At 60.4% G+C, this 115343-nt stretch carries 98 protein-coding genes and 5 pseudogenes (2 of these 103 running past the window's edge); 34 read left to right on the forward strand and 69 right to left on the reverse strand.

The genetic code is table 11. The annotated features are described in order from the left end of the window. The 4 genes from V473_RS07995 to V473_RS08015 all read left to right on the forward strand — a co-directional run. Positions 1-195, forward strand: partial view of a rod shape-determining protein gene (locus tag V473_RS07995; RefSeq protein WP_066602365.1) — the final stretch only. It extends 843 nt beyond the left edge of the window; 195 of the gene's 1038 nt are visible here — the last part of the coding sequence; its start codon lies beyond the left edge, outside the window; its stop codon occupies positions 193-195. Between the two features lie 182 nt (positions 196-377). Then, positions 378-1088 carry a Crp/Fnr family transcriptional regulator gene (locus tag V473_RS08000; protein WP_066602368.1) on the forward strand — a complete coding sequence of 237 codons (711 nt, stop codon included), beginning with the start codon at positions 378-380 and terminating at the stop codon, positions 1086-1088. Positions 1089-1475: 387 nt separating this feature from the next. Then, positions 1476-2318, forward strand: coding sequence for a transglutaminase-like domain-containing protein (locus tag V473_RS08010; RefSeq protein WP_066602372.1), 843 nt, complete (start codon positions 1476-1478; stop codon positions 2316-2318). A gap of 65 nt (positions 2319-2383) precedes the next feature. Continuing rightward, positions 2384-4471 carry a catalase gene (locus V473_RS08015; RefSeq protein ID WP_408021491.1) on the forward strand — a complete coding sequence of 696 codons (2088 nt, stop codon included), beginning with the start codon at positions 2384-2386 and terminating at the stop codon, positions 4469-4471. A gap of 51 nt (positions 4472-4522) precedes the next feature. Here the strand turns inward: V473_RS08015 and V473_RS08020 are convergent, their stop codons facing one another. Genes V473_RS08020 through coxB form a run of 5 tightly spaced genes read right to left on the reverse strand, consistent with a single transcriptional unit; the run spans position 4523 to position 10029 of the window. After that, positions 4523-5578, reverse strand: coding sequence for a c-type cytochrome (locus V473_RS08020; protein WP_066602374.1), 1056 nt, complete (start codon positions 5576-5578; stop codon positions 4523-4525). Beyond that, positions 5575-6177, reverse strand: coding sequence for a cytochrome c oxidase assembly protein (locus V473_RS08025; protein ID WP_066602377.1), 603 nt, complete (start codon positions 6175-6177; stop codon positions 5575-5577). Before V473_RS08025 ends, V473_RS08020 begins: the two co-directional genes overlap by 4 nt. Then, positions 6174-6551 (reverse strand): hypothetical protein, encoded by a 378-nt coding sequence (locus V473_RS08030; protein ID WP_066602381.1) that lies wholly within the window; start codon positions 6549-6551, stop codon positions 6174-6176. Before V473_RS08030 ends, V473_RS08025 begins: the two co-directional genes overlap by 4 nt. Continuing rightward, positions 6548-9070 (reverse strand): cytochrome c oxidase subunit I, encoded by a 2523-nt coding sequence (ctaD, locus tag V473_RS08035; RefSeq protein ID WP_066602385.1) that lies wholly within the window; start codon positions 9068-9070, stop codon positions 6548-6550. The genes V473_RS08030 and ctaD overlap by 4 nt, the downstream gene beginning before the upstream one ends. Beyond that, positions 9067-10029 carry a cytochrome c oxidase subunit II gene (coxB, locus tag V473_RS08040; protein WP_066605323.1) on the reverse strand — a complete coding sequence of 321 codons (963 nt, stop codon included), beginning with the start codon at positions 10027-10029 and terminating at the stop codon, positions 9067-9069. Before coxB ends, ctaD begins: the two co-directional genes overlap by 4 nt. A gap of 173 nt (positions 10030-10202) precedes the next feature. Here coxB and V473_RS08045 point away from each other — a divergent pair, with 173 nt between their 5' ends. Further along, positions 10203-10631, forward strand: coding sequence for a DUF2231 domain-containing protein (locus V473_RS08045; RefSeq protein ID WP_066602388.1), 429 nt, complete (start codon positions 10203-10205; stop codon positions 10629-10631). Then, positions 10628-11923, forward strand: a complete 1296-nt coding sequence (locus V473_RS08050; protein ID WP_066602389.1) for a PQQ-dependent sugar dehydrogenase — start codon at positions 10628-10630, stop codon at positions 11921-11923. Before V473_RS08045 ends, V473_RS08050 begins: the two co-directional genes overlap by 4 nt. A gap of 31 nt (positions 11924-11954) precedes the next feature. Here V473_RS08050 and rsgA read toward each other — a convergent pair whose 3' ends face one another. Beyond that, a complete protein-coding gene (gene rsgA / locus V473_RS08055) occupies positions 11955-12980 on the reverse strand; it encodes a ribosome small subunit-dependent GTPase A (RefSeq protein ID WP_082679010.1) in 1026 nt (341 codons plus the stop codon). Between the two features lie 385 nt (positions 12981-13365). On the opposite strand from rsgA, the gene amyA reads away from it, so the two are divergent. The 4 genes from amyA (at position 13366) to V473_RS08075 (ending at position 16843) form a co-directional block, all read left to right on the forward strand. Further along, complete coding sequence (gene amyA / locus V473_RS08060; protein WP_066602390.1) at positions 13366-14853, forward strand: alpha-amylase; 1488 nt, start codon at positions 13366-13368, stop codon at positions 14851-14853. 86 nt (positions 14854-14939) lie between these two features. Further along, positions 14940-15491, forward strand: a complete 552-nt coding sequence (locus tag V473_RS08065; RefSeq protein ID WP_066602392.1) for a sigma-70 family RNA polymerase sigma factor — start codon at positions 14940-14942, stop codon at positions 15489-15491. Further along, complete coding sequence (locus V473_RS08070; protein WP_066602394.1) at positions 15484-16191, forward strand: anti-sigma factor; 708 nt, start codon at positions 15484-15486, stop codon at positions 16189-16191. The genes V473_RS08065 and V473_RS08070 overlap by 8 nt, the downstream gene beginning before the upstream one ends. Before the next feature lie 154 nt (positions 16192-16345). Next, a complete protein-coding gene (locus V473_RS08075; RefSeq protein WP_408021508.1) occupies positions 16346-16843 on the forward strand; it encodes a fasciclin domain-containing protein in 498 nt (165 codons plus the stop codon). Positions 16844-16932: 89 nt separating this feature from the next. Here V473_RS08075 and V473_RS08080 read toward each other — a convergent pair whose 3' ends face one another. Further along, positions 16933-17541 carry a Crp/Fnr family transcriptional regulator gene (locus V473_RS08080; RefSeq protein ID WP_165363655.1) on the reverse strand — a complete coding sequence of 203 codons (609 nt, stop codon included), beginning with the start codon at positions 17539-17541 and terminating at the stop codon, positions 16933-16935. A gap of 312 nt (positions 17542-17853) precedes the next feature. Between V473_RS08080 and V473_RS08085 the strand changes: the two genes are divergently transcribed. Genes V473_RS08085 through V473_RS08105 form a run of 5 tightly spaced genes read left to right on the forward strand, consistent with a single transcriptional unit; the run spans position 17854 to position 22337 of the window. Then, on the forward strand, positions 17854-18801 hold the full coding sequence (locus tag V473_RS08085; RefSeq protein WP_066602398.1) for a ferritin-like domain-containing protein: 948 nt from the start codon (positions 17854-17856) through the stop codon (positions 18799-18801). A 26-nt stretch (positions 18802-18827) separates the two neighbouring features. Continuing rightward, entirely contained in the window at positions 18828-19817 is a 990-nt protein-coding gene (locus tag V473_RS08090) for a ferritin-like domain-containing protein (protein WP_066602401.1), read from the forward strand. A gap of 37 nt (positions 19818-19854) precedes the next feature. After that, positions 19855-21201: an Nramp family divalent metal transporter gene (locus V473_RS08095; protein ID WP_082679011.1), complete on the forward strand. Its 1347-nt coding sequence runs from the start codon at positions 19855-19857 to the stop codon at positions 21199-21201. A 14-nt stretch (positions 21202-21215) separates the two neighbouring features. Continuing rightward, entirely contained in the window at positions 21216-21425 is a 210-nt protein-coding gene (locus tag V473_RS08100) for a hypothetical protein (protein WP_066602410.1), read from the forward strand. Between the two features lie 57 nt (positions 21426-21482). Then, complete coding sequence (locus tag V473_RS08105) at positions 21483-22337, forward strand: alpha/beta hydrolase (protein ID WP_066602412.1); 855 nt, start codon at positions 21483-21485, stop codon at positions 22335-22337. A gap of 8 nt (positions 22338-22345) precedes the next feature. Here the strand turns inward: V473_RS08105 and msrA are convergent, their stop codons facing one another. The 10 genes from msrA to V473_RS08155 all read right to left on the reverse strand — a co-directional run bounded on the left by msrA (position 22346) and on the right by V473_RS08155 (position 34040). Then, complete coding sequence (gene msrA / locus V473_RS08110; protein WP_066602415.1) at positions 22346-23014, reverse strand: peptide-methionine (S)-S-oxide reductase MsrA; 669 nt, start codon at positions 23012-23014, stop codon at positions 22346-22348. Between the two features lie 341 nt (positions 23015-23355). Next, positions 23356-24129: an EthD domain-containing protein gene (locus V473_RS08115; RefSeq protein WP_066602418.1), complete on the reverse strand. Its 774-nt coding sequence runs from the start codon at positions 24127-24129 to the stop codon at positions 23356-23358. Further along, positions 24117-24905: an SDR family oxidoreductase gene (locus V473_RS08120; protein ID WP_066602423.1), complete on the reverse strand. Its 789-nt coding sequence runs from the start codon at positions 24903-24905 to the stop codon at positions 24117-24119. The genes V473_RS08115 and V473_RS08120 overlap by 13 nt, the downstream gene beginning before the upstream one ends. Then, positions 24902-26314: an aldehyde dehydrogenase family protein gene (locus tag V473_RS08125; protein WP_066602426.1), complete on the reverse strand. Its 1413-nt coding sequence runs from the start codon at positions 26312-26314 to the stop codon at positions 24902-24904. The genes V473_RS08120 and V473_RS08125 overlap by 4 nt, the downstream gene beginning before the upstream one ends. A 29-nt stretch (positions 26315-26343) precedes the next feature. After that, complete coding sequence (locus V473_RS08130; protein WP_066602427.1) at positions 26344-29829, reverse strand: indolepyruvate ferredoxin oxidoreductase family protein; 3486 nt, start codon at positions 29827-29829, stop codon at positions 26344-26346. Then, on the reverse strand, positions 29822-30547 hold the full coding sequence (locus V473_RS08135) for a glutathione S-transferase family protein (protein ID WP_066602428.1): 726 nt from the start codon (positions 30545-30547) through the stop codon (positions 29822-29824). The genes V473_RS08130 and V473_RS08135 overlap by 8 nt, the downstream gene beginning before the upstream one ends. Before the next feature lies 1 nt (position 30548). Continuing rightward, entirely contained in the window at positions 30549-30854 is a 306-nt protein-coding gene (locus V473_RS08140) for a Rieske (2Fe-2S) protein (protein ID WP_082679013.1), read from the reverse strand. A gap of 139 nt (positions 30855-30993) precedes the next feature. Further along, complete coding sequence (locus tag V473_RS08145) at positions 30994-32406, reverse strand: FAD-binding oxidoreductase (RefSeq protein ID WP_066602432.1); 1413 nt, start codon at positions 32404-32406, stop codon at positions 30994-30996. Then, positions 32403-33599 (reverse strand): cytochrome P450, encoded by a 1197-nt coding sequence (locus V473_RS08150; protein WP_066602437.1) that lies wholly within the window; start codon positions 33597-33599, stop codon positions 32403-32405. Before V473_RS08150 ends, V473_RS08145 begins: the two co-directional genes overlap by 4 nt. Positions 33600-33605: 6 nt before the next feature. Then, positions 33606-34040, reverse strand: coding sequence for an ester cyclase (locus V473_RS08155; protein WP_066602440.1), 435 nt, complete (start codon positions 34038-34040; stop codon positions 33606-33608). A 358-nt stretch (positions 34041-34398) separates the two neighbouring features. Here V473_RS08155 and V473_RS08160 point away from each other — a divergent pair, with 358 nt between their 5' ends. The 3 genes from V473_RS08160 (at position 34399) to V473_RS08170 (ending at position 37923) form a co-directional block, all read left to right on the forward strand. After that, positions 34399-36663: a TonB-dependent receptor gene (locus V473_RS08160; protein WP_066602443.1), complete on the forward strand. Its 2265-nt coding sequence runs from the start codon at positions 34399-34401 to the stop codon at positions 36661-36663. 61 nt (positions 36664-36724) lie between these two features. After that, a complete protein-coding gene (locus V473_RS08165) occupies positions 36725-37156 on the forward strand; it encodes an ester cyclase (RefSeq protein WP_066602446.1) in 432 nt (143 codons plus the stop codon). Then, a complete protein-coding gene (locus tag V473_RS08170; RefSeq protein WP_066602449.1) occupies positions 37156-37923 on the forward strand; it encodes an SDR family NAD(P)-dependent oxidoreductase in 768 nt (255 codons plus the stop codon). Before V473_RS08165 ends, V473_RS08170 begins: the two co-directional genes overlap by 1 nt. An 84-nt stretch (positions 37924-38007) precedes the next feature. On the opposite strand, the gene V473_RS08175 is transcribed toward V473_RS08170, so the two are convergent. The 14 genes and pseudogenes from V473_RS08175 to V473_RS08240 form a co-directional block, all read right to left on the reverse strand. After that, a complete protein-coding gene (locus V473_RS08175) occupies positions 38008-38256 on the reverse strand; it encodes a cytochrome C oxidase subunit IV family protein (RefSeq protein ID WP_066602452.1) in 249 nt (82 codons plus the stop codon). Beyond that, complete coding sequence (locus V473_RS08180; RefSeq protein ID WP_082679015.1) at positions 38253-38828, reverse strand: cytochrome c oxidase subunit 3; 576 nt, start codon at positions 38826-38828, stop codon at positions 38253-38255. Before V473_RS08180 ends, V473_RS08175 begins: the two co-directional genes overlap by 4 nt. Next, the gene (locus V473_RS08185; protein ID WP_066602455.1) at positions 38821-39672 is read right to left on the reverse strand and encodes a hypothetical protein; all 852 of its coding nucleotides are present in this window, start codon (positions 39670-39672) and stop codon (positions 38821-38823) included. Before V473_RS08185 ends, V473_RS08180 begins: the two co-directional genes overlap by 8 nt. Positions 39673-39750: 78 nt before the next feature. Then, entirely contained in the window at positions 39751-40776 is a 1026-nt protein-coding gene (locus tag V473_RS08190; RefSeq protein WP_082679016.1) for an AraC family transcriptional regulator, read from the reverse strand. 446 nt (positions 40777-41222) lie between these two features. Further along, on the reverse strand, positions 41223-41645 hold the full coding sequence (locus V473_RS08195) for an enoyl-CoA hydratase-related protein (protein ID WP_066602457.1): 423 nt from the start codon (positions 41643-41645) through the stop codon (positions 41223-41225). A 13-nt stretch (positions 41646-41658) separates the two neighbouring features. Then, positions 41659-42862, reverse strand: a pseudogene (locus V473_RS08200) (acetyl-CoA C-acetyltransferase). A 12-nt stretch (positions 42863-42874) separates the two neighbouring features. Continuing rightward, positions 42875-43649: pseudogene (locus V473_RS08205) on the reverse strand (SDR family NAD(P)-dependent oxidoreductase). Between the two features lie 512 nt (positions 43650-44161). Next, positions 44162-45679: an acetyl-CoA acetyltransferase gene (locus tag V473_RS08210; RefSeq protein ID WP_330219412.1), complete on the reverse strand. Its 1518-nt coding sequence runs from the start codon at positions 45677-45679 to the stop codon at positions 44162-44164. A 1-nt stretch (position 45680) separates the two neighbouring features. Beyond that, entirely contained in the window at positions 45681-46487 is an 807-nt protein-coding gene (locus V473_RS08215) for a crotonase/enoyl-CoA hydratase family protein (protein WP_066602460.1), read from the reverse strand. Continuing rightward, positions 46484-48787, reverse strand: a complete 2304-nt coding sequence (locus V473_RS08220) for a CaiB/BaiF CoA-transferase family protein (RefSeq protein WP_066602465.1) — start codon at positions 48785-48787, stop codon at positions 46484-46486. Before V473_RS08220 ends, V473_RS08215 begins: the two co-directional genes overlap by 4 nt. Before the next feature lie 20 nt (positions 48788-48807). Beyond that, the gene (locus V473_RS08225; protein ID WP_066602467.1) at positions 48808-50148 is read right to left on the reverse strand and encodes an aldehyde dehydrogenase family protein; all 1341 of its coding nucleotides are present in this window, start codon (positions 50146-50148) and stop codon (positions 48808-48810) included. Beyond that, complete coding sequence (locus tag V473_RS08230) at positions 50145-51260, reverse strand: NAD(P)-dependent alcohol dehydrogenase (protein WP_066602472.1); 1116 nt, start codon at positions 51258-51260, stop codon at positions 50145-50147. The genes V473_RS08225 and V473_RS08230 overlap by 4 nt, the downstream gene beginning before the upstream one ends. Before the next feature lie 50 nt (positions 51261-51310). Continuing rightward, positions 51311-52501, reverse strand: a complete 1191-nt coding sequence (locus V473_RS08235) for an acyl-CoA dehydrogenase family protein (protein ID WP_066602475.1) — start codon at positions 52499-52501, stop codon at positions 51311-51313. Further along, positions 52498-53604, reverse strand: coding sequence for an acyl-CoA dehydrogenase family protein (locus V473_RS08240; protein WP_066602481.1), 1107 nt, complete (start codon positions 53602-53604; stop codon positions 52498-52500). The genes V473_RS08235 and V473_RS08240 overlap by 4 nt, the downstream gene beginning before the upstream one ends. 158 nt (positions 53605-53762) lie before the next feature. On the opposite strand from V473_RS08240, the gene V473_RS08245 reads away from it, so the two are divergent. Beyond that, positions 53763-54320 carry a TetR/AcrR family transcriptional regulator gene (locus V473_RS08245; RefSeq protein WP_066602484.1) on the forward strand — a complete coding sequence of 186 codons (558 nt, stop codon included), beginning with the start codon at positions 53763-53765 and terminating at the stop codon, positions 54318-54320. Between the two features lie 141 nt (positions 54321-54461). On the opposite strand, the gene tnpA is transcribed toward V473_RS08245, so the two are convergent. Then, a complete protein-coding gene (tnpA, locus tag V473_RS22835) occupies positions 54462-54881 on the reverse strand; it encodes an IS200/IS605 family transposase (protein WP_082679017.1) in 420 nt (139 codons plus the stop codon). Between the two features lie 97 nt (positions 54882-54978). Here tnpA and V473_RS22840 point away from each other — a divergent pair. After that, positions 54979-55131 (forward strand): annotated as a pseudogene (locus V473_RS22840) (IS5-like element IS711 family transposase); the annotation flags it as partial. A gap of 16 nt (positions 55132-55147) precedes the next feature. Here the strand turns inward: V473_RS22840 and V473_RS08255 are convergent. The 7 genes from V473_RS08255 to V473_RS08285 all read right to left on the reverse strand — a co-directional run bounded on the left by V473_RS08255 (position 55148) and on the right by V473_RS08285 (position 64892). Further along, positions 55148-56737, reverse strand: coding sequence for an MFS transporter (locus V473_RS08255; RefSeq protein WP_066605331.1), 1590 nt, complete (start codon positions 56735-56737; stop codon positions 55148-55150). An 80-nt stretch (positions 56738-56817) separates the two neighbouring features. Continuing rightward, positions 56818-57189 carry a tRNA-binding protein gene (locus tag V473_RS08260; protein ID WP_066602490.1) on the reverse strand — a complete coding sequence of 124 codons (372 nt, stop codon included), beginning with the start codon at positions 57187-57189 and terminating at the stop codon, positions 56818-56820. Positions 57190-57285: 96 nt separating this feature from the next. After that, entirely contained in the window at positions 57286-59286 is a 2001-nt protein-coding gene (locus tag V473_RS08265; protein WP_066602493.1) for an acetyl-CoA carboxylase biotin carboxylase subunit, read from the reverse strand. 193 nt (positions 59287-59479) lie between these two features. Continuing rightward, positions 59480-60493 carry a biotin synthase BioB gene (gene bioB / locus V473_RS08270; protein ID WP_066602496.1) on the reverse strand — a complete coding sequence of 338 codons (1014 nt, stop codon included), beginning with the start codon at positions 60491-60493 and terminating at the stop codon, positions 59480-59482. Then, on the reverse strand, positions 60493-62646 hold the full coding sequence (scpA, locus tag V473_RS08275) for a methylmalonyl-CoA mutase (protein WP_066602499.1): 2154 nt from the start codon (positions 62644-62646) through the stop codon (positions 60493-60495). The genes bioB and scpA overlap by 1 nt, the downstream gene beginning before the upstream one ends. A 161-nt stretch (positions 62647-62807) precedes the next feature. Next, a complete protein-coding gene (gene mce / locus V473_RS08280; RefSeq protein WP_066602502.1) occupies positions 62808-63245 on the reverse strand; it encodes a methylmalonyl-CoA epimerase in 438 nt (145 codons plus the stop codon). 114 nt (positions 63246-63359) lie between these two features. Beyond that, positions 63360-64892 (reverse strand): acyl-CoA carboxylase subunit beta, encoded by a 1533-nt coding sequence (locus V473_RS08285; protein WP_066602506.1) that lies wholly within the window; start codon positions 64890-64892, stop codon positions 63360-63362. Between the two features lie 125 nt (positions 64893-65017). Here V473_RS08285 and V473_RS08290 point away from each other — a divergent pair, with 125 nt between their 5' ends. Continuing rightward, the gene (locus tag V473_RS08290; protein WP_066602508.1) at positions 65018-66433 is read left to right on the forward strand and encodes a helix-turn-helix domain-containing protein; all 1416 of its coding nucleotides are present in this window, start codon (positions 65018-65020) and stop codon (positions 66431-66433) included. Between the two features lie 262 nt (positions 66434-66695). Here the strand turns inward: V473_RS08290 and V473_RS08295 are convergent, their stop codons facing one another. The 12 genes from V473_RS08295 to V473_RS08350 are packed head-to-tail and all read right to left on the reverse strand — an operon-like array spanning position 66696 to position 76219. Continuing rightward, positions 66696-67397, reverse strand: coding sequence for an alpha/beta fold hydrolase (locus V473_RS08295; protein WP_066605334.1), 702 nt, complete (start codon positions 67395-67397; stop codon positions 66696-66698). A gap of 5 nt (positions 67398-67402) precedes the next feature. After that, complete coding sequence (gene pcaF, locus V473_RS08300; RefSeq protein WP_066602510.1) at positions 67403-68608, reverse strand: 3-oxoadipyl-CoA thiolase; 1206 nt, start codon at positions 68606-68608, stop codon at positions 67403-67405. A gap of 5 nt (positions 68609-68613) precedes the next feature. Continuing rightward, on the reverse strand, positions 68614-69384 hold the full coding sequence (gene pcaD, locus V473_RS08305; RefSeq protein WP_066602517.1) for a 3-oxoadipate enol-lactonase: 771 nt from the start codon (positions 69382-69384) through the stop codon (positions 68614-68616). A 2-nt stretch (positions 69385-69386) separates the two neighbouring features. Next, on the reverse strand, positions 69387-69704 hold the full coding sequence (locus V473_RS08310) for a 2Fe-2S iron-sulfur cluster-binding protein (protein WP_066602518.1): 318 nt from the start codon (positions 69702-69704) through the stop codon (positions 69387-69389). A 15-nt stretch (positions 69705-69719) separates the two neighbouring features. Next, the gene (locus V473_RS08315) at positions 69720-70367 is read right to left on the reverse strand and encodes a 3-oxoacid CoA-transferase subunit B (RefSeq protein ID WP_066602519.1); all 648 of its coding nucleotides are present in this window, start codon (positions 70365-70367) and stop codon (positions 69720-69722) included. Next, positions 70367-71074 (reverse strand): CoA transferase subunit A, encoded by a 708-nt coding sequence (locus tag V473_RS08320; RefSeq protein WP_066602522.1) that lies wholly within the window; start codon positions 71072-71074, stop codon positions 70367-70369. Before V473_RS08320 ends, V473_RS08315 begins: the two co-directional genes overlap by 1 nt. Positions 71075-71113: 39 nt before the next feature. Continuing rightward, positions 71114-71899, reverse strand: coding sequence for a benzoate diol dehydrogenase BenD (gene benD, locus V473_RS08325; protein ID WP_066602524.1), 786 nt, complete (start codon positions 71897-71899; stop codon positions 71114-71116). Positions 71900-71909: 10 nt separating this feature from the next. Beyond that, entirely contained in the window at positions 71910-72425 is a 516-nt protein-coding gene (benB, locus tag V473_RS08330) for a benzoate 1,2-dioxygenase small subunit (protein ID WP_066602526.1), read from the reverse strand. After that, entirely contained in the window at positions 72422-73774 is a 1353-nt protein-coding gene (locus V473_RS08335; RefSeq protein ID WP_066602534.1) for an SRPBCC family protein, read from the reverse strand. Before V473_RS08335 ends, benB begins: the two co-directional genes overlap by 4 nt. A 26-nt stretch (positions 73775-73800) precedes the next feature. Further along, on the reverse strand, positions 73801-74727 hold the full coding sequence (locus tag V473_RS08340) for a dioxygenase family protein (protein WP_066602537.1): 927 nt from the start codon (positions 74725-74727) through the stop codon (positions 73801-73803). A 38-nt stretch (positions 74728-74765) separates the two neighbouring features. Further along, the gene (catC, locus tag V473_RS08345) at positions 74766-75056 is read right to left on the reverse strand and encodes a muconolactone Delta-isomerase (protein ID WP_037511893.1); all 291 of its coding nucleotides are present in this window, start codon (positions 75054-75056) and stop codon (positions 74766-74768) included. 5 nt (positions 75057-75061) lie between these two features. Next, entirely contained in the window at positions 75062-76219 is a 1158-nt protein-coding gene (locus V473_RS08350) for a muconate/chloromuconate family cycloisomerase (protein ID WP_066602541.1), read from the reverse strand. A gap of 126 nt (positions 76220-76345) precedes the next feature. Here V473_RS08350 and V473_RS08355 point away from each other — a divergent pair, with 126 nt between their 5' ends. Further along, complete coding sequence (locus tag V473_RS08355; protein ID WP_066605337.1) at positions 76346-77269, forward strand: LysR family transcriptional regulator; 924 nt, start codon at positions 76346-76348, stop codon at positions 77267-77269. Positions 77270-77295: 26 nt separating this feature from the next. On the opposite strand, the gene V473_RS08360 is transcribed toward V473_RS08355, so the two are convergent. From V473_RS08360 to V473_RS08395, 8 genes are all read right to left on the reverse strand, one after another. Then, positions 77296-78081: an IclR family transcriptional regulator gene (locus V473_RS08360; protein ID WP_129926989.1), complete on the reverse strand. Its 786-nt coding sequence runs from the start codon at positions 78079-78081 to the stop codon at positions 77296-77298. Between the two features lie 207 nt (positions 78082-78288). Continuing rightward, the gene (locus tag V473_RS08365; protein ID WP_082679018.1) at positions 78289-79305 is read right to left on the reverse strand and encodes a Rieske (2Fe-2S) protein; all 1017 of its coding nucleotides are present in this window, start codon (positions 79303-79305) and stop codon (positions 78289-78291) included. Continuing rightward, on the reverse strand, positions 79283-80035 hold the full coding sequence (locus V473_RS08370; RefSeq protein ID WP_066602549.1) for a glucose 1-dehydrogenase: 753 nt from the start codon (positions 80033-80035) through the stop codon (positions 79283-79285). Before V473_RS08370 ends, V473_RS08365 begins: the two co-directional genes overlap by 23 nt. Before the next feature lie 13 nt (positions 80036-80048). Then, a complete protein-coding gene (locus V473_RS08375) occupies positions 80049-80819 on the reverse strand; it encodes an SDR family oxidoreductase (RefSeq protein ID WP_066602554.1) in 771 nt (256 codons plus the stop codon). Then, positions 80816-81370: a VOC family protein gene (locus V473_RS08380; protein ID WP_201785486.1), complete on the reverse strand. Its 555-nt coding sequence runs from the start codon at positions 81368-81370 to the stop codon at positions 80816-80818. Before V473_RS08380 ends, V473_RS08375 begins: the two co-directional genes overlap by 4 nt. Positions 81371-81410: 40 nt before the next feature. Further along, the gene (locus V473_RS08385; RefSeq protein WP_201785487.1) at positions 81411-83099 is read right to left on the reverse strand and encodes a thiamine pyrophosphate-binding protein; all 1689 of its coding nucleotides are present in this window, start codon (positions 83097-83099) and stop codon (positions 81411-81413) included. A gap of 16 nt (positions 83100-83115) precedes the next feature. Continuing rightward, complete coding sequence (locus V473_RS08390) at positions 83116-84513, reverse strand: aldehyde dehydrogenase family protein (RefSeq protein WP_244884349.1); 1398 nt, start codon at positions 84511-84513, stop codon at positions 83116-83118. Positions 84514-84602: 89 nt separating this feature from the next. Then, positions 84603-86945, reverse strand: coding sequence for a TonB-dependent receptor (locus V473_RS08395; RefSeq protein ID WP_066602560.1), 2343 nt, complete (start codon positions 86943-86945; stop codon positions 84603-84605). A gap of 415 nt (positions 86946-87360) precedes the next feature. Here V473_RS08395 and V473_RS08400 point away from each other — a divergent pair, with 415 nt between their 5' ends. From V473_RS08400 to V473_RS22845, 4 genes and pseudogenes are all read left to right on the forward strand, one after another. Next, on the forward strand, positions 87361-88554 hold the full coding sequence (locus V473_RS08400; RefSeq protein ID WP_169793921.1) for an MFS transporter: 1194 nt from the start codon (positions 87361-87363) through the stop codon (positions 88552-88554). Between the two features lie 121 nt (positions 88555-88675). Beyond that, the gene (locus tag V473_RS08405) at positions 88676-90565 is read left to right on the forward strand and encodes an FAD-dependent monooxygenase (RefSeq protein ID WP_244884411.1); all 1890 of its coding nucleotides are present in this window, start codon (positions 88676-88678) and stop codon (positions 90563-90565) included. A gap of 133 nt (positions 90566-90698) precedes the next feature. Beyond that, on the forward strand, positions 90699-91556 hold the full coding sequence (locus V473_RS08410) for an alpha/beta fold hydrolase (protein WP_244884412.1): 858 nt from the start codon (positions 90699-90701) through the stop codon (positions 91554-91556). Between the two features lie 34 nt (positions 91557-91590). Beyond that, positions 91591-91997 (forward strand): annotated as a pseudogene (locus V473_RS22845) (DDE-type integrase/transposase/recombinase); the annotation flags it as partial. An 893-nt stretch (positions 91998-92890) separates the two neighbouring features. Here the strand turns inward: V473_RS22845 and V473_RS22850 are convergent. The 3 genes and pseudogenes from V473_RS22850 to V473_RS08420 all read right to left on the reverse strand — a co-directional run. Continuing rightward, positions 92891-93091: pseudogene (locus V473_RS22850) on the reverse strand (NADH-quinone oxidoreductase subunit D-related protein); the annotation flags it as partial. Positions 93092-93573: 482 nt separating this feature from the next. Next, complete coding sequence (locus V473_RS08415) at positions 93574-94992, reverse strand: sulfatase family protein (RefSeq protein WP_066602571.1); 1419 nt, start codon at positions 94990-94992, stop codon at positions 93574-93576. A gap of 40 nt (positions 94993-95032) precedes the next feature. Beyond that, positions 95033-95251 (reverse strand): hypothetical protein, encoded by a 219-nt coding sequence (locus V473_RS08420; protein WP_066602573.1) that lies wholly within the window; start codon positions 95249-95251, stop codon positions 95033-95035. A gap of 124 nt (positions 95252-95375) precedes the next feature. Here V473_RS08420 and V473_RS23490 point away from each other — a divergent pair. After that, positions 95376-96157, forward strand: a protein-coding gene (locus tag V473_RS23490) for an IS5 family transposase (RefSeq protein ID WP_201785488.1) whose coding sequence is annotated in 2 segments (ribosomal slippage) — positions 95376-95700 and positions 95700-96157 — 783 coding nt in all. Because the reading frame shifts where the segments join, the coding sequence is not laid out codon by codon here. An 82-nt stretch (positions 96158-96239) separates the two neighbouring features. Here the strand turns inward: V473_RS23490 and V473_RS08435 are convergent. From V473_RS08435 to V473_RS08450, 4 genes are all read right to left on the reverse strand, one after another. After that, on the reverse strand, positions 96240-97430 hold the full coding sequence (locus V473_RS08435) for a TonB-dependent receptor (RefSeq protein WP_082679021.1): 1191 nt from the start codon (positions 97428-97430) through the stop codon (positions 96240-96242). A gap of 230 nt (positions 97431-97660) precedes the next feature. Beyond that, a complete protein-coding gene (istB, locus tag V473_RS08440; RefSeq protein ID WP_011950403.1) occupies positions 97661-98389 on the reverse strand; it encodes an IS21-like element helper ATPase IstB in 729 nt (242 codons plus the stop codon). Continuing rightward, a complete protein-coding gene (istA, locus tag V473_RS08445) occupies positions 98376-99890 on the reverse strand; it encodes an IS21 family transposase (protein ID WP_041378971.1) in 1515 nt (504 codons plus the stop codon). The genes istB and istA overlap by 14 nt, the downstream gene beginning before the upstream one ends. A gap of 182 nt (positions 99891-100072) precedes the next feature. Then, positions 100073-101035, reverse strand: a complete 963-nt coding sequence (locus V473_RS08450; protein ID WP_082679115.1) for a LysR family transcriptional regulator — start codon at positions 101033-101035, stop codon at positions 100073-100075. A 206-nt stretch (positions 101036-101241) separates the two neighbouring features. Between V473_RS08450 and purU the strand changes: the two genes are divergently transcribed. From purU to V473_RS22855, 6 genes are all read left to right on the forward strand, one after another. Then, a complete protein-coding gene (gene purU, locus V473_RS08455) occupies positions 101242-102111 on the forward strand; it encodes a formyltetrahydrofolate deformylase (RefSeq protein WP_066602580.1) in 870 nt (289 codons plus the stop codon). Positions 102112-102134: 23 nt separating this feature from the next. After that, positions 102135-103409, forward strand: a complete 1275-nt coding sequence (locus tag V473_RS08460) for an aminomethyltransferase family protein (protein WP_066602582.1) — start codon at positions 102135-102137, stop codon at positions 103407-103409. 21 nt (positions 103410-103430) lie between these two features. Next, complete coding sequence (gene folD / locus V473_RS08465) at positions 103431-104303, forward strand: bifunctional methylenetetrahydrofolate dehydrogenase/methenyltetrahydrofolate cyclohydrolase FolD (RefSeq protein ID WP_066602585.1); 873 nt, start codon at positions 103431-103433, stop codon at positions 104301-104303. A gap of 576 nt (positions 104304-104879) precedes the next feature. Then, positions 104880-105920 (forward strand): hypothetical protein, encoded by a 1041-nt coding sequence (locus tag V473_RS08470; protein WP_066602588.1) that lies wholly within the window; start codon positions 104880-104882, stop codon positions 105918-105920. After that, complete coding sequence (locus V473_RS08475) at positions 105920-107395, forward strand: NAD-dependent succinate-semialdehyde dehydrogenase (RefSeq protein WP_408021509.1); 1476 nt, start codon at positions 105920-105922, stop codon at positions 107393-107395. Before V473_RS08470 ends, V473_RS08475 begins: the two co-directional genes overlap by 1 nt. Positions 107396-107504: 109 nt before the next feature. Then, the gene (locus V473_RS22855) at positions 107505-108452 is read left to right on the forward strand and encodes a LysR substrate-binding domain-containing protein (RefSeq protein WP_169793922.1); all 948 of its coding nucleotides are present in this window, start codon (positions 107505-107507) and stop codon (positions 108450-108452) included. A 201-nt stretch (positions 108453-108653) separates the two neighbouring features. Here V473_RS22855 and V473_RS08485 read toward each other — a convergent pair whose 3' ends face one another. Continuing rightward, positions 108654-108908 (reverse strand): hypothetical protein, encoded by a 255-nt coding sequence (locus tag V473_RS08485; RefSeq protein ID WP_066602593.1) that lies wholly within the window; start codon positions 108906-108908, stop codon positions 108654-108656. Between the two features lie 124 nt (positions 108909-109032). Next, positions 109033-111444 (reverse strand): TonB-dependent receptor, encoded by a 2412-nt coding sequence (locus V473_RS08490; protein ID WP_169793923.1) that lies wholly within the window; start codon positions 111442-111444, stop codon positions 109033-109035. Positions 111445-112282: 838 nt separating this feature from the next. Here V473_RS08490 and V473_RS08495 point away from each other — a divergent pair. Next, positions 112283-114487 (forward strand): TonB-dependent receptor, encoded by a 2205-nt coding sequence (locus V473_RS08495; protein ID WP_169793924.1) that lies wholly within the window; start codon positions 112283-112285, stop codon positions 114485-114487. Between the two features lie 729 nt (positions 114488-115216). Here the strand turns inward: V473_RS08495 and mobF are convergent. Next, positions 115217-115343: the final stretch of a MobF family relaxase gene (mobF, locus tag V473_RS08505; RefSeq protein ID WP_082679024.1), read on the reverse strand. The gene runs 2810 nt beyond the window's last position; only the last 127 of its 2937 coding nucleotides appear in the window; the start codon falls outside the window, past its right edge; its stop codon occupies positions 115217-115219.

The raw sequence follows: 115343 nt of genomic DNA on the forward strand, positions 1-115343 counted from the left end.
TTATCCGCCGACATCATAGAGGAAGGCATTACCTTGACCGGAGGCGGCGCCCTGCTGGGGCATTTAGACCAGGCCCTGTCGGAGCAGACCGGCCTGCCCGTAAGGGTCGCGGACGACGCGCTGATCTGCGTGGCCATGGGCGCCGGCAAGGCTCTGGAGGATTCGGCCTATAGAGGCGTGCTGACCACCGCCTAAGCTGATCCTGTCGTCCGCGATGCAAGCGGAGGACAGGAAAGCGCGAGCGGAGAGACAAGGCGTCTGTATATGCCACCGCTTGACGTCCATGCGCGGTCGGCGCAGTCATAGTCGCGTGCCCTTGCAAATTGGCGAAGACATAGTCGATCATGCGTTCGATCAACTAAAGCATAGGGGGCCTCATGATATTCGACGATTTCCTGCGCCACCGTCGGGGGGAACAGATCCTTCCAGAGGATCGGGCAGCGCTCGAATCGTCGGTCGGTGAAGTACGGTCTTTGCCTGCGCGGATGACCCTCGTGCGCAAAGGGGAGCCGGTGCATTTCAGCACCTACCTCGTCGAGGGACTAATCTGTCGCTACATGGATGACCGGGAAGGCCTGCGGCAAGTTGTCGCAGTACATGTGCCGGGCGACTTCGTCGATCTCCATGCCTATCCGCTCAAGCATCTCGACCATGACCTGGCAACTCTGACGGCCTGCAAGATCGCGACGGTGCCGCACAAAAATCTTGACATTCTGATGAGCGACCGACCGGGGCTGGTCAAGCTTTTGTGGTTCAGCACGCTTCTTGACGCGGCCATGCATCGCGAATGGATTTTCCGCCTGGGCCGGCTGGATGCCGTGGCGCGCGTCGGGCATTTTTTCTGCGAAATAGAGGCGAAGCTGCGGGCGGTAGGGCTGAGCGATGGCGTCAGCTTCGAACTCGCCATGACCCAGAATGATCTGGGCGAGGCCTGCGGTATAACATCTGTGCACATGAACCGCATGTTGCGGATGCTGAAGGAACAGGGTTTGCTCGAAATGCGGGCCAGTCGGGTGCAGATGCTCGACCGACCAGCGCTTGCACGGCTCAGCGAATTCGATCCGTCTTATCTGTTCATCGATAAATAAGTTCAGGAACTTCTGTCGATTGTTCTCCGTCTAAGAATCAGCGACAGGAGATAATTTGCCAACCCCAGATATTCAGGACATGGCGAGCCAAGCTATTGCCGAAAACGGCGTAGTCCTTCTCGATGGTCTGGATGGCGTGGCAGCCGCTATGACGGCCGACGCCGCGGGAGGCACGGCCGGCTTTGGTTCGCGCTGCAGTAGAGGCACGACGCCAACGGTCGGAACCAGGCTGACGCCACCACCCACCTCCATGGGTCTAATCGCCATAATCTCGATCAAGTTGCGGAACCTTCACGTCGAACGAGCGCTCCGCTGACGCCATTATATGGAACGGTTCCTTCGCTCCTCACGAATGGCGGCATGATTCTCACGATATGGAATTCACACATGCTCATCCGTGCCGGGTTTGATCTTGCTTTCGAAGCCTATGCGCCAACACAAATGGTCACGATGCTGAGCGTCAGGCCTTCACGGTTTTCCGATCTGAGAACAGACCATCGCATCGTCAACGATCGCGGCATTGAGCTTATCGACAGCCATGACGCTTATGGCAATATCTGCACGCGCTTTCTTTTGCAGCCGGGCATGACCCACCTATCGTGCGACTTCATCATCGCCGACAGCGGGGAAGTTGATCGACAAACTCTGCAGGCGCATCAGCATGACATCCATGATCTGCCGGCCGAGGCGCTGACCTTCCTGGCAGGCAGCCGCTATTGCGAAACCGATCTTCTGTCTGGCGTCGCCTGGGGATTATTTGGTCATGTCCCGCCAGGCTGGCAGCGCGCCCAGGCGATCGTCGATTTCGTGCATCATCACCTGACCTATGGCTATTGCCACGCGCGATCGACCAGAACGGCGTGGGAAGCGTATCAGGAGCGGGTCGGCGTGTGCCGCGATTTCGCGCATCTGGCCGTCGCCCTGTGTCGATGCATGAATATCCCGGCTCGCTATTGCAGCGGATATCTGGGCGATATCGGGGTCGATCCTGTCGATGTCGCAATGGATTTTCATGCCTGGTTCGAAGTCTATCTTAGCGGAGAGTGGCATAGTTTCGATGCGCGGCACCGCGTGCCCCGGATCGGCCGCATCCTGATGGCGTGCGGCCGCGACGCCGCGGATACGGCGTTGACCACCGCATTCGGCCCCGTGTGCCTGGCCGGGTTCAAGGTCCATACCGATGAAGTCGCGTCCGTGATCGAGCGTGTCGGAGAAAAAATGGCTGCCTGACCCAGCCACCAATCGCGCCTGCACGAACGACATCCACCCACATCCTGAGCAGCAACGAGGAAAATATGATGGCCCGAACGCACAAGAGCAATATGCCTTCCAACGGTGGTGAAACGCATCAGACTGCGGAATCGGGCGATTCTGGCACCATCCTTACGACCAATCAGGGTATCGCAGTCTCCGACAACCAGAACAGCCTGAAATCCGGCGTCCGCGGCCCGACGCTGCTCGAAGATTTCGTGCTGCGCGAAAAAATCTTCCATTTCGATCATGAGCGCATCCCTGAACGGATCGTCCATGCTCGCGGCACCGGCGCGCACGGTTATTTCGAGGCGACCGACGATATTTCGGATCTGAGCAAGGCAGCTCTTTTCCGCAAGGGCGAGCGGACGGAGGTGTTCGTGCGCTTCTCCACAGTGGCGGGCGGCGCCGGCTCCGTCGATACCCCGCGCGACGTGCGCGGCTTTGCCGTCAAATTCTACACCAGCGAAGGCAATTGGGATCTGGTGGGCAACAATATCCCGGTGTTCTTCATCCAGGATGCGATGAAATTCCCCGATCTGGTCCATGCAGTGAAGATGGAGGCCGATCGCGGCTACCCACAGGCGGGCAGCGCCCATGACACTTTCTGGGACTGGGCCTCTCTCATGCCCGAAACCACGCATATGCTGATGTGGGCGATGTCGGACCGCACCTTGCCGCGCAGCCTGCGCATGATCGAGGGGTTCGGCGTCCACACCTTCCTGCTAGTCAACGAAGCGGGCGAATCCCATTTCGTGAAGTTCCATTGGAAGCCCAAGCTCGGCCTGCAATCGACCATTTGGGACGAGGCGCTCAAGCTCCAGGCGGCCGACAATGACTATCATCGCCGCGACCTGTTCGAGGCGATCGATGCCGGCAATTTCCCCGAATGGGAACTGGGCATTCAAGTCTTCGACAAGGCGTTCGCCGACGCCCAGCCCTATGACGTGCTAGACGCGACCAAGCTGATCCCGGAGGAGGATGTGCCGGTCCGCATCATCGGCCGGATGGTGCTGGACCGCAATGTTGACAATTTCTTTGCCGAAACGGAACAGGTCGCCTTCTGCCCGGCCAATATCGTGCCTGGCGTCGATTTCTCGAATGACCCATTGCTGCAAGGGCGGCTCTTCTCCTATCTCGATACGCAGAAGTCGCGCCTTGGCACGGCCAATTTCCACCAGATCCCGGTGAATGCCCCGCGCTGCCCCTTCAAGAATTTCCAGCGCGATGGACAGATGCAAATGGCGGTGCCCAAAGGGCGGGCCAATTACGAACCCAACAGCTTGGCCGCGCATGGCGAGGAAGGCGGCCCGCGCGAAAGCCCTGCGCGTGGTTTTACCAGTTCGACGGGGCTGAGCGGCGAGGAGGAAAGCGGCGAGAAGCTGCGTGTTCGTCCGGAGAGTTTCGCGGATCACTACAGCCAGGCGCGGCTCTTCTATCGTTCGCAGACCCAGAGCGAGCAGGCGCATATCGCCTCGTCCTTCGTGTTCGAACTTTCGAAGGTCGCTCTGCTCGACCAGGTGCCGCCGCGCATGGTCTCCAATCTGCGCAATGTGGACGAAGACCTAGCCAAGCGCGTTGCGGCGGGACTTGGCATCGCTTTGCCCAAGAGCGCCAAAGCCGCTAAGGAGCCGGTCGACATGGCACCATCGGACGCGCTGTCGATCCACAAGAATATGAAGGCTATGCTAGAGGGCCGCACGGTCGGCATCCTGATCGCAGACGGCACGGACGCAAAACAATTGGACGCGGTGATCGCGAACGTGAAAAAGGCAAAGGGCAAGCCGATGGTTGTCGCGCCCAAGGTCGGCGGCGCCAAGCTGTCCGATGGATCACAGCGCAAGGCCGATGGCCAACTCGCCGGATCACCTAGCCAGATGTTCGACGCGATCGCGATCATCCTTTCCGCAGAGGGTTGCACGGCGCTGATGAGGGAAGCCGCGGCGGTGGAGTTTGCGATGAACGCATTCGGTCACCTCAAGGCGATCGGCGCCAGCGAAGCGGCTCAGCCTTTGTTGGACAAGGCCGGCATCATCGCAGACGACGGCGTCACCGGGCTTGATGATGCATTTGTCGGCGCGGCCAGCCAGCGTTTCTACTCACGCGAACCGTCTGTGCGGATGCTGGCCTAATCAAATGCGCCGTCGTGCTCGCGGCCGGTAACAGGTTAGGAAAGCATGGGCTCATCGGGCTGTCGGCGCATCGCCGGCGGCCCGAAATGTTGCTGAAAGACCGTCTATTTCTTCAGCGGGAATGCGCCGGGCGATGACTGCCATCGTGGCGCTCGATTTGCGAGCGTCGATTATTGTTGGCTCCCCTTGCCATTGGCGCAACCTTGCAGCCACATACTCCGGTTTTTGCCCAGTCAAGATCGGCGCTGCCTTGCCTGGCGCGTGGCAACTGAGGCAGGCCGGCAACTGTCGCGATGCAATGCCTGTCCCGGGCAAACTCCGGTCCGACAGCGCTTTTTCCGACAAGCCGGGCAAGGCGGCATAATGATCGGCCAGCGCCTTCATTTCACGGATCGTCAGCGCAGCCGCCGCCGCCTGCATGACGGCACCTGATCGAGAGCGATCCGCATAGTCGCGCAGGGCGGCCAGCAGATAGCCAGGCTTTTGGCCTGCAATCACTGGAATATCCGGCTGGCCACGCCCGCGCCCGTCGGCGCCATGACAGGTCGCGCAGGTCGATAGCAGGCCCGGCCGTACATCTGCCACGGCCGTCTCTTCGTCCACTTGCGTCAGCGTCCGATATTGCGCGGCGGTCATGCGGGGCAATAGGCGCACGAAAGCGACCATGCGACGCACCTCGTCATTGCGATCGGCCGCAGGCCAGGCCGGCATTGCGGTGAATTTGACGCCATGGCGGATGATCCAGAACAGTTCGCGATCGCTCCATTCATCAGCCGTTCTGGCCAGATCGGGCGCGGACGGCGTCGCCGCCTGCATTACCGGCGACGGGCGCACGCCGGGGGCGCCGTGGCAAACCTGGCACGCTTGCCGGAAATGGCCGGCGGCGCTGACCAGGCCCGCATCCGTTGTCACATCCCTTGGCGCCTGCACGGCGGCATAGGTGCGCACCGAATTACGCATCGCCCAGTGCAGGAACCAGTCGGTGACACGCCAATGCCCGGATGACGCGGAGACTTGCATCAGCCCCGACCAGGCGAAGAGCAGCCCTGCACCGGCGAGCAGCAGTCCGGCCGACATCACCCGTTTCCATGTCAGGCGGATCGTCATGCCGCGCCTACTCCCTTATCGCGCAGCAGACTGGCCAGCAGCAGCAGCCCGCCCAGAAAATAGCTGGACGCGCCGACCATCAGCATGATGACGCCACCCAATTGCTGATCGGCGAGCGCGTCGAGGCTCAGCCCGCCGCTATGCTGCATATGGGCGTAGAGCGGCCTTGGCGCGAGGCCGATCAGCGCGCCGAGCAAGGTCATGTGCATGGACGTCAATAATAATGCGCCAATCCCCGCCGCTCGCTGCGGCGCATGGAAGACCACGCCCCAGAGCATCCATCCTGCCATCAGAAAGCAACCTTGCTCCACAACCATAGCGGCCATGTTGCGGTCCGCCAGCGCGCGCAACGCCGGCAGATGCCACGCCCAGACGGTGAACAGTTCGACCAGCATCATCGCCATCGGCGATAGTAGCCCAGGCCAGCGCCCGGCCAAATCATAGCGCCCGCCCGACAGGCCATAGGCCAGCAACGGCGCCGCCAGCGCGACGGCGATCATATGCCCCGCCATATGGCCGACCATGCCAAGCCCGCCTGCCGCCAGCATCCAGCCGACGGGCAGGAACGATCCGCCTAGGATGAACGCGGCGCGCTTCACATGCAATCCCGCAAGAAGATGACCGGCAATACCGTGAACAGCACGCCGACGAAGCTCAATCCCGCCAGGAGCAGCGTCGATTTGGCGATGAAGCGCAGCCGGTCGATATCAGTCCCATCCTCGTGCGGGGCGGAACTACCGGGCGTGCCGCCCTGCCGCCAAGCGATCCACCCGGACAGGCCGATCAGCGCCAGCGCCAACAGGGTGCCGGCCACGAACACTATCGGAAACGTCATGAATGCGCCAGCCTTCGCGCAGGAGATCGCGGCCCAGAGATAGGAAAAGAGGAAATGCCCCGCCCACAAGATGGGCGGGACGATCAGCGTCCAGAGCGTGACCTTGAGCCGTTCATGCCATTTGCCCCTGTCCGTCATGCGACCTCCGGGAACAAGCCGATGGTCGCATAGGTGACCAGGACGGTTAGTGCGAAGAAATGCATATAGACGGTGATGTTGCGCAGATCTGCGTCATGCTGCGGGTCCATGCGTCCGGCGATGCTGCGCGCCAACACATAGCCCTGCATGATCGCCGCAACGCCAGCATGGGCCGTGGTCCACACGACCAACGTCCACACGATTGCTGGGTAGCTGTGCGTCTGCGGGTCCATGCCGCTTTCCCACGGTCCCGCCAGCCCCGCGCCGATCCCGGCCACGCTGGCGAGAATGCCGATCATCAGCGCGACCCGCGCGAGGCCCACGGCGCCACGCGCATGGACTTGCCGTGCGCTGACCGTCAGCAACCAACTGGCCAGGCCGAGCGCCAGCGCGATCATTGGCCAGGCGATGCCGGGTCCGTCCGCCATCGCCATGGGCGGGAATTCCGCATGGCGCGTCCAAAAGAAGAAATAGCCGAAGATCAGGCCGGAAAAGGCGGTGGCGTCGGCCATCATGGTGATAAACATCGCCCACCATCCCGGCGCGGCAGGCCCGGCGATGTAGAGCGGCAATACGATGCCATGACCGATCGGCTTGCTCGGCTTTTCGGGAATTTCCGCGGTCCCTGTCCACAGCCACCAGAGCGCACAGGCCAGCGTCGCGACACCGCAGGCCAGGGCCGCCCAGTAAAGATGATAGGTGGTCAGGATGAACACCCCTCCGAGCGCAATCGCGGTCAGCATCGGCTTGACGCTGGGTTCGCCCAGCCGGATCACCGCCAAGGGCCGGGCGTCCAGCACGGTGGTGACGATCGTTTCGCGCCGTCCTTCCTCCGCATCCGCCAGGAAGAAGCGGCCTTCATCGACCTTCGCGACGAAATCCTTCTGGTCCCAGATAGGATAGCGGCTTTCGATCAGCGGCACCGACCTTATGCCCCAATCTTCGTCGTCCGGGTGCGCCAGCCATTCCAGCGTGCCGGCGTCCCAGGGATTGCGCGGCGATTTGGCGCGATGGGGCGAGAGGCACAGATCGACGCAGATCACCGCCACGCCCGCCGCGAAGAGATAGGCGCCGATAGTGGACGCCATGTTCATCCCGCCCAGTCCCAGTTCGGCGGGATAGGTGAAGACCCTTCGCGGCATCCCCATCAGGCCGGACAGGTGCATCGGGAAGAAGGCGATATTGGCGCCGATGAACAGCAGCCAGAAGGCGATACGCCCCAGCCGGTCGGATAATTTCTTGCCCGTCACCAACGGCCAATAATAATAAAGGCCGGCAAATAGCGGCATCAATGTCCCGCCGATTAGCACATAATGGAGGTGGGCGACGATGAAATAGCTGTCATGCGCCTGCCAGTCGAACGGCGCGACCGCCACCATCACCCCGGTGAGCCCGCCGATGACGAAGATGGCGAGGCTGCCGGTCGCATAAAGGAGCGGCGTCGACCAGGTGACGCGCCCGGCCCATAATGTCGCGATAAAGACGAAAATCTGTACGCCCGTCGGGATCGCTACCGCCTCCGACGCGGCCGAGAAGAAAGCCAGGCTGATCTTGGGCAGGCCGGTCGTGAACATATGATGGACCCACAGGCCGAACGACAGGAATGCCGTTCCCACCGCCGCCAGCACGATCCATGGATAGCCCAGCAGATGCCGCCGCGAGAAAGTCGGCACCAGCATCGCGAACAGAGCGATGGACGGGAGGAAGATGATATAGACTTCGGGATGGCCGAATATCCAGAAGAGATGCTGCCACAGCAAAGGGTCGCCGCCCCGCGTCGCGTCGAAAAAGGGCCAGTTCAGCAGCCTTTCCATTTCGAATAAGATGTCGCCCGCGATCAGCGGCGGAAAGGCGAAGAGGATCATCACCGCCACGACCAATATATACCAGGCGTAGAGCGGCATGAGGTTGAGGCGCATCCCCGGCGGCCGACATTTTAGCACGCCGACAATCAGTTCGACGGCGGCGGCGACCGACGACACTTCGATGAAGGAAAGGCCCAGCATCCAGATGTCGGCGCCCAGCCCGGACAGGTCCGTACGGGTGGTGAGTGGCGGATACATGAACCAGCCGCCATCGGGCGCAGCGTTGAAGAAGATCGAGCCGCCGACGAAGACGCCGCCCAGCAGGAAGGACCAATAGCCGAAGGCCGACAGGCGCGGAAAGGGCAGGTCGCGCGCGCCCAGCAACTGGGGCAACAGGATGATCGACACCGCTTCGAACATCGGCACGGCGAAGAGGAACATCATCATCGACCCATGCAGGGTGAAGAGTTGGTTGAAAGTATTCGCCCCGATCAGATCATTATCCGGCACCGCAAGCTGCGTGCGGATGATGAGCGCCAGGACGCCCGCGAACAGCATGAAGCAGAAGGCGGTCAGCGTGTACCACACGCCCACCCGGTTGTTGTTGACGTCAGTCCAACGCAGGAACAAGCCTTTGGGCGGGGTCCAGACCTTCCGCAGACGCTCTTCCTGCGCGGCGCGCACGGCCGGATCATCCTGATCGTGCAGGCTCATCGCAGGCCTTTCAGATATGTCGCGATCATCCGCGCATCGGCATCGCTCAATTGTGGATAGGCGGGCATACGCACGCCCGGCTTGGCCGCCTGTGGCGCGCGGATAAATGTTGCGGTCGCCTCCACCGACGGCGGCAATATCCCCGCTCCCACTGTCAGACGCTCGCCAAAATGGCTGAGGTCCGGCCCGATTGTCGCAACATGGGACGTTCCCCTTATCGCATGGCATCCGCCGCATCCTTGCGCGTCGAACAAGGCTGCGCCTCTGCCCGCGCTCCGGGCGATGCTAACACTATCGCGCGCCAGCCACGCGTCGAATGCATCCGCAGGCATCGCGATCACATCGAACGCCATCAGCGCATGGCTCAGGCCGCAAAATTCGGCGCACACCCCGCGATACCGCCCCGCCTTTTCGGCGCGCACGACCAACCGGTTGGTGCGGCCGGGGATCATGTCCATCTTTCCAGCCAGTCCCGGTATCCAGAAACTGTGCAGTACATCCTGCGCCGTCAGTTCGAACGCCACCGTGCGGCCCACTGGCACGCGCACTTCATTGGCGGACAGCATGGGCGTCGCGCCAGGCGGGACATAGGCCACCCGCCACCAGAATTGTTCGCCCTCCACCCGGATCACCATGTCAACAGGACTGGTCGGTCGCGGGCGCATGGCAGGCAGCGCGTAGACCAATAGCGCCGCCAGGATAACGGCCGGACCGATCGCGCCGACCCATAAGACCATGCGCATTCCCGCTTCATGGCTGAGCCGCCCTTCCGGAGCACGCACCGCGCGTACATAGAGCGCAACGACAATCGCGAGAATGACAATTGCCCCAACGGTCAGGATCATAGCGATATGCCGGATTTCCCGTGCTTCCGCTCCAAAGACGTCCAGGGTCGATTGCGTCGCGTTGCAGCCGCCGGTCGCCAACAACAACGGCGTGCAGACCCAGGCTCGTCGCATGATTTCGATCTGTCCCCCCGACGCCGTGTGACACATGAAGCTCAAACCCGTCAGGGGCTGGAGGGTTCAATGATTTCTGTTTCGTAACAAGGGGCGCAATCGGTGAACCACGAAACCAAATGGATGGTCAGGCATTGGCGTCCATATCCTTATCCGTCCGCAGGAGATATGATTTGCCGATTGCGCCGCCGCCTGCACGGCTTCTTCACCCCCTGCACGGGGTTCTGCTGGCATGGCCGGTCGCGTTGTTCCCTGCAGCGCTGCTGTCCGATATCACCTATCTGCAAACGGCGGAAATCCAGTGGACGAACTTTTCCGCCTGGCTCATCACCGGCGCGCTTATGATGGGCGCGCCCGTACTGCTCTGGGCCATCGTCGATGCTCTACGCGCCCGACATATCGGAGCGCGCCGTCGTCATCGCCTGTATCTGCTTCTGCTGGCGCCGATGTGGATCATCGGGTTCGTCAACGCCTTGCAGCATAGCAGCGATGGGTGGAGTTCGGTCGGCACGACCGGTCTGACCCTGTCGAGCCTGAGCGCCGCCTTGGCTTTGGCGGCCGGCTGGATCGCCCATGGCGGCTATCGGGAGTACAGGCCGTGACCATTCGCTTTCTTTTCGCCACTGCTGCCACCCTGGCGCTCGCCGCGTGCGGCGGCAGCCGGGCCGACATCGACCAGACAGGGGCGCGGCCTGATTTACCCGATCAGCGCCAGACGCTGCTGCCGCCAATGAAGATCGCCACTCCGGAGGGGTGGAATGGAGAACAGCCGATTGCTCCAGCGGGCTTCACGGTCACGGCGCTCGCCACCGACCTCAAGGTGCCACGCCAACTTCTTGTGCTGCCCAATGGCGACATATTGGTTGCCGAAGGATCGGGCGGATCGGCCCCGACACTGCGGCCCAAGGATGTAATCGCAGGCTATATCAAGGGCCTTGGAAAAACGCCGGTGAAGGGTGGTAACCAGATCACCCTGTTGCGCGATGCTGACGGGGACGGCAAGGCCGAACTGCGTACCGCCTTCATCACCGGCCTCAACGCCCCCTATGGCCTAGCCTATGTCGATGGGAACATCTATGTCGCCGCGCAGGATGCGCTGCTGCGCTTCCCCTATCGCGACGGCATGACGCGGATCACGCTGCGGGGGCAGGAGATCACCAAGCTGCCGGGTCGCGTCAATCATCATTGGACGAAGGCGCTGACTGCCGGCCCGGATGGCAGCAAACTCTATGTGGGCATCGGGTCCAACAGCAATGTTGGCGAACGTGGCCTGGCGATCGAGGAGGACCGCGCCGTCATATGGGAGGTGGACCGCCAGACCGGCGCGCACCGCATCTATGCATCGGGTATTCGCAATCCGACCGCGCTTGCAATCCATCCGCAGACACGCGCGCTTTGGGCAGTTGTCAACGAGCGCGACGAACTTGGGCCGTTGCTTGTGCCCGATTATATGACCGCAGTCAGGCCCGGCGCATTTTACGGCTGGCCTTACAGCTATTGGGGGCAGAATATCGATCCGCGGGTCCATCCGCAAAAGCCAGATATGGTGCGTCGCGCCATCCGTCCCGATTACGCGCTGGGATCGCATGTCGCCGCGCTCGGCATCAGTTTCCCTGCCGGCCAGGGGCTGGGACGGGGTTTTATCGATGGCGTGTTCGTCGGCCAGCATGGCAGTTGGAACCGGCAGGATCTGGCAGGTTACAAGGTTGTATGGATTCCGTTCGCCAACGGACGCCCGGCGGGCAAGCCGCAGGATTTTCTGACTGGCTTCATCAAGGGTGACCATGCGCGTGGCCGCCCGGTTGGGGTGACCTATGACCCGATCAGCGGCGCGCTGCTGGTGGCGGACGACCTGTCGAACACGGTCTGGCGCATAAACCGACGCGAGCGTTAGCGTAGAAAATCCCCTTTTCACGGCCAGCGGCTTATTTCTTCTTGGCCGGATTTCTCTTCGCGATGCGATCAAGAGCGCGGCGTTCCGTCAGGCTTGATCTATTATAGATTTCCTCGCTCGCCAACCGGCACCAGCGATCCAGGCGAGCGGATGACAGCCTTCCGTCGGCGATAGCCGTCCGAACGGCACAGCCCGGTTCAAGTTCATGCGTGCAGTTGGAAAACCGGCAATGTTCGGCAACTTCGACGAAGTCGTCGAATATCTCGGCAATGCCCGATCCCGCGTCCCTCAGTTGCAATTCGCGCATACCGGGGGTGTCGAGCAACCAGCCGCCCCCTGCCAGCCGGTGCATCTCGCGCACCGTGGTCGTGTGCCGACCGGTGTCGTCGCCCTTTCGTATCGCCTGCGTCATTATGCTGTCAGAGCCGCGCAAACTATTGACCAGCGTCGATTTACCAACTCCGGAGGAGCCTACCAAGGCGACAGTCTGCCCCCGGCCGCACCAGATGGCAAGTGGCGCGACACTGCCAGAATCGCGCCCGTTGACGGCTTCGACCAGCAGCCCCGGTCGAAGATCCCGCGCCTCTGCCGCGAAAATATCTGGCCTATTCGTCAAGTCCGTCTTGGTAAGAATGACGACCGGCTGCACGCCGACCTCCTGCGCCAGCACCAGATAGCGTTCCAGGCGTGCGGCGCTGAAATCCTTGTTGCAGGAGGCCACGATGAAAAGCGTATCCACATTTGCAGCGATCAATTGCGTCTTTTGCTCATTCCCCGGCGCACGTCGCTTGAACAGATTTTCTCGCTGGAGAACGCGCCGAACCGCAAGCGTGGCATCATCAATCAGCAACCAGTCGCCCACCGTCGGGTGATCTTCGGGAACGGAGGCGTCAGGGATATAGGGTGGGATCAGGCGCGTCGCGCCCGCACCCGCGACCGCAATCTTGCCACGATGAACAGCCATCACGCGCGCTGGATGGCATCCCGGATCCTGATCACCCGAAAGTTGCGTACTAAAAAAAGGCCGCCACCCCAGCTCTTCCAACGTCTGATTCATTCCATATCCATTGTGCCGCTCGCAGCCCGCCTCTGTTCGCCGTATCGCCGTCATAATCAGACGCGCCGTGCTTCTCCAGTGATGGCAGGCATCACATTATTCCATCCTCTGACCAAGCGCATTTGCCGGATGCGCCCTTCGCGCAGAATGCTCAGATGTGACACCGTCTGCCGGTTTTCTAGTGAAATCTATCTGTTTCGGCGCAGGAACGAATGCTGTCATCTGTCGTTAGAATCAGCTTCGAATTGCGATGGCAGCCGCCTTGGCCCGAAAGCCCATGCGATACCCCCGCGCTTGCAAAACAATATCCGCCGGTTGGCGTCCTATCGGACGGACATGACAATGAACGACAATCGCTCAAGTCGAGCAACATCAAGGACATTCGATGGCAGCGCGTACCCTATTGCAGTTTTTCCATTGGTATACGCCCAGCGGCGGAACACTTTGGCGTGAGGCTTCCCAGAAGGCTGACAGCCTGGCCAAATTGGGGATTACGGACATCTGGTTGCCGCCCGCATACAAAGGTGCAGCAGGCGGCTATTCGGTAGGATATGATAGTTACGATCTTTTCGACCTGGGCGAATTCGACCAAAAAGGATCAATCGCCACCAAATATGGAGACCGGGCGCAATTGGAGCAAGCCTGCCACAGCCTTGAGGAAGCCGGAATTCGCGTCATCCATGATGTGGTTTTCAACCACAAAATGGGCGCTGACGAAACCGAACGGGTACAAGTGCGCAGGGCTGAACCAGAGAATAGAACAGACATTGAGGACATAGCGTTCGAAGCATCTGCCTATACGAAATTCACCTTTCCTGGTCGGCAAGGCGAATATTCGAAATTCATGTGGGACATGAAATGCTTCAGCGGTGTCGACCATATCGAAGATCCCACCGAGGACGGTATATTCCGCCTCGTCAACGAATATGGCGACGGAGAGTGGAGCGACGAGGTAGATAGTGAAAAGGGCAATTTCGACTATCTCATGGGGTCCGATGTCGAGTTTCGAAACAAGGCGGTTTACGAGGAGCTTAAATATTGGGGCCGTTGGCTTCCGCAGCAACTGCCCTGTCATGGGTTCCGGCTTGACGCAGCTAAGCATATTCCAGCATGGTTTTTCCGCGATTGGGTTGGCCATGTGCGCGAAACGGTGGACAAGACATTGTTCGTGGTGGCGGAATATTGGCATCCAGATATGGATGTGCTGCACCGATATCTGGAACAGGTCGACGAGCAGTTAATGCTGTTTGATGTCGCATTGCACCATCGATTTTTCGACGCATCGAAATCCGGCGGCGACTATGATTTGCGCACGATATTCGACGACACCCTTGTCAGCGTTTCGCCCCATCACGCGGTGACTTTGGTCGCCAACCACGACACCCAGTCGCTCCAGGCGATGGAGGCGTCGGTCGAAACTTGGTTCAGGCCGCTGGCCTATGCGCTCATCCTGCTGCGCGAACAGGGCGTACCATGTATATTCTACCCCGATCTTTATGGCGCTCGCTATAGCGACCAGGGCGAAGATGGGGAAGATCATGAGGTCGAGATGCCCGCGATCGAGAGCCTCCCCAAGCTCATCGAAGCCCGCCAGCGTTTCGGCCATGGTCCACAAACCGAAATGTTCGACGATCCGGGGTGCATAGCCTTTGTCCGCCACGGCACCGCGCAAGCGCCAGGCTGCATCGTCATCGTCGCCAATGGCGAAGGTCGCGAAAAAAGCATCGACCTTGGTCCCGACCGTGCGGGAGACGGATTTCGCGATTTTCTGGGCTATTGCCAGGAAGAAGTCATAGCCGACGATGCCGGCCGAATCGTCGTCAGAGTCAATGGAGGCAGCGTTAGCGTGTGGGTTCCAAGCGACGCGATCTGATCCGTGCGTCCCCGGCGGCGGATGGGACGTCGATTTTCCCGGATTGAAACGACAGATAAGCTTGCTAGGGTGATCAGGTGGGAGACATGGACACCGAACGCGACAGATTGATCACCGCGCTGGCGCAGGTCGCGCAGCGTGATCGGTCGGCGCTCCGGCAAGTTTACACCATGACGTCTGCGAAACTTTTTGGCGTTTGCCTCCGTATCTCTGCTGACCGCGACGCAGCCGAGGATATTTTGCAAGACGTGTATATCAAGATTTGGAATCGGGCTGAACGGTTCGACGCGGGACGCGCCAGTCCCATTACCTGGTTGTGCGCGATCGCGCGGAATACAGCCATAGACTGGTGCCGCGCATCGCGACGTCCCGGCATGACGACGGAAGAAGCCGCGGCGCAAATTGCCGACGCAACCCCTCTGGCCGACATGGCGATCGAGCGCGACCAACATAGCGCGCGTCTTTTCGCTTGCCTGGATGAACTTGAAGACCGGCATGGTCTGGCGATCCGTTCGGCATTTCTGGATGGCCTCACATACGCTCAATTAGCCGATCGCATGGCGGTGCCGCTGGGAACCATGAAAAGCTGGATCCGTCGCGGCCTGCAGCAACTCAAGGCGTGCATGAGCGATGGCTGACGCGCACCTGACGCCCGAAGAACGCGATTCGCTTGCCGCCGAACTGGCGCTGGGCGTGCTTGACGGCGCGGCGCGTTCTGACGCGCTGCGCAGCTTGATGGCAGATCCGAACTTCTCGCCTGACATGATCGGTGCATGGGACCGGCGATTTGCTGTGCTCTATAACGATTATACGCCGGTCGCGCCGCCGGAAACGCTATGGCCAAGCATAGAACGTCGCATTGCGGACGGATTACAAGCACATCCTGCCTTACGGCAATTGCGCTGGTGGCGCGCGGGTGCATTCGCATCCGCAGCGGTCGCCGCGTCGCTGGCGCTCGTCATTCTGTTGCGCCCGACGCCGACCGTTCCGGCTGCACCACCAGCGCAAGTGGCGGTGGCGCAGATGGTCGGCGCCCCCGATGGGCCGATGATATTGGCGCGGTACAATCCGGCGTCGGGCAGGCTGATCCTGCGGCCGAAAGGCGTCGCACCGGATCGTCTGGCCCCCGAACTATGGATCATTCCGGCCGACGGCAGACCGCGATCGCTTGGTCTTATTGCTGGTGGCGCCGAAAGTCGCGTAGTGATCGACCCGTCTTACCGCCCCTTCATGACAGAGGGCGCGACCTTGGCGGTCACCATGGAAACCATCGACGGCGCGCCCCACGACGCCCCCAGTTCTACGCCGATCGCCGCTGGGAAAATATCCCTGTTCTGATCTGCATCTCCTGACGGCTTCCTACCGTAACTGATCTGCACGCCCGCTCTGACAGGACGCGCGACATAGGAAGGAAGCCTCCATGACGACTATCTTGACGAAGCTCTCGCTAACATTTGCGGGCGCCCTGATCCTCGCCAGCGGCGCGCCCGCCATGGCCAAGGACATGGGCAAGAACCCAATGGTCGGTGGCGCAGCGATGTATCCGACCAAGGACATCATCGACAATGCCGTCAATTCCAGGGACCACAGCACACTGGTTGCCGCGGTAAAGGCCGCCGGCTTGGTCGACACACTCAAGGGCGCGGGTCCGTTCACCGTCTTCGCGCCGACCAACGCGGCCTTTGCCAAGTTGCCCGCCGGCACGGTCGACACGCTGGTGAAGCCTGAGAACAAGGCGATGCTGACCAAGATATTGACCTATCATGTCGTGGCCGGGCGGATGACCGCCAATGATATTGCGGCCAAGGCGAAGATGAACGGCGGCAAGGCGGTGCTGACCACCGTGCAAGGCGAAAGCCTGACCGCATGGGAAAAAGACGGCGCCTGGTATCTGACCGATGCCAAAGGCGGCATGTCGAAGATCAGCATCGCCAATGTGATGCAGTCCAATGGCGTTATCCATGTGGTCGACACGGTTCTGATGCCCTGACCCGATCGATCCTGTAAGCGCCGGACTGCGGAAGCCCGCCAATCACCCCCTGATTGGCGGGCTTCCCTGCCTTTTCAACGCCGCGCTGATTAGCGGATAGCGAACAGGGGGGCGACATATTGGCTATAATGTTCTTCGGCCACGCCATAACCGTCGCCTGCCACAAGGCAAAGACCGGGGCGGTTGCGCATCACCAGCCTGTTGCGGCTGCTGGCGATCAATTGATTGCCCTCCATCACATGCAGGGCGTCCGTAATGCTGGCCCGGCGAACGACGAGCATGTCCGCCAGATCCTGATGCGTGACACAGATGTCGCCGTCATTGGCGCGATCATGATGCATCAGGATCAACCGCGCCAGCCGCCGCTCGACCGGGTCAGTCTTGCTCGACACGATCGTGGCGTTCATCTGGATCATCACGCTATGCACGAAGCGCATGAGGCTGACGCGCAGGCTTGGCCTTTCGTGCATCAGGCGAAGCATCCTTGCTATCTCTATGCGAAGAAGCCGCGCCCCCTCCCCGCCTGCGCGGATATGATGGGACGACAGGCGCACCTCCATCAATGCTGACCAGCCGATATAGCCTTCCCGTCCGACCAGCGCGGTCAGACATGCCGAACGGGCGCCCGCATCGCAGTTCAAGGCCAATATCCCGCTTTCGGGGAAATCCAGAAATTCTATGGGCTGACCTGTACGCACGATGATATCTTTAGGCGCCAGAACGACGCCAGTAAAATGCCGGCTGATGCTGGCATAGTCAGGCGGTGACAAGGACCGCAGAAAGATATTCGACGTGTCTTTTTGAATGCCGGCAACCAAAACGCCCTCGCAATTCATGGGTATCGAACCAAGAGATACGGCCGCAACAGGCCAAGGGATGCACCCTGGTACGTCCGCGTACGCAAATTATTTTTTTGGCGTAAAAACCGGAACTTCGTCGATCAATCACGTCTTTGCCCGCCGATGACGCGCCCCCGCGCATCATGACCACCAGTCAGCGAGGATCGAGCTATGACCGATGATATTCTGGCAATCGAGACTTTAGAACGCAGGGCCAAACGGCGAGAGGAACGTCGGGATTTCTTTCGAACGCTGGGGGCCATGGCCGCCTTTGGCAGCGCAGGTTTCGCCGCGAGCAGCCAGTCGGCCATGGCGCAGAGCGCGCCATCGGACGGCGACATACTGAACTTCGCCCTCAACCTGGAATATCTGGAGGCGAATTTCTATTCCTATGCAGTGTTCGGCACGCCGATCGACACCAAATATACCAGCGGCAGCGGCAATGCCGGCACTGCCACAGGCGGCCGAAAGGTCAATTTCACCGACCCGGTCGTGGCCCAATATGCCAAGGAGATCGCACAGGACGAAATCGCCCATGTCGATTTCCTGCGCAAAAATCTGGGCGGGGCCGTGGTCGCCCAGCCCGCGATCGATGTCGGCACTGATCCCAATGGCGCTTTTTCGTCCGCGGCGCGCGCAGCCGGCCTGATCGGCGGCGGCGCCAGCTTCGACCCATATTCCAGCGACGAAAACTTCCTGCTGGGCGCGTTCATCTTCGAGGATGTGGGGGTCACCGCCTATAAGGGCGCGGCGCCGCTCATCACCAGCAAGGCCTATCTGGAAGCCGCGGCCGGTATCTTGGCGGTGGAAGCCTATCATGCGGGCCTGGTCCGCACCTCGCTCTATCGCAAGGGCATCGCCACCCCATCGCTGATCGACGCGACCGAGGCGATTTCCAAAGCGCGCGACAGCCTGGACGGGTCCAGCGACCTAGATCAGGGCATCGCCAATGTCGGCGACGCGTCGAACATCGTGCCGCTCGACGCCAACGGCCTCGCCTACAGCCGAACGACCGGACAGGTGCTCAATATCGCCTATCTGACCAACATGGCGACGGCCCGGGGCGGATTTTTCCCCAACGGCGTCAACGGCACCATCAACATGAGCGCGGCGAACTGAGCCCCTTTCGAAACGGAGTTGATCCCATGAAAGACGATCTGATGCTCGAAGCATTTGAAGCGCGCGCACGGCGCCGCGATCAGAGGCGCGGCTTCCTGCGTGCAGCAGGGTCTATGGCGGTAGTGGCGGCTGGCGCGAGCCTGTTGTCAGGCTGCGGCGACGATGAAGCCACGGCCGTACCAACGCCAACACCCACGCCAACCCCGACACCCACGCCGACCGTGACCGATGGCGATGTGCTGAACTTCGCGCTCAACCTGGAGTATCTGGAGGCGCAATTCTATTATTTCGCCGCCTTCGGATCGGGTCTGCCCAGCAGCCTATTAGGCGGAGCGGGAACACAGGGCGCGGTCACCGGCGGCCGTCAGGTCGCCTTCGTCGATCCGTTGATCGCCCGCTATGCGCGCGAAATTGCCGCCGACGAACGGGCGCATGTCGAATTTCTGCGCGGCGCTATCGGCACGACAGCGGTGGCGCAGCCCGCCATCGACATCGGATCGAGCGCGACCGGCGCTTTCTCCTCGGCAGCGCAGGCGGCTGGCCTGATCTCCGCGGGGCAAAGCTTCGACCCCTATGCCAGCGACGAGAATTTCCTGCTGGGCGCCTATATTTTCGAGGATGTGGGGGTTACGGCCTATAAGGGAGCCTCGCCGCTCATTTCCAACAAGACCTTCCTGGAAGCGGCGGCCGGTATTCTGGCGGCTGAGGCCTATCATGCCGCTCTGGTGCGGACCGTTCTCTATGGCAAGGGCGTGGAAACGCCGTCGTTGCGCACATCGGCGGACAAGATATCCGACGCCCGCGACAGTCTGGACGGGTCGGCGGACAAGGATCAGGGTATCAGTCCCAAGGACGGCGCATCCAACATCGTCCCCACCGACAATGACGGCATCGCGTACAGCCGCACGACAGGCGAAGTGCTCAACATCGTCTATCTGACGAAGCTGGCCGCACAGAAAGGCGGCTTCTTCCCCAATGGCCTCAACGGCAGCCTCAACACCAGCACTGCACAATAGCGCTGGATCTGGACTGCCATTTGAAAGGGGATAACCGATGACACCTCCGCCACCCGCCGACATTGCGATGCCGTCCATGGACATGCCGGACATCAGGCCTAGCCTGCCCGGTTCCTATCGGACTATCGCGGTGCCGCGGGCTGGCGGCAGCGTCTGGAAAAAAATGGGCGCCTTCGCCGGTCCCGGCTATATCGTCGCTGTGGGCTATATGGACCCCGGCAACTGGGCGACCGACCTGGCGGGCGGGTCGGCCTTTGGCTACACCTTGCTGTCAGTTATCCTGCTGTCCAGCATCATGGCGATGGTGTTGCAATCGCTCGCGGCCAAACTCGGCATCGTCACCGGCATGGATCTGGCCCAGGCCTGCCGCGCCCAATATAGCACGCCGGTCCGCATTATCCTGTGGGTCATGTGCGAACTGGCGATCATCGCCTGCGACCTTGCCGAAGTGGTCGGCACGGCCATCGCGCTGCAATTGCTGTTCGACATTCCGCTGGTCATGGGCGTGTGCCTGACTGCCGCCGACGTCATGCTCATCCTGTTCCTGCAACAGCGCGGCTTTCGCCAACTCGAAGCCTTCATCGTTGCGCTGCTGATCGTGATAGCCGGCTGTTTTGCTGTCGAACTGTTCCTGTCGAAGCCCGACCTTGCCGCGATCGGCATGGGCCTTGTTCCCAGCGCCAGCGTCGTCACCAACCCGGCGATGCTCTACATCGCGATCGGCATCATCGGCGCGACCGTGATGCCCCATAATCTCTATCTTCATTCCTCGATCGTCCAGACCCGCAGCTTCGAGCGGAGCGAGAAGGGCAAGCGCGAGGCGGTGCTGTTCGCCACCGTGGACAGCACCATCGCGCTGATGCTCGCCATGTTCGTCAATGGCGCGATTCTGATCCTGGCGGCATCCTCTTTCCATGTCGCGGGCATGACTGGCGTGGCCGAAATCCAGGATGCGCACCGCCTGCTCGCGCCCATGCTGGGCGCCGGCATAGCCAGCACCCTGTTCGCCGTGGCCCTGCTGGCATCGGGACAGAATTCAACGATCACCGCGACGCTGGCGGGGCAGATCGTGATGGAGGGCTTCGTCAACCTGCGCGTGCCTGCCTGGCTGCGCCGGGTCGTCACCCGGATGCTCGCCATCGTCCCCGCCGTGATCGTGGCGGCTCTCTATGGATCGGAAGGGACGACCCGGTTGCTGGTCCTGAGCCAGGTGATCCTGAGCCTGCAACTGCCCTTCGCCGTCGTTCCCCTCGTCAAATTCACGAGCGACCGCGCTTTGATGGGCAGCTTCGTGAACCCGCATTGGCTCAAATTCGCGGCCTGGGCGATCTCCGCGATCATCATCACCCTCAATCTCAAACTGCTGCTCGAATTTTTCCTTTGAAAAGGAGGACTGACATGAAAGCCACCCTGCGTTCCACCTTCATGCGACTGACGTTGATGGCCGCGGCCATCGGCCTGCTCCTGCGCGCCATCCTGTTTGATCGTGCGGACCTGCCCTATGCGATCGGTATAATGGCCGCCGCGCTGGCCTATGAAGCGCTTTTCCATGTCGCCAACAACGCGATCCGGCATAATTATGACATCCAGGCCGCGCCATCGGCTTGAAGCTGGTCATCGCCGCTCTTCATGGTAGAGAAGGCGATGGGTAGACGATGGAAATGGTTGGCAGCGAGCGCTTGTGGGCTGGCGGCGGTCGCCTGTGTTGCTTGCGCGCCCCTCCTGACATTCGACACGCTGGTGCCCAAGGATGGCGATGGCGTCAGGATCGCAAAGGATATTCCCTATGGCGATGGCCCGCGCCAGAAATTGGACATCTATGCGCCGCGTGACACACATGCCGATGGGATGCTTCCCGTCATCATTTTCTTTTACGGCGGCTCATGGGCCAGCGGCACGCGGGCAGGATATGCATTTGTGGGCCGGGCGTTGGCCGCGCAAGGTTTCCTGGTCGTTATTCCCGATTATCGGATCGGCCCCGACAATCTGTATCCCGATTTTGTGCAGGATGGCGCCAGCGCAGTCAGATGGACGGTCGAGCATGGGCAGGTTTATGGTGGAGCGCCCCATGCCATCATCGTGAGCGGCCATTCGGCTGGAGCCTATATTGCGGCGATGCTGGCGGTTGACGAGCGATGGCTGGGCGCAGATCGGGCGGCGATCAAGGGTCTGGTCGGCATCGCCGGCCCCTATGATTTCGCGCCTTTCGACGTCGCGGCGAGCAAAAACGCGTTCGGGACATGGCCTAACCCGGCGGAGACGCAGCCGGTGCACTGGGCTGGCGCAGGCGATCCCCCGTCCCTGTTGCTGGTCGGCGATGCGGACAAGACCGTACACGCCCGCAACGGCCAAGCACTGGCCGCCAAATTAGGCGCGGCTGGCGTTCCGGTGCGAATCAAATGTTATTCCGGCATAGGCCATATCGGAATGGTGACGGCGATCGCCCGGCCCTTTCGCTATCGGGCAAGCATCGTCGCCGATATCACCGATTTCGTGAGCAGCGTCGCCCCCGCCCGCTGACGGGCGATTCATGCTTTCCAGCGTGCCGGAAATAGCCGCTTCAACGCAGCGACCTTGGGCCGGTCGTTCAAGACGATGTAGGGATAGGTCGGGTTGCGAGCCATGAAGTCCTGATGATGGGCTTCAGCCGCAAAAAACCGCCGATTGCTTTCAACCCGCGTCACGATCGGCCGGGTATAGATGTGAGCGGTCGACAATTGCGCGATATAGGCGCGCGCTACCTTTTCCTGCGCAGGCGAAGCGGGAAACAGGGCCGATCGATATTGGGTGCCCCGGTCCGGCCCTTGCCGATTGAGCAGGGTAGGGTCAGTCACGACGGAAAAGTAAATCCGCAGCAGGTCCGCATAGTTCACTTCCGTCGGATCGAACACGACCCTGACGGATTCGGCATGGCCAGTGGTGCCTTTGGACACACTTTCATAGTCGGCGGTTGCCGCTTCGCCCCCGGCGTAGCCGGACGTCGCGCTGATCACGCCTTTGACATGGGAGAAAACCCCTTCCACGCCCCAAAAACAGCCCCCGGCAAAGGTTGCGGTTTCGAGATGCCCCACGACGGGTTCGATCATCGCAGCGGCCGGCGCCAAAATAGCCCGCTCGGCGGCGTCACCAGGGCTGGTGAAGGCGATCAGAGTCGATCCGGCAAAAAGGACTGCGGCAACCGGGAAGATGCGAGACATAACACGCTCCGTCAAAGGATAATGACAGAGATACGATGCAAATCGCCGCGCAGTTACAATGTCACCCGTTTTTTTTAAACCTCCGATGCCACTACCCGCCAATGGAAGACACGGGCATCCGCCTAAATATTTTCCAAGACGCGGCTGAGGGCGAGAATCATGCGGCGCTTCCCATTCACGCGAGCAGGTCAGCCCTAAGACTGCGCCTGGTTTAGCCCGACCATCATCATGCAGAGGGGCAGTTTGCGAGGAAGGAGTCGAGGCGACAGAGTGGGAGGTAGTATCGGCCCGCGCTCGGCCGGAATTGTTTCCGACGACATAGCCTGACCCGATTGTTTGCCTCAACCCGCAATGGGTCCGTAGATCGCGCGGAGCAATGAAAGCTCGCGTTGGTTACCGGCATTCGCTTCTTCGATGGTGCGCACAGCGTCCAGACCGCGCAGGCCGATCAGCGTCGCACGCCCCTGCTCCACCATCGCATAGCGCGCATCCGTGCGGTAACAGACAATCCGCCCGCCGCTGGACCGCACCGCATCGGCAAGTGCGGCATCCGCCTGCGCAGGACCCGACCACCAGCTTTGCATGACGGCGCCGAACAGACGACTTGCCCCGCACTCGTTGACATCGGTATTGTTCCACCCTGCGGGGTCGGCGCCCGAAAGATCGTGTCGTGCGATTCTTTCGGCGCCCGCGTCGATCAACGCTGCCGCGATCGCAATCGCATCCAAGCCGACCGGCACGACGACGAAATAACTGTCGGCCTCACAATGTCGGATGTCGCCCGTCACTATCGTCGCGCCAGCCTCCAGATTGTACAAAAGGGCACGGCGAAACAAGTTCTGCTCGTCGCGATGGATATGCTTGGTGACATCGCTGTGGATCAGGCCGTCGCGATCTCCCACCGCTGCAAATGTAACGACGGCGATACCCTCAAACGGTTCGACAACGAGCGAACCGATATCAGTAAGCGGCGTGATATGGTGCTGGGTATAGGTTTCAAAGCCCGGAATACGCGCGGCCATGACGCCATGCACATCGCGCCAATAGCGCGAGAAGAGGTCGCGCGAGATGCCTGGCTTGCGTTCCAGCAGGGCGATCGTCGTCAGGCTTGCCATAGCGCGCCCTCGACTGGCAGCACTGTCCCGGACACATAGGCGCCCGCCCGCGACGAAAGGAACAGCACCGCGCCGCCGACATCCTCGACCGATCCAAGACGGCCAGCAGGAATGCCGTCCACGACCTGCTCCTTAAGACCTGGCACGGCGGCAAAAAAGCCGTCGGTCATGTCGCTGGGAAAGAAGCCCGGTGCGATAGCGTTGACGGTTATGCCCTGTGCGGTGAGATCCGACGCCATCATGCGGGTCAACTGATGGATCGCCGCCTTGCTGGCGCCATAGGCATAGGCGCCGTTGCTGCTGCGGCCCCAGAGCGCGCCGATCGAGCCGATCGAGATGATGCGGGCGGGATCGCCGGGGGCTGAGGCCGCCTTGAGTTGGGGCAACAGCTTTTGCGCCAGGAAGAAGGGCGCGCGCAGGTTGAGGCCCAGTTCGCGATCCCACTGGTCGATGCTCGCCTCCTCGATCGCCCCGGCGCTGAACATGCCGGCGTTGTTGACGAGGATGTTGAGCGCGGGCACGCGGGCAGCGATGTCGGCGGCGGCGGCTTCCACGCCTGCGCCCGTGCCCAGATCATGGGCAAGGAAGATCGCCTTGCCCGGCCCCTCCAGTCCGTCTGCAAATGCCTTGCCCGCTTCCGCTCCGCGTCCGACGATCACTATGTCCGCCCCGGCCGCCACCAACGTCCGGCTGATCATCGCGCCGACGCCCTTGGCGCCGCCCGTCACCACGGCAGTCTTCCCTGCGACGGAGAAGAGGGTTTCAAGGATGCTCATGCCGCTTGCGGCTTGGCGATGTTGAGGATCTGAAGCGCCGTGTAGGGATAAAGGCCTTCAAGCCCGCCCTCTACGCCGGACCCGGACTGCTTGTTCGCCGGAAAGGGCACGGCGGGATCGAGCGCGCAATGCTGATTGACCCAGACGCTACCGCTTTCCAGGCGCAGCGCGATCTTCGCGGCCGCCTCCGCATCGTTCGACCAGATCGATCCGCCCAGCGCATAGGGCGACGCATTGGCGCGCGCGACGACGTCATCGATATCGGTATAGCGGATGATCGGCAGGATCGGGCCGAACGGTTCCTCATCCACGATCACATCGCCTTCCTTCACATCGCGCACGACCGTCAACGGCACGAAATAGCCGCGGCCATCGGGCAGTTCGCCGCCCGCGATGATCGTGCCGCTGGCCCTGGCGCTCGCCAGATAGTCGAGCACCTTGTCATATTGCGCCTTGTTCTGGACCGGACCGAACTGCGCTTCGGGATCGCGGCCGCCCGCCACCTTGGAGCCGGTGGCATAAGCAGCGATTTCCGCGCACATGGCGTCGTACAGGCTGTCATGGACATAGAGCCGCTTGATGATCGCGCAAACCTGCCCGCTGTTGAAGAAGGCGAAGGCGAAGATAGCCGGCGCGATCGCCTTGACGTCAGCGTCGGGCAGCACGATCGCCGCATCATTGCCGCCCAGTTCCAGCGTGACGCGCTTGAGCGTCGGGGAGGCCGCTTCCATGATCTTGCGGCCAGTGCCGGTCGATCCGGTGAAGGTGATCTTCGCGACATCGGGATGCGACACCAGATGCGCGCCCGCTTCGTTGCCGCCCGACAGGATGTTAACGACGCCTGCGGGGACGACATCCTGCCACAATTCACCCAGCCGCAATGTCGTCAGCGGGGTAGAGGGAGCCGTCTTGACAACGATCGTGTTGCCCGCCGCCAACGCAGGCGCGATCTTGTTGCAGGCGATATAGACCGGCGCATTCCAAGGCACGACCGCCGCGACAATGCCCAAAGGCTTGCGATGCTGCTCGACCCGGCGCGTATCATCCTCGACCAGGATTTCCGGTGCGATCCGCAGGCCCGCATAATAGTTCAGATAGCCCGCCGCGAGATGCGCGATCTCGAACTGGGCGAGGCCGAGAGGGCGGCCTGTTTCCTGCACCAGAAGCTGGCAAAGTTCGTCCAGATTGTCGGTCACGACCTGCGCCATCGCGACGAGCACGGCGCCGCGCGCTTCGGGCGTGGCATCGCGCCAGGCGGGATAAGCCTTTTTCGCGGCGGCCACCGCTTGATCGACCTCCGCCGTGCCGGCATCCGGCACCTGCGCCACCCTGCTCTCGTCGCTCGGATCGATGACGTCCATGTGGCGCGCGGTATCAACCAGCGCCCCGTCGATCAGCATCTTGACCATCTTCCACTCTCCGATATTTTGTTATTCCGTCAGGCGTTCTGGACCAAAGGCGCGGGCGCCCCCAAGGCTGAGATGGCGGCATCTTCGAATTTCTTCAGGATCAGCGGTTCGAGCGCACGGACCTTCTCGACATTGGCCTCCTTCACATGGCCGTAGCCACGGATCTGCGCCGGCAGCGAGGCCAGTTCGACCGCAGCAGCGTGATTGGCGGGTGTCAGCTTGTCGGCGACCATGCGCATCTGCGCTTCATAATGGTCGATAAGGCCGCGCTCCATCTTGCGCTCTTGGGTATAGCCGAAAATATCGAAAGCCGTGCCGCGCAGTCCCTTGAACCGCGTGAGAAAGGCGAAGGCCTTGCCCATCCACGGCCCGAACTCCCGTTTGATGAGGCGCCCATCCGCGTCCTTCTTCGAAAAGAGCGGCGGCGCCAGATTGTAGCGCAGCTTCGCGCCGTCCTCGAATGCGTCCTTCAACTGCTGCCTGAAGGCCGGATCGGCGTGCAACCGGGCAACTTCATACTCGTCCTTATAGGCCATCAGTTTGGCGAAGTTGCGCGCGACCATGACAGACAGCATGTCCCTGCCCGGCGTCGCGCGCACCTCCGCCCTCGCCACGCTATCGACCAGATCGCGATAGCGCTGCGCCCAGGCGACGTTCTGATAATCGGTCAGCAATTGGGTGCGGTGGGCGACGATGTCCACAAGCGCCGTCAACGGGGTGAAGTCCAGTTCCTGCACATGGCTCACCACCGCCTTTTCGATCCGGGCGGGATCGACCGCCTGAAAACGGCCCAGCGCAAAGGCCGCCTTGTTGAACGGAATGGCGACACCGTTGATCTCCACTGCGCGCTCGATGGAGTCGGGTGAGACCGGCAACAGACCCAACTGACAGGCATAGCCCAGCATGAAGAGATTCGCCGCGATCGTATCGCCCAGCAGCGCGAGGCCAAGACCGGTCGCATCGACGCCGTGCAGGTCGGCCGACATGGTCTTGAGGCGACGGACGAGCAGCCCTTGGTCCAACGTCAGGTCGGGGTTGCGCTGAAATGCCGGGGTCGGGGTGACGCGGGCGTTCACGACCACTTTCGTACGCTCCGTCGACAGCGTCATCGCCGGTTCCTTGGCAAGGCCCGCGACCGCGTCGAACGCCAGCGCCAGGTCGGCCTCGGCAATGCCCAGCTTCTGCGCCCCCAGATCGTCATTATGGGCAGCGATCCGCAAATGGCTGAACACCGCACCGTTTTTCTGGCTGAGGCCGGTCATATCAAATACCGATGTCGACTTGCCCTCCAGATGCGCCGCCATGGCGAGCAGGGCGCCAATGGTGACGACGCCAGTGCCGCCGATGCCGGATATCATGATATTATAGGCGCCGTGGTGGAGCGGCACGATCGCGGGATCGGGCAGCGCCATGTCGGCTTCGCCGTCCAGCTGCGCCTTCTTGGGCTTACGCGGTTCAGCGTCGAGGACGGTCACGAAGCTGGGGCAAAAGCCCTTCACGCAGCTATAATCCTTGTTGCAGTTGGACTGGTCGATCTGGCGCTTGCGCCCAAGTTCGGTTTCCTTGGGCCAGACGCTGACGCAGTTGGATTGGACCGAACAGTCGCCGCAGCCCTCGCACACAGCCGCGTTGACGAACATGCGCTTGGCCGGATCGGGAAATTTACCGCGCTTGCGGCGACGACGCTTTTCCGCGGCGCAGGTCTGTTCATAGACGATGACGGTGACGCCGGGGACATCCCGCAATTCCTTCTGCACCGCGTCATAGGTATCGCGATGATGGACGGTGACGCCCTCCCCCAGCCCGCTATGCGCGCCGTAGAGATCAGGCCGGTCGGTGACGACGATGCACCGCACCGCGCCCTCGGCCAGCACCTGCCGGGTGATGTCGCCCGGCGTCAGCGGGCCGTCGACAGGCTGGCCGCCCGTCATCGCCACGGCATCGTTGAAAAGGATTTTGAAGGTGATGTTGACCTTCGCGGCCACCGCACCGCGCACCGCAAGCAGGCCGCTATGATAATAAGTGCCATCACCCATATTCTGGAAAATGTGGTTCATGTCGCTGAAATAGGCGAGGCTGTACCAATGCGCGCCCTCGCCGCCCATCTGCGCGTTGGGCAGCATGTCCGGGCCGGAATACATCGCCATGGCATGACAGCCGATGCCACCCGCCGCAATCGATCCTTCCGGGAAGCGGGTGCCGGTGTTGTGCGGGCAGCCGGAGCAGAAATAAGGCGAGCGCGCAGCATCGGCGGGCTTCAATCCCTTTACCGTCTCCATCTGGCGCGACAAGATTTCGGCGCGCACCGCCAATGCTTCGTCAGCAACGCCCAGACGCCGCAGCCGCTCGGCGATGACGAGCGCAAGTTGCACAGGTTCAAGTTGTTCGTCGGACGGAATCATGAAGACGCCATCCTCGTCCACCTTGCCGACGATGCGTGGCATGGCCAGGCGGCCATAGAGGATCGCCTTGGCCTGGTTCTCGGTGAGCGGATCTTTTTCTTCGATAAAGAGAAGTTCGGACTGGCCGGCGGCGAATTCGGCCAGGCCTTCGCGCTCGACCGGATACATGCAGCCCAGCTTGTAGACGCCAAGCCCCATTGCCGCGGCGGCGGCATCATCGAGGCCCAGCAGCTTCAAGGCCTGGCGCACGTCCTGTACGGCCTTGCCTGTCGTCACAATGCCCAGCCTGCGCGCGGGCGTGTCGATCAACACGCGGTCGATTCCGTTGGCGCGCACGAACTTCTCGACCAGCGGCCAGCGATAACGCTTGACCACGATCTCCGACGCGGTGCGATCCAGATGAGTCGGATAATTGTGAAAGCCATTGGCAGGCGCTGGTCCGCGATCGGGCGTAACCGGGCCATGGCCGCCGACCCGGATGTCGACCGTCATGGTCTGTTCCAGCGTCTCGTTGGTCAGCTTGAAGCCGGTATAAAGGCCGGTATAGCGCGACATGGCGAAGCCCAGCAGTCCAAGATCGATCACATCCTGCACGTTGGAGGGCGCCAGGATCGGCATCCCGGCGTGCATCAGGGCGACCTCGCTCTGGTGCGCGACGGTCGAGGATTTGCCCGAATGATCGTCCCCCGCTACGATCAGCACGCCACCATGGGGATGGGTGCCGGCAATATTGCCATGTTTGAACGGATCGCCAGAACGATCGACACCTGGTCCCTTGCCATACCAGATGGCAAAGACGCCGTCCTTGTTGGCGCCGGGCGTAGTCGCCAGCATCTGCGTGCCCCAAACCGCCGTCGCCGCGAGCTCCTCGTTCACGCCCGACTGGAATATTATGTCGTGGCTTTCAAGCAGCTTCTTGGCCCGCCACAATTCCATGTCGTAGCTGCCCAGCGGCGACCCTCGATAGCCTGATATGAAGCCACCGGTGTCGAGGCCGTTGCGCTGGTCGATCTCCTTCTGCAGCAGCGGCACGCGGATCAGGGCATGGGTTCCGCTCATGATCACTCGGCCGTCGTCGACCGTATATTTGTCGTCCAGTTTCACGTCACGCATGGGTTGTTTCTTTCAGCTCTGGCTCAAGCCAGGCGGCGCCCTTGTCGCGCAGATAGGCGGCAAAGGCTGGATGGAAATCGGCAAGGACAGTGCGGGTGGATGGGCGCGCCGCCATGATGTCGAACCAGTCGTGCAAGCCCGGAACGGCATCGACCAGCGAAGCCCCGTAAGTGAAGCGCATGGCGCGCTCCCCCAGGTCAAAATGATAGAAGGCGAAGATGTCGGCATAGGTTAGCTGCCCGCCCAGCAGGAAAGGCGCCGGCGTCACCAGTTGCGACAATGCGCGCATCCCCCGATCGACCACTGGCCGGACGGCGGCGATCGTCTCCGGCGCGTTGACGCCGCCCATGAACGCGCCGGGGTATAACGAGCGCAGCGGCGTTTCGACATAGAGCTGGACGATGTTGATGATCTGCCGCGCGCGCGCGCGCGCGAAGGCGCCGGTCGGGTAAAGCGGAACACCAGGAACGACCTCCTCGATATATTCCAGGATCGCGACGGTTTCGGCGATGCAACCCTGCCCCGTCCGCAAATAAGGGATTTTGCCCATCGCGCTGTGCGCCAGAAAGGCTTCATCCTGCGCCGCGCGGGTCGGGACGATCGTGAAGGCGGCGCCCTTTTCGATCAACGCCGCGCGCGCCGCGTTGAAATAATTACTGACCGGATAGCCGTGCAAGGCCAGGGCGCCGGACGCAGGATCGAACGAGATATCGGTCATGTCACGCCGACAGCTGGGAAACGAGGATGTCGTTGCCGTCGACCGCCACATCATAGCGTTTGATCAGAAGGTCGGGGTCTTCCTCGCATTCTCCCGTGACAAGGTCGAAACTCCAGCCGTGCCAAGGGCAGGTCAGCACCGTGCCGCACACCTCGCCCTGGTGCAGCGGCCCCTGCGCATGGGGGCAGCGCGCCTGGGTCGCGACGGGCGATCCATTTACCAGGAAGATCAGGATTTTTTCCGATCCCAATGACGCGCGAAGCGGCTTTTCCGCCGTCAACTCGGACATTTCTCCCACTTTCATCATATCCGCTCCCCCGCCCCGTCATCCATCGGCGCCTGTTCATGCTGTTCTAGCGCAGCCTGCCCCAAGGCAGCAGGGCGAGCGACGCCATATCCGGGCCGAAGGTGACAACCAGGAATATTTTGCGCGTTCGCCGACCTGGTCATGCCGCATCCTCGGCGAATATCTTGCCTGGATTGAGAATATTCTTGGGATCGAACATCTGTTTGATCTCACGCATCAGGCCGCGCTCCAGGGGGCTGCGCGTGATCGACAGCCAGGGCTTTTTTTCCAGACCGATGCCATGCTCGGCCGACACTGATCCACCGATCGGGCGGAGCGGCTCGTAAACGCACGCTTCGACCTGTTCACGGTCTTGGGGCGTGCCTGCGCCGATAGCGATGTGCAGATTGCCGTCGCCGACATGGCCCAGGAAAGCGATGCCGCCATCGGGCCAGATCGCCTTCAGCCTTTGGGTGACTTCGCCCATATAGGCTTCCATTGCACCGACGGGCAGGCTGACGTCGAAAGCGTAGAAGGGCTGGAAGTCATGGACAATATGCTCCAAATCCTCCCTTATCCCCCAGATCGCGGCGCGATCCTTTTCCGACCGCGCGATGATGGCGTCATCGAACAGCCCCTTTTCCGCCGCATCCGTCAACACCGCCTCGAACAGATCGCGGTCGCGCTCATGGTCGGAACCCAGCGCCTCGATCATCGCATAATAGCGCTCGTCCGACCCCAGCGGTGCAGGATGGCGCCCTACCCCGGTGTTGACGCGGTAGAAATTGTTATCGACCAACTCGAAGGCGCTCAGCAGTCCGCCCAGCGCGCCATCAACATGGCGCAGCAATTTTGCGATGCGATCGAAGCTGTCGGCGCATACAAGCGCGGTATTGCTGCTGACCGGCCGTTCCCGCAGGCGCAGGACCAGCCGGGTGATGACCCCTAACGTCCCCTCGCTGCCGATGAAAAGCTGTTTGAGGTCATAGCCTGTATTATTCTTGATCATCTGGTTCATCGACGACAGCACCCGGCCGTCGGCCAGCACCACCTCCATGCCCAGCACCTGTTCACGCATCATGCCGTAACGGATGACGCGCATTCCACCCGCATTGGTCGCGGCATTGCCGCCCAGTTGGCATGATCCCCGCCCACCCAGATCGAGCGGGAAGCTGAGGCCATGGGCTTCGAGATGATCCTGAAACTTCTCCAGAATGACGCCCGCCTGGACGATGGCGGTACGATTGGCCGGATCGATGCTCTCTATCCGGTTCATCCGTTCCAGCGACAATATGACGTCACCAGGCCGCGTTTGGGTGGCGCGCACCCAGCCGGACATGCCGCCTTGGATCACCACCGGCTGACCGGCGGCATGACATAGGGCCATGACCTGCGATAGCTGATCGGTGGTTTCGGGACGCAGCAGCACATCCGCCTCGACCCGTGTCATGAAATAGCCGGGGTGGCGATCCGAAACATCGTCGCCGGTCATCACGCCGCCCTCGTCCAGAATGGCGCGAAACTGGTCGATCAGCGACGATGCGGGACCGACGGCCAGAGGATCGCTGCTCATCGTGCCTTGAACCTGACCGGCAGCGACTTGGGCCCGCGTGCGAAATAGCTGTCGGACCATTTCACCGTGTCGCCGATCGCTTCGATGCTCTCGAACCGCGCGGTCAATATCTCCAGCGCGCTTTTCGCCTCCATGCGGGAAAGATAGGAACCAAGGCAGAAATGCGGTCCCTGTCCGAAGGACATGATCTCCTTGGGATTGCGGTCCAGCACCAGCTCTTCGGATCGGTCGAACTTGCGCTCGTCATGATTGGCCGAACCCAGCAACGGTAGCACCAGCGACCCCTTGGGGACAGCAATCCCCGCCAGTTCGGTGTCGCAGGTTGTATGCCGAAACAGCATCTGTACCGGCCCGTCAAAGCGCAGCATTTCCTCCAGCAGCGCAGGAATTCGGGTCGGATCGGCCCAGATGGCGGCGGCGATGTCAGGATGGGTCTTCAGATGGGCGAAGGTGATGCCGAGCAGATTGGTCGTCGTCTCCACCCCGCCAATCAACAGCAATATCGCCATGTTCAGCACTTCGCTGCGGGTCAGGCGCTCGCCATTGACCTCCGCCTGGATGAAACCGCTGATCAGATCGTCGCCTGGGTTGGCCGACCGTTCGTCATAGACCTGCTCGAAATAAGCGCGGATCGCTTGCGAACTTTTGTCGATTTCGGCCAGCCGCTCAGGACCATAGGCCGCGCGATTGCCGGCGGCGAGCAGATCGTCCACCCAATTCTTGAAGTCGACGCGCCGGGCGATGTCGACGCCCAGCACTTCGGCGATGACGCTGACCGGGAACAAGCCGGAAAATTCCCATACGAAATCGAACTCGCCTTCCCCGCCATGCTTGGCGAAGATATCGTCGATCAGCTCGTGCGTGACGCTGCGGATACGATCACTGAGAGCGCCGACCCGGCTGGGCACGAACGCCTTGTTGGCGAGCTTGCGGATGCGGACATGGCCCGGCGGGTCGAGCGAGATCATCGGCTGCACTTCGGGCACAGGGTCATATTCGCCCAGCAGCGCTGGCCAGAATTGCGCAGAGGAGAAGGTTTTGCTGTCGCTCAGAACTGCTTCGACATCGTCCCAGCGGGAGATAGCGAAGCCCTGCATTATGTCGAGCCATTTCACCGGCTCGTTTGCGCGCAATTGCGCATAATAGGGATAGGGGTTGGAGGTGACCGCAGGGTCCAGGGGGTTATAGGACATTCCGCTTCAGGCCTGAACCGTGTCGAATGCAGGGATGACGCCCAGTTGTTGAAAGACCGGAACCGCATCCCAGATGCTGCGCTCCAGCACGATCTTGCCCTGCTCGTCCCAGCCCATGACGGTGACGCCGCGGGTCTTGGTGATCTTGCCCTTGGCCGGCACACCCAGGAAATCGCCGGCATGTTTGGTTTCCCAGGTCCATTGGAAGGAACCGAGCCGATTGTCGCCCACATAATCGAACACGTCGAACTTGTTATAGCTCTGGGTCGGGTCGGCGATGATGAAGCCTTCGAAGAATTTACGGAGCGCAGGCAGATCGCTGTTGATACGCAGGTCGAAATTGACGTCCTCGAACTGGAATTGCGGATTGTAGAGCGTCATCAGCTCGTCGGTGCCGTCGGCGAACAGGCCGATCCAATGTTGCGCCCAATCCTTGTTCATCTGCTCTCTCCTTTATGGCACGCCTTAGGTCGCGTATCGCTAGCGCAACTGATACGGCGCGCCCGTGGCCTGATTGATAATGCTGCACCCGAATGCGGCCATGGCCAAGCGCGCAGTCGATTTGCTTTTCGTGCCAAAATCTAGGCAAATTTCCACGATGAGCCTTTTATGTTGCGTTGCAAAACGGCAGAAAACGGTCGTTATGCTTTTTCATCTATTGTCCCGCTAGGTCATCCTCTGTCACGCTGGGGCATTCTCTTCGGACCCATAAACCTGTCTGCAAAAGGCAACTCTGAAATCACGTTCGACAGAAGCGCCGGATCAATCGGCGTCACATAATCAGGGAAGGAGAGATGTTATGAAGGCCATCAACAATCTGCCGCTAATCGGCCTTATCCTGTCAGCGGGCATTGCCCTGCCGGCGACGGCGCAGGACGCAGCGTCAGCGCAATCGGCGCAGAGCCGCACCAACGCGCTGGAGGACATCGTCGTCACCGCGACCAAGCGAAACGAGAATCTGGTCAAGGTACCGATCTCGGTCAGTGTCGTCACCGAAGCGGCGATCGCGGAAAGGGGTATCACCCGGCCTGCCGATTTCCTGTCATCGACACCTAACGTAACCTTCGTCGAGGATAATGCGGGCGAGGCCTACATCAATATTCGCGGCCAGACATCGGTGCGCAATTCCGACCCGAACGTCGCGATCGTGATCGACGGCGTCACCCTGTCGAGCGTCAAGCCGTTTAACCAGGATCTGTTCGGCATCCAGCAGATCGAGGTGCTCAAAGGGCCGCAGAGCGCGCTTTATGGCCGCAACGCCGCCGCCGGCGCGATCGTCATCACCACCAAGAAGCCGGGCGACACATTCGAGGGCAACGTCGTCGCCGCCTATGGCAATTTCAACACGGCGCGCGCCAGCGCATCGGTCAGCGGCCCGCTCGCACCGGGCTTGGGCTTCAGCGTGGCGGGCGCCTTCCGCGACACCGACGGTCCCTTCACCAACATCACCACCGGCGAGAAGGTGCAGCGGTTCCAGAACAGCAGCGGCCGGGCGCGGCTGGTCTATGACAATGACGGGCCGTTCACCGCCGACTTCAAGCTGACGGCGCATCGGTCCAAAGGCGGCGGCAGCGCCTATAATGCGCAGTTTGTCGGCCTGCCGATCGGCGGCTTTCCCGGCACCGCACTGGACGCAAACAACACCGATATGCCGTTCGTCTCCAACGTCAACGGGGCCTTTGCCGAGAAGTTCATCGACGCCACGTTCAAGGCGGAATATGACATGGGCTGGGCCAAGATTACGTCCATTTCCAGCTATAATCATCTGAAGCAATATTTCGGCAGCGACAGCCCGCCCTATATTCCGCAGGACACCGGGCTGGCGGGCGGCGGCACCGTGCAGCAATATACCTATGACGACACAAACTATTCGCAGGAAGTGCGGCTGACGTCGGACAGCGCCAATCGCTTCCGCTGGCAGGTCGGCTTCTATATCCTGCGGTTCGAGCGGGATCAGACGAGCAAGATCGGCCTGGACACCAATGGGTCGCTGCCCGCCGATCGCGACACGATCGATCCGGCGACCACGGTATCCTACAGCAATCCGCTTTATCGGACGACCAGCTATGCGCCCTTCGCCAGCGTGCAGTTCGATGTGACCGACCAGTTTCACATCAACCTGGCCGGGCGTTACGATACGGAGAAGCGGTCGATCCGCGAAAATGCCTCCGCCGCGATCAATCCGTTGACCGGCGTCAGCTATAATAATTGCGTGGCGCAGGGCACAGCGATCGCCGATTGCAAATTGTCGCGAACCTTCAAGCAGTTCGAACCAAAAGCCAGCATCTCCTACGACATCGCATCGACCGCCAGCGTCTATGCCAGCTATGGCAAGGGTTTCAAGTCGGGCGGGTTCAACCCGATCGGGTCGCGTCAGGCGCTGATCGATGCAGCCGGCGGCAATGCGGCCAACATCTATGTGCAGGACGGCTATAACAAGGAAGTCTCGACCTCCTACGAGGTTGGCGCGAAAGCGCGTTTTTTCAATCGTCGCCTGTCGATAAATGCGGCGGTGTTCAAGACCGACATTTCCGGGGCGCAACAGTTTCAATTCCAGCCGTCGGCCGGCCTGCAAACCACGATCAGCATCGACAAGGTGAAGCTCAAGGGTTTCGACGTGGATTTCGACGCGATGCTGCCCATGGGTCTGCATCTGTTCGGCGGCTACGGCTATACCCATGGCCGGGTCGCGCAATTTGCCGGCAACCCGCTGGCCAACGGTAATGTCGCGCCGGGTGCGTTCAAATATACGCTGAACCTGGGCGCCAGCCAGAATATCGACCTGACCGACAAGCTCACTTTGGTGCCGCGGGTCGAGGTCAACCGCTATGGCGCGATCTGGTGGGACGTCGATAATTTCGCGGGCACCAAGCGCGATCCGCTTACGCTGCTCAAGGCGCGGCTTTCGCTCAAGAGCGCCAATGGCTGGGAAATCTCGGCTTATGGCGACAATCTGACCAACGAGAAATATTTCCAGGAAGTCGTGCCATTGCTGTCGGTCTTCACCGTCAACTATCGTGGCCCGACCCGGAGCTATGGCCTGGAAGCCCGCATCGATTTCTGAGACCTCTCCCTGGACCCGGCGTTGCGCCGGGTCCGTTTTTTCCATGATGTGGAGGGAAGACATGAATCTGGAATGGGAGCAGAACTGGCTGGAACAGTTCGACAATCGGCTGGAAGAACTGATGGCCAATTATCCGGCGGAGTTCGAATATGAGGATCTGAATTTCGGCGTCCGCATCGACAATGATCGCGATAAGCTGCGCCGCTGGTTCATGACCTTCGAGAATGCCGATCCCGACAAGTCGAAACATTATTTCAACGCCACCCGCTATCATGGCGATGAAACAGGCGGTTGCCTGGAATGGACGTGGGAAATTCACCATATGTCCGACTTTCTCGGCCTGCCTGCCACCGGCAAGACGACGCTGGTGCAGGGCATGACCATCCATGCCTTCAAGGATGGCAAGATCGTGCTGGAACGCAGCTTGTGGGATACCGCGGCGCTGATGCGGCAACTGGGTTTGCAGGCGCCCGTCGAAGTGGAGTTTCATTGATGTTCGATCTGACGGGGAAAGTCGCGATCGTCACTGGCGCCGGATCGGGGATCGGCGCGGCGATCGCGCAGCGCTTTCGGGCGGCGGGCGCCGATGTGCTGGTGGCGGATATCAGCCCGCAGGCCGAAGTGCTGGCTTTGCAATGGGGCTGCGCTTTCCGCCGCACCGATGTCGGCCAGCCGGACGAGATGGCGGCATTGTGCGAGGATGCAGCCGCCCGCTTCGGCAAGCTCGATATTTTGGTCAACAATGCCGGGATCGCCGCATCGGCACCCATCGCGGAGGCGGACGAAGCCCGATCGCAGCGTTTCTGGCGGGTGCATATATTGGGCGTGCAGATGGGCATCAAAGAGGCCGCCGCGCGGATGACAGCGGGTGGGTCGATCGTCAATATCTCATCAATCACGGCCATGCGCGGCTTCCTGCAATGGGGCGAATATGCCGCGACCAAGGCGGGGATCATATCGCTGACCCAGACGGCGGCGGTCGAATATGGGCCGCGCGGCATCCGCGTGAACTGTATCGCGCCCGGCATCATCGACACGCCGATGGCAATGGACGAGGCGCCCGACATGGTGAGCCGCAACGCCAATGTCTTTACCCTGCTGGGCCGGATCGGTCGGCCGGAAGAACTGGCGGCCGCCGTTCATTTCATGGCGAGCGACGATGCAAGCTATATCACCGGACAGACGCTGCTGGTCGATGGCGGGTGGAGTACAGGCACGTCGATCAAGGGGATCGAACTGGCGCTGTCGACGACCGGCTGAAAAATGGGTCGGGAAAGGCATGGACGGTAGAAGCAGCTGCCGCCCCCATTTATCACCGGCCAGCCTGTAGGATAGGCGGACGTGTCAGTCGAGGAAATGCAGCGCCGTGATGAGCGCACCGCTCAGCCCGACAAGACCATCGAACAGAAGCAGCCAGGCCATCGGGGCGGCGCGCAATTCCATATAATAGCGCACGACCAGATGCGCCTTGACGGTGGCGGCCAGCATCACGGCGGCAAAGCCCCACCCCGCCGCACCCGCGCCCCCGAATCCGGCAAGCGTCGCCAGCAACAGCAAGACCCAGATAGCCGTCGGTCCGTTCGGGCACGTCATCGCGCGCCCTGCAAATAAAGCATCGCGAACAGAAATATCCACAGCAGGTCGACCATGTGCCAGAACAGCGCGCAAGATATGGTCCAGTCGATGAAGCCGGGGTCGGCCCGGTCCGCCCGCGCCCGCGCGAAAGTCGCCACCAGCAGGGCGATGCCGATGGCATAATGGAGCAGGTGGATGCCGGTAAAAACATAGTAGAAGGTGAAGAAGGCGTCGGTCCGGGGTGTCAGGCCCTGTGCGATCTTGGTCGCATATTCGATGCCCTTGACGACGCCGAAGCACAGGCCGACGGCGATGGCGCACAGCAGATGGCGACGCACTTTGGGCATATGCCCAGTCCGCGCGCCTTCCACCGCCAGCGTCACCTGCCAGCCGCTGGTGATGAGGAGGAGCGTGTTGAGCAGCCCCAGCCGGATGTCGAGCAACGCCGCCGATCGGGCGAACAGCGCAGGCTGGGCCATGCGTTCGACCATGAAATAGCCGAAAAACAGGATGAAGTTGGCGATGTCGGCGGCAATGAAGGTCAATATGCCGGGAACCGGGCGGGATCGATCCGGGGCGGCTTCAACCATGTGGCGCGGGCGCCGGGGTGTCGCGTTGCAGCCGGGTCAGCGCGCGCAGAGTGAAGATCGAAAGGATTAGCATCGCCCAGAAAAAGAGTGAAAATTCCACCCAATAGTTGAAGAAGCCGCTACGCGAAAAAGGCCCGTCGCGGAAGAAGGGCAGGAAGCAGAAGCCCATGAAGGCGACCGCGACCCAGATCGCGAACCAGCATACGGGCCTGGGGATGAGCGGCTCGGCGCGCCAGTCGTTGAGGAAGCAGAGGGCAAAGGCCGTGACCTGAAGCATGGTGAGCGAGAAGGCCATGTCGAACATGATCCATCCCGTGTCGTAGAGCATCATCAGGATCGCCGGATCAGCCTCCGGCCGGAAGGCGGCGGTCAGCCAGAAGGCGGGCGGAAACACCAACACCAGGGTCGTGAAGCCCGCACCCCAGAGTTGCAGACGCGATAGCAGATCATTGTCACGTTCGGCCGCCTCCATCACCTTGGTGATACCCATGCCCCATACCAGATAGAGAACGCCCGAAACCATCATGCCCGTCATGCCGATCAGCGCGGCGGTGGTATGCTCGCGGAAATGCCGAGCGATATCGTCTGCCGACAGCGCCGCCGAATAAGGCGGGATATTGTGCCCCAAAAGCGCGAAGAAGAGGATTAGCAGGATCAGCAGCGTCGGTCCCATCCACAAACAGAAACGCACATAGCGCAAAGGGTTGGAAGTCGGTGCAACCCGACAGACTCCCGCTATCGCGACATTCGTCAATGACTGATCCGCACGCGCATCGTCGGCCAAGGATGTCATGCCCAGTCCCCGTTCCTGTCCATCGGTCGCCGTGCCGACTGGCGCCACCATGAACCCATGCGGGGCAAAGAGCGATATCCCTGGGCGCCATCACACGCCTTATCGTGCCAAAGTCATGATCTCTGGTCGTCAGTCGTCGGCCAGGCTGCGGTCGGCCAACGACCGCGCCTCCCGCCACACGCTCGGCCGCTGCGCGGTCCAGCGCATGAAGGCGCGGGAGAAGGTGCTGCTGCTGGAAAAGCCCAGCAGATAGGCGACATTTTCGACCGTCAGGTCCGGGCGGCGCAGATAGTCATAGGCCAGCTCCTCGCGCAGCCGATCGAGCACCTCCTGAAAGGTCGTATTCTCCTCGCGCAGGCGGCGTAGCAGAGTGCGTTCGGTCATGGCGAGCAGGCGCGCAGTTTCCTGCTTGCTCGGTTCGCCATTGGGCAATTGCCCGATCAGCGTGTCGCGGACCTTGCGCGAGAAGCGGCTGGCAAAGCGAAAGGCGAGATATTTAGCCGCCATCTCGTCCAGCATCGTCGCCAGTTCCTCGTTGGCGGACGGGACCGGCCGTTCGAGTATCTCGACCGGGAAGAGAATGCTGTTGATCGGCTGGCCATAGCGGATGGGACAGCGAAAAACGTCGCGATAGGCCTGGTCATCGGCTGGCTTACGGTGGCGGAAACTGACCTCGACCGGCGTGATCGAGGTGGACAATATCCATTCGCACAGCAGGAAGAAGCCCGCGAGCATGGTGTCGATCGTCTGGTAGATGGGCTGACGCCCGCCGGTGTTGAGATCAACCGTCAGGCGATAACCTTCTTCTTCACGCTGGAAGGATACCGCAGCAGAATCGGAGATCAACCGGGCGGAATGGGAAAAGCGTTCGGCCGCCCGGCGCAATGTGGCGCTGCACGACATGGCGTAACCCACGACATGAAAGGTCGACGGGCGGATATGGCGCGCGACCTTCAGGCCGAAATTGGGGTCGCCAGTCGCCTCGACAGCCGCGATCCACAGGCTGGTCACCTGATCCTGCGAATAGCGATGGCCCAGATCGCCGACGCGGCTGGCGTCCATGTCGATGTCGCGCATCAGGGCGGGCGGATCGATCCCCGCATCCTCCAGCGCCTTTACGATCGCCAATATCCATGCCGACAGGCCGGTCTGCACGCTCTCTGTCTCCCCCCGTCATCCGGATTTTTCATATCCGGGCGATGATGGCTGGGACCATGGCCAAAGGCAAACGGCTCAGGCCTTTTTATGCAGAAAAAAGCCGCCCCCGGTGCTCCCCGACTGCGGCCCGCGACCGTCCTGAAGAGAAGGGATCAGTCGAACTTGAACGCGAGGGTCGCGCCATAGTTGACGGGCCGGGCGACATAGCGCACCACGACGTCCTGGATGACGAACTGGTTGGTCCGATAATAGCTGACTGTGACGTTGCGGCCCCAAGAGGCTGAAGCTCCAGCGATCGTCCAGCGCTTTGACGCCGGCGCGCAGGCGGGTCCATGGATATCATCGGCGCCTCTTCGGGCACCGGATCATATTCGCCCAGTAACGCGGGCCAGAACTGGCCGGAGTTGAAGGCTTTCTCATCCGTCAGCAGGGCGTCGACATCATCATAGCGCGCTACGCCTCGCAATTCGGTGATGACATCCCAGCGCAAGTTCAAGTCCCCCGCCAAGAACAACCCCGCCGATCACGGCGACGAGCGGTTTGCAGACCGTCTCCAGATTGCGGATGCGGCGGCTGAAACCGCCCGCCTCCCCCAATCCAGCCCGCAAATCCTCTTGGGTCGCGGCTTCGCGCCACCGCTCGATATCGACCTGCAATTCGACAAGATCGGCGCCGGCGCAAAATCCGCTCGCCTTGCCCGAACATAATATGGCCCCGACGATCGCGTCGTCCTGATGCAACCGCTGCGCTAACAGGCCCAGATCGTCCTGAACCGCATGGCTGATGATGTTCATCGATCGATTTGGCATGGCGAAAGTAACGATCGCGACACCGTCCGCGCCAACTTCCAAGGTGAAGTTTTCCATGTCCGTCCCTTCCTCAGACGCACGCTATGATCGTAGCGGTGCCCATCCCCGCGCCCACGCACAGATTGATGGGCGCCGTCTCTTTGCCCGATCGCTCCAGTTCATCGACCATGGTGCCCAGGATCATGCCCCCGGTCGCGCCAAGCGGATGCCCCATGGCGATGGAGCCTCCATTCACGTTGATCTTCGCCGGATCGATGTCCAGCGCCTGGATGTAGCGCAGCACGACCGCCGCAAAGGCCTCGTTCAATTCGAACAGGTCGATGTCGTCGCGCGTCATGCCGAGCCGTTCGAGCAGTTTGCGGGTCACGAACTCCGGTCCAGTAAGCATGATTGTCGGATCAGAACCGATGGCTGCCGTTCCCAATATTTTCGCGCGTGGTTTCAACCCGGCGGCTTCTACGGCCTCCCTGGAGCCGATCAGCACTGCAGATGCGTCATCAACGATGCCCGATGCGTTCCCGCCATGATGGACATGGTCGATCGGTCCCATCGCAGGATATCGGGCGCGCGCTACTGCATCATAGCCTGCCTCGCCCATCTTCACGAAGGCAAGCTTGAGCGCTGCAAGCGACTGCATGTCGGTTTGCGGGCGCATAAGTTCGTCATGGTCGAGTATGACGATACCGGCCTGATCGAGCACCGGGACGATGGAACGGCCAAAACGCCCCTCCTCCCACGCACGCGCCGCGCGTTGCTGGCTCTGCATGGCCTAGGCATCGACGTCATCGCGACTGAAGCCATGGATAGTCGCGATCATATCCGCACCAATACCCTTGGGGGCATAATAATGATCGAAGGCAAAGCTGGGATCGACCATCATGGCGCCACCATCAGCCGCCAGAGCCACACGCGAAATGGATTCGACACCGCCGGCAATCGCAAATCGCGCTTCGCCCAGCGCTACTTTGGCCGCCGCCATGTTGCACGCCTCCAGCCCCGACGCGCAAAACCGATTAATCTGCACTCCAGGAACGCGCGGATCATATCCTGCGACCAGCGCAGCGATGCGGGCGATGTCACTACCCTGCTCGGCAACCGGCATTACGCATCCCAAAATCACGTCGTCGACCAACCCGGTGTCAAGCCCGTTGCGATCACGGACGGCTTGGAGCACCTGCGCGGCGAGCGACAGCGCGGTAATCTAGTGCAGGGCCGTCAGGCCGCCCCTTACCGCGCGGCGTGCGAACCGCGTCATAGATAAAAACATCGGTCATGAGATCAACTGTTTAGCGGGGGCCGAGGCGGATCGCGCCATCAAGGCGAACGGATTCGCCATTCAGATAGCGGTTGCCGATCATGTGCAGGGCAAGCGAGGCATATTCCTCCGGCGCGCCAAGACGCTTGGGAAATGGGACCGACGCACCGAGCGACGCCTGCACATTTTCCGGCAGGCCACGCATCATGGGTGTGAGGAACAAGCCCGGCAGAATGCTATTGATCCGAATGCCTTCCCCCATTAGATCGCGTGCGATCGGCAGCGTCATACCCAGCACGCCAGCCTTTGATGCGGAATAGGCGGCTTGCCCCATCTGCCCGTCCTGCGCGGCCACGCTTGCGGTGCAGATGATCGCACCGCGTTCTCCGTCCTCAAGCGGATCGAGGTCCAACATGCCCTGCGGCGATGCAGCGAAACGTGCCAAGCAGGTTGATCTGAACGACCCGCTCAAGATCTCGCATCGGAAAACGGGAGATTCCCTCGTCCAGCTTGTTGCGGGATGCTGTCTTGAAGCCGTTGGCGATCCCTGCGCAGTTGACCAGGATACGCTCCTGCCCAAAGGCCGCGCGGGCTTTGGCGAAGCCCGCGTCGACCTGATCGTCCGACGTCACATCTACCTTGCAGAAAATTCCCCCGATTTCCGATGCCAGAGCAGAACCAGAGGCGTCGCTCATGTCGAAAATGGCTATTTTGGCGCCCGCTGCGGCCAGAGCTCTCGCCGTTGCCTCGCCCAGCCCCGATGCTCCGCCCGTAACGACTGCAACGACTTCACCGTTGATCTGCATTTCCGCCCCCGATTTATGGAATATTTCGAGCGCGATTTTTTGCACCGTATCGGCGAACCGGAAACGGCCAGGAGTGACAAGGAATGACCTTTCACGACAACCTTTCTCCTCGTTCAGAACCAATCGAAATTGCCAGCCTGTAGACAACGAGATTGCAGCCCTTCCGTAAAATAGGTCGCGCCCTGTGGTATCCCCGTTATTCAGATGGTGCGGACAAGGCCAAGATGTGGGGGTGCTTGAACGATAGGGCAGCCCCGTGGTCATCTGGATATTGCCAAAACGATGGGCCAAAGCCCGCCAACCCACCCGGACGATGTTCGAAGACTTAAGCAAAATAATATACAATATTATCTGTAGCGAGAGATCACTGTGATTCATGCTTGGACGGCCAAATGACCGCTTCAAGTGACAACAGGACGGGCCGTGTCGCTGCCGTCCGCTTTATATCCATAATCGCAGGAAGCGGGCAGTCGTGAAATGCCATCCTGCCGTCAGATATCATTCACCTGTGATCACCCTGTTCGCAACCAAATCTGATCCCCATTTGCGTTTCCGGCTATCTCGCCCGTCATCCCGACAGGTTCGACATCTCCGCTGATAAGGAGATCAAGAGTTGCGCTCTCCTCAGCCGGGACTTTGGCTAAAGTCCGTCGACCGTCGACCGTGATCGCAACGACAACGCCATGTTTGATTGACCCATCTCTGTTATAAAGTACGGTGTAAGTTTCGATCGCCGCTGGTCCCACATAAGTTTCAACCAGCGCCGGCGCTTCGCCGCGATGGGCGTCAGCATCCGCCTGATAGTCGAAGCTCCGGGGAAAATGCGCCGCCGCGATGGATTTGCTGCCCAATATTATGGTATGATTATGGGTAGCAAAACCACCATTGGCGAATAGAAGGCCCAGACCCGCGTTCTCGCGCAATCGTTGCACCATACTGACGACGGCGTGGCTCATATAATTGCCGATGGGACCGCCGCCGAAGGTCAGGCCGCCGAACACCGTCGCGGGTTTTTCGATCGGCCATTGCAGCGTCCGGCGTGCCATTTTCGGCACGCAGGGAAAGCAGCTGTAGAGTTCCACCAGATCGATGTCGGCGACGGTGACATCATTCAGGTCCAGCGTGCGGAGGATCGACACGTCCATGCTGGGCGATCGGTCATAGCGATTGCGGCCAAGTGGATCGTCGCATTCATGCGCTGCTGCTCCATTGCCGACATAAATAATCCGATCTTCCGCCACGCCGCGTCGACGCGCTTCTCCAAGGCTGGTGACGATGAAGCCCGCACCCTGATTAACCGAGGAATTGGCTACCATCAGCTTCGTATAGGGAAAGGCGATCGGCCGATTGTCCGCCGTCGGCGTCTCGATCGTATCGACCGATGCGGGCTTATGTATCCAGGCGCCGTCATTGCTGTCGGCGACTTCGGAAAAGCGGGACCATATCTCAGCGGATTCCCGCTGCCCTTCGGCAAGGCTTTGTCCATAGGCGGCGCGACCGGCGTTTTCGTAGAGCGGATAGACATCGACCGGCGCGGTCAGGCCGTAGCGTTGGCGGAAATTGGGCGTCTTGCGGGTGGATGCCGCGCGGGAGGCATTTTGCGCGGAAATCGCTGTGCCCTGTTCCTGCGCGGCACGCTGGGCAGCGGTCCTCAATGCTTCGCCGCCGACGATGGCGGCGATCGTGATCTCGCCTGCCCCGATTCTGTTTGCCGCTTCGTTCAATAGCAATATGGGACTGTCGCCGCTTGCCATCGGAGTCTGTTCTATATGCCCTGGCGATGCGCCGATCGCCTCGGCCAGCGACGGGGCAATCGGGTTGAGTTTGCGGAAGGAAATCTGATCCACCACCGCCAGTGAATCGAGATCCGCCAGCCATCCGCCGCCTGCATCGGCATCCGCAGCGCCCAGCGCCGCCGCCATGAGACCGAAGGAATCCAACCCCGCTTGCGGGTCGACCGGACGATCGTTGATCTGGCCTACACCGACGATTACCGGGATCAACTCTGGGTCATGGGCCATCCCTGTCATTTCAACATCCCTTCCAGCTTGGCATCCGTTTTTCGGCAAAGGCGCGCGGTCCTTCACGCGCATCTTCAGACCGCATCACCAATGCGCTTTCGCGTCGGTTCGCCGCCCAATGGCTTTCGTCGCTGGCAATCGCACCGTCCTTAATCCCCAGCGCGATCCGCTTGCTGGCTTGCACGGACAGAGGCGCGTTGGCCGCGATCCGCTCCGCCAGCGCAAGCGCGGCGTCGATCAGGTCCGCTCGCGGCACCACGGCGTTCGCCAGACCGAGCGCCATTGCGCGTGCGGCGTCGATGGGGTCGCCGGTCAACAGCATTTCCATCGCGATCTTGTGCGGCAATTGCTGAACCAGGCGGAACGCACCGCCTGCACCGGCCAATATGCCGCGCTTGACTTCGGGTAGTCCAAAGCTGGCGCTATCGGCGGCCACGACCAGGTCGCAAGCCAGCGCGATTTCGGTGCCGCCGCCGAGCGCTGTTCCGTTGACCGCCGCGACCATCGGCTTGGAAATGGGGTGGCTCACAATGCCGGCAAAGCCCCACCCCAGTTGTTCCGGATCTTCCGGTGCAATCCGCTCTCCGCGCGACAGGGCTTTCAAGTCCGCACCGGCACAAAAACTCTGGTCCCCCGCGCCGGTGATGACGACCACGCGAACGTCGACATCGCGCTCTGCCTCCGCCAATGCGCTACCAACGCCGACCCACAGGGCATGGTTGACCGCGTTGCGCGCCGCTGGCCGATTGAGCGTGATGAGCATGACATGGCCGCGTCGTTCGACGATGACGGCGTCTTCGGGCAAGGTCTGGCTCATATCATCTTCTCCTGTGGCAGCACGAACTGCTCCAATATTTCCGCTTCCAAAAGGTCGCTGATGTCCGCGTCGGCCAGTCCCAACTTTTCGCGCACCACTTCTGTGGTGTGCTCCCCCAGCAAAGGGGCAGGGCGGTCGGGCGGGTTGCGGAGGCGGTCCGCCACGATGGGTGCGTTCTCCACCGTAAACGGGTCGTCCAGATGGGGATGGACCGCAGTGCGAAAGAAGCTGCGTTCGCTATAATAGTCGAATGTCGGCAACTCCGACACGCGCAACATGGCGCCGGCGGGAATGGCAGCGGCCTGTAACGCTTCCATTGCATCCTGCGACGTCCGCGTCGCCAGCCAGTCCGCCAGTGGCAATCCGCCCGTGACCTGCGCCACGGTGATTTCATCCGCCGCATTGCGGATCGTTACCACGCACCATTCATCATCCCCCGCACAGGGATAAACTGTCGATGTCGGCGCATCATTGTCTATCGCGAAACCGGCACGCTGGATGGCTTCGGCCGCGACTTTGGACGCCATGTGGCTCAGCATCACTTCTGCCTGGCTGACGCTCACCTGCCCGCCGCGTCCGGTACGCAGACGCCGGATCAGAAGGGCGATCACGCCGATCACGCCGATCCGCCCCGCGACATGATCGGGATAGACGGTGATGGCGTCGGAAAAGCTGTCCGCTTCCCCAGGATAGCGCCATTGCATCGTCAAGCCTGCCGATGCCCGGACCAGCGGACCATAGCCCATGCGGCGCGACCATGGACCGGTAGGCCCGAACGCGGAACTATCCGCTACGATGATGCCGGGATTGATGGCCTTAAGCGATTGATAATCCAGGCCCAACGATTCGAGCGTACCGCCCTTGAAATTGGACAATATGACGTCGCTTTGGCGGATCAGATCGAGCAACAATGCCTTGCCACGCGGGTCTTTCATATCGAGGCCGAGGCTGCGTTTGTTGCGATGCCCCGTGGCGAAGGTGGGCGCGATCAGGCCGGGAACGCGGCTCTGGCGGCTGCCGTCGGGAAAGGCGGAGCTTTCGACCTTGATAACGTCGGCGCCCTGGTCGGCGAGCAGTCGTCCCCCTTCTGCCCCCACGACGATCACGCCGAAATCCAGTACCCTCAGACCGCTGAAGGGACGGTCGCCACCGCTTCTTTTGTGCGACTGGGGCGCGCGCGGGTGCCACCGAATGTCGGGTTGGGGCAGCGCGGGCGCAGGCCCGGCGACACCCATCCGCACCCCGTCGATTTCAATGACGCCATCGGGCACGGGCGCTATAATTCCGGGCGCGATCGCGGTCGGCACGAAGGCGCGTCGCGCCATGATCTGATCGGTCACCAGCGCCTCGTCCAGGTCCAGCACGGCGGCGGCGGGTACACCGAAACGCTCGGCTTCCTGTTCCACTTCGCGACGGCTTTTCCCCGCGAAGAAGCGTGCAATGGCGGGCAACAAGCTTTTCGAGGCAAAACGGTTTTGCAGTTTGTCGAACGCCGGATCGGCAAATTCTTCCGGCTGTCCCATCCATTCGAACATGCCCCGCCATTGGCGCGGCGCCAGCACACAGATGCGCACAAAACCATCCGCGCAAGGCAGGATCGGATACATGAAGCGCGCTTCGGGGCGGCCACGCGGCAATTTGCTGGCGGGCACGCCGGCCGTTGCGCTGCCGGCGATGCCATAGCCCGGATCGAGCGCCTGAGTTGCGCCATCCAGCACGGAAAAATCCAGATGATCGCCGCGCCCCGTCATCAGAGCCTGCCAATAGGCGACCAGGCTGGCATAGGCGGCCTGCACCGCAGCACAGGCGATCGCCAGATCTCCGGGTGGCAGCAGGGGCGGGCGACCCGGAATGCCCGATCGCGACAATTCTCCGGAAAGTGCATGGAAAACGGGACCAGAGCCGATCCATTCGCGGAAATGGGGCGTGTCGCCAAAATCGGACACGGACAATATGACCAGCGCGGGATAGGCCGTCATCAGCGCATCGACGTCGATCGTACCGCGCGGCGCGATCACTATGTCGGCGTCCGTCACTAGCGCATTGAAGCGATCGGGCGTGGCGGACCGCTTGCCAAGATTCGTCGTGACGAAATCTATGCTTGTGCCATTCACGCACATGCCGCTGCGACGATCATCCGCGCCCGCTACAGGTTCGATCCGCACAACATCCGCGCCAAGCTCGACATAGGCGCGGGCAATCGACCCCATCGGCCCCGACACAAGATCGATTAGGCGGACACCCGCCAATGGCCGGTCGCCAGCCATTGATCCGCCCAAGGCCATATCAGCTTCCGTCATGTCATCCTGCTCCCCGCAGCTTATTTCTTCTGGACGAATATCGATCGCGCGTTGGACAGTTCGTGAAAGCCGTAAATGCCCTTGTAACGCCCCATGCCGCTGCCGTTCACACCGCCAAAGGGCAGCTTATGTTCGGCATAGTGCATCAGCACATGATTGACCGTCACACCGCCAGAGGATGTTCGATCGAGTATGTCATCGACAAAGCCTTGGTCATGGCTAAACAGATACATGGCCAGAGGCTTGCCCGTCCGGTCCACCTGATCGACAATTTCGTCCACATCGTCATAGGCGATGACCGGCAGGACAGGCCCGAAAATTTCGTTCTGCATCAGGCCGCCATCCAGCGGCGGATCGATGACGATCGTCGGCTCGATGGTAAGGTCGTCCATCTGAGTAGCGCCGCCCTTCGCGACGGTGGCGCCATGTGCGACCGCTTCATCGACATGGCCCTGGACCCGCGCGAAATTGCGCGCGTCGACGATGCGGGCAAGGCGGTCCTTCTGGAACGTGCCGTCCACATAGAACATCTTGTCGACAGCGGCGCCGAGCATAGCGACCAGCTCGTCGCGCCGCGCCCTGGGCACCCAGACATGGTCGACCGACAGACAGAGCTGCCCGGCATTGTTGAAGCGGGCGGCGACGATCTTGCCAGCGGCGTCCATCAGCGGATAATCGGCGTCAAGGATCGCGGGACATTTTCCACCCAATTCCAGTGTCACGCTGGTCAGATGCTTGGCCGCCGCCGCCATCACCCGCTTGCCGATGGCCGGGCTGCCGGTGAAAAACACATGGTCGAACGGCAAATCCTGAAGCGCCTCGGCCAGCGGTACGCCGCCTTCGAAACAGGCCACTTCATTTTCGGGAAACACGTCCGCGATGATCTGCGCAGTGAGCGCGGACGTATGCGGCTGCATTTCGTTGGGCTTGACGATGCAGGCGTTGCCCGCCGCGATAATCGGCACGAGCGGGGCGAAAACCAGCGAGAAGGGAAAATTCCATGGTCCCAGCAGCAGAACGACGCCGCGCGGCTCATATTGGATAAATGTGTCATTGCCAGCGAAATGCGGCGATGGCTCGATCCGCTGCGGCGCCATCCAGACGGCCAGTTCGGCGCAGGCCGTGTCGATTTCCGCCAACACCGAGCCAATTTCGTTATTGCGCGCGCCGGCAAGCGGCTTGCGCAGATCGAGGTTAAGCGCCCGGTCGATGGCATCGGTGCGCGCGACGATCGCCGCGCGCAAAGCCGTCAGCCGTGCGATCCGTTCGTCGGCCGACCGCCGCTTGAGGGCAACGCGATTGGCGCGCTGCGCCGCAAAGGCGCGCTCGATTGCCTGTTGATCGAACTCGACGACGCTCATGCTGTTTCTCCATTCAACGGCAGGCGCAGGATCGGCTTGACCGCCGATCCGTCCTTGGCTGCCGCGATCGCTTCGTTGATTTCGGAAAATTCATAGTAACGGATCAGCTTTTCGACCGGCAGCTTGCCTTCCTTCCAAAATTCGATGAGCTTGCGCACGAACAGGGCTGGCACACCGTCGCGCCCGGCCATGATTGTTCCCATGACGGTCAGGCCGCGGCTCTGGAGAGCGGTCGGATCGATCGCGACCTTCTGCCCTGGCGCGACGCCGACCAGTACGGCGACCCCGTTGACGCCGAGCGCGTTCACCGCATTTTCCATGACCGACGCGATGCCCGTCGCCTCGACGGCATAACCCACACCGCCGTCGGCCTGGAGCAGCGCCACGGCATCTTCTTCCTGCGGATTGATCGTGCGCGTGGCGCCCAGTTCCATGGCCAGCGCAAGGCGATCCGCCTTGGTATCGACGACGATGAGAGGTCCGCAACCGGCGATCTTGGCTGCCATCAGCGCCGAAAGCCCGACCGCGCCTGCACCAAATACCACCAGGCTTTTGCCAGCCTGCACCTTGAGCGTGTTGAGAACCGCCGCCGCCCCGGTCTGGATGCCGCAGCCGAAGGGCGCCATCACGTCGAGCGGCAGATCCTTGTCGATCCGAATCGCGTTGCGCTCAGTCGCCAGGGCATAGGCCGCGAAGGAGGATTGGCCGAGGAAGCCGCCAAAGGCCGGTTTGCCATGCTGATGATGGGTGCAACTGCCGTCTGCACGCCGCCCGCCGGACATATTGACGGCGCGAAAACGCATACAGAATGATGGTTGCCCCTGTTGACAGGTCGCGCAGCGTCCGCACGACGTCGTCGTCAGTACGACATGATCGCCGGGCGTGATGCCTGTGACGGCGCTGCCCACATGCTCGACAATGCCTGCCCCTTCATGGCCCAGCACGGCGGGCCATGGCAGTGGCGCGTGGCTCAATATGCCAAGATCTGTCCCGCAAATGCCGGTCGCGACGATCCGCACCAGAATTTCGTCCGCCTGCGGCTCGTCCAGGTCTATCGCCTCGATCATCAAAGGTTGGCCGTTGCCATGCGCAACGGCGGCTTGGATTTCCATATCATGCACCCCGAAAATATTGGTGGCTTCTTGCAGTCGTAACGATCCGATCAGCCGGTGACGGCGCGGGATTCCCGGAAAGGCAGGTTACGGTCGGCTTCTGTTTCGCGTGGCAGGCCAAGCACACGTTCGCCGATGATGTTGCGCTGAATTTGATCGGTGCCGCCGCCGATGGAGGTCATGTAGGCATTGGCGGTGCGATAATTGATGTCCGCCGCGCGCGCATGGTCCGCCCCGTCCAGCATCGACTCAGCGCCCAGCAGCCTTGTCATCACACGGGCATCCTCATGCAGGATGCGGCTCATCGCCAGCTTGCCCAGCGACATGATGGGTGACGCCGTGCCCTGGGCCATGTCCTGCTTTGCACGCAGCATATTGAGCGCATTGAGCTGACGATAGGCCATGGCCTGCGCGATGTCCTGGCGCGCGACCGGATCGTCGATCTTGCCTGTCTCGCGGGCAATATCGATCAGGCTGACGACATTATTCTTGGACGACCCCTGCCGTCGCTCGCCTGCGCCATCGCCCATCACCAGCCGTTCGACGGCCAGCGCGGTTTGCATCACCTTCCATCCCTGGCCTTCGTCGCCGACGCGATTTTCGGCCGGTACTATCGCGCCATCCAGGAACACTTCGTTAAAGTGGCTGTCGCCGGTGATCTGGTTGATCGGGCGGATTTCGATGCCGGGCTGGCGCATTTCGATGATGAAGAAACTAAGCCCTTCATGCTTGGGCACATCCCAGTCAGTGCGTGCGATCAACAGGCCATAGTCCGCATTCCGCGCGCCCGACGTCCAGACCTTTTGTCCGGTGACGACATAATGATCGCCTTGCAAATCGGCCCGCGTGCGTACCGCCGCCAGATCAGACCCCGCGCCCGGTTCCGAATAGAGCAGGCACTGATGCGCCCGGCCCGTCAGAAATTCGGGAATGATCTTGCGCTTGAGCGTGTCGCTGCCGAACTGCATCACGCTGTTTGCGGTGATATTGGTCCGGTCCTGGCCGGCGCCGGGCGCGCCCACCTTGCGAAATTCATTGACGATGGCGCTGACGGACTTTTTGTCCAGTCCGCGACCCCACCATTGGGTCGGCCAGCTGGGCACGGCCCATCCGGCCTCCATCACCTGATCCATCCATTCGGCAAGCGAGCCGCCAGCCTTGGCGCGCCGGCTTTCGGCATCCCAATGATCCGCGAGCCAGGCGCGGACTTCATCTCCTATGGTCATTGCATCACTGTTCATGCTGCTTTCTCCATCGCCGCGACGAAGCGTTCGCGGTACGCATCCGATTGTCCGAACAGTTGTGCGTCCGCCCGTGCCCGACGCAGGTAAAGATGGGCAGGATGTTCCCAGGTGAAGGCGATCCCGCCGTGCATCTGGATCGCGGTCGCCGCGACCTGCGAAAAGGCGTCGGCGCAGGCGAAAGCGGCCAAATTTATCAGCACATCCTTGTCCGGCGCATCGGCGTCGAGCGCTCGCGCGGCAGCCCGCGCGGCAGATGTGGCGGATTCCACCTCGATCAACAGGTCGGCCGCCATATGTTTGATCGCCTGAAATCCGCCGATTGGCCTGCCGAACTGCACGCGAGTCTTGAGATAATCGACCGTGATGTCGAATATCCTCCGGCACGCGCCCGCCTGTTCGCCGGCCAGCGCGACCCGCGCAATGTCGAGCGTCTGTTCGAACGTGGCGTCGTTGACGCCTGCAAGATGCACCGCTTGCGTCTGGCCGAACATGATCTTCGACAGGCGCAAGGACGGATCCCAGCTTTGCAGCGGTTCGATCTGCACATGGGCGGGATCGACCTCGAAACAGCCAAGCCCGTCTGGGGTCTGCGCAAAGACGAGCAGCATGTCGGCGAGATTGGCCGACAGAACGAAGGATGCCGCGCCGTTCAATATCCACTGATTTCCCTGCAGTTGTGCCGTCACCGTCACGCCCGGCACATCCCAGCTTCCGCTGTCGCCGGTAAAGGCGACCGTGACGATCTTTTCGCCCGAAGCGATGGTGGGCAACAACCGCGCCTTGGCATCGTCATCGTGCGAAAGCCCGATCAGGCTCGCCGCGATGAACGCGCTGGACAGAAGGGGACCAGCCAGCAACGCGGCGCCCGCTTCCTCCATGATCTCCTCTATTTCCACCGCACCCGCGCCGATGCCGCCATGCTCGTCAGACACCATCAGCGCGGTGATCCCCATGTCCGCCATGGCGGTCCACAGGGCAGGGTCGTTGCCGCTTTGCGTGGCCATCACGCGGCGAACATCGGCCTCGACGCACTTCTCCGCGAGCAGCCGCCCAAAGCCTTCGCGCATAGCCGCCCGTTCATCGGGACTAATCATGGTCATGCCGCCGCTCTCCTGTTATTTCAGATTTTCGTAATTACCAGACGGATGTCGTCGGTATATGATTTGAGGTATCTGTTCAAGTGACCTTTAATGCGTCTGATGACGGCCCGCGGGTCGGCCGAGGTAGGCCAAGAAATCCAGCCATCGAAGCGCGGATCATGGATGCCGCGCTCTTGCTATATGGGCGGATGGGCTGGCAGGGATTCAATCTGGAGGGGGTCGCGCGCGGCGCCAATGTCAGCAAAGACGCCCTATATCGGCGCTGGAAAACGCGCGAAGCCTTGTTGGAATCGGCTTTGATGCAACGCTTCGATTGGATCATCACCATCGATAATGGAAATATCCGGGACGATCTGCTGGCGCTAGCAACACGCACCTTTGACGTATTTTCGGGAACCTATGGAGAAGTTGCTCTCCAGTTGCGAACCGATGCCCGCCGGTTTCCTGACGTCCGCGCATTTGCGGCGCCCTATCGTGAAATGATGGTGCTGCAAGGGAGAGGCATCGTCAGGCGCGCGCTCGATCGTGGTGAACTGCCCGCGGAAGCGAAGCCAGGCCTCATCATGGACCTGCTTATTGGAGGGATTACCAATCACATTGTATCGACGCCATCCCATCTGCGCGACCGAATGCTGGCGAACGCCAACATATTTCTTAAAGCAATGGTCGATGTGGTTTTGCTTGGGGCGCAACTTTTGGGGAAATCAGATAGCTGATGACCGAGTGACGATCTCGCTCTTGAATCTGGCATGTTGCGCGTAAACTTGGCCTGAAGGAGATATCGCCTCTTTACGTTTGTTGACTGGCAAAGTCGGTTCGTTGAGCCCTGAATGACTGACCAGCTGAGGCCGGTAGGATCATGGCGCAGGGCTGAAGCCATTTTTGTGGCCATGTGTTTGTCGAGGTGCGCAGGATAGTGTCATCTGTGATCGTGCGGATGTGGTCGAGAAGTGGCCGCGTTGCCAGAAGCGTTGGCCCCAGTAGCGCTTGCGAATATGCTCGAACTCCTGGTGGATTTTACGCGATGACCGCCCCTTGGCCCGGCGCATGAAGTCGCTGACCGAGACATGCGAGGGTATCTCGACGCACATGTGGACGTGATCGCGCGAAAGCGCGCCGTGGACGATCGTCACGCCCATTTCGGCACAGACCTGTCGGATAATCTCGCGAACCCGCAGACGCACCTCGCCATGCAGCACATTGAACCGATATTTCGGTACCCAGAAGAGATGATAGCGATGATCCAATATTGTGTGACAAACGCTGCTATAGCCCATAGCCGAGTCCAGGGCTGAAGTCTGTATCCGACTGAAGTCGGAGGAGTTTATCATTATGGAGGACTCTCGCGCGGAGGCGCAGAGATCGTGGAGACGTGTGCCGCCCATCGATTGGAAGCTCTGCAAGGAGCGCCATCAACTCGAATGCTTCTTCAACAAACTCGAACGCAGGATCGCCCTGCGATGCGAGAAAAACCATCGCCGCATCATGGGCTTCGTCCATCTCACATGCGCCATGATCTGGATACGCTCAATGCAGACAGCGCCTAAGCGTCGAGCGATCGACCCTTCGTCTCCGGCAAGGCGACCAGGCAAGTCACCAACGCCAGCGCCACGATCGCCAGCGTATACCATAGCCCGGCATAGGGATTCCCCGTCCGCGCGACGATATACTGGCTGACCAGCGGCAGGAAGCCGCCGAAATAGCCGGTCCCGATATGATAGGGGATCGACAACGAACTATAGCGTATGCGAGCCGGAAAATATTCCGACAGCAAAGCCGCCACCGGCCCATAGGTCGCTCCCGACAGCGTCCACAGCAGCAGCAACGCCGCGAACACCGTCATCGCGCGCGGCCAGTCCGGCGTCACCGCGCCGAAATCATAGCCCCGCGCGCCCAGCGCCGCGTCCAGCCCTTCAGCGCTCAGGTCGGCCACCGCCACGCCGCCGATCGCCACCGCGGGCGTCGCGCCATCCCGCTTGTCATAGGGAATGCCGCGCTTGGAAAAATGGTCGAGCAGCTTGCCGCACGCGGTCGGCTGCACCTTGGCAAAGGGATCGAACCGGCAATCGGGACCGCTCACCACCACCGGCGCGCGCTGCGCCGCCTGCGTAAGCGCCGGGTTCGCGGTAGCGCCCATGAACTGATAGAGCGGCACCGCCAGCAGCAGCACCAGCGCATAGCCGATCACGATCGGCTTCTTTCGCCCGATCCGGTCGGAAAGCCAGCCGAAGAAGATGAACGCGCCCATGCCGATGAAGGCGCTGCCGCCCACCAGCAATTGCGCCACCCCCGCCGCTACATGCAGGCCGTTCTGCAGGAAATAGAGCGCCTGGAACATCACCGTATAGGCGATGACGGTAAAGCCCGCCGCGATGCCGATCATCGCGACGAACATCCGTTTCTTGTTCCCCGGCGCGGTGAAGGCCTCCTTGACCGGGTTCTTCGCCTGCGCGCCCGCCTGCTTCATCGCCAGGAACACCGGGCTTTCGCGCAGCATCAGCCGCATCCAGAGCGAAATCGCCAGCAGCGCCAGCGACAGGATGAAGGGAATGCGCCAGCCCCATGCCTCCCACACCGCCTCGCCCACGATCGCCTGCGTCCCCACCACGACGATCAGCGACAGGATGAACCCGCCGATCACCCCCGCCTGGATGAAGCTGGTGTAAAAACCGCGCTTCCCCGGCGGCGCATGTTCCGCGACATAGATGGCCGCCCCGCCATATTCGCCGCCCAGCGCCAGCCCCTGCGCGATCCGCAAACCAATGAGAATGATGGGCGCCGCTATGCCGATACTCGCGGCGGACGGCGTCAAACCGACCCCGGCGGTCGCCAGGCCCATCAGGACGATGGTCGCTAGAAACGTATATTTCCGTCCCAGTCGGTCGCCCAGATAGCCAAACAGCACCGCCCCGATCGGCCGGAAGGCGAAACCGATCGCGAACCCCGCGAGCGTATAGAGCAATTCGACGGTGGGATTGTCGGTGGGAAAGAAGGTCCGCCCGATGATCGGCGCCAGCACGCCGTAGATATAGAAATCATACCATTCGAACACGGTGCCCAGCGCAGACGCGGTAATGACCAGCCGATCCCGTTTGGCATCCATCACATAATCGCTACTGACCGCTTCGCTCATCCCGCCCTCGCCCGCCATTCGTCTCCTCTATGCGGAAAGGTGTGGCCGCTCGACAAGCGCAGTATGACCAGCGGCGAAAATTAAAACAGCCGCGATCCGTTCGGCACCGTCCTGTCCGGCGCGAACAGCATGACCGCGCCTGCTTCGTCGGCAAAGCCCAGCGTCAGCACTTCCGACATGAACTTGCCGATCTGGCGCGGTAGGAAGTTGACCACGGCCGCGACCTGCCGTCCCGGCAAATCCTCCCATGCGTGGTTTTCGGTGATCTGCGCGCTGGACCGCTTTTGCCCGATCGCCGGACCGAAATCGATCAACAGCTTGAAGGCGGGCTTGCGCGCTTCGGGATAAGGCTCCGCCGAAACGATCGTGCCGACCCGGATATCGACCTTCAGGAAATCCTCGAAGTTGATCATATCGGCGGCGGGCGCGGCGGGATCATGGGTTAGATGCATGACCGCTGCATAACAGAGCCACTTGTTCCCGCGAAGCCGGGAATCCAGTCCGAAAGGTTAACTGGATTCCCGCCTTCGCGGGAAAACGCAGCGCCCTTATTCCATCTCCAATATCACCGCGTCCACCGCCAGGCTTTCGCCCTGCGCGGCCGACACGCTCTTGACCGTCCCCGCCTTCTGCGCGCGCAGGATATTCTCCATCTTCATCGCCTCAATCACGGCGAGCGGCTGCCCGGCCTCGACCTTGTCGCCCGCCCCCACATGGAGCGCGACCAGCAGGCCCGGCATCGGGCAGATCAGGAAGCGCGACAGGTCTGGCGGAATCTTTTCGATCATATGGCTAGCATGGGGCGCAGCATGGGCGGGGAGGATGCGCAGCTTATGACTGGCCCCGTGCGCGGTGAGCATAAAGCCAGACCGCACCGGCGCGATCCGCACCGCCAGATCGTCTTCGCCAAACTCCGCCTCGATTAGCCGGTCGCCAGGCGTATATTCCAGCGCCATGTCGATTTCTTCGCCATCCACACTGACCTCGTCGCCGTCGATCATGACGTCATGGATCGCGTCCCCGATCTTGACTTGCCATCCGGTCGGCGGGCTGAGCCGCTTGCCCAACTGCCCGTCGATCCGCCGCGCCCGATCCGCCTGCGCCATCGCCGCGAAGGCGCCGATCGCCGACAACCGCACCAGCAATTCGGGCGACGCGGGCGCGCCCTGGAATCCGTCGGGATATTCCTCCGCGATGAAACCGGTGGTGATATTGCCCGACCGGAATCGCTCATGCTGCATCAACGCCGACACGAAATCGATATTATGCCCTGGCCCCTCGATCTCGAACTTGTCGAGCGCCTCGATCTGCTTGTCGATCGCCTCCAGCCGTGTCGGTGCCCAGGTGATCAGCTTGGCGATCATGGGATCGTAGAACATGGAGACTTCGCCGCCCTCCTCCACGCCGTCATCGACACGGATCAGCGCGCCACTCTCGTCCGCGCCGGTTTCGGGCGGATTATAACGGATCAGACGACCGGTAGACGGGAGGAAGCCGCGATAGGGATCTTCGGCATAGACGCGGTTCTCGATTGCCCACCCGTTGATCTTGACGTCCGCCTGCCCGAACGACAGCGCCTCGCCATTGGCGACGCGGATCATCTGCTCGACCAGATCGACGCCGGTGATCTCCTCGGTAACGGGATGCTCGACCTGCAACCGGGTGTTCATTTCCAGGAAGTAGAAGCCGTCCCCGGTCTTGTCCTCACCGCTGACGATCAGTTCGACCGTCCCCGCGCTGAAATAGCCAACCGCGCGGGCCAGCGCGACGCACTGTTCGCCCATCTTCCTGCGCATTTCGGGGCTGACGAAGGGCGAAGGCGCTTCCTCGACCACCTTCTGATGGCGGCGCTGGATCGAACATTCGCGCTCGTTCAGATAGACGATATTGCCATGCTGGTCGCCCAGCACCTGAATTTCGATATGGCGCGGGCTTTCGATGAATTTTTCGATGAACACGCGATCGTCGCCAAAGCTGTTCAGCCCCTCGCGCTTGGTCGCTTCAAAGCCTTCGCGCACGTCCTGTTCGCTATAGGCCAGCCGCATCCCCTTGCCGCCGCCGCCAGCCGATGCCTTCATCATCACTGGATAGCCGATCTCGTTGGAGATGCGCACGGCATGTTCGGTATCGTCGATCACGCCGACGTAGCCGGGAACGACATTCACGCCCGCTTCAAGCGCGAGCTTCTTGGACTCGATCTTGTCGCCCATCGCCGCGATCGCATTGGCGGGCGGCCCGACGAAGATGATGCCTTCCGCGTCCAGCGCCTTGCGGAAGCTCTCGCGCTCCGAGAGGAAGCCGTAGCCGGGGTGGACCGCGTCCGCGCCAGTCGCCTTGCACGCCGCGATGATCTTGTCGGCGATCAGATAAGACTGCGCGGCGGGCGACGGGCCGATATGCACGGCTTCATCTGCCATCAGCACATGCGGCGCGCGCGCATCGGCATCGGAATAGACCGCGACGGTCTTGATGCCCATCTTCTTGGCCGTACGCATGACACGACACGCAATTTCGCCACGGTTCGCGATCAGGATCTTGGTGATTGCCATTTTATTCCCTGTCCCAGTCCTAGTTCTAAACTCCGTTCGGTTCGATCGCGTCGAGAACTTCTTCTCGACTTTGCTCGAAGCGAACAGATGATTTCAGTCGCCGTGCATGAACATGCCCGTTTCGACGATGATCCAAAAAACCGCTGCCAGAATTGCGATGGCGATCGCCAAACACCCCAAATAGCGGATCAACTTATTCAGCCGCCTCCAAGTCGACCTTCATTTCAGCCTGCATCGGTACGACGCCCAGCTTGGCGAACAGCGCCGCGTCGGCATTGTCGCCAGCATTGGCAGTGGTCAGCAGCTTGTCGCCGGTGAAGATGCTGTTCGCGCCGGCCATGAAACAGAGCGCCTGACAGCTATCGGACATGCTCTCACGCCCAGCCGACAGGCGCACCATGCTCTCCGGCATCACGATCCGCGCGACCGCCACCGTCCGCACAAACTCGATCTCATCAATCTTGGCGAGCGGCGTGTCGGCCAGCATGTCGCCCAACACCGTGCCCTTGACCGGCACCAGCGCGTTGATAGGCACGCTCTGCGGATGGGCCGGCAGCACCGCCAGCGCGTGGAGGAAGCCGACGCGGTCCTCGCGCGTCTCGCCCATGCCAACGATCCCGCCGGAACAGACGTTGATTCCCGAATTGCGGACATTTTCCAGCGTTTCCAGCCGGTCATCGAACGTCCTCGTGGTAATCACCTTCTCATAATGTTCAGGCGACGTGTCGATATTGTGGTTGTAATAATCCAGGCCAGCGTCGGCCAGCACCTTCGCCTGCCCTTCGCTGAGCATCCCCAGCGTCATGCAGGTTTCCATGCCCATCTGGCGCACGCCCTGCACCATCTGGACGATGGCGGGCATGTCCCGCTCCTTGGGGTTGCGCCAGGCAGCGCCCATGCAAAAGCGCGAGCTGCCCGCATCCTTCGCCTGCGCCGCCGCCTGCATCACCGCCTGCACGCTCATCAGCTTTTCGGCCTTCAAACCGCTTTCCGCCGACGCCGACTGGTTACAATAGCCGCAATCCTCCGGGCAACCGCCGGTCTTGATCGACAGCAGAGTCGAAAGCTGCACCTCGTTACGCGGAAAATTCGCGCGATGGATCGCCTGCGCCTCGAACATCAAATCGTTGAACGGCAGGTCGAACAGCGCGGCGATTTCGGCGCGAGTCCAGTCGGTGCGGGCAGTAAGGGTAGAGGGGGTGTTCATTACGCGGCTTCCTCGATCCCCGCAGGGGGCATGTTATGGCCGAGCAGGCGCAGCACGTCGGCCGCGCACTCCACGACGTTGGAACCCGGCCCATAAATGCCCTGGACGCCCGCGTCACGAAGGAAGTCATAATCCTGCGGCGGGATGACCCCGCCCGCGATCACCTTGATGTCGCTGCGCCCCTGCTCACGCAGCTTGCCGATCAGTTCGGGGATCAGCGTCTTGTGGCCCGCCGCCAGCGACGATGCGCCCACCACATCGACATCGCTCTGCAACGCCAGCACCACGGTTTCGTCGGGCGTCTGGAACAACGGCCCGGACACCACGTCGAACCCCAGATCGCCAAAGGCCGATGCAATGACGTTGGCGCCCCGGTCGTGCCCATCCTGCCCCATCTTGGCGACGAGGAGTTTGGGCTTGCGACCGAGGCGCCGCTCGACGGCCTGCACGCCATCAAGTACCTGTTGCCAGCGGCTGTCGCCTTCGTAAGGCGCGGCATAGACGCCCTTCACCGGCGTCGGCTGCGTGCCATAGCGCTGGAAGCTTTCTTCCATCGCGGCGGAAATTTCGCCCAGCGTCGCGCGGGCGCGGGCGCATTCCACGGCGAGCGCGAGGAGATTGTTCTCCAGGCTCGCGGGCGCCGCTGCCCCATCGCGCAGCGCCTGCAACGCCGCCTCGCATTGGGCGCTGTCGCGCTCCGCCTTCACCTTGTTGATCCGCGCGATCTGCCCCTCGCGCACCGCCGCATTGTCGATGTCGAGCGTTTCGAGCAGGTCTTCGGCGGCTAGGCGATATTTGTTCACGCCCACGATCACATCGTCACCGCGATCGACCCGCGCCTGCCGCGCCGCCGCCGCCGTCTCGATCATCGCCTTAGGCCAACCGGCCGCGACCGCCTTGGCCATGCCGCCATCGGCCTGGACCTTCTCGATGATCGCCCAGGCTTCATCGACCAACTGCTGCGTCAGCGCCTCGACATAATAGGAGCCGCCCAGCGGATCGACCACCTTGGTCATGCCGGTTTCTTCCTGGATCACGATCTGCGTGTTGCGCGCGATCCGGGCGGAAAAATCGGTCGGCAGCGCAATGGCTTCATCCAGCGCGTTGGTGTGCAACGATTGTGTGCCGCCCAGCATCGCGGCCATCGCCTCGATCGTGGTGCGCATGACGTTATTATACGGGTCTTGCTCGGTCAGCGACACGCCTGACGTCTGGCAATGGGTGCGCAGCATCTTGGACCGCTCGTCCTTCGCGCCCAACTCCGTCATCGCCCGGTGCCACAGCACGCGCGCGGCGCGCAGTTTGGCGATCTCCATGAAGAAGTTCATGCCGATCGCGAAGAAGAAGCTCAGGCGGCCTGCGAACTTATCGATGTCGAGGCCCGACGCCACGCCATATTTCACATATTCCATGCCGTCGGCGATGGTGAAGGCCAATTCCTGCACCTGCGTCGCGCCTGCTTCCTGCATATGATAGCCGGAAATGGAGATACTGTTGAATTTGGGCATCTCGCGACTGGTATAGCCGAAAATGTCGCTGATGATCCGCATTGAGGGTTCGGGCGGGTAGATATAGGTGTTGCGGACCATGAACTCCTTGAGGATGTCGTTCTGGATGGTCCCGTCGAGCAACTTGCGATCGACGCCTTGCTCCTCGCCCGCGACGATGAAGAAGGCCAGAATCGGGATCACCGCACCATTCATCGTCATCGACACGCTCATCTTATCGAGCGGAATGCCGTCGAACAGGATTTTCATGTCGTCCAGCGTGTCGATCGCCACGCCCGCCTTGCCGACGTCGCCGGTCACGCGCGGATGGTCGCTGTCATAACCGCGATGGGTCGCCAGGTCGAACGCGACCGACAGCCCCTTCTGCCCCGCTTTCAGATTGCGATGGTAAAAGGCGTTGGAGGCTTCCGCCGTCGAAAAGCCCGCATATTGGCGGATGGTCCAGGGGCGCCCCGCATACATGCTCGCCTTCACCCCGCGCGTGAATGGCGCAAAACCGGGAAGGCCAGGATCGACCGTCACGTCCTCGGCGGTATAGAGCGGCTTGACAGCGATCCCTTCCGGCGTCGCCCATGTCAAATCCTTGCCCTTCACTTCCTTCTCGGCAGCGGCGGTCCATTGGTCCAGCGTCGGCTTCTCGGTCATATTCCATCCCAACTGTCTCCCCCCGTGGGGGGGGGGAGAGGATACGCAGGCTTGGCGGCTTGTCCGCCTAGCCGAAGTTGGAGAGCCTCTCTCTCCGCTGCGACTAAGGATCTGCTGCGCAGCCCCCAGTCTTGCTGCCTCCCCACAAAGGGGCGAGACGACTAATGCGCCTCCTTGGGCGTCTCCATAATCTCGGTCAGCACCCCGTTCATATCCTTGGGATGCACGAAGAAGATCGGCGTGCCGTGCGCCCCGATGCGCGGCTCGCCCAGCACCCGTTTACCCAGGCCTTCGAACCACGCCTTTGCCTCATGGATATCGGCCACTTCATAGCACATATGATGCTGCCCCCCGGCCGGGTTCTTGGCGATGAAGGCGGTGATCGGAGAGCTTGCGTCGAACGGCTCGATCAACTCGATCTGCGTCCCCGCGGTCCCATTCTCACCCGGCGTATCGACAAAACACACCTTCACCCCCTGCGCGGGCAAATCGAACGGTTCATGCGCGATCGTCGCGCCCATCACGTCACGATAATAAGCGATGCTCTTTTCAAGCGACGGCGTGGCGACACCGATATGATTGAGACGACCGAGTTTCATCTAGCGTTCCTAAACTTCGTCATTCCCGCGAAGGCAGGAATCTATCTCCCGCCCCATCCCAAGACGCGAGGCCCGGATATGAATCCCCGCCTTCGCGGGAATAACGGATCTTAGTTAAAGCGGAATATTGTCATGCTTCTTCCACGGATTCTCCAGGCTCTTGTTCTTGAGCTTCCGCAGGCCCAGCGCAATCCTCTTCCGCGTCGAATGCGGCTGGATCACCTCATCGATGAAGCCCTTGCTCGCCGCCACGAACGGGTTGGCGAAACGCCCTTCATATTCCGCCGTCCGCTCGGCGATCTCGTCCGCGGTTTTGCCCCGAAAGATGATTTCCACTGCCCCCTTCGCGCCCATCACCGCGATCTCGGCTGTCGGCCAGGCATAGTTCAAATCGCCGCGCAGATGCTTGGACGACATGACGTCATAGGCCCCGCCATAGGCCTTGCGGGTAATCAGCGTGATCTTGGGCACCGTCGCCTCGGCATAGGCGAACAGCAGTTTCGCGCCATGCTTGATGATGCCGCTATGTTCCTGCGCGGTGCCCGGCAGGAAGCCTGGCACATCGACAAAGGTCACGATCGGAATTTCGAACGCATCGCAGAAGCGCACGAAACGCGCCGCCTTCTTCGATGAATTAATGTCCAGCACGCCCGCCAGCACCATCGGCTGATTGGCGATGATGCCCACCGTCTTGCCCTCGACCCGGCCGAACCCGCACAGGATATTCCCGGCATGCGCGGGTTGCACTTCGAAGAAATCACCCTCGTCCACCACCTTGCGGATCAACTCGTGCATGTCATAGGGCTGGTTGGCGTTGGCCGGGATCAGCGTATCCAGGCTCGGCTCGATCCGGTCCCATGCGTCCGCGCTCGGCCGCTCCGGCACTGGCTCGCGATTGGACGCGGGCAGGAAGTCCACGAAATCGCGCACCGCCAGCAGCGCCTCGATATCATTCTCGAACGCCACGTCCGCCACGCCGGACTTGGTCGTATGCGTCACCGCGCCGCCCAACTCCTCCTGCGTCACGACTTCGTTCGTCACCGTCTTGACCACATCGGGTCCGGTCACGAACATGAAGCTGCTGTCCTTCACCATGAAGATGAAGTCGGTCATCGCGGGCGAATAGACCGCCCCGCCCGCGCATGGCCCCATAATGACGCTGATCTGCGGCACCACGCCGCTGGCCAGCACATTGCGCTGAAAAATCTCGGCATAACCGGCGAGCGAAGCGACGCCTTCCTGAATCCGCGCGCCGCCGCTGTCGTTCAGGCCAATCACCGGCGCGCCGACCTTTAGCGCCATGTCCATGATCTTGCAGATTTTCATCGCGTGCCGTTCGGACACCGCGCCGCCATAGACGGTGAAGTCCTGGCTGAACACAAACACCAGCCGGCCGTTGATCGTGCCCGATCCAGTGACGACGCCATCGCCCGGAATATGCTGTTCGTTCATGCCGAAATCGACGCAATTATGCTCGACATACATGTCCAGCTCTTCGAAGCTGTCCTCGTCCAGCAGCACGTCCAGCCGTTCGCGCGCGGTCAGCTTGCCTTTCCCATGCTGCGCGTCGACGCGGCGCTGGCCGCCGCCCATGCGCGCGCCTTCGCGCTTGGCTTCCAACTGTTCGATAATGGCGAGCTTCGACATGCGGGCATCTCTCCAGATTTGCGGCAATAACCGCCTTGAACCACCCCTAAGCGGGCTTTCCCTTTTTTCGCAAATGCAAATTTGCTAAATTGCAAATCACGACTTCGCAAATTACGGTGCGGTTTATGGCACGCGGCAACCGTATCTTCGCAGGCCCGCGCCTGCGCCAACTGCGCCTGGACCATCGGATGGACCAGGCGATGATGGCGCAGGCGCTGGGCATATCCGTATCCTATCTTTCGCAGATGGAAAATGACGATCGCCCCCTGACCGCCAAGGTCAAAGCCGCGCTCGCCAGCGCCTTCCCCACCGACTGGGCCAGTTTCGACAGCCGCGAGGATGAGCAGCTCTTGGGCGCATTCACATATGCGCTCGGCCATCCCGAACTGCCCGGCAACCAGATGGAGCCGGAGCGGATCGAGAAGCTGCACCTGCAATTCCCCGAATTCGCCGCCCGCTACGTCGATCTCTACAATGCCCATATGCGCGCCAACGAACGCATCAACATGATCGAGGAGGCGATCGCCAACGATCACGAGGTGCAGGCCCGCCTCCCCTGGGAAGCCGCGCGCGACTGGTTTCACGAAGCCGGAAACTATGTCCACAGCATCGACTGCCTGGCCGAAGACATGGCCGAAAGCTTCACCGCCGGGCAATCCCTGGACGAAGGCATGTTGGTGGAGGCGCTGGCCCGCCGCCACGGCATCGAAACGCTGATCGCCGACACTCCCGGCTCCTCGCTGCGCAGCTACACCCGCGCAGACAAGCGCCTATTCGTCAACGCCGCGCTGCCGACCGAAAGCCGCAAATTCATGCTCTCCCACCAGTTGCTGATGCTGGAGGGGCAGGCGGTGATCGCCGATGTCGTCAACAAGGCCGCGCTGCCTGTTCCCGGCGCCGACCGCCTGCTGGCGATCGGCCTGGGCAATTACGCTGCGGGCGCGCTGCTCATGCCCTACGCCCCCTTTCGGGAAGCGGCGCGGACGATGCGCCACGATATAGATCGGCTCGCCCGCACCTTCGGCGTCAGCTTCGAACAGGCCTGCCATCGCCTGTCCACCCTGCAACGACCCGGCCTGCGCGGCATCCCCTTCTTCTTCTGCCGCGTCGACATGGCTGGCAACATCACCAAACGGCACAGCGCCACCCGCCTGCAATTCGCCCGCTTCGGCGGCGCCTGCCCCCTATGGAACGTGCATGAAGCCGTGGCCGTGCCGGATCGCATCAACGTGCAACTGGGCGAGACCCCGGACGGCGTGCGCTACGTATCGATGGCGAAGGGGCTGGTGAAGCCTTCGGGTAGCTACAAGCGCACCCCGCGCCGCTACGCCGTGGTGCTGGGCTGCGAAGTCGCCCACGCCGCCAACTTCGTCTATGCCGACGGCCTGCATTTACAGGAGGAAGGCGCCGCCACCCCCATCGGCATCACCTGCCGCCTCTGCCCCCGCCAAAGCTGCGACCAGCGCGCCTTCCCGCCTGCGGACCGACCGATCCATGTGGACCCGGACAACCGCCAGATCGTGCCTTATTGGATCGGGTGAGAAGGTAATTATCTAACTGCATATCCCAAATAGAATATCCTATGTAGCCCCCCACGATGAGGGATCAAAGACTGGCGCATGTGAAATTGCGGACCAAGCATAACGGCAGGCTCGACATTCAAAATGCCAAATCCTCGCGAGTTGCCAGAAAATGTTGCGTTCCCGGAATATCGCGCAGATCGTCAGCGCCATAGCCCCGCCCATTTTCCAAAATATGCACCATCAGTTTTCCAATCGTTCACGATCGCGTTAGCGGCAGGATTCACATAGGCAATGCGAGCCATTCCTCGATAGCCAGGTTCAGCGCGTCCCCAGCCTCCACGGGAAGCATATGGCCTGCGCCCGCGACAATGCGGAGAGTCGATCCCGATATCTTGCCTGCAATATCGCGATGTTGGGTGGGCGGGCTCCACACATCGTCGCTGCCGACCGCAACGAGCACCGGGCAGTGTATCGTTGGCAGGAGAGATTCGACCTCCGGGCGTGCGAGCAGCGCCTGGATCTGGGCATCGAAAACCGGCACGCCCTGGTCGATCGCCATCGTACGAAGTGGCGTCATAAGTGCCTGATCGGTGACGCGCCCCGACGCTACCATCGGTGGGAGCCAGCGATCCACCAACGCTGCCATTCCCGCACTTCGCCCCAGCTCAAGCAAGGCATGACGCTTGGCTGCTTCGCCCGGCTGCACCCCGTGAATACCCGTGCTGACCAACGCGAGCCGTTCCACCCGTTCAGGCACGGCGCGATAGACTTCCAGCGCGACCCGCGCCCCCATCGAATGACCAAGTAGCGCCATGCGCGGTGGCGCAACGTCGATGACGTGCCTGGCCATTTCCTCGATCGAGCGCCGCGCGCCAAATCCATCGATCACCAGCGCGCCGTCGAAACGGGCCTGTTGCGGCGAAAATATCCGGCCATCGCACAGGAGGCCAGGCAAGAAAGTGAGACGTTCAAAACCGACCATGTCGTTCACCTCATATTTTCAAGCAACAGCGCGAGGCCCTGCCCCACGCCGATGCACATGAAGGCCAGGGCATAGCGCCCGCCGGTCCGCTGCAATTCCTCCACCGCCGACAGAGCGATGCGCGCGCCCGACATGCCCAGCGGATGACCGAGCGCGATGGCGCCGCCATTGGGATTGACGCGCGGGTCGAATGGATCGACGCCCAGGTCGCGCAGCGTGGCGATCGCCTGGCTGGCGAAGGCTTCGTTGAGTTCGATCACGTCGATCTGGTCGATGGCAAGGCCGGTGCGCGTCAGCAGCTTGCGCGCCGCCTCGATCGGGCCAGCGCCCATGATCCGGGGCGCGATACCGGCCGCCGCCATGCCGATGACGCGGGCGCGCGGCGTCAGTCCGTGCGCAGCCGCTGCCGCTTCCGATGCGACCAGCATCGCCGCAGCGCCGTCGTTCAGGCCCGACGCATTGCCCGCCGTCACCGTACCGTCCGGCTTCACCACCGGCTTGAGCTTCGCCAGCGCCTCCAGGCTGGTCGCGCGCAAATGCTCGTCCGCATCGAACAGGAGCGGATCACCCTTGCGCTGGGGAATGGAAACCGAGACGATTTCAGCGCTGAAGCGGCCGCTCGCCTGCGCGCGCGCCGCCTTTTCCTGGCTGGCCAGCGCGAAACGATCCTGCTCCTCGCGGCTCACCTGCCATTGTTCGGCGACATTTTCGCCCGTCTGCGGCATGGTGTCGACACCATAGGCGGCCTTCATCGCGGGATTGACGAAGCGCCAGCCCAGCGTCGTATCCTCGATCTTCTGGTCGCGGCCAAAGGCGCTGCCGGCCTTGCCCAGAACATAGGGTGCGCGCGTCATGCTCTCCACCCCGCCGGCAATCATGAAGTCGGCGTCGCCGCTGCGGATCGCCTGCGCCGCCATGCCCAGGGCATTGAGGCCGGAACTGCACAGGCGGTTGACGGTAACGGCCGGCGCGCCATCGGGCATTCCCGCCAGCAAGACCGCCATGCGCGCGACGTTGCGATTATCCTCGCCCGCCTGATTGGCGCAGCCCAGAATGACGTCGTCGAGCGCCGACCAGTCGGCCCCGGCATTGCGCTCCATCAACGCCTTAAGCGGCAGCGCGGCCAGATCGTCGGCCCGCACGGTGGCGAGCGATCCATTGAGCTTGCCGATCGGCGTGCGGATGGCGTCGCAGATGAAGGCGTGGGCCATATATGTCAGCTTTCCAGGAAAGAGAGGATGGCGCCCGCCAGCGCGTCAGGCGCTTCGAGCGGGGCCAGATGTGCGGCTTCCAGCGCGACATGCGTCGCGCCGGGGATGCGTGCGAGCAGATGCTCGCCATGCCCCGTAAAGGGCGTCGATGTGTCGCGGGCGCCCGTGACGATCAATGTCGGGCAGGTAATACCGCCGATCCGGTCGGCCAGGTCCATGTCGCGGATCGCCGCGCCGCAACCGGCATAGCCCTGCGCGTTCATGGTCAAAAGCTGGCGGCGAACGGCGTCATAAATGGCCGGTTCGGCGGCGTCGGACAGAAAGCGTCCCATGGCGAGGTCGGCAATGGCCGCCATACCCTCAGTCCGCACCTTGGCGATGCGGTCGTTCCACGACGCTGCGTCCATCGTCGCGGAGGTGCAGATGGGTAGCAGCCTTTCGACCCGCGCGGGTGCACGCAACGCCGCTTCCATGCCGATCATCCCGCCCAGCGAGACGCCAGCGATCGAGAATCGCTCGATCCCGGCGGCGTCCGCGACCGCCAGCACATCGTCGGCCAGCATCGCCATCGCATAGTCGCCCGGATCGGCGGTCGAGGCGCCATGGCCGCGCGTGTCGAGGCGCAACACGGCGAAATGTGCGCGCAGGCGGGGCAGCAGCGCGTCCCACAAATCCATATCGGTGCCGATGGAATTGAGCAGGACTAGCGCGGGGGCATCATCCCGCCCGTCGCGCTTCCAGTAGAGACTGGCGCCGGGACGCTGGGTGAACGCCATCGTCAATCCTCCGGCGCGATGGCGACGCGCAGGCCGTCGAGGTTGGCGGTCATCATGATCTGGCAGGACAGGCGCGACCCTGCCGCACGATGATCGGAGGAATCGAGCAGGTCGTCCTCGTCCCCGATCGCCGCGCCGACCGGGCCGCGCCAGTCCTCCTCCACGAAAACATGGCAGGTCGCGCAGGAACAACAGCCCCCGCACAGAGCAAGCAATTCATCGACACCATTGTCGCGGATGGCTTCCATTACGGAAATGCCCTCTCCCGCATCGATAGTCTTTTCGTCTCCCGAACGGTCGACGACGATCAGCTTTGGCACGTCAAAAATCCTGTCTTAGGCGGCTTCAAGCGCCACGAGCGGGGCGCCGGTCTTTGCGATCACTTCGGCTTTACTGACGCCGGGCGCGAGTTCGACAAGCGTCAGCCCGCCCCGCGCACGATCGACCGCGATCACGGCAAGGTCGGTGATGATCAGGTCGACCACCGCCTTGCCGGTCAGCGGCAACGAGCAGGTCGGCAGGATCTTGGGGCTGCCATTTTTCGACACATGGTCCATCACCACGACCACGCGCTTGACCCCCGCGACAAGATCCATCGCACCGCCCATGCCCTTCACCATCTTGCCCGGTATGGTCCAGTTGGCCAGGTCACCATTGGCGGCCACTTCCATCGCGCCCAGCACCGCCATGTCGATATGGCCGCCGCGGATCATCGCGAAACTGTCGGCGGAGGAGAAGAAGCTGGATGTCGGCAGCGCGGTAATGGTCTGCTTGCCCGCATTGATCAGGTCGGGATCGGCCTCATCCGCATAGGGAAACGGCCCGATCCCCAACATGCCATTCTCGCTCTGCAGCGTGACGTTGACGCCATCGGGCACATGGTTGGCCACGAGCGTAGGGATTCCGATGCCCAGGTTGACATAATAGCCGTCGCGCAGTTCCTGCGCCGCGCGCGCCGCCATCTGGTCGCGGGTCCAGCCCATTATGCAGCCTCCCTTTCGCGCAGGGTCAGCTTCTCGATCCGCTTCTCGTTGATCGTGCTCAGCACGATACGGTCCACATAGATGCCGGGCGTGTGGACGGCGTCTGGATCGAAGGTGCCAGCGGGCACGATTTCCTCGACCTCGACCACCGTCACCTTGCCAGCGGTCGCCATGTTCGGGTTGAAATTGCGCGCGGTCTTGCGGAACATCAGGTTCCCCGCCGGGTCGGCCCGCCATGCCTTGATAATCGAAAGATCCGCGCGCAGCCAGGTTTCGCGCACATAATCCTCGCCCTCGAAAGTCTCGACCGGCTTCCCCTCTGCGACGACCGTGCCCACGCCGGTCTTGGTGTAGAAGGCCGGGATGCCCGCGCCACCCGCCCGGATACGCTCGGCCAGCGTGCCCTGCGGGTTCAATTCCAGGTCCAGTTCGCCCGACAGATACTGGCTTTCGAACAGCTTATTCTCCCCCACATAGGAGGAGATCATCTTTTTCACCTGGCGGCTTTCCAGCAGCATCCACAGACCAAATCCGTCCGCGCCCGCATTGTTGGAAATGACGGTCAGGCCCTTCACGCCGCTGGCGCGGATTTCCCGGATCAGGCTTTCGGGATTGCCCGACAGGCCAAAGCCCCCCGACATGATCGTCATGCCGTCGAACAGCAGGCCGTCCAGGGCCGCCATGGGACTGTCATATATTTTCTGCATGTTACTGGTCCTTCAACCGATATCCCCACCCGCGGATTTTTACCCTATGTCGCCTCCGGCGACGGGCAGAACCGATCCGGTGATGTAGCTGGCCTCGGCCGATGCGAGGAACAGGATGGGTGCGATCTGCTCGTCCAGCGTGCCGTAGCGCTTCATGAACGCCGACGCCGTCACCTGATCCACCGCCTCGGCCATCCACGCCTGCTCCTGCGCGGTGTCGCCCTGCGCATTGCGCGGCACGCGACGCGGCGGCGCCTGCGTCCCGCCCGGCGCCGTGGCGACGACGCGGATCCCGCTTTGCGCATATTCCATCGCCAGCGCCTGGGTCAGGCCATTAATGCCGCCCTTCGCCGCCGAATAGGGCACCCGGCGAATGCCGCGCGTGGCGTTGGAGGAGAGGTTGACGATGGTGCCGGCGCCCTGATCCAGCATGGTAGGTAATGCCGCATGACAGCAATAGAGCGTAGGCATCAGCGACCGGCGAATTTCCGCGTCAATTTGTTCCGGCGCGAAAGCGGCATAGGGCCGCATACGGATCGCCCCGCCGACATTGTTGATCAGTATGTCGATGCGCCCGAAAGCGTCGATCGCACCCACCATGGCCTGCGCCGCACCCGCATAGGTTTCAAGGTCGCATTGAACCGCAACCGCCTTGCCACCCCCAACGACGATGGCCTGGGCGACCTCGGTCACGAATTCGGCCCGGTCGGCCAGCACGACATGGGCGCCTTCCGCCGCCGCGCGGGTCGCCACGCCCGCGCCGATGCCCTGCGCCGCGCCGGTCACGACCATCACCTTGTTCGCGAAACGTCCGTGGAAAATCATCGATCGGCCCTCAGACATGATAGACGTCGATCACCTGGTGAATATAATCATCCTTCAAGACGATCTTTTTCTTCAGGATTTTCAGCGTTCCGGCAGCGGTATCGAGCGTTACGAACGTCGTCCCGAAAAACTGCTGCGTCTGCTGGTAGCGGTGGCTCAACGTATGCCAGTTGTAGCGCAGGTCGATCGCATCCGCGCGCGTTTCCATGACCTCGATACTGGCGATGAAATGCGAAGTGCGCGCTTCGGGCGTGCTGGCCGACGACCGCTCGGTCTTCAACCGATATACGCGGTCTTCCAGTCCCTTGCGATTGCCATAATAGATCAGCGATATTTCGCTGTGCGGGTCGGTGGTCAGCGTATCGTCGTCGGTCCAGGCAGGCATCCAATATTCGCACTGCTCCGAATAGCAGTCCAGCCATTCATCAAGCTCGCGATCGTCGAGCAATCGTGCCTCGCGATACAGGAAGGCGCAGATGTCCTGATAGGACAGCGCAGCGCGCTCCTTGTCGAGAACCAGTGTCATTCCGCTGCCTCCATCATCGGTGCCGCACCTTCATCCTTGGCCATGCCGTCGAGCATGATCTGCGCCCAGAATTCATGCTGGCGCACGAACAGGCCTTCATCTTCGCTGCGTTCGCTCGACAGCAGCGGGTTCATGCCCATCGCGGTCGCATTGGCGTCCGGCCCCGCGATCCAGCGGGTCGCGCCGCGGCTCAGGTCGTTCCACAATTCGCCCGCACCCTCATAGGCCGACTGACAGCTGCGAAATTCCTCCAGATCGTCGGGCGTGCCCATGCCGGTGACGTTGAAGAAATCCTCATATTGGCGGATGCGATGCGCCCGCACCTGCGCGCTTTCACCCTTGGGCGCGTAGCAATAGATGGTGACTTCGGTGGTATGTACGTCGATCGGCCGCACCACGCGGATCTGCGTGGAAAACTGGTCCATCAGGAACACATTGGGATAAAGTGCCAGGTTGCGCGTCTGTTCCAGGATGAATTTCGCCTTGTCCGCGCCCAGGCGATCGACGAGATCGTCCTTGAGATCCCAGACCGGGCGCACTTCAGGGTTCAGCACCTGCGTCCAGAGCAGGATATGGCCATGTTCGAAGCCATAGACACCACTCGTCGGCGCCTTCGACCAGCCATTCGCGTCGACCGCCTTGGTACCGCCTTCGGCGCGGCGGCCCATGGTCGACTGGTAATTTTCATGGACCGAGCTGACATGATAGCCGTCGCAGCCATTTTCCATCTGCATCTTCCAGTTGCCATGGAAGGTGTAGGTAGAATTGCCGGTCAGCACCTCCAGCCCTTCGGGCGCCTGGTCGACCATCTGGTCGATGATGACCTTCGCCTCGCCCAGATGATCCTCCAGCGGCAGGACATCATGATTGAGCGACCCGAAGATGAAGCCGCGATAGCTTTCCACCCGCACCATGGTCAGGTCGTGCGACCCCTCATGGTCGAAACTGTCAGGATAAGCCCCGGTGCTGGCGTCCTTGGCCTTGAGCAGCTTACCGTCGGTCGTGAAGCTCCAGCCGTGGAAGGGGCACACGAACAGGGGCTGGTTGCCCCGCTTCCGGCGGCACAGCTTTGCCCCGCGATGCGCGCAGGCGTTGACCACGCAATTGAGGCCGCCATCCTTGGCCCGCGTCAGGATCACCGGGGTGTGACCGATCCAGGTGGTGAAATAGTCGTTCTTCTTCTCGACCTGGCTTTCATGGGCCAGATAGACCCAATTGCTCTCGAAGATATATTTCATCTCAAGATCGAACAGTTCGGGGTCGGTGAAAACGTCGCGGCGGCAGCGAAAGATGCCGGTTTCCGGATCGTCCACGACCGCGGTTTCAACACGGTCGCGCAGGAACGCCATGGGGCTGGTCATCATCCTCTCTCCTCTCAGGCCGGTTCTGCGACCGGTTCGACACTATCCACCACCAGGCGCTTGCGGGTCGAGAAGGCCTCATCGCCGTCATCGTCCGCACGCTGCAGATGGAAATCGAAGGCGATATGCGCGCTGTCGCCCTGACGGTTGGGCACCGGCAGCAGCCCTTCGCGGGTGCCGAAGGCGAAATCGTCGGCGGCGAATGGATCATCGCCGAAATTGATCTGCGTGGTCAGGCGGCGATAGCCCGGTGCCTCGATGAAGAAATGCACATGGGCGGGGCGATTGCCGTGCCGGCCGAGCGCCTTCATCAGCGTGTCGGATGCGCCGCCCGGCGGCACCGAATAGCCGCTCGGCATCTTCGACGAGAAGGCATAGGTGCCGTCAGCCGCGATCTTCAACCGGCGCCGGTTGTTGAACGGCGTCTGCATGTGGGTCGGGTCGAAATGCGAATAGAAGCCGTGCGAGTCCGCATGCCAGACATGAACCAGCCCTTCGGTCACCGCCTCGCCATCCGGGCCGATGATGCGGCCGGTCATGTAGAGCGTATCAGTATCGTCGGCATCATCGGTCAGATAAGCGCCGCTCTCGACGATCGGCGCACCCTCGACATAGAGTGGCCCTTCGATCGTGCGCGGCGTGCCACCCGACTTGCCCGCTTCGGCATCCTTGGCGTCCATGTAGAGATCGATGAAATGCTCCAGGCCAACGCCAGGCATCAACAGGCCCAGTTCGCCAGCGCCGGCCGCGCCCTGCAGGAAGCTGACAGCGTTCCACACCTCGTCCTCGCTGACATCATAGCGGGCGATGATAGTCATGCAGGATTCGATCAGATCGCGCATGATGCCTTTCATGCGGGCGTCGCCGCTGTCCGACTCCAGGCCCGCGACACGGTCGAGCAGGTTCTGGATTTCCGGTGTTTTTACGAAGCTGATACCCATATTCTTCTCTCCTAAGCTATGCGGTCTGTGTCGGACGATCAGCGATCATCCTCATGGATCGAGGAAGGATGGCGGCAGAGCGGCGTGATCTTCATCGTCATGAAGGGGTAGAGCGGCAGCGCCATCAGCGTGTCGTGCAGGGCGGCATTGCTCTCGACATCGAAGATCGAGACGTTGGAATAGAGGCCGACCTTGCGCCAGATATGGCGCCAGGTGCCGGCGGCCTGCAGTGTCTGAAAATAGGCCTTTTCCGCCGCCTTGATCCGGGCGGCTTCCGCCGCATCGAAATCCAGCGGGATATTGACGTCCATTTCGACCATGAACAGCATGGGTTTCAGGCTCCTGCGGTAACGGCGTGCAGAATGGGCGACGTGCGGTCGCGCCGGAAGAAGGCGAGCTTGTCCTCGTCAAATGCGATGCCCAGACCCGCCCCGGTCGGAACCGCGAGCGAGAAATCGGCATAGCCAAGCGGTTCGCGCAATATGTCCTCGGTCTGGAGCAGCGGGCCGAATAATTCGGTGCCCCATGCCAGGTCGGGCAGCGTCGCAAAGACATGCGCCGACGCGACCGTGCCGACCCCGCCCTCCAGCATCGTACCGCCATAAAGACCGATACCCGCCGCCGTACCGATCGCGGCTACGTCGGCCGTAGCGAACAGGCCGCCCGACTGGGCGATCTTGAGCGCGAAGACGCTGGCGGCATGGGCAGAAGCGATCCGCATCGCACTGCGCGGGCCATTCAATGCCTCGTCCGCCATCAGCGGTATCGGCTGCCCTTTGGACAGGCGCGCCATGGCGGCGATCGCGTCGCCAGCGATAGGCTGTTCGACCAGATCGCAGCCGACATCATGCAGCATGGCCATGCCGATCCTGGCCTGCGCCTCCGTCCAGTTCTGGTTGACATCGACGCGCACGCTGGCGCGGTCGCCCAGCGCCTTGCAGATGGCGCCAACATGGGCGACGTCGTCGCGCACTTCGCGCTTTCCGATCTTCAGCTTGAAGATGCGATGGCGCCGGCGATCGAGCATCTCCTCGCCCTCGGCAATGTCGCGCGCGGTGTCGCCGCTGGCCAGTGTCCAGGCGACGGGCAGGCTGTCGCGCACCCGGCCACCACCGATCAACTCTGACACGGGAACGCCCAGCCGTTTGCCGGCCATGTCGAGCAGTGCCGTTTCGACCGCGCATTTGGCGAAATGGTTACCCCTCACCGATTTTTCGACCTTGGCCATCGTTGCGGCGACGCAGGCGATGTCGCAGTGTCTCAAGATAGGCAGGATATAGGTGTCTATCGCGGACTTGATACTTTCCGGGCTTTCTTCGCCATAGCTCAGACCGCCGATCGTTGTGCCTTCGCCTACGCCGTCGACCCCATCGGCGTCCACCAGGCGCACAATCACCATCGTCTGTGCGTGCATGGTCGCCATCGCCAGCACATGTGGTCGGATCGTCGGTACATCAACAATGAAGGTATCGGCATGATCCAGCATCGCCATGACGGTCACTCTCCCGCATATTCAGACCCGCTTGTCTGGGTTTCCGACACTTTGCCTACCGCTTTCGCCTTGCAAGTTCAAAGATCAATGCGGTACTATGTTCATACCCTGGAGGTATGATCGATGCTGGATTTGCGCCTTCTTCGTTATTTTGTCGCCATCGCGGATGAAGGAAATTTCAACCGTGCTGCGGCCCGGCTCCATATCGCGCAGCCGCCCCTTTCCCGCGCCATTCAGCAACTGGAAAGCCATTTGGGATCCACCCTACTGGACCGATCAACCCGGCCCTTGCGGCTGACCGCCGCGGGCAAACTGCTTTATGTCCAGGCATTGCAGATGCTGTCCCGGATGGAAGACATGGAAATGATGATGAAGGCCGCTGCGACGAGCAAGCGCCGACAGCTTGTTATCGGCTTCGTGGCATCGACCATCTATGCCCGCCTGCCCGAACTGATCCGCGAATATCGCAAGGCAGCCGAAAATGTCGAGTTGGTCATGGTGGAAAGCACGACGCTGGAACAGATTACAGCATTGAAGGAAGGGCGGATCGACGTAGGGTTCGGGCGAATTCGCTTTGACGATCCTGCCGTCCGACGGATCGTCTTGCGCAATGAGCAATTGATCGCCGCCTTTCCGATCGACCATCCGCTTGCCAGGCAGAGCGGCCCGGTATCCATTCGCGAACTGGCCCGCGAACCGCAAATCATCTATCCGCGCCAACCAAGGCCCAGTTATGCAGACCAGGTGATCTCGCTGTTCCGCGACCATGCCGTCGAACCCCGGATCGCGCATGAAGCGCGCGAGTTGCAGATTGCGATCGGTCTCGTCGCCGCCGAGGAAGGAATGGCAATCGTGCCGGAGTCCGTCCGCCGCGCGCGCAGCCACGATGTCGCCTATCGAGAATTGGTCGAGCCCGTCACATCGCCCATTATCATGAGCCATCGCTTTGGCGACCACTCACCAGAAATTGTCGTTCTGACGGAAGTCGTCGCCAGGAAATATGCGGAGTGGGGATATGCGCGCCCCACAGCGATACATGATTTTGATTGATTACAATAGGTTGCAGACCCGATTATTCAGGAACCCTGCTCATATTCGCATGTGTCTGCCGGAATGATCGTCGCCCGGATCGCGATAGTAGCCTCGATCGCTTTACGCGCATTTATCAGCGCTTCGATTGTTGCCGCCTGATCAGGCCGCGACTGTTCCATGACAAGGGACAGGCTGCCTTCAAGCGACTGATCGGCGCGAAATACCGGCACGGCGATACCTCTTTTCCCTTCGTCAATCTCGCCTTCCGTGACGGCGAAGCCCTGCTGGCGGATTTGACGCAATCTGGCGCGAAGATCCGGGTCCACAGGTCGCTGATCCGAGCTGGCCTGCCCCTGCGTCAAACCGGGAAGCCCCCGCATCATTTTCGCATTGATGTTGGCCAGGATCACTTTCGATGCGGCGCCGCGATCCAGAGGCATGGGGCGGCCCCTTTGATAACTGACGCCACCCAATGTCCCGACTTCTTCCTGGTGAACGCAGATGACCTTATCATGGTAGAGCCGAGCGAGCATGACGACTGCGTTGCCACCGATAACGGCGGCCAGCCGCGCCATTTCCGGCTGAGCAGCCGTAATGAAGGGATCGTTCAGTCGCAACTGGCGATCCAGCTGGATAATGGCCGGCCCAAGGACGTATCGGCCAGCAGCATAGGCGACGATGAGTTCGGACTTCGACAGGCTGCGAAAATAACGATAGGCGGTACTGACCGGGAGTTGCAAAGCATCTGCCGCCTCTTCCACCGTCCATTCCGCCTGATCGCCGCTGAAAAGGTCGAGCACGCCCAAGACTCGATCGGCAGTCGCCGCCATTATGCCATGCCCCGCATCATGGCCTTCGCGATCCAAGCCATATCGACTTTCTCTCCAATCATCCGAACGACCATGCCGCAACTGCCGACATCAGGCAATGGAGTGGTGCATGATGTCGGCCAAATCCGTTGGCTTTCCAGCAAGATTGTCATGGGTCGAACGCGGTCCAGGACGCTGGTGGGGACGGCGCACCGGGCCTTGCGCTCGTCAGTCCAGCGGAGCCGCTCTTGGAAAGCGATCCAGCCAGGTAAAGAATTTTCCTAGATAGAAATCGTCTTTTATCAACTTCGCCTTGCCCGGCAGCCGCAGTCGCAGCCCGTTGAGGACATATTCGTCCTCCCCGAAAAATCCGAACAGAAACTGGTCGAGTGCGGCGAGCCGTTCCTCTGCCTGCGCGCGGGTTTCATCGGGCATTTGCTTTACCGCGGCAACCCAAAAGGATTCCGAACGGCCCGGCTCCGGTGCGTTTGTGCAGAAAATGACATAGCAATTGGTGGGCAGCGGCAATGTCCAGTGTGACACCAGGCAATTGGCGGCATACATGCGATTAAACCCGTCAGGCGACATGAATGTCAGCGGATATTCGATCGTGAATTCGTTAAAGGTGACTTCGCCCGGCTTTGCCGTTTCAGGCATATTGTGAACGGCGGTGAGGTGTTGAAAGTCAAGCCCGTTGGTTCCCTGTATCCAGCTATCGGTCAGGATGACATCGGGCCGCTCACGCGCAGTGAACAGATAATCGCTCTCGTCACCGTCGAAACTGGGCACTTCGTAAAGCGGCTCTGTCCCGTTGAAAACCCAGATAAGCCCCCATTTTTCCGCGACAGGATAGTTGAACAGGCGTGCCGAACGCGGCGGGCGGTGGCCGGACGCGATGTGAGTGCAATGACCATCAGGACCATAGCGCCAATGATGATAGGGGCAACGCACCTGTCCATCAACCATATCGCCGTCCGACAGATCCGCGCCCAGATGTGCGCAATAGGCCGTCTGCGCCACCGGGCGTCCCTGCGCATCGCGGTAAAGGATGATTTTGGAGCCGAGAAACTGGCGGCCGATGATCTTGCCTGCCTGAAGCGCCTTTGCTTCGGATACCGGATACCATGCCTGAAAATGTGCGCCATCTTCCCAATAAAGCGGTTCGCTGCCTGGCTTCATGTCAATATATGCTCGCATTGCCATGCTCCTGTAATCACTATGTTTAGATCGCTGTGGCGGCCCCATCGACCGCGATCGCCTGTCCAGTCATGTACGACGCCACGTCGGACAGCAGGAAGACGACGGTCGCCGCTATTTCGGCCGGATCTGCCAAACGCTGCATCGGCGGCATGATTTGCTGCTTCAATTCTGGACGGGCGGCAAACAGGCGGTCAGTCATGCCCGACCTGGTCAGACCAGGGCAAAGGGCGTTTATCCGAATACCCGCCGTTGCATATTCCACCGCCGCCGATTTAGACAATCCAACCACGCCATGCTTGGCCGCGCTATAGGCGGCATTGCCCGGAACACCCACAAGCCCCCCAACGGAAGCTGTGTTGACGATGGCCCCCTTGCCCCGAACGGACATCTGCCGAATTTGAGCACGCATACACAGCCAAACCCCTTTTAGGTTTACCGCGATGACCCGGTCGAAATCAGCTTCCAGCGCATCCCCAACCGGAGCCATCGCGGCTTCAACGCCCGCATTATTGTGCGCGATGTCCAGAGCTCCGAACGCTGCGATGGTCGCCGCCACCAGCCGTTCGGCAAATTCCGCCTGCGTCACATCGCCACAGCAGGCCTGCGCAATGCCACCGGCGTCCCGAATGATCTGCACGGTTTCCATTGCCGACCATTCGTCGATGTCGGACACCATGACATGCGCGCCCGATCGCGCCATTGCACAGGCGCTGGCCCGGCCTATGCCCGAACCGGCACCGGTGACGATCGCCGCCTTGTTTGCCAACGCATCCATGGTCGTTCCTTCCCTACAATATCGCCGTCTGCCCACCATCCACCGGCAAAGTGACCCCGGTGACGAAGGACGAGAATGGTGAACCTAACCAGGCGACCACATCACCGACTTCCGAAGGCTGACCCAGGCGTCGCAACGGCATCCGCTGGCACATGGGTTCGATCGCAGCGGCGACAGCGGGAGACGATTCAATCAGCGCCGTGTGGATGAGGCCGGGACAAACAGCGTTCACGCGGATATTCTGGGGACCATGGGCATCGGCCAAAGCCGCCGTCATCATATTCACCGCGCCTTTGGTCGCGCTGTACCCGGTCGTAAAGCCGGCCCCGCGCAAACCGCCCATGCTGGAAATCATCACCACGCTACCGCCTTTGCCGCGCGCGATCATCGCGGCAATGGCTGCCTGCGCGCTCAGCAGCGCGCCTTCCTGATTGATGGCAATGAGCTTGCGAAACACGTCCGGCGCAATTTCCGGCCCGTCGTCCGGAACGGCTATACCGGCATTGCAGACCATCAGGTCAATGCCGCCAAATGCCTCGGCCTCGGCGACGAGGGCGTCCATGTCGGCGCGCGAAGTGACATCGGCCTTGCGGAACGACGCTGTGCCACCCGATAACGCAATCAAGGCGTGGGTTGTCTCACCGCCTTCGCGCGGCTGATCGTGAAGATCGCCGATGATGACGGCCTTTGCCCCATGCCGGGCAGCAGCCAGCGCAATTCCCCGACCGATCCCGCTTGCGCCGCCGGTCACGGCAACGACTTTTCCTTCGAGCATAGCTGTCATATCCTGTCTCCAGACGGTATTTCGCGGACCGGGCAGCGCCCGTCCCAGTCTACCGACGCTGCGTGGATCATTCCGAACAGCGCTTCGAGTTCGCTCGACGCCTCGATAAGTTCGAGCATACCGGGTAACACGCCTCTGGTGTCGAAATAAGCGATGCGGCCTACACCCTCCACGGCATCGGTGAAGGCGAGATCATATCCCTTGGCGCTGTGCGCTGCGCAGGCCCGGTCGAATGTTCGGGTCGCAACGCCGAAATGGTGAAAGCCATGGCCATTGACCGCGATCGTCTCCTGATAGACCGATGGCTTGTCATCGAGCGGCTGGATCAGCTCGATCTGCATATGTCCTGCAAAACCCAGGGCGATATCGTTGCGCGCGTGCGACCGAGCGCCGCGATAGAGCGGATTAGGCCCTGAAAGCTGCCGAAAAACGAACCATGGACCCACGTGAAGATCCGCGGTGAAAGATTGCATCGCGGCGTCCAGGTCCGGCACGGTATAGGCCATCTGGATAATGCCATCATCGGGCTGTCCGAACGTCAGCAAGGTCAAGCGGGCCTCCTTTGATCGGTGGCGCGGAATATGGCGCCGCTCATGCAAAAGGATCCATGCCGATCAGGATCAATTCTTCGGGCGGGATGGGATCCAGCGCGACAGTCACGTTGATGCAGGCCGGGCGCGCGCTGGACAATGCTTGCGTCAAGGCCGCATCGAGGCTTTCCGCGCTATCGGCCCTGTAAGCATCCGCTCCAAAAGCTGACGCCACGCTTTCATAGGCGCCGTTTTCCAACCGGGTGCCCGTAACCCGGTTGGGCCCGACCGCAAGCTGCTGAAAATGGAGCGTCGCCCCCCAACTCTGATTGTTCATGATGATGACGATCAACGGCAGTTGCTTGCGAACCAGCGTATCGAATTCGCCGATGCTATAACCAACCGATCCATCACCCGTGACGAGTATGGTGCGTTTGCCAGCCTTGAGGTCGGCGGCCTGCGCGCCCAGCGCCATGCCAAAGCCCACCCCCATCGATCCCAGATAGCCATGGCACAGGAAACCGCCCGGTGTGACCCGGCTCATGACTTCCGACAACCAAAGATAGGTCAACGCCCCGTCCGCTACCACCGTTACATTGCGATCAACATGACGCGCAATCACTTGCGAAGCGCGGAACGGGTGAAACAGATGACCCTCGCTCGATTGCCGGTCGATGCTGTCATAGCGTTTATCGGTCAGTTGCCGGACGCGCGATGTCCAAGAGGATCGATCGCGCGCTTCACGGCTTGCAGCCGCCTCGGCCAATGCATCTATCGCACCGCCCACATCGGCGACCATTCCCTGTACGATGGCTTGCAGCCGGCCGAGTTCACGCGCATCGGGGTCAATCTGCACGATTTTGGCCGATTGGGGGATTAGCTGGCCCGACCCATGCACCGTGTTGAGGCCGAAGCGTGTGCCGAGCATCAGCACAGCGTCGGGCGCGCTGTCCTGCTTGGCGAAGCCATAGAGATTCTGGATCAGCCCGCCGCGCAGGGCATCGGGCAGATCCGCCAGTTGATTGAACCCTTCATAGTCGGCGAACACGGGAACAGCGGTTGCCTGCGCCAGCGCCGCCAGCGCCGCGCTGCGCCCTGTGCGGGAAACTTCGGAGCCGACTATGATGATCGGCCGCTCGGCCATTTCGAGAATATCCAGCGCCTGTTCAACATCCGCCGGATGGGGCCTTGCCCCCTGTACCGGCAGGACGAGAGGCGGGATCGCCACGCTATCTTCATCGACCTGGTTCATGAGAATGTCCCAGGGAATGTCGATCAGCACCGGACCACGCGGTCCCGTCATGGCGATATGGATCGCCTGCATCATCAGGCGCGGAATATGCTCGGTGGCCATGACCCGATGCGCCCATTTCGTGATGGGCGACGCGATGGCGACCTGATCGATGCCGGCCTGTAGCGTATTCGTCTCATCGTCCCGCAAGGCGCCCGATCCTGTGATGACGAGCAAGGGCGTGCGATCGAGATGCGCGTTGGCGATCGGCGTGACGACATTGGTAAATCCGCCGCCTGCGGTCACAAGCGCAACGCCAAGGCGTCCGCTGGCGCGGGCATAACCCTCAGCCGCGTGACCGGCCGCCGCTTCATGTCGCGTGTCGACGATCGGCAGGTCATGATCGAGACAGGCCTGAAAGACCGTATCGATATGTGCGCCATGCAGCCCAAACATCGTTTCGACCCCGGCCTTGCGGAGCGTGCGAACGACCAGTTCGCCCCCGGTTATCATTGCCATTGGAGCTGCTCCATCTTCAAAGCGCGACATTCACGATCTTGGATTGCGTGAACTCCTCCAGCCCTTCACGGCCAAGCTCCGCCCCGAAACCGGACTGTTTTGCGCCACCAAAGGGGACGTCGAAGGGCAAGTCCAGATGCTTGTTGATCCAGACGGTTCCGCTGTCGATCTGCAAGGCGACGGCGATGGCGCGTTCGGGATTGGACGTCCATATCGTGCCGCCCAGGCCATATTCACTGTCGTTGGCGCGGGCGATCGCATCCTCTATTGTGTCATAGGCCAGGATCGGCAGGATCGGCCCGAACTGTTCGTCGCGCACCAGCCGGGCATCGTCGCCTATGTCCTTCACAATCGTCGGCGCAATGAAATATCCGTCGCGATCGAGCGGGGCGCCGCCTGCGATCACCGACCCGCTGCTATGGGCGTCATCGAGAAATCCCTTGAGCTTTTCAAACTGCGCGCGGTTCTGGATGGGGCCGATCTGCGTCCCTTGCTTGTCACCATCATCAACGACGGCGTCCGCTGCAAGTTTGGCCAGCGCATCACATAATGCGTCGTACAGCGACGCTGGCGCATAGACGCGCTTGGCGGCCAGACAGATTTGTCCTGCATTGAGCGTGGCCGCCTGGAAGATCGCCGGGGCGACGACATCGACGTCGGCATCGTCCAGCACGATGGCGGCATCATTGCCGCCAAGTTCCAAGGTGAGGCGTTTGAGCGTGTCTGCAACGCTGTGCATCACCTTCTTGCCTGTGGCCGTCGATCCTGTGAACGACACTTTGGCAACGTCCGGGTGCGTCGTCAGTTGACCACCCAGATCATTATCATCGACAATGATGTTCAGGACGCCAGGCGGCAAAATGGTCGCGGCGACTTCGCCCAGCAACAACGTGGTGAGCGGCGTAGTGGGCGCAGGCTTGGCGACCATCGTATTACCTGCCGAAAGCGCAGGCGCCAGCTTCATCATCAGCAGCAGCATGGGAAAGTTCCAGGGAGTGATGGCCGCGACGACGCCCAGTGGCGACCATTGCCGGATCAATCTCGTCGCGCCATCGTCGCGGATCTCCTCCAGACCCAGTTCCATCGCCGCAAATGTCCGCAACAGAGCGATAGCCCCTTCCATCTCGTAGGCAGCCTGCGGCAGAGGCTTGCCCTGTTCGCGCGTCAGCAGGCGTGCAAATTCATCCTTCCGCGCGTCGATCGCATCAGCATAGCTTTCCAGCAATTGTCTGCGTTCGGCGAAAGGCCGCGCCGCCCATGCGGGAAAGGCCGCCTTCGCCGCCGCTACAGCGTCATCAAGTTGTTGCGCATCCGCGCGGGCGCAGGATGCGAAGGCCTTGCCGGTCGCCGGGTTGACAACCTCCATCGTCCGGGCGCCATCGACGAGCTTGCCGTCGATCAAAAGCCTGTGCATCTTGTCACCTCTCCGCATGAGTAAAGTCGAATGTGTGCGTAGTGTTCACCCCGGCGCAGCTACGATGCTGACACCGGGGCAAAGCATGATCACTGGAAATTGTGTTTCAGCGACAGAAGATATGTTCTGGGCAGTCCAGGCTGGCCGAGCAAAGTGCCCAAGGCATTATATCCCTGAAACTTGTTCACGAAATAATGTTTATCGGCAGCATTATATATCTGCAGCGCAACTTCCCATCCCTTGTCCTGGGAAACGTAGCTGATCCTGCCATTCCACAATCCATATCCCGGAATAGCGCCAGGCTCGAAGTTGGATACGTCATTATAGGTCTTGGATTTGTAGGAATAGTCGATCCGGGGCGTCAACGTGCCATGGCCGCCCAAATCGAACTGATATTGCGCGCCCGCGCCTATGGACCATTTGGGGACGAAGGGCGTCGTGCACGTGGCGCACGGACCCCCGACCTGATTGGCGGCATCCCCAAGGTCGAGATATTTGAAGTCGAGATAGCCGACAGATGCATTGATGTTGAGACCATCGACGGGTTCGATCGTGAATTCGCCCTCCAGCCCCTGAATACGAGCACTGCCGGCGTTGGCGGTGATGGAACCTGGCACGCCGCTGGGCAATGTACGCGTAACCGTCAACTGCAGATTTTTGTAGTCGCTGCGATAGGCGCCGATATTCGCGCGCACCCGCCGGTCGAACAATTCGGTCTTCAGCCCGATTTCATAGGATTTGAGGTCTTCCTCGCCAAAGGGCAGAAGTTCAGCGGCGCTCGATGGGCGCGGATTGACGCCAGGTCCCTTGAAGCCGGTCGAAAACACGGCAAACGCCATCACATCGCGGCTGATCGTATATTGCGCCGACAGTCGATAATCGACACGCTTGGTGCCGGATCGCACGCTGGGGTTATTTTCAAACCCCGGCAGCGTTGCGGGCGGGTTACCTGAATTGGGGACGTAGCGATTGAACGTATATGTCTTGGTCACGTCGGAATAGCGAAGACCACCCTCGATCGCCAGCTTTTCGATCGGGTGAAGGACGACATGGGCAAAGGCCGATTTGTCGCGGTCCTTGACCGGATCGACACCATAAAAAGCAAAATTGACGAGCGGGATGTAAATATAGTCGTTCAATTCCGTCTTGGCGTCATAATAATATCCCCCGACTGTCCATTCGGCGATGTCGGACACTTTGCCGCTCAGCCGCAATTCCTGGCTGAACTGCCAATGCGTCGGCTTGAAATAATTGGTGTTGATATGGATCGGGGCGCCGGCCCAATTTTCCACATATTCGCCCTTGTAAGCGCGATAGGCCGATATGCTGGTTAGTTTCAGATCCGGGTTGATCGACCAATCGACTTTGCCGGACACGCCCCATGACCGAACATTGCTGACTCGTGGAAAAGCGAGATTGTTGCGCGTATCCGTAAAATTGACATAGCTGCTATATTTGTCGGCCGTGATGAAGCGCTTGTCGAACGGTATGCCATAGCCGGTCGGATTGGGGCCGAGGGGCGATCCATTCTGATAAAGCGCGAGAGGAGAGGTGCCCTCCGTATTCACGTCGATCAGCTTTTCTGCCGCAGGCTCGCCGGTATCTTCCAGCAAATCGCCGTTGATGTTGATTTCAAGATCATCGGTGGGAAGGATACGCAAATTGCCGCGCAAGACATAGGTCTGCTGCCCACCCAAAGTCCCGGTTTTGCAGTTGCCTTCCGCATTTTGCGGAACCTGGCGCGGAATGGCGCCCGCAAGGGTCGGGTTGGCGCACGCGAAATCAATCGTGTCCATATAACCATCGACCTTGTTGAAGCCCCCCGCGATGCGCAGGAACATCTTGTCCGGAACGATCGAGAAGTCGAACGCCCCCTTCATCGTCATCCGGTTGTAGCTGCCCAGGCCGGCTTCGATATAACCGCTATTGTCGCCGCGCGCCTTGCGCGTGCTGACGCGGATCGCACCACCTTCGTTATTCTTGCCGAACAATGTTCCTTGCGGACCGCGCAACACTTCGACTTGCGCCACATCGGCAAAATCAAACAAGGAACCAAAGAGCGTGCCCTGATAGACATCATCAATATAGATGCCGACGCCCGGTTCAAATGCGGGCAGGAAATCACTTTGCCCCACGCCGCGAATATAGGCGATCACCGACTTGCCATAGCCGGCCGTGTTTTTTTCCAGGGTGACATTAGGCGCGGACCTGGCGATGCCTTCAACCCCCTGAACCCCGCGCTGCGTTAGAGCATCACCGCTCAGCGCGGTGATGGAAATTGGCGTCTGCTGCACGGTCTCCGACCGGAAACGCGCTGTAACGACGATGTCGGCACTTGGCGATTGTGCGCTCGCATCGCCTTGGTCCGAGGATTCCGGGCGCTGGGCCTGCGCGACGGGCGCAGCATCCTGCGCGAAGGCCGCCGATGTCATAGATAGCGCAAGAGCGGTAGTGCAAACCAGCGTCGCCCTATGCACCCGCCCGCGCGCGCCTGCGCCCAAATGCGATTTAGCCCGGATCATATCTTCCCCTCCTCAATGTTCCCGCCCTGTCGGCGTGTCGCACTCGAATTAGGCCAATTCAACACAAAGGTCAATTATTTTTCGTTTTACGGGATAAATAGATTATCATTTTTCTCATATTACGACTATTATCTGCTATATAAGGTTCAAGCGCCACGGATATGACAGCGCATGTGGGAGGGACGAATCGGTGCAGGATCGGTATCGAGAGAATGAAACTGTACTGTTCGGGCAGGAACATCGCCGCCGAGAACCGGAGTCATCAGGCGGTCGGTCGTTACGGTACGAAGATAAAATGGTTATGATATTGACTGCGGCAGGCGGCGTGGCGGCGCTGGATGCCCAGGCAGTCTTTTACCTCATGCCTTTTATCGCGACGGACTTTGCGCTGGGCAGCAGCCAGATCGGCATGATCGGTTCGGCGGTACTGGTCGGCTGGGCCATTGGCGGCCTTCTGATGGCGCGCGCATCCGATCGTCTGGGAAAGCGCAAACCTTTCCTGGTAGCCGCCTTTGCCTGTTTCGCCCTGCTTTCCGGTTTGAGTGCAGCGGCAATGGGCTTTGCGACCTTGCTGATCGCGCGGATTCTCATCGGCCTTGCGGAAGGTCCGGTCATTCCGATCAAGCAGGCCATCGTCATGGTCGAGTCCACCCCGTCGCGGCGCGGTTTCAACATGGGGATCGTGCAGAATTTCGGCGCACAATTGCTGGGCACGCTAGTGGGACCGATCATCCTGATCGCGGTCGCTCAAAACGCTGGGTGGCGCTGGGCGTTTCTGGTCGCCGGTATTCCCGGCCTCATCATCGCTTTGCTGATCCTGCGGTTCATTCGCGAGCCTGCCATCGCAGCGCAGGCCGCGCCTTCACCACCTTCAGAAAATGGTCAATCGCAACGAAACGGCGCACATGCCTGGCGTCATTTGCTGGGTAATCGCAACCTTGTTCTGTGCACGCTTATTGCGTTGGCGGCGGTCGCTTGGTTCTTCGTCATGCTTACCTTTTTGCCGCTCTACCTGATACGAAATCTGCAGTTTTCGTCGAGCCAGATGAGCCTTGTCATGAGCCTGATCGGCGTAGCTGGCGTCATATCCGCCGTCATCGTTCCCGCTATTTCGGACCGTCATGGTCGACGCACGGCGATCATGATCTTCAGCGCCATCGGCGCGATTGCCCCGCTGGGCGCGCTTTATGCGGGCGCAAATCCCTGGGTCATCGGCGCCACGCTGCTGATTGGTTGCCTGATGCTGGGCACATTTCCGTTGATAATGGCGACTGTGCCGCAAGAAAGCGTCCAGCCTGCCGACGCTGCGACGGCCACGGGACTTGTGATTGCAGTAGCGCAGCTGGGCGGAGGGGCCATCGGCCCCATCCTGGCAGGCTGGCTTGCCGACCGAATCGGTGACGATACGCCGCTTATGCTGGCGGCGGGGCTGGCACTGATCGCGACCGGCATCGCGCCTTTCGTCCGGGAAACCAAGCCTCCGCACCGGCATGATTGCGCGCCCACTCACCCGGAATAACAGCACCCATCGCTGCCTTCAACGCGCCCAAGGCGCCCCAGATTCACAAACTCAGAATATTCAGGAGCCAAAAATCATGCAATTTCATTATGACGGTTTCAAGGTGGGCGACCCTGACCTGATGCCCCTATCGCCTGCCGGCGCAGCGAAGGAAGGCGAGGGTCACGCCCTTCCGGCCCAGGTCGATGTTCTGATCGTCGGCTGCGGCCCCGCGGGCCTGACCCTGGCGGCGCAACTGGCGGCCTTCCCGGAAATCAACACCTGCATCGTCGATCAAAAGGACGGTCCCCTCGAATTGGGCCAGGCCGACGGCATCGCCTGTCGAACGGTAGAAATGTTCAACACATTCGGCTTTGCCGAACAGGTTTTGCGCGAAGCGCACTGGGTCAATGAAACGACATTCTGGCGACCGGCGACCGATCCATCGCAGGGTATCGTGCGTGGAGGCTGGGTGAAGGATACCGAGCCAGGCCTTTCGGAATTTCCCCACGTCATATTGAACCAGGCGCGCGTGCATGGCTTCTATCTTGAAAATATGCGGAAATCCGCCAATCGACTGGAGCCTTGCTATGGCTGGCGCCTTGCCGATCTTCATATCGACAAGGACGAAACTGCGTCCCATCCGGTGTCGGCAACCTTTGTGCGCACTAGCGGCGAAGATAGCGAGAAGCATATCGTAAAGGCCCGCTTCGCCGTCGGGTGCGATGGCGCACGAAGCGAAGTCAGGCGCTCCCTTGGCCTGTCGCTGGAGGGGGATTCGGCGAATCAGGCATGGGGTGTCATGGACGTGCTGGTCGAAACCAACTTTCCCGATTTGCGCAAGAAGGCACTGGTTCGTTCTCCGGGCGGCGGCAGCATTGTCCTCATACCCCGTGAGGGCGGCTATTTGTCGCGCTTCTACGTCGAACTTGACAAGCTGGAGGCGGACGAGCGTGCGGCACACCGCAATATCGGGCTAGACCAGATGATCGACGCAGCACGCCAGATATTGCATCCCTACTCTTTCGAAGTCAGGAACACGCCCTGGTGGTCGATCTACGAAATCGGCCAGCGTCTATGCGCCCGCTTCGACGATGTCGCAACGGAAGACGGTGAAGAGCGGATACCGCGCGTTTTCATCGCTGGCGATGCCTGCCATACACATAGCCCAAAGGCAGGACAGGGCATGAATGTATCCATGCAGGATGCCTTTAATCTTGGCTGGAAACTTGCCGCCGTATTGCGTGGCCAGTCGCCCGGCCACATCCTTACGACCTATTCGGCCGAACGCCGGGCGATCGCCAAGGAACTGATCGATTTCGACCGGGAATGGGCTGGGATGCTCAGTGCGCCGCTCAAAAATCCCGACGATCCACACGGGGATGGCGTTGCACCAGAGGACATACAGGATTATTTCGTCCGTCAGGGCTGTTACACTGCGGGCACGGCGACCCGCTACACACCCTCGCTCTTGACCGGCGCGCCCACGTACCAACCGCTTGCAACCGGATTTCCGATCGGTATGCGCTTTCATTCTGCGCCTGTCATTCGTCTGGCGGATGCCAAGCCGATGCATCTTGGGCACACCATCCTGGCGGACGGCCGATGGCGGATATTTCTCTTTGCCGATCGTGCAGCTCCGACGGATCGCAATTCGGCCTTATGGCAACTTTGCAATTTCCTCGAAACCGATCCCGCCTCGCCGATTCGCCGCTGCACGCCGACGCAGGCGGACAAGGACAATGTTATCGATGTCCGGGCGGTTTTCCAGCAACCGCATCACGATCTCGCCCTGGAATCCATCCACGCCTTCTTGTTGCCTGAAAAAGGGAAATTCGCTCTCAGGGATCGGGAAAAGATCTTCTGCCCCGACATTGAATCAGGCGAAGATATTTACGCCATGCGCGGGATTGATCGGGATAGCGGTTGCATGGTGATCGTCAGGCCGGACCAATATGTCGCCAATGTGCTGCCGTTGACAGCGCGCGGCGAACTAACAGAATTTTTCAACGCCTTTCTGTCGGCGCGTTGAAATCATGGTCGAATTTGTCCACCATAAAGCTGAACTTAACGGTCTCAGCTATCATTTCGTTACCGCTGGCCAAGGGCCGGCGATATTGCTGCTGCACGGATTTCCCGACCTTTGGATCGGTTGGCGCCCGGTGATGGAGCATTTGGTGGCCGCAGGCTATAGCGTCATAGCACCCGATCTGCGCGGTTTTGGCGACAGCCAGGCCGCCCCAGGCCCAGACCAAGCGAGCGGGTTCGACCTTTTGGGCGATCTGATCGCGTTGCTCGATCATCTTGGCCATGGGCGGGTGGCGGTGGTCGGGCATGACTGGGGTGCTGAAGTCGGCTGGACGATCGTGCGGCTGCGCCCGGATCGGTTTGGCGCTATCGTTTCGCTGTCCATCCCCTTTACGCCGCGCGGTGACGCAAGCCTGCCTCAGTTACTCGCGGCCAATGCGCCGCCCGACTTTTATATGCTCTACTTTCTGCAGGAGGGCGTCGCCGAGCGGGAGCTGGATAGCGATCCGAAAGCCTTTCTACGCAGGCTGTTCTATACCAATTGGGGCGGACGGCCCGGCACGGATGTTCCCATCATGCGGCTGGGGGCGAACGGACGCCTGATCGACGGCTTGGAAGAACCCCCGACATCGGCCAATCTGCTGACCGAGCAGGAACTGGATATCTATGCGTCATCCTTTGCCAGGACGGGCTTTCGTGGCGCGCTCAATACCTATCGCAGCCTACATCGCAACTGGGAACTGCTCGCCGGATGGGCGGACATCGCGGTTGATGTTCCAGCGCTCTATATCAGCGGTGATCGCGACATAGTCCTCCATTTCCCCGGAATGAAATCGATGGTCGAACAAATGACCTCGATGCTCCCTCAAGCTGCGCCGCCGGTCATATTGGAAGGCGTAGGGCATTTCGTCCAAATGGAGCGCCCTGGACAAGTCGCCGACTTGATCGCTTCGTTTCTTGGACGCAATCATCCATGCGCAGGAACCAGCGATTGACGCGGCATGGAGCCACCGAAATATATGCCGGAGTTGGACAGCCGAGGGCTGTCTCTATGTCGCCGCCGTCATCGACCTGTTCTCCCGCCGGGTGGTGGGCTGGACGATGAGCGTCACCATGACGGCCCAGTTGGTGACGGATGTCCTGATCATGGCGATCTGGCGCCGTGGTAAGCCGATACCCTGCTGCACCACTCGGACCAAGGTAGCCAATATACCAGCGAGCAGTTCCAGCGCTTGATGAAGGACAATGCCGCGATGGAAAGCTTCTTCTCCTCTCTCAAAACCGGGCGGATCAGGAGGAAGGTCTACCGGCCGCGAGATCGGGCCAGAGCCGATATGTTCGATTATATCGAGAGATTTTACAATCCGACACGCCGACACTCGACCTTGGGGTATGTCAGCCCCATCGACTTCGAAACACAAGCTGGTGTAGCTTGAATGAGCCTGTCTTGGTCTCCGCCAAACCGGCAGCAGGCCAGTATCCCGCCGGCGAGCCGATCAGGAACAAGCCTTGCGAATCAAACAATTTATAATCCAGTGATGCGGGCTTGGCGTTTGCAATCTGATTATGTGTGAGTGCCATCGGAAAAATACCCCAAAATCGGAGTTCCGACACCCCCAAATCTACCCCCCATTCGTGAACAGTTTCAAACTGCTATGGACCATTCTGAACGCTCATGGCCGTATAATTTTTTTCACAAGGGATTATTGATAGCATGGAACAGTCCGAATGGTAGTTTTGGTGGGCCCGGCAGCTCCTAAAAAGTGGTGCTAAACACCTGATTTTAATAGGAATCTCAGCCTGCTCGTTATTTTTACCCCAAAATCTACCCCACTTATCGTTGAGCTGCGATTTCGGGAAATTTTCTCCTTTAGATTCAACAAATTAAATCAAAATCCTCACCACCCTCCCCTTCCTGCCGACTGGCTTCAGCTAGGTTGTGAATTCGGTGGGCCAGATCCAGCAATGTTCGATTTTTGTTCATGCTGTGCCCGAGAGCATTACGCAGATCGAATCGCAAAGCAAGCCGCGTCCGCTCAAGGCTTCCCGCGTCCCACAACCTCGATTGTTCGACTGCCGAATACTGATGTTATCGACGCCCCCATGCCCGGCTCCGATTGATTAAGGAGGGCGCAATACGTCCCTGGACGTCGACCTGAGACCCTCCAGAGATTCGGCGACAGCGCAGATAGCCCCCTCCATTTCTGACGGACAGTAAAAGTGGAGAACTAAACGGCCCTCGTGCCGGGCCAAAGAATTGTCCCCGAGCCAGGTAACGAGCCCGCTTGCCGAAAGACCCAAGGGCAGAATGTAGTGCAGCCACACTCACTTAGCGGTCACATTCGCCGAACACGATATCGAGGGAGCCCAGGACGGCCGTCGCATCCGCAAGCATGTGGCCTCGCAGAAGCGAATCGATGCATTGCAGGAGAGAGAATGCTGTTGGGCGGATTTTGCACCGATACGGCTTGTTTGGTCCATCGCTCACGAGGAGGACACCAAACTCAACTTTCGGGCTTTCCGTAGCGACAAGCTAATCCGCTAATCTACTGCGTCGAAATGCTCACTAGGTTAGTTCGCCAGCGACGTCGCGCATGCGCTGCAACAGCAGATGGCATTCGACCCGAAAAAGGGGGCTGCGACGCCGAGGCAATACCGACGCCAGCTCTCTCGCACCCGTCAAAGGCTTATACTGAAACGCCACCAAAACTCGAAGTCGATTGATCTGAAGTCAACCGAAACAATATTTTCGCAGTTGCGAAGTGAAGGTGACGACGGCATTGAACCTTCGTGCCTTTCAGGCAACCTCTCCTAAACTTTAACAGGCCGGCCTCCTTTGAGCCGGCCTTTTTTTTCGTTACCTTACCTGCGTTGCCGCCGAGGTAGCGAAGGGCGCGACCTCCTGCCGCCTAAACGCCTAGGCGATCCCATCGCCCATAGCGCGCTCACTTGATGACGATCAGTTTTGCGATCGATCTAAGGCCGCTGAAAGCAACTGGTCGGCGGGGCCCGTCATTGGCGAGCGACCGGATTGGGAATAGGATCGACCGGCTGATAATGGTCGGGCCAGTCAGAAGAAATGCCATGGCTGCCTGTGCTAGAAAGATATGGCAACATGGTGCCATCCCATTCTGCAAAGGCTTGCTTCAGAGAGGCAAAGCGTCCGGGTTCAATATCCTTGAGGTTCGCCCTCTCTCGCTCATCTTGCGTAAGATTGAAAAGGAATTCCCGGTCACGAATTTTAAGATACTTCCACTCGCCTTGGCGCACTGCCGCTTGCTCCGCCGCCTTGTAGCGCCAGTAGAGTGTGCGATCTCGATTAGCATCTATACCAACCAAGACCCCAAGGAGATCCTGTCCGTCGAACGGCGGAAGATTGTGCATGTCCGCGCCGGCTGCCGAGAGAAGCGTTGGAACAAAGTCCATCGAGATCATCACCTGCTGCGAGGTGGTTCCCGCTTTGATCCTCGCCGGCCATTTGACGATCAACGGCACGCGCAGTCCGCCCTCCAGCAATTCCGTCTTTGCCCCCGTAAATGGCCATGTTTCGGAAAAGCGCTCGCCGCCGTTGTCGCTGGTGAAGACGACGATGGTATCATCCGCTATCCCCAGACGCTCGATCTGCTCGATTATCCGCCCGACGTTTGCGTCCATGCACTCAACCATCGCCGCGTAGGTCTTCAGGCTGCCGCCGTCCCAATGCATTGGACTGGAGAGCGATTTGGCGACCGCCGCATCCTCAGGGCCCTCCCACGGCCAATGTGGCGCGGTAAAATGGAGGCTCATGAAAAACGGCCGACCATCTGAAGCCATCTTCTTGATGTCGGCCACAGCTCTCTCACCCAGAAGATCAGTCATATATCCGGCGCGCTCGACCGGCCTTTCTCCTTCATAGAGATTTCCGGTGGGGCCGAGCCGATGTGTGAAATAGTCACTGCCTCCGTCCGGAACACCGAAAAAGCTATCATAGCCTCGGTCCAAGGGAGAAAAATCCGGCATCGCGCCCAGATGCCACTTCCCGATGAGCGCGGTCTGATAGCCTAGCTGCCGCAACAGGCCAGGAAGGGTCGGCACATCTAGCGGGAGCCCAATGTGACCGAAGGCAATCGGTTCCTCGAGCCCGCAGGGTAGCCTGTATTGATAGCGGCCTGTGATCAAGGCCGTGCGCGTGGCCGAACAGACAGCGGAATTGGCATACCCCTGGAGCATTCTTATGCCATTGGCCGCCAACCGATCCAGATTGGGCGTCCTGATATGATGGGAGCCATAGCAACCCAGATCGGCATACCCCATGTCATCGGCCATGATGAAAAGGATGTTCGGTCGATTGGCCGTTTGCTTGCGTGCGATTGCCTTATGACCATGAAAGAGGCCGAGCGACGCGGCTCCAGCCAGAAGCTTGCGGCGCGTGATTTCGGAAGTGGTTCGCATAATTTCTCTAGGCGGCGTGGACAAATTGGCGGGCGTGAGCTTATCGCGGCTGACGGGCGATCTCGACTGCGGCCTCGATCAGGTTTGCGGCAACTTCCTTGCCGAAGGTGTTGACGGTGATGTGACCGTCATCCGGTATGCTGATGTCGAAGAGTGTAGTTCCGTCGCTTGAGAGCACCTCCAGACGTATGCCGTCGAAGTTTACGTCGGTTGCCCACTGGTATTCCGCAGTGCGATCTTCGAGTTTCAGCGTTCCCATATAAATAGCTTATCGCCTACCGGTCCGGTTTGCTATCGATCCCGCGCTGTAGGTGTCGGCCATCAGCGAAGACGATTGACGTAGCGCAGGCGGATTGATTCAAGGCTGCTTTTTGGAGGCAGGCTTGAGCAGGGGCGATCTCACTGAATCAGAATGGCGCGTTCTGAAGGCCTTGTTGCCCATCGAGCCTGAAAACCGTGGTCGAGGCAGGCCGCCCGAACAGAACCGCTCCATCATCAATGGCATCCTCTGGCGACTTCGTTGCGGCGCTCCGTGGCGTGACGTGCCGCCTAAATATGGCAGTTGGAACACCATCTATCGACGATTCCGGCGGTGGAGCGAGGCCGGGGTCTGGGAGGCGGTCGCCGTGACGCTGGCCGAGATCATGGCGGACAGCGGCCACTACAGCATCGACAGCACCACCGTTCGCGCCCACGTCTCGGCAGCGGGCGGAAAAGGGGGACTCATCGACGCGCTCTTGGCCGCTCGCGGGGCGGGTTCACAAGTAAGCTTCACTGCTTGGCTGATGCCCTCGGACGACCACTCGCCTTCATCCTGACGGGCGGTGAAGTGGCGGATTGCAAGGCATATGATGCCTTGATCGGCCTGCCAGAACGCGCACCTGATGCACTGTTGGCCGACAAGGGCTACGATGCCGACGCAATCCGTGCCGACCTCGCCAAACGGCAGATAGAGCCCGTAATTCCGGGCCGCTCAAACCGCAGGGTGAAGATCGAGCATGACCGAACGCTCTACAAGCAGCGCAACCGCATCGAGCGTATGTTCGGGCACCTCAAAATCAACCGTGCCATCGCAACCCGCTACGACCAACTGGCCAATAGCTTCCTCGGCATGGTCCATCTCGCCAACGCCAGATACTGGCTCAAATTTGTCCACGCCGCCTAATATCCTGTCATATGGCCGCTCAAATTTTCTGAGGCCAATTCGGATCGCTTCAGAATGGCGCAATTTGCCTGCGGATAAGCCTTTATCGGCGAAACGAGATTTGGAGCGACACCGACCGTCCCCGATCCGGGACCGCAAACACGGTCCCAAAGGACGTGCCGACATTATTGCGGAAGCTGGCGGTCCGCTCATTCGTCAAGTTGCGCCCGATAAGCGACACCTCCCAAACCCGGGTGGTGGGGCCAAAGGAGATGACGGCATCCAACTTGGCAAAGCCAGGCTGCCGGATGATCGCATCTATGGTTGCGGACTGATAATATCCCTTGGAAACATAAAGACTGGGATCAATGCGCAGTTGATACTCGCTGACAGGAAGCGCCAGTGACGCTCCTACCGTTCCGCTCAGTGTTGGCGCCCAGGGGCGCCGCTTGCCTGAAAGATCTTGAACGCAACGTGCCTGCCCTACCATAAGCGTCTGCAGGGACGTGCAGGGAGCATTCGCAAAGCTGGTATATTTGGCGTCCAGCCAGCTCATCTCGCTGTTGAAAGAAAGCGCGGAGGAAATACGAAAGGAACCAGCCAGTTCGATGCCCTGCGAGCGCGCGCCTCCCACGTTTCGAATGACGGACAGTATCGTACCTGCTGGAGTAAAGATGTTCGAGGCCTCCTGCAGTCCCTTATATTCGCTTCTGAACGCCGCGATCGACAGGAAAAGCTTGCGACCAAGAAGACTTAACTTTGCACCAGCCTCATAGGCATCGACATCTTCCGGGCCGAATTCATCGGGAAGTGACGACCCACCAAAGCCGCCGGCCTTGAAGCCTTTGGTATAGGAAGCGTAGGTCATGAAGTCTTCGTCGAACTTGTAGCGAAGGTTGATCGAAGGCATGAACTTACGATCGGTCCTTACAGGATTGGAATAGTTGGCAGCACTGCCGCCCAGGATCGCACGAAGAGTATCTTGCGTCGTATCCGGCAGGCTCACGAAATTCGTGAGTTCGGAATTGTCTGTGCCCAGAAGACTGAGACGAGACGCACGCTTGCGGACAACGGAATAGCGAAGTCCAAGGCTGAGCTGCAGTCGTTCTGTGGGATTTAGTGCGAGCGAACCGAACCCAGAGAATGTTCGATCTTTTTGATCAAGAAAAATCTGACCCGCCACCGGCGTCGCCGCTGTCGTAACCGGTGCAGCAAAGACACCGAATGGCGCGAAAAAGAAGCCCGATTCAAGGTCGGCCGATAATTTGCTACGGCTGTAATAGGCTCCCAACATATATTCGATGAACCCGCCTGTGGGAGATTCAAGGCGAATTTCCTGCGCAAGACTGTCAATCGGCGTGCAAACGGGACCCCCTATCGGCGCGCAAAAGGGACCCCCTTTCACGATGGCGCAAGGTTGATCGGACACGCGCCTTTGCGCTGCGCGCGGCGTAGGGAGGGCGGAGCCCGACCGGAGGCGCGCGCAGCGCAAAGCATCTTTTAATCGGAGGTCGGTGGGGGCGATCAGCTGCGGTTTTTGAAGCGCCAGCTGTCATTGCCGGTCTCGACGATGTCGCAATGGTGGGTGACGCGATCAAGGAGCGCGGTGGTCATCTTGGGATCGCCGAACACGGTGGGCCATTCGCCGAACGCGAGGTTGGTGGTGATGATGACGCTGGTCTGCTCGTAGAGCTTGCTGATCAGGTGGAACAGCAACTGGCCGCCCGAGCGGGCGAACGGCAGATATCCCAGTTCGTCGAGCACGATCAGGTCGAGGCGGGATAGCTGGGCGGCGAGAGCGCCGCTCTTGCCGATCCTGGCCTCCTCTTCGAGGCGGGTCACCAGATCGACGGTGTTGAAGTAGCGGCCTCGCGCACCCGAGCGAACGACATTGGCGGCGATGGCGATGGCCAGGTGGGTTTTGCCGGTGCCCGTGCCGCCGACCAGGACGATGTTGCGCCGAGCGGGCAGGAACGCGCCACTGTGCAGCGAACGCACCAGCCCCTCGTTGATCGGCGTGCCCTCGAACCGGAACGCATCGATATCCTTCACGACCGGCAGCCGGGCGGCCGCCATCCGGTATCGGATCGAGGCAGCATGGCGATGTGTTGCTTCCGCGCGCAGAAGGTCGGTCAGTATCTCCATCGTGGTGCGCTGGCGCTGAAGGCCGGTGGTGACCGCATCGTCGAACGCGCCCGCCATGCCCTTGAGCCCAAGCCCGCGCATCGCCTCGATCATGTCATGCCGCTGCATCGAAGGTCCTCAGCTGGTCGTAACGGGCGCAGTCGGCGATCGGCGGATGGCGCAAGGCGCTGTCTTCGGAGGTGATGATGGTGAGCGGTCGCGGCGGTTCGCGGCGCCGCGCCAGGATGTTGAGGATCAGGTCGTCGCTCGCCGTGCCGGTCGCCAATGCCTCGCGGACGGCCGCTTCGACCGGCTCCAGACCATCGGTCAGCACGGCCGACAGCACACGGACGAACCGGCGGTCGGCATCGTCGCCATTGCCAAGCTTGCGGCGCAGGCGCGCCAGCGCCGGCGGCAGATCCCAGTCCTGGAAGGGCGCGCCGTTCCGCAGCGCTCCGGGCTTGCGGGCCAGTACCGGCAGATAATGCCAGGGGTCATAGATCGTGCGGTTGCGCCCGAAGTAGCGGGGATGCTCGGCGACAACCTCCTCGCCGCAGCGCACGACAATGCGGTCGGCATAGGCCCGGACCTGCACCGTCCGCCGCGCCACCGTCGAGAGAACCGAGTAGCGGTTGCGATCGAAGCTGATCAGGCAGGTGCCCGTCACCGCATGCTCGCTCTCGTTAAAGCCGTCGAACGGTCCCAGCATCGGCTGCAGTGCCGATCGCTCGATCTCCAGCGCCTGCGCCACGGTCAGCTCGCCCTGTTCCGGGTGTGCCTGTCGTTCCGCCCAGCGCTGGCACTCGGCCTCCAGCCAGCCATTGAGCTCGTCGAGGCTGGCGAACCGCAACCGGGGTTGGAAGAAGCGGCCCCGGATCGTCTGCACCTGGTTCTCGACCTGGCCCTTCTCCCATCCCGCCGCCGGCGAGCAGGCGGTGGGCTCGACCATATAATGGTCGGTCATGATCAGGAACCGCCGGTTGAAGACCCGCTCCTTCCCCGTGAACACGCTCGTCACCGCCGTCTTCATATTATCGTAGATGCCGCGGCCCGGCACGCCGCCGAAGAAAGCAAAGCCGCGCGCATGCGCGTCGAACAGCATCTCCTGACTCTCGCGCGGATAGGCCCGGACATAGACCGCCCGCGATGCACACAGCCGCATATGCGCAACCTTCACGCGCATCGGCTTGCCGGCGATCTCCACATCCTCATGGCTCCAGTCGAACTGGTAGGCCTCGCCCGGCTTGAACATCAGCGGGATGAAGGCGGTGACACCATCGCCGGCATCCTTGCGCCGGTCGGCCTTCCAGCGCGCCGCGTAGCGCCGAACGGCATCGTAGGAACCCTCAAAACCTTCGCGCTCCAGCAGATCATGTATCCGCGTCATCCGCAGTCGCTCGCGCCTGCCGCGCACCTCGTTCTCTTCCAGCAGTGTGTTCAGGCGATCCTGAAACGGCCCGATCCTAGGCAGTGGCTGAACCTTGCGCTGATAGTCGAATGCGCCTTCCGGCGCCCGGATCGCCTTGCGGATCACCTTCCGCGACACATGCAAATCCCGCGCGATCGCCTTGATCGCCTTGCCGCCGGCATACTCGCGCCGAATCCGAACCACTGTCTCCAAAATCAACATCCCGATCTCGCCGCCTGAAAATCCAGCCGGCTGCTTAAACCATCGAAATGAGGGGTCCCTTTTAGACGCCGATCACCCCGCTAACGGGGTCCTTTTTGCACGCCGATCCACACCCCCATGGTATGGTCGCGAAGGCAGCCTGAGTTCAGGGGGCGGTTGTCAACCAGCCTCCCCCTATTCCACTAACCAGTGCGATCGGCGGGGGATGAATATCCCTCGGAAAATGCCAGAGCCGGATCCTTTCCGATCAACAGACTTCCGAGCAGACGATGGAGCCATGTGACCATCGGGTCGTCGCTCAGACGACGGTGCCAGAATTGTCGCAACTGGATCAACGGACTCTCGATGGGAGTGGGAAAGACCTTGATCCCGGCATTCTGATACCAGACCCCCAGGGACATCGGCACTGTTGCGATCATCTCGCTACTCGCGACCAATTGCGGCACGCTCATAAAATGTGGAAGATGGAGCCGGACCCGGCGGCTCAGGCCCAACTCATGAAGACGCCTTTCGAACAGCTCTTGGCTGCGGCCCTGCTCATTGATCACGATATGATCGGCGGCGAGAAACTGCTCAAGCGACAAACCCTCGTTTATCACTGGATGATGCGCGCTGACGAGACATGCAAATGAGTGATCGAACAGCGCCTGGGTCATGATATTAGGCCCAGTGAGATCCGGAAAATAGCCGATGGCTACATCCACCTCATTCTGCTCCAGCGCCTTTTCGAGCAGATCATGAGGAACAGGGACGACCTGGACATTCATGGATGGCGCAGCTTCCCGGAGCGCATCCAGCAACGGCGGGATGAAGATCATCACCCCAACGTCAGAGGTCGTAATGCGGATCACCCTGTCGCTGGTATTAGGCTCGAACCGCGTTTTGCGAACGACGTCTCTACGTAGGATGTCGAGGCTCTGTCGGACAGGGTCGGCAATGGTCTCCGCAAAGGGAGTTGGCTTCATGCCCCTGCCGGTCCGGACGAAGAGCTGGTCGCCAAAAAACTCCCTGAGCTTCTGAAGGTTTGCGCTCGCCGTTGGCTGGCTGATCCGCAAACGTCGGGCAGAAGCCGACAGATTCATATCTTCCTGAAGCGCGTCGAGCAGCAGAAGCAGGTTCAAATCCAAGCGTCCGATATCATCCATGCAAATAATATCTATCAGAAATGCCGCCATACTCAATATCGATGAGATTGCTAGGACACCGGAACATTGCGAAGGCGTGCAGAGCTGAGGAGGATGAGGATGTCGCTGCCTGACCGGCAATCATTCAGTCATCTTTCCGTGCGGCTGACGCTCTTCGGAGGATCAGCAACGTGACGCCTTTGGGCTGTCGAGCAGACGGAAATGATATGACATCCAACCTGGCCACCCCCCGCTATGTCCTTACGCTCGCCTGTCGCGATGTTCCTGGCATCGTAGCCAGTGTCGCGACCAGCATGTTCGAAGGGGGAGCGAACATCCTTGAGGCGCGGCAATTTGATGATCTTGAAAGCGGTCGCTTCTTCATGCGCGTGGAGTTCACCGCTGAAGCAAATGCGGGCACGCGCCTGTCCTATCATTTCACACCCGTCGCGGAGCGTTTCGACATGGAATGGTCGATCCGCGACCTGTCTCGCAAGAAGCGCGTGCTCCTCATGGTTTCGAAATTCGACCACTGCCTTGGCGATCTTCTCTATCGTTATCGCCTTGGCGAGCTGCCTATGGACATCGTTGGGATCGTTTCCAACCACCCTCGCGAAGTTCTGTCCGTCAGCAATGTAGGTGATATACCCTACCATCACTTGCCGATCACCAAGGACACCAAGGCCCAGCAGGAGGCGCAGATCAAGGCGATCGTCAACCAGACAGGAGCCGACCTGATCGTGCTCGCACGATATATGCAGATCCTATCAGACGATCTGGCTAGCTTCCTTTCGGGCCGCTGCATCAACATCCATCACAGCTTCCTTCCTGGCTTCAAGGGGGCCAAGCCGTACCACCAGGCACATGAGCGCGGCGTCAAGCTCATCGGTGCGACCGCCCATTTCGTAACGGGCGACCTCGATGAAGGCCCCATTATCGAGCAGGATGTCGAACGGGTCAGCCACGATGACTCTGCTGAGGATCTGGTTCGCAAGGGGCGCGACATCGAGCGCCGGGTCCTGTCACGTGCAGTCCTGCTGTTCCTTGAGGATCGCGCAATCATCAACGGCCACCGCACCGTCGTGTTTGCCGGCTAAACCCATTTCCACGGAGAGCGATTATGAATCCCACTGATATGCGCCAGACACCCGAGGGCTATTTCACCACCCGCTGGGGCCTTGCCGAATATACGGACTGGATCGACGAGAGCATGTCCTGGAAGGACAACTGCTACATTGGCGACTGGTCGTTCCTCTGGCAGCGTCGCTACAAGGGACCGGACGTGCTCAGGCTCTTCTCGGATTTCTCGGTGAACAGCTTCGCAAAGTTCGACATCGACCAGTCCAAGCACGTCACCCACACCACGCGCCAAGGCAAGGTCATCGCCGAGGGTATCCTGACGCGCATTTCCGAAGATGAGGTTCGTTTGTTTGGCCGGGGAACCTTCTGGATCGACTATCAGCTCAAGCGGGGATCCTATCAGGTCGAGTCCATCGCTGAAGAAGGCTATAATTTCCAGGTCGCCGGCCCGAAGGCTGCCGCTGTCATGGAAAAGCTGGTCGGCGATTCCATCCGTGACATCAAGTTCATGCGCAATGGCGATTGCGTCATCGCCGGACGCCCGGTGATCGCTCTGCGCCAGGGCATGTCGGGCGAACCTGGCTGGGAGCTTCAGGGGCCGGCCGAAGATGCCAAGGTCGTCTATGACGCCGTGGTAGAGGCCGGGGCTGAATTCGGGATCAGAAAGCTTGGTGGACGTGCGGCGTTTATCAACCATCTCGAAGCGTGCTTCCCGACGATCGTCACGGACTATCTCCCGGCGATTTTCGATGAGGAGCTGAAAGACTATCTGGAGGAATTCAAAGCAGGTCTTCCCGCATTCGCCTCGACGTTCAACATCGCCGGTAGCTTCGAATCCGATAATGTTGCCGACTGGTATCGTAGTCCGGTCGAACTGGGATGGGGCAAGAACATCAAGTTCGACCATGATTTCCTGGGCCGCGACGCACTGGAAGCCGAAGTGGCACAGCCGCGCCGGATCATCCGTACCCTCGTCTGGAATGCTGACGATGTAGTCGATATCTATGCCTCGCTTTTCCGGTCAGGAGAGCCGTACCATTTCATGGAAATGCCCCGTGATCAGCGTGGTTTCATGTATGCTGACAGCGTCAGGATCGGCGACGAGAGCGTGGGCGTGTCGACATCTCGTGGATATAGCTACTATTTCCGCGAAATGCTCTCGCTGTGCGTAATCGATGTGGAGCATGCCGAGATAGGCACCGAAGTGACCGTGATCTGGGGTGAGCCCGGGCATACCCAGAAGACTGTCAGAGCGACCGTCGCTGCGGCACCTTACAAGACCGACAATCGTCGAGTCGATATGCACAAGGTCTGATGGTTTAAGGGTGTTACGGATATGACTGCCAAAATAATCGACGGCCGTGCGGTGGCTGACATAATCCGGACTGAGTGTTCCGTTCGAGTCCAGAGGCTTGAGGAGAAGGCTGGTATCAGACCCGGTCTTGCGGTGATCCTCGTAGGAGGAGATCCGGCATCGGCAGTCTATGTCCGCAACAAAATTCGGGCATGCGAGGCGGTAGGTATCCATTCCTTCACGCACCGCCTCGCAGAAACAGTGGAGAATGACGAGTTATTGGGTCTCATATTAAGGCTAAACGCCGATCCATCGGTACATGGCATCCTTGTTCAGCTCCCTCTACCTGCCCACATCGACATGGCCCGGGTGCTGGAAACCATCGCTCCATCGAAAGACGTCGATGGATTTCACCTGTACAATGTGGGAGCGCTGGTCACGGGAAACACAGTATTCTCGCCCTGCACGCCTTATGGCGTTGTCAAGCTTCTCGAACATGAAGGCATCGTCGTCGAGGGTCAGAACGTCGTGGTGGTCGGAGCCAGCAACATTGTCGGCAAACCCATGGCATTGATGTTGATGGCCCGCGACGCAACCGTCGCTATTTGCCATGCCAAAACCCGCGATCTCGCACAGTTCACCATCGGAGCAGACATTCTTGTGGTTGCGGCGGGCGTCCCGGGTCTCATCACCGCCCCAATGGTCAAAAGGGGAGCGGTTGTCATCGATGTCGGGATCAACCGGTTGGGAAACGGCAAGATAGTAGGCGATGTCGACTTTGTCGGCGTATCCCGGCGCGCGTCGCACATCACGCCGGTACCGGGCGGCGTGGGTCCCATGACCGTCACTATGCTCCTCGTGAACACGATCGAGTCCGCCGAGCGCCTTCATGCCATGCAGCGCACCGCCGCGTGAGAAATCTTTTTAACGCGGCCGGGTGAAGCACAATCTCTTTCCTATGCCCGGATGGATGTGTGTTCGGGCGCAAGTCATTTCATGCGAGCCTCAAAGAGCAAGCCTGGATGGACGAGGATTCGCAATCAGCAATCCCACGAATTCGAGGCCGCTAGCCACCGCCCTCCCCTTCCAAACGCCCGATAAGGATCCGGGCCTGCGATCAGCGTCGGGGCCATTCGAGCCTTGAGTTCAGCGCAACGTTAAGACTGCGATGTCATTTGACAGATTGTCGCGTTTGTCCGATTTTCTCCATCAGATCTCAAAATCTTAATTGGAGAGAAAAGTGCGGTTGCGCATGATGACTAACAAATAGTATTTCCTCCATGATTTACGACATTAGATAGTTAAATGATTTATTCTTCGCAACAGGCGCAGGCAGCCTATCTTTTCCAATCAAAAAATTAGAATTTTTGAAAACACTTCACTTTCTTAGAATTTTATTATCGCCACTATAGAATGTTGCGGGCGAATGCAGGTCATCTCTCATGATGATTTAATGGCAAACAACCTGCTGCTGAATGGAGACATTCCAAAATGTTCATTCCGAATAAGCTCGTTCAAACGGCCCTGGTCGCGCGCGATCGATCCGTCGACTGGCTTTTGCAGCATATAGATTCCGACGGTAGACCAGTCGATTGCGAAACCCGAACCGGATGGAGCCGCCTGGGCTGGGGCCTCTCGATAGCAGGCCAACCTGCAGCAGCCAGCGCAGTCGTCAATTGGGCCGCAAAGCACCGGATCGCCGAGAATGGGGATTACCTGCCCGGCTTCATGCAAGGTCAAAGCTACATTTCCCAATATGCAAATTATTGGCTCGGCACGTTTGTTGTAAGCGCATGGATGGCGGGGAGCTATGACATCGCAATGCGTTCCATGGCTTATCTCGCGAGTCAGCAGGACCCGGTGCATGGCGGACTGCCGACACGCTTGGACAGTGGCAATCACCCCGCGGGTATCTGCGATGTTCTATCGACGGCACAAGTTGGCCTCTCCGCGCTCATCACAGGGCAACTGGATGTCGCCGACAAGGTTTACCTTTGGCTCAAAGGGCTTCTAGCAGTTCAACCGTCTGCACACAGCTTCTACATGTTCCGCCAAGGCGAGGACGTCTGGCGCACGCCCGATCCAGCCTTCTCCTGGGCCGCCATTGTGCCTTTCGATCAGCCGCGGCAGGCATTTTACGGCCCGGGAATGGCTGCGGTGTTTCTTGCGCGATATGCGCACATTCGCCACAGGCCCGAGGCAGTCGAACTCGCCCGAAGCTTTCTGCGCTACAATATGAACGGCACGCAGGAGCAATTTACCGACATCGAAAGCGTCCAAGCATGCAAATTTGGTTGGGCCGTGGGCGTCATGCATCAGGCCGACCCGCAAGGCGGATGGGGCAAATGGCTTGCTCCAATGACAAAATGGTTCATCGACCGCCAGGATCCGCAAGGTTGGTGGGGGCCTTCCCGTTTCGCGGACTCCAACCCTTCATATTCCGATCGCCTTGTCAAAACCTCGGAACATCTGATGGAAATCACGGCTTTGATTTCGGCGCTGAGCGCGGGTACGAGCGAACACGAGGCGTGATCATGGACGCCCGCGCCTTCCCATCACAGCTCAAGCGTGAAGCATGCCTGATCGGCGGACAATGGGTTACGAATGGAGCCTGGATAAATGTCGATGATCCGGCGACCGGACTGATTATCGGAAAAGTTCCGCTGATGGGTGAGCCCGAAGCACTGGCAGCGATCGATGCAGCACAGTCGGCACTCCCGCATTGGTCGGCATTAGCAGCCCATGAAAGAGCGTCATTGCTCCGCAAATTTGCTCAACTGATGCTCGATCAGGCTGACGCCCTCGCAAATTTGCTCAGCGAAGAACAGGGGAAGCCTCACAGCGAAGCCATCGGCGAAATTCACTATGCAGCTTCGTATCTCGACTGGTTTTCCGAGGAGGCAAAGCGCCTTTACGGCGAAATCGTGCCGGGACACCACAGGGACAAGCGGATCTTCGTACTACGGCAACCCATAGGCGTCATCGCGGCGATCACGCCCTGGAACTTCCCTGCAGCGATGGTGACGCGAAAGATAGGCCCCGCGCTTGCGGCCGGCTGCACCGTCGTCCTCAAGCCCGCCGAACAGACACCATTTTCCGCGCTCGCGATAGGTGCGCTGGCCCAGGAGGCAGGGCTTCCTGCGGGCGTTTTGAACATCGTCACCGGCGATCCGCTCAACATCGGTTCAGCGCTCACGGATAGCCCTGCAGTCCGCAAACTGAGCTTCACGGGGTCGACAACCACAGGTGCCAAGCTCATGGCCCAGTGCGCCCCCACCATAAAAAAACTCGGCCTGGAGCTCGGGGGCAATGCTCCCTTCATTGTGTTCGATGACGCAGACATTCCGGCAGCAGTTGAGGGCGCTATAGCGTCAAAGTTTCGAAACGCAGGTCAGACCTGCGTATGCACCAACCGCTTTTTCATCCAACGGGGCATCTATGATCGCTTCGCTGCACATTTCATCGAGGCAACGAAAGAGCTAGTTGTCGCCCCGGCGAGCGATCCCTCCAGCCAGATTGGTCCGCTTATTGATCAACGTGCGATTGCGAAGGTGAAAACGCATATTGCAGATGCTGTTTCCAAGGGCGCTCAGGTAGCTGCAGGAGGAACCAGTCATCCGCAAGGCAATAACTTCTTCTTTCCAACGGTCCTGACGCACGCGACTACCGAAATGAAGGTGATGCATGAGGAGACCTTTGGCCCTCTTGCAGCACTCGCCGCGTTCGATGCGGAGAAAGACATCATTGAGGCGGCGAACGCGTCCCCGTTCGGTCTGGCGGCCTATATCTATACCCGCGATATCTCCCGCGCATGGCGGGTCAGCGAAGCGCTCGAAACCGGAATGGTAGGTATCAATACCGGCCTTATCTCCACCGCTGTCGCTCCCTTCGGCGGGGTGAAGGCCTCAGGCCTTGGCCGCGAAGGCGGCCGGCTCGGAATCGAGGACTATCTCGAAACCAAATATGTCTGCCTTCAGTTCGACGAGCCAGCCTCGTCACTTCTATGAAAGTATCTGTCCCCCAGACGAAGCAAACAATTTTGTACAACCCTGACCGCCATTTATGCTAGATAGGCAATAATAATTGGCATCTCTTCCAGCTCGCACGGACGGTTCATTGCGCGTTCCATCGCTCAACGCACTTCGCACTTTCGAAAGTGCGGGAAGACTCAGAAACTTTACGGCTGCGGCTAAAGAACTTCACGTCACGACCGGCGCTGTCAGTCGTCAGATGCAAGCACTTGAAAAGCACCTTGGCGAAGAGCTGTTCGTCCGCGGCCATCGCGAGTTGACACTCACGAAAAAAGGAGAAGACTATCTAGCCACCGTTGCAGAAGCCTTTCTAGAATTACGCTCCGCGACAGAGCGGATTTTCGGAGCACATGCCGCAGGCCCCCTCCGCGTTTCTTCATCCCTGAGTTTCGTTTTGCGTTGGCTCACTCCAAGGATGCTGGAGTTACACAGGAATGACCCCGACACGCGGCTGCAAATCACAACGTCCACCGATCCAATTGATTTCCGAACCGGCGATCTTGATGCTGGCATCAGACATGGTCCGACCGGTAACCTTAACAATGCGACGCAGATCCTGTTCAATCCGCTGCTCGTGCCGGTTTGCAGCCCCTCGCTCCTCCCGGCAGGCCAAAGATGGTCTCACTTAAGTGAGCTTAATGCACATCCCATTCTGCATTCGCTGGCTGGGCCGAAGATGTGGGGCACTTGGCTGGAAGGCGCGGGCCTGAGCGTCGCCGCCCTTGGCGAGACGACCTTTCTCAGCACATCCAGTTTGACCGTCGAGGCTGCCGCAGCTGGCGCAGGCGTTGCGATCGCGCACCTTCAACTGGTCGAGAACGATGTGATAAGCGGCCGGTTAGTTATCCCATGGGATTTGGCAGTGCGCGATCATCATCCATATTATCTCATATGGAGCAGCCTTATAGACACCAATCCTGCCCTGCTGAAATTTCGCCGTTGGCTCGCCCGAGAGGCGCAGGCGACAGATCGACAGATGATGCAGCTGCTCAAGGATCGACAAATTACCGAGGTAAGGAGCACATCACGTTAAGCCGGCTTGGCGTTGCATGTCCCCCTGTGGGCTGAGCCCCTCGCGAAGACATTACCGAGCAGGAATCGTCTACCGCAAAATAGTCAGAGCAGAGGCGAGTATCCCGCTGGCAACGTGAGCTTCAGCAATGACCACAGAACCGCGCCCTGGACGAAGCAACCGATCTCGACAATCGCCTGATGGTGGGTTCCTGCGCTGCCTTCAGTTCGCCCGCCGATGCTTGCCGCCATACCGTTTCCCGCAAAACTTTTCGAGTTGCGCCATCTCATGCGCTGCTGCCTGAGCGGCCGGAACGGCACAAGGCATGACACGTCCAGCATCCGTTATGCGCTCCTCGACCCTGTCGCGCAGTTCCTGGATATCTGCACGTGTCAGGATGTTCTTCTCCCGCAGATAACAGATGAGGCTCTGCAGAATGATGATCGCCTTTTCACCAGAGTCGATATCATGATCCATTCGCTACACTTTCCTAACGCGAGGCACCGACGGGTGCCACTGCCCTATCTTGATCGATTTCGTTTCGCCAAGTCGGGCCTGGCAAGAGGAGGGCAGCGCCGCCATGAAGCGCTGCCCCCAGCGCTCACTTGAACAAGGGGTTACGCAACGTGAGCTGTAGCATCACCGTACGCGGCTCGGTCGGCGCGCCAGCAAGATCGGCGCCAAGCCCCGGGGTTGCATAACCAGGGTAAGACGCACCCGTCAGGGGATATTCGAACGCCGTGGCGACCCGAAGCTTGTTGGCTAGGTTTCGCCCGATCAGCGAAAGCTCCCATGACTCATCTGCGGCCGCCAGCGTGGCAAATGCGTTCAGCCGCCACACGCCGCGCTGCAGCGCGCGCGGATTATGTCCGGGCTCCGGATTGAAACTCCCGGTGTAGTTTCCATCTCCACCGAAGCTGAATTTCATCGCGCTTGAGATCGGGAGATCATAGGTGAAACCATGACTCATCGTCCAGTCTGGCGCGCGCTCAAGCTGGGTGCCAGACAGATCTTGCGATGAGAAGCTCGAACCAATGGGCGCACCGGTGACGGGATCGAAACGCGGCACGAGGTTACGATTGCAGCCCTGGGCGATCGATTGACCAGCATAGCAGGATGCATCTGTGTAATTGAGATAACGAGCATGGTTGTAGGCAACATTTGAGCGCAGGGTCAGGCCCGGCAATGCCTTTGGCGCGAACGTAAGCGCCAGTTCAGCACCTTTGCTGCGGGCCGAGGCAGCATTTCGGACCTTCACCGAGATCGAGACGGGATCGAACGCATTCAGCTGTAGGTCGTCATATTTGTAGGTGTAGATCGAAGCATCAAAGCTTAGCTGCCGATCCAGAAGGCTTCCCTTGACACCCGCTTCGAAGCCGCGCGCACGCGCCTGACGATAAGTGATATCACCGCCAGAGCTGGCAGGTGCAGTATTAAATCCGCCCGAAGTAAAGCCCTCACGATAAGCGCCGTAGAAAGTGATGTTTCGCGTCGGCCTGAAGCGGACGGTGACCTCCGGCGAGAAGTCCGTGAAGTTCACCTTGTTGGGGTCGAGCGCAATTTGCACCGGCGTCGGCGAGAAGCCCGAAAGCGCGCTCGGATAACGGGCGAGATGGAGCCACTTATCCTCGATAGAATAACGACCGCCAGCCGTGACTTCCAGCTGTTCGGATAGCGTCAGAATGCCTTGGCCAAAGAAGGAATATGCTTCTGTCTTCTGACGGAACCGATCATCAGCCAAGACCAGCGGCCCTGTGAAGCCAGTGAGGAATCCGGTCGTCACCAGCGGTGCCTCAAACCTCTTCTGGGAGAACTGATAGTAGCTGCCGACAACGACATTGAACGGCGATTCAAACGATGTCGCCAGACGCAATTCCTGCGTGAATTGCTTGTCCTTGACGTGGCTGCCGGTGACTAGACTCTCAAGCTCGCCGGCCGACACGTTCCAGCTGAAATCTTCCTTGAAATCGTAATAGCCGGTCACGGAAGTGACCGTCAGCGTATCGGTCGGACGCAGAGTCATCTGGAGCGATGAGAGAAACTGCTTCTGCTTCAGGAACGGCTTGCCATTGCCCAGATAATAGGGTGACGCTGCCGCGGTCGTCGCCGAGATATTAGGGTCAGCCACATTGCGATCAAGCTTGCAGTCGTTCACGCCGGTGGTGTTACCGGCAAACACCTGAAGCTGCGGCGCACCGAGCGGACAGTCAAAAATCTGCGTGGAACCGCCGGGCCCGGCGTCCCGGTCCATCTGAGCATAGCTGGCCTTGAGCTTAGCGTCGAATTTTCCATCGGCACTCTCGAATTTCAGCGTGCCGCGAACGAAATAGTCCTCCGACTGCGGCGCCGTGCTGGTCGACACACCGGTCCCACCAGGAACGTTGTTCGACGCATTGGTGAACCAGCCGTCCTGCTTCGAATAGGCTCCTACAACCCGAAGGCCGAGCCCCTCAGCCAATGGCGTGGAAATCATGCCTTCATATTGTTGGCGATCCTGTGCGAATTCGTACCCCGCGCGCGCGCGCCATTCGAACTCCTTGCCAGGATCGGCAGAAACGAACGAAATAATTCCGCCCAAACTGTTTTTGCCGTAAAAAAGCGCCTGCGGCCCTTTGAGCACCTCAACCCGGTCGAGGTCGTAGATGCCCATATTGATCGCATTGCCCTGGCTCACCTGGATCCCGTCGATGTTGATCGACACCGCCTGGTCAACGCTCGGGCTCGTGCCGGGCGAACCGATGCCTCGCAGGTTGATCGAGCCGCCGCCCGGACCACTAACAGAGCCGACCTGCAGCTGCGGCACTCGGCTTGAAATCTGCGTAATGGTGTTGGTGGAATAGCGCGCAATTTCCTGCGAGCTTACAGCTGCGATCGCCGCAGGCACATCCTGCAAGCGTTCATCTCGCTTCCGCGCTGTCACAATGATGTCCTGGTCACCCACCACCGGCGTAGCCGCGCTCGAACCGGGCTGTGTTCCAGCATCCTGGGCGCTGAGAGCGGGCGCAAAGGCCATCAGAGCCACCGAGCTCATCATTGCCCCGTAAAGTGGAATTGCCCTCCGCATATTACCTCCCCTAGAAACTAACCTACCGCACGATATCGTTGACCGTGTCGCCTATTAGATACGCCTATGGTCAGGGCGAGCGTGAAGGACTTTTCTTCTGTTCGATTGACTAAACATCAACGAAGTCCGCGGCGGTAGAGGACCAGAAAGTGTGTAGAATGCCCATATCCGCGCCATTCCTCCCGCATTGGCCGCCAGTGAGTGCGCGACTCATCTCATCTGGGAATTCCGGCAGCACCGGTTTTTCAACGCAGTTGATCGTCTCCTGTGGCCTTTACATCACAATATTTTGTTCCCTGCGGCAGCGCGCTCGACTTGATAGGCGGAAACGTCTGCATGCCCGTTGATGCTACGGGTCGGTAGCAGAGAGAAACGACAGTCCGGCCGCAAGCTACGAAGCTGCATGCACGCCCCCCCCCCAAGAGCGTACCTCAGCTGGGATCATTCCGCGCGTACCGCAAGCAAGCCAGAATTGGAATCGTTTCGGATATTGAATTAATGAGTTTTCCGACCATTCGTATCCGCAGGATACTGCCAGAGACGGTCAGAACGACTGCGGATGGCCACACCGGAACAATTTTTATATTTATTTTTCAGTTTATTGAGTTTTACCGCAGTTCAAGGTGGCCCTCAGTGCTGAAACCGGGTGGACCTTTTAGATTGAGCACAGATCAATCATCGCGCATTTTTGTGCTTTGACGTTCCTTCCCCCCCACCTCAAACCATTTCCGCAAAATAGGCTGACGATTGCGTCACCGTATACAGGAGGGGAATGGATATGGCTTGCTTGCGCGTAGCGCTTCTCACGACGGGGATTTACCTGGCAATCGCTCCCTCGGCAAATGCGCAAGAGGGCGCCGTCCCGGCAGACGGGGAGATAATCGTTACGGCTCAAAAGCGTTCAGAAAGCCTCCAAAAGGCTGCGATCGCAGTGCATGCGCTCCAATCGGCGGACCTTGAGAAGTCGGGCATCCGCAATGCTCTCGACCTGCAATATGTCGATCCCGCCGTGAAAGTGATCCCCTCCATTCAGCCCAACATCGCCATACGAGGCCTCGGAACCGCCAATTTCAATCCCGGTGTGGATCCTTCTGTGGCCTTCAACCAGGACGGTATTTATCTCTCGACGCCCAATGCGTTGACGCCCGTTCTGTTCGACATCGAGCGGGTCGAGGCCGTGCTCGGTCCACAAGGCACTTTGTATGGCCGCAACTCCAATGGCGGGACGATCAACTTTATAACAGCCAAGCCGACATTCGAACTGGGCGGCTACGTCCGCGCCGGCTTGGGAAATTATGGCGCAATCAATTCGGAAGGAGCCCTCAACTTTCCAATCTCGGATACTCTTGCCCTTCGGGTGGCCGGGGGTTCTGATCATCACGACGCCTATAATGATAACGGCACCAACGATGTCAGGTCGTTTGCGGGTCGAGCAAAGCTTCTGTTCGCGCCCAGCGATCGTTTCACGGCGCTCTTGACTGTAGATGGCGCGAGCCGGAAATCGCATGCGACGTCCTATGACGGCTCATGCCCACCTGATCTCGAAAATGTCGCAGCATGCGCTACCACACCGTTTCGGCCCTGGACGGGCCTTCTGCCTGCTCAGCCCATCGGCCATGGCAATACAACCATCTACGGCGCCTCTGCGGAGCTTAACTATGATCTCGGCTGGGCAGATGTCATATCGCTGACCGGGTATAAGGTCACCGACTGGCGGAATTCGACTACGGCAGGTTGGTATGGTGGAGTGGACAATTTCGACTTCATTCAAAATACGAAGGACAAGTTTTTCACCCAAGAGATTCGACTGTCTGCAGCGCCCACGTCAGCGCTAAATTGGGTGCTTGGCGGCTTTTACTCGCATCTCAAGCAGACCGCCCTCACCCAGTATAACTATGTCCAAAACACTTTCGCGCCCGACGATTTCTACCAGGCGTTCCCGCTTACGGATTCCACTGCTAAATCTGCTGCGCTTTTTGCAGATCTGACAGTACCGATTCCTTGGCTCGAGGGTTTCAGTCTTGTCGGTGGCCTTCGGTATACCCATGAGACGAAATCCGCAGAAGGCTTGGTCGAAGCCGGGACCATCTCCACCGGCGTAGCCTTCCCCGGCTCGCTTGCTACGAGCGGTAAGTTATCTCTTGACCGCGTCACTTGGAAAGCAGGCTTCAAATACCAGGCAACGCCTAATAATTTACTCTTTTTCACGGCGAGCACCGGTTTCAAATCTGGAGGAATCAATGTTCTCCCTCCTGAAGCAGGGTCACTTGTTACGTATGATCCTGAACTTATCACCGCCTATGAAATCGGCTCGAAAAACTCCTTTTTCAATAACAGCCTGCAGCTGAACGCCAGTCTATTTCGATATGACTATAAGAATTATCAGGCGTATGTGTTCTGGCGTCCAAGCACCGGCGCGCCAAGCACGATATTGAACGGGACCTTCTTCCCCATCGTAAATTCGCAGTCCGCAACATTCAAAGGCGGAGAATTCAGCGCACGCTGGCGCCCTAGCCGGAATGATAATCTTGGCATATCCCTCAACCTGCTCGACAACACGTTCGACGATTTCCTGCTTGAGCTTCCCTTTTCCGCACCCGTTGATTTTTCCAATACCCCGGTATTCCTCTCTCCGAGATCGACGGTTCGGATCGACTATGAGCGTGGCATCGATCTGGCCAACGGGGATAGGCTTACAGCTGGCGCTGACATCTCCTTCGTCAGCCATCAGATTGCCCAGGGCAGCTATGTCGATGGTGCGGGCGAAACTCTGCTTTATCGGGTGCCGAACTATCACAAGACAAATGCGAACCTGAGCTACAAGGTAAGCAAGATGGACCTGACCATTTCCGCCTTCATCCGCAACATTGAAAACAAGGCGGTCGTTAACTCGGTAGCAGCCGGCTTCCCGATCCCGGAAAACTACTTCCAGGTCAACTATCGCCTTGATGCCCCGAGAACATATGGCTTCTCCTTGCGCAAATCATTTTAGAGTTATTGATCCCGCACATCGCCGATTGACGGTGTGCGGGATCGTCAATGGGTCACACAATGCCGGCAACGTGAGCGCGCCACGCAGCGACGCATTCGTCGCGTCGATCCCAATATCATCGCCACCCAAATTCACTCCCCAAGCAAATGATCCATGAGATCGCTCACGACACACATTTGACGAGAAAGGTCACTGAAGTCCTACTCCAGATGGAACACTCAGTATACGCCGGTGGGACGAAAGATGGTGGGACCAAAGCGACTGATAAGTCGCCTACCCACATCGGCAGCATAGCGTCGCTGACGACTTTTGGTTGGGCTATGATAGATACCAACTGCACGCCAATAATCCCGCTTTGGACCAAGGCCCGACAAGAAGATCCAGCGCGCAGCCTCTGCGTTGAAGCAAGGGTCGTCTCTAAGCCAAATGCGGACCTGAGCAGGTGGCCGGTGCAGCAAACCGGCAAGCTTTGGAACCCACAAACTGTTGATCTGGAGCGGGCCGAGGTCGTAGCTTCCATCGCTGTTCTGGATTTCAGCGCCGACCCACCCCCCTTCTTGATCTCGAAGGCCCCAGAGGGTTTTCTCGAGCCAAGCCTGACCTCGCGCCGCTTGGCGTATGCAGCGAGTGACGTCGGCTGCGTCGTTGGCCGCAGAGCGCGAGGGCAAGGCAAAGCCTACTTCCGGACACGCCATCGCAAGACAGATGCCGATCAAGGCAAATCGATGGCTAGCGATCAATAGCATTGCGGTCCTCCCTCAATTGCTCGTCGCGCTCCTGCCCGGCGGTGGGCGAAGAATGCTGATCGTGCCCAGGCAAAAACGACCGAAGATGTCGTTCCAGGCGTTCCGCCCCC

Origin of the sequence: Sphingobium cupriresistens LL01 (assembly GCF_001046645.1) — a bacterium.
GTDB classification, from domain to species: Bacteria; Pseudomonadota; Alphaproteobacteria; order Sphingomonadales; family Sphingomonadaceae; genus Sphingobium; species Sphingobium cupriresistens.

Coding starts and splice junctions, on each gene's coding strand:
- V473_RS08065 (WP_066602392.1), top strand. CDS start 14,940: ATGGACACCGAACGCGACAGATTGATCACCGCGCTGGCGCAGGTCGCG.
- V473_RS08145 (WP_066602432.1), bottom strand. CDS start 32,406: ATGAGCAGCGATCCTCTGGCCGTCGGTCCCGCATCGTCGCTGATCGAC.
- V473_RS08150 (WP_066602437.1), bottom strand. CDS start 33,599: ATGTCCTATAACCCCCTGGACCCTGCGGTCACCTCCAACCCCTATCCC.
- V473_RS08165 (WP_066602446.1), top strand. CDS start 36,725: ATGAATCTGGAATGGGAGCAGAACTGGCTGGAACAGTTCGACAATCGG.
- V473_RS08485 (WP_066602593.1), bottom strand. CDS start 108,908: ATGGATCATGATATCGACTCTGGTGAAAAGGCGATCATCATTCTGCAG.
- V473_RS08390 (WP_244884349.1), bottom strand. CDS start 84,513: ATGCACAGGCTTTTGATCGACGGCAAGCTCGTCGATGGCGCCCGGACG.
- V473_RS08265 (WP_066602493.1), bottom strand. CDS start 59,286: ATGGCAATCACCAAGATCCTGATCGCGAACCGTGGCGAAATTGCGTGT.
- amyA (WP_066602390.1), top strand. CDS start 13,366: ATGGCAGCGCGTACCCTATTGCAGTTTTTCCATTGGTATACGCCCAGC.
- V473_RS08470 (WP_066602588.1), top strand. CDS start 104,880: ATGTTCATTCCGAATAAGCTCGTTCAAACGGCCCTGGTCGCGCGCGAT.
- V473_RS08410 (WP_244884412.1), top strand. CDS start 90,699: ATGGAGCATTTGGTGGCCGCAGGCTATAGCGTCATAGCACCCGATCTG.
- V473_RS08350 (WP_066602541.1), bottom strand. CDS start 76,219: ATGGCGATGCTGGATCATGCCGATACCTTCATTGTTGATGTACCGACG.
- V473_RS08255 (WP_066605331.1), bottom strand. CDS start 56,737: ATGAGCGAAGCGGTCAGTAGCGATTATGTGATGGATGCCAAACGGGAT.
- V473_RS08030 (WP_066602381.1), bottom strand. CDS start 6,551: ATGACGGACAGGGGCAAATGGCATGAACGGCTCAAGGTCACGCTCTGG.
- V473_RS08420 (WP_066602573.1), bottom strand. CDS start 95,251: ATGGGAACGCTGAAACTCGAAGATCGCACTGCGGAATACCAGTGGGCA.
- V473_RS08085 (WP_066602398.1), top strand. CDS start 17,854: ATGACCGATGATATTCTGGCAATCGAGACTTTAGAACGCAGGGCCAAA.
- msrA (WP_066602415.1), bottom strand. CDS start 23,014: ATGTCTCGCATCTTCCCGGTTGCCGCAGTCCTTTTTGCCGGATCGACT.
- V473_RS08365 (WP_082679018.1), bottom strand. CDS start 79,305: ATGGGGCCGCCACAGCGATCTAAACATAGTGATTACAGGAGCATGGCA.
- V473_RS08225 (WP_066602467.1), bottom strand. CDS start 50,148: ATGAGCGTCGTCGAGTTCGATCAACAGGCAATCGAGCGCGCCTTTGCG.
- V473_RS08135 (WP_066602428.1), bottom strand. CDS start 30,547: ATGACCGATATCTCGTTCGATCCTGCGTCCGGCGCCCTGGCCTTGCAC.
- rsgA (WP_082679010.1), bottom strand. CDS start 12,980: ATGAATCAGACGTTGGAAGAGCTGGGGTGGCGGCCTTTTTTTAGTACG.
- V473_RS08020 (WP_066602374.1), bottom strand. CDS start 5,578: ATGACGATCCGCCTGACATGGAAACGGGTGATGTCGGCCGGACTGCTG.
- V473_RS08125 (WP_066602426.1), bottom strand. CDS start 26,314: ATGGTCAAGATGCTGATCGACGGGGCGCTGGTTGATACCGCGCGCCAC.
- scpA (WP_066602499.1), bottom strand. CDS start 62,646: ATGACCGAGAAGCCGACGCTGGACCAATGGACCGCCGCTGCCGAGAAG.
- V473_RS08215 (WP_066602460.1), bottom strand. CDS start 46,487: ATGAGCCAGACCTTGCCCGAAGACGCCGTCATCGTCGAACGACGCGGC.
- V473_RS08405 (WP_244884411.1), top strand. CDS start 88,676: ATGCCCCTATCGCCTGCCGGCGCAGCGAAGGAAGGCGAGGGTCACGCC.
- V473_RS08240 (WP_066602481.1), bottom strand. CDS start 53,604: ATGACCATGATTAGTCCCGATGAACGGGCGGCTATGCGCGAAGGCTTT.
- V473_RS08435 (WP_082679021.1), bottom strand. CDS start 97,430: ATGTTGGGAGCCTATTACAGCCGTAGCAAATTATCGGCCGACCTTGAA.
- V473_RS08450 (WP_082679115.1), bottom strand. CDS start 101,035: ATGGATGATATCGGACGCTTGGATTTGAACCTGCTTCTGCTGCTCGAC.
- purU (WP_066602580.1), top strand. CDS start 101,242: ATGACATCCAACCTGGCCACCCCCCGCTATGTCCTTACGCTCGCCTGT.
- V473_RS08070 (WP_066602394.1), top strand. CDS start 15,484: ATGGCTGACGCGCACCTGACGCCCGAAGAACGCGATTCGCTTGCCGCC.
- V473_RS08000 (WP_066602368.1), top strand. CDS start 378: ATGATATTCGACGATTTCCTGCGCCACCGTCGGGGGGAACAGATCCTT.
- mce (WP_066602502.1), bottom strand. CDS start 63,245: ATGAAACTCGGTCGTCTCAATCATATCGGTGTCGCCACGCCGTCGCTT.
- tnpA (WP_082679017.1), bottom strand. CDS start 54,881: ATGGGCTATAGCAGCGTTTGTCACACAATATTGGATCATCGCTATCAT.
- V473_RS08235 (WP_066602475.1), bottom strand. CDS start 52,501: ATGAACAGTGATGCAATGACCATAGGAGATGAAGTCCGCGCCTGGCTC.
- benB (WP_066602526.1), bottom strand. CDS start 72,425: ATGACACTGGTTCTCGACAAGGAGCGCGCTGCGCTGTCCTATCAGGAC.
- V473_RS08245 (WP_066602484.1), top strand. CDS start 53,763: ATGGATGCCGCGCTCTTGCTATATGGGCGGATGGGCTGGCAGGGATTC.
- V473_RS08170 (WP_066602449.1), top strand. CDS start 37,156: ATGTTCGATCTGACGGGGAAAGTCGCGATCGTCACTGGCGCCGGATCG.
- V473_RS08360 (WP_129926989.1), bottom strand. CDS start 78,081: ATGGCGGCGACTGCCGATCGAGTCTTGGGCGTGCTCGACCTTTTCAGC.
- V473_RS08015 (WP_408021491.1), top strand. CDS start 2,384: ATGATGGCCCGAACGCACAAGAGCAATATGCCTTCCAACGGTGGTGAA.
- V473_RS08285 (WP_066602506.1), bottom strand. CDS start 64,892: ATGTCGAAGCTCGCCATTATCGAACAGTTGGAAGCCAAGCGCGAAGGC.
- V473_RS08175 (WP_066602452.1), bottom strand. CDS start 38,256: ATGACGTGCCCGAACGGACCGACGGCTATCTGGGTCTTGCTGTTGCTG.
- coxB (WP_066605323.1), bottom strand. CDS start 10,029: ATGCGACGAGCCTGGGTCTGCACGCCGTTGTTGTTGGCGACCGGCGGC.
- bioB (WP_066602496.1), bottom strand. CDS start 60,493: ATGAACACCCCCTCTACCCTTACTGCCCGCACCGACTGGACTCGCGCC.
- catC (WP_037511893.1), bottom strand. CDS start 75,056: ATGCTGTTCATGGTCGAAATGGACGTCAATATCCCGCTGGATTTCGAT.
- V473_RS08210 (WP_330219412.1), bottom strand. CDS start 45,679: ATGACAGGGATGGCCCATGACCCAGAGTTGATCCCGGTAATCGTCGGT.
- V473_RS08315 (WP_066602519.1), bottom strand. CDS start 70,367: ATGGGCTGGACCCGCGACCAGATGGCGGCGCGCGCGGCGCAGGAACTG.
- V473_RS08395 (WP_066602560.1), bottom strand. CDS start 86,945: ATGACATCGGCGGCCTTCGCGCAGGATGCTGCGCCCGTCGCGCAGGCC.
- istB (WP_011950403.1), bottom strand. CDS start 98,389: ATGCAGCGGCATGACATGATCGAGGCGATGCGCGGGCTTGGGCTCAAG.
- V473_RS08160 (WP_066602443.1), top strand. CDS start 34,399: ATGAAGGCCATCAACAATCTGCCGCTAATCGGCCTTATCCTGTCAGCG.
- V473_RS08320 (WP_066602522.1), bottom strand. CDS start 71,074: ATGCAGAAAATATATGACAGTCCCATGGCGGCCCTGGACGGCCTGCTG.
- V473_RS08180 (WP_082679015.1), bottom strand. CDS start 38,828: ATGGTTGAAGCCGCCCCGGATCGATCCCGCCCGGTTCCCGGCATATTG.
- benD (WP_066602524.1), bottom strand. CDS start 71,899: ATGATTTTCCACGGACGTTTCGCGAACAAGGTGATGGTCGTGACCGGC.
- V473_RS08415 (WP_066602571.1), bottom strand. CDS start 94,992: ATGCGAACCACTTCCGAAATCACGCGCCGCAAGCTTCTGGCTGGAGCC.
- ctaD (WP_066602385.1), bottom strand. CDS start 9,070: ATGAGCCTGCACGATCAGGATGATCCGGCCGTGCGCGCCGCGCAGGAA.
- folD (WP_066602585.1), top strand. CDS start 103,431: ATGACTGCCAAAATAATCGACGGCCGTGCGGTGGCTGACATAATCCGG.
- V473_RS08075 (WP_408021508.1), top strand. CDS start 16,346: ATGGCCAAGGACATGGGCAAGAACCCAATGGTCGGTGGCGCAGCGATG.
- V473_RS08100 (WP_066602410.1), top strand. CDS start 21,216: ATGAAAGCCACCCTGCGTTCCACCTTCATGCGACTGACGTTGATGGCC.
- V473_RS08140 (WP_082679013.1), bottom strand. CDS start 30,854: ATGATGAAAGTGGGAGAAATGTCCGAGTTGACGGCGGAAAAGCCGCTT.
- V473_RS08460 (WP_066602582.1), top strand. CDS start 102,135: ATGAATCCCACTGATATGCGCCAGACACCCGAGGGCTATTTCACCACC.
- V473_RS08115 (WP_066602418.1), bottom strand. CDS start 24,129: ATGGCAAGCCTGACGACGATCGCCCTGCTGGAACGCAAGCCAGGCATC.
- V473_RS08375 (WP_066602554.1), bottom strand. CDS start 80,819: ATGACAGCTATGCTCGAAGGAAAAGTCGTTGCCGTGACCGGCGGCGCA.
- V473_RS08490 (WP_169793923.1), bottom strand. CDS start 111,444: ATGGCCTTTGCGCCCGCTCTCAGCGCCCAGGATGCTGGAACACAGCCC.
- V473_RS08010 (WP_066602372.1), top strand. CDS start 1,476: ATGCTCATCCGTGCCGGGTTTGATCTTGCTTTCGAAGCCTATGCGCCA.
- V473_RS08290 (WP_066602508.1), top strand. CDS start 65,018: ATGGCACGCGGCAACCGTATCTTCGCAGGCCCGCGCCTGCGCCAACTG.
- V473_RS08155 (WP_066602440.1), bottom strand. CDS start 34,040: ATGAACAAGGATTGGGCGCAACATTGGATCGGCCTGTTCGCCGACGGC.
- V473_RS08260 (WP_066602490.1), bottom strand. CDS start 57,189: ATGCATCTAACCCATGATCCCGCCGCGCCCGCCGCCGATATGATCAAC.
- V473_RS08335 (WP_066602534.1), bottom strand. CDS start 73,774: ATGGCGTTCCTGCGCGACCGTGTTGAAACCGCGGTCGTGGACGATCCG.
- istA (WP_041378971.1), bottom strand. CDS start 99,890: ATGTTGATTTTGGAGACAGTGGTTCGGATTCGGCGCGAGTATGCCGGC.
- V473_RS08095 (WP_082679011.1), top strand. CDS start 19,855: ATGACACCTCCGCCACCCGCCGACATTGCGATGCCGTCCATGGACATG.
- V473_RS08185 (WP_066602455.1), bottom strand. CDS start 39,672: ATGGTGGCGCCAGTCGGCACGGCGACCGATGGACAGGAACGGGGACTG.
- V473_RS08340 (WP_066602537.1), bottom strand. CDS start 74,727: ATGGGTATCAGCTTCGTAAAAACACCGGAAATCCAGAACCTGCTCGAC.
- V473_RS08220 (WP_066602465.1), bottom strand. CDS start 48,787: ATGACGGAAGCTGATATGGCCTTGGGCGGATCAATGGCTGGCGACCGG.
- V473_RS08130 (WP_066602427.1), bottom strand. CDS start 29,829: ATGCGTGACGTGAAACTGGACGACAAATATACGGTCGACGACGGCCGA.
- pcaD (WP_066602517.1), bottom strand. CDS start 69,384: ATGGCGTTCACCCAGCGTCCCGGCGCCAGTCTCTACTGGAAGCGCGAC.
- V473_RS08370 (WP_066602549.1), bottom strand. CDS start 80,035: ATGGATGCGTTGGCAAACAAGGCGGCGATCGTCACCGGTGCCGGTTCG.
- V473_RS08195 (WP_066602457.1), bottom strand. CDS start 41,645: ATGGAAAACTTCACCTTGGAAGTTGGCGCGGACGGTGTCGCGATCGTT.
- V473_RS08090 (WP_066602401.1), top strand. CDS start 18,828: ATGAAAGACGATCTGATGCTCGAAGCATTTGAAGCGCGCGCACGGCGC.
- V473_RS08230 (WP_066602472.1), bottom strand. CDS start 51,260: ATGGAAATCCAAGCCGCCGTTGCGCATGGCAACGGCCAACCTTTGATG.
- V473_RS08385 (WP_201785487.1), bottom strand. CDS start 83,099: ATGGCAATGATAACCGGGGGCGAACTGGTCGTTCGCACGCTCCGCAAG.
- pcaF (WP_066602510.1), bottom strand. CDS start 68,608: ATGGCCCACGCCTTCATCTGCGACGCCATCCGCACGCCGATCGGCAAG.
- V473_RS08295 (WP_066605334.1), bottom strand. CDS start 67,397: ATGGTCGGTTTTGAACGTCTCACTTTCTTGCCTGGCCTCCTGTGCGAT.
- V473_RS08120 (WP_066602423.1), bottom strand. CDS start 24,905: ATGAGCATCCTTGAAACCCTCTTCTCCGTCGCAGGGAAGACTGCCGTG.